At 62.0% G+C, this 113979-nt stretch carries 107 protein-coding genes, 2 tRNA genes and 2 pseudogenes (1 of these 111 running past the window's edge); 62 read left to right on the forward strand and 49 right to left on the reverse strand.

Features of this window, described 5'->3' with window-relative positions; translation table 11 throughout:
* Positions 1–49: 49 nt before the first annotated feature.
* The 10 genes and pseudogenes from cas2 to BSF79_RS06800 all read right to left on the reverse strand — a co-directional run bounded on the left by cas2 (position 50) and on the right by BSF79_RS06800 (position 9032).
* Positions 50–400, reverse strand: a complete 351-nt coding sequence (cas2, locus tag BSF79_RS06760) for a CRISPR-associated endonuclease Cas2 (protein WP_090269435.1) — start codon at positions 398–400, stop codon at positions 50–52.
* On the reverse strand, positions 393–1301 hold the full coding sequence (cas1, locus tag BSF79_RS06765) for a type II CRISPR-associated endonuclease Cas1 (protein WP_090269120.1): 909 nt from the start codon (positions 1299–1301) through the stop codon (positions 393–395). The genes cas2 and cas1 overlap by 8 nt, the downstream gene beginning before the upstream one ends.
* Before the next feature lie 45 nt (positions 1302–1346).
* The gene (gene cas9, locus BSF79_RS06770; protein WP_090269121.1) at positions 1347–2879 is read right to left on the reverse strand and encodes a type II CRISPR RNA-guided endonuclease Cas9; all 1533 of its coding nucleotides are present in this window, start codon (positions 2877–2879) and stop codon (positions 1347–1349) included.
* Between the two features lie 38 nt (positions 2880–2917).
* Positions 2918–4594 (reverse strand): annotated as a pseudogene (cas9, locus tag BSF79_RS20055) (type II CRISPR RNA-guided endonuclease Cas9); the annotation flags it as partial.
* Between the two features lie 211 nt (positions 4595–4805).
* Positions 4806–5822, reverse strand: a complete 1017-nt coding sequence (locus BSF79_RS06775) for a site-specific integrase (RefSeq protein ID WP_090269122.1) — start codon at positions 5820–5822, stop codon at positions 4806–4808.
* Between the two features lie 114 nt (positions 5823–5936).
* Positions 5937–6356 (reverse strand): helix-turn-helix domain-containing protein, encoded by a 420-nt coding sequence (locus tag BSF79_RS06780; protein ID WP_090269123.1) that lies wholly within the window; start codon positions 6354–6356, stop codon positions 5937–5939.
* Positions 6356–6568, reverse strand: coding sequence for a MerR family transcriptional regulator (locus BSF79_RS06785; protein ID WP_090269436.1), 213 nt, complete (start codon positions 6566–6568; stop codon positions 6356–6358). Before BSF79_RS06785 ends, BSF79_RS06780 begins: the two co-directional genes overlap by 1 nt.
* Positions 6569–6664: 96 nt before the next feature.
* The gene (locus BSF79_RS06790; RefSeq protein ID WP_090269124.1) at positions 6665–7465 is read right to left on the reverse strand and encodes a hypothetical protein; all 801 of its coding nucleotides are present in this window, start codon (positions 7463–7465) and stop codon (positions 6665–6667) included.
* A gap of 144 nt (positions 7466–7609) precedes the next feature.
* A complete protein-coding gene (locus BSF79_RS06795) occupies positions 7610–8794 on the reverse strand; it encodes a tyrosine-type recombinase/integrase (protein ID WP_090269125.1) in 1185 nt (394 codons plus the stop codon).
* A 148-nt stretch (positions 8795–8942) separates the two neighbouring features.
* Positions 8943–9032 (reverse strand) — tRNA-Ser (locus tag BSF79_RS06800).
* A 241-nt stretch (positions 9033–9273) separates the two neighbouring features.
* On the opposite strand from BSF79_RS06800, the gene BSF79_RS06805 reads away from it, so the two are divergent.
* From BSF79_RS06805 to BSF79_RS06875, 15 genes are all read left to right on the forward strand, one after another.
* Complete coding sequence (locus BSF79_RS06805) at positions 9274–10125, forward strand: SPOR domain-containing protein (RefSeq protein ID WP_245776340.1); 852 nt, start codon at positions 9274–9276, stop codon at positions 10123–10125.
* 12 nt (positions 10126–10137) lie between these two features.
* The gene (locus tag BSF79_RS06810) at positions 10138–11307 is read left to right on the forward strand and encodes a D-alanyl-D-alanine carboxypeptidase family protein (RefSeq protein ID WP_090269127.1); all 1170 of its coding nucleotides are present in this window, start codon (positions 10138–10140) and stop codon (positions 11305–11307) included.
* The gene (gene tmk / locus BSF79_RS06815; RefSeq protein WP_090269128.1) at positions 11304–11930 is read left to right on the forward strand and encodes a dTMP kinase; all 627 of its coding nucleotides are present in this window, start codon (positions 11304–11306) and stop codon (positions 11928–11930) included. The genes BSF79_RS06810 and tmk overlap by 4 nt, the downstream gene beginning before the upstream one ends.
* Entirely contained in the window at positions 11927–13048 is a 1122-nt protein-coding gene (locus BSF79_RS06820; RefSeq protein WP_090269129.1) for a DNA polymerase III subunit delta', read from the forward strand. Before tmk ends, BSF79_RS06820 begins: the two co-directional genes overlap by 4 nt.
* 18 nt (positions 13049–13066) lie before the next feature.
* Positions 13067–13873 (forward strand): TatD family hydrolase, encoded by an 807-nt coding sequence (locus tag BSF79_RS06825; protein ID WP_090269130.1) that lies wholly within the window; start codon positions 13067–13069, stop codon positions 13871–13873.
* The gene (locus BSF79_RS06830; RefSeq protein WP_090269131.1) at positions 13873–14670 is read left to right on the forward strand and encodes an MBL fold metallo-hydrolase; all 798 of its coding nucleotides are present in this window, start codon (positions 13873–13875) and stop codon (positions 14668–14670) included. The genes BSF79_RS06825 and BSF79_RS06830 overlap by 1 nt, the downstream gene beginning before the upstream one ends.
* Before the next feature lie 66 nt (positions 14671–14736).
* A complete protein-coding gene (locus BSF79_RS06835; RefSeq protein WP_090269132.1) occupies positions 14737–15666 on the forward strand; it encodes an AEC family transporter in 930 nt (309 codons plus the stop codon).
* 99 nt (positions 15667–15765) lie between these two features.
* Positions 15766–16497 carry an ABC transporter ATP-binding protein gene (locus tag BSF79_RS06840; RefSeq protein WP_245776341.1) on the forward strand — a complete coding sequence of 244 codons (732 nt, stop codon included), beginning with the start codon at positions 15766–15768 and terminating at the stop codon, positions 16495–16497.
* Positions 16494–18857, forward strand: a complete 2364-nt coding sequence (locus tag BSF79_RS06845; RefSeq protein WP_090269440.1) for an ABC transporter permease — start codon at positions 16494–16496, stop codon at positions 18855–18857. The genes BSF79_RS06840 and BSF79_RS06845 overlap by 4 nt, the downstream gene beginning before the upstream one ends.
* Before the next feature lie 6 nt (positions 18858–18863).
* Complete coding sequence (locus BSF79_RS06850) at positions 18864–20096, forward strand: efflux RND transporter periplasmic adaptor subunit (protein ID WP_090269441.1); 1233 nt, start codon at positions 18864–18866, stop codon at positions 20094–20096.
* A gap of 102 nt (positions 20097–20198) precedes the next feature.
* Positions 20199–21635 (forward strand): amidase, encoded by a 1437-nt coding sequence (locus BSF79_RS06855; protein WP_090269133.1) that lies wholly within the window; start codon positions 20199–20201, stop codon positions 21633–21635.
* Positions 21636–21694: 59 nt separating this feature from the next.
* Positions 21695–22765, forward strand: coding sequence for an ABC transporter ATP-binding protein (locus BSF79_RS06860; RefSeq protein WP_090269134.1), 1071 nt, complete (start codon positions 21695–21697; stop codon positions 22763–22765).
* A 2-nt stretch (positions 22766–22767) separates the two neighbouring features.
* The gene (locus BSF79_RS06865; protein ID WP_090269135.1) at positions 22768–23679 is read left to right on the forward strand and encodes an ABC transporter permease; all 912 of its coding nucleotides are present in this window, start codon (positions 22768–22770) and stop codon (positions 23677–23679) included.
* The gene (locus BSF79_RS06870; RefSeq protein WP_090269136.1) at positions 23672–24481 is read left to right on the forward strand and encodes an ABC transporter permease; all 810 of its coding nucleotides are present in this window, start codon (positions 23672–23674) and stop codon (positions 24479–24481) included. Before BSF79_RS06865 ends, BSF79_RS06870 begins: the two co-directional genes overlap by 8 nt.
* Before the next feature lie 50 nt (positions 24482–24531).
* Positions 24532–25557: an extracellular solute-binding protein gene (locus BSF79_RS06875; RefSeq protein WP_090269137.1), complete on the forward strand. Its 1026-nt coding sequence runs from the start codon at positions 24532–24534 to the stop codon at positions 25555–25557.
* Positions 25558–25604: 47 nt separating this feature from the next.
* Here BSF79_RS06875 and BSF79_RS06880 read toward each other — a convergent pair whose 3' ends face one another.
* From BSF79_RS06880 to BSF79_RS06890, 3 genes are read right to left on the reverse strand one after another with little or no spacing between them, the layout of a single operon-like run.
* The gene (locus BSF79_RS06880; protein ID WP_090269138.1) at positions 25605–26405 is read right to left on the reverse strand and encodes a metal ABC transporter permease; all 801 of its coding nucleotides are present in this window, start codon (positions 26403–26405) and stop codon (positions 25605–25607) included.
* Positions 26402–27166 carry an ATP-binding cassette domain-containing protein gene (locus BSF79_RS06885; protein WP_090269139.1) on the reverse strand — a complete coding sequence of 255 codons (765 nt, stop codon included), beginning with the start codon at positions 27164–27166 and terminating at the stop codon, positions 26402–26404. The genes BSF79_RS06880 and BSF79_RS06885 overlap by 4 nt, the downstream gene beginning before the upstream one ends.
* Positions 27163–27651 (reverse strand): Fur family transcriptional regulator, encoded by a 489-nt coding sequence (locus BSF79_RS06890; protein WP_090269140.1) that lies wholly within the window; start codon positions 27649–27651, stop codon positions 27163–27165. The genes BSF79_RS06885 and BSF79_RS06890 overlap by 4 nt, the downstream gene beginning before the upstream one ends.
* Before the next feature lie 97 nt (positions 27652–27748).
* On the opposite strand from BSF79_RS06890, the gene BSF79_RS06895 reads away from it, so the two are divergent.
* The gene (locus tag BSF79_RS06895) at positions 27749–28744 is read left to right on the forward strand and encodes a zinc ABC transporter substrate-binding protein (RefSeq protein WP_090269141.1); all 996 of its coding nucleotides are present in this window, start codon (positions 27749–27751) and stop codon (positions 28742–28744) included.
* A 3-nt stretch (positions 28745–28747) separates the two neighbouring features.
* On the opposite strand, the gene BSF79_RS06900 is transcribed toward BSF79_RS06895, so the two are convergent.
* Complete coding sequence (locus BSF79_RS06900) at positions 28748–29779, reverse strand: histone deacetylase family protein (protein WP_090269142.1); 1032 nt, start codon at positions 29777–29779, stop codon at positions 28748–28750.
* Positions 29780–30088: 309 nt separating this feature from the next.
* Here BSF79_RS06900 and BSF79_RS06905 point away from each other — a divergent pair, with 309 nt between their 5' ends.
* Together BSF79_RS06905 and BSF79_RS06910 are read left to right on the forward strand one after the other, a co-directional pair.
* Positions 30089–31900, forward strand: a complete 1812-nt coding sequence (locus BSF79_RS06905; protein ID WP_245776342.1) for an autotransporter assembly complex protein TamA — start codon at positions 30089–30091, stop codon at positions 31898–31900.
* 1 nt (position 31901) lies between these two features.
* On the forward strand, positions 31902–35678 hold the full coding sequence (locus BSF79_RS06910) for a translocation/assembly module TamB domain-containing protein (RefSeq protein ID WP_175545280.1): 3777 nt from the start codon (positions 31902–31904) through the stop codon (positions 35676–35678).
* A gap of 7 nt (positions 35679–35685) precedes the next feature.
* On the opposite strand, the gene BSF79_RS06915 is transcribed toward BSF79_RS06910, so the two are convergent.
* A complete protein-coding gene (locus tag BSF79_RS06915) occupies positions 35686–35952 on the reverse strand; it encodes a cupin domain-containing protein (protein ID WP_245776343.1) in 267 nt (88 codons plus the stop codon).
* Between the two features lie 192 nt (positions 35953–36144).
* On the opposite strand from BSF79_RS06915, the gene BSF79_RS06920 reads away from it, so the two are divergent.
* Entirely contained in the window at positions 36145–37473 is a 1329-nt protein-coding gene (locus BSF79_RS06920; protein ID WP_342741849.1) for a SulP family inorganic anion transporter, read from the forward strand.
* Positions 37474–37560: 87 nt separating this feature from the next.
* On the opposite strand, the gene BSF79_RS06925 is transcribed toward BSF79_RS06920, so the two are convergent.
* Together BSF79_RS06925 and BSF79_RS06930 are read right to left on the reverse strand one after the other, a co-directional pair.
* A tRNA-Arg gene (locus BSF79_RS06925) sits at positions 37561–37637 on the reverse strand.
* A gap of 50 nt (positions 37638–37687) precedes the next feature.
* Positions 37688–37999 (reverse strand): ETC complex I subunit, encoded by a 312-nt coding sequence (locus BSF79_RS06930; protein WP_090269146.1) that lies wholly within the window; start codon positions 37997–37999, stop codon positions 37688–37690.
* A gap of 235 nt (positions 38000–38234) precedes the next feature.
* Between BSF79_RS06930 and uvrB the strand changes: the two genes are divergently transcribed.
* The 14 genes from uvrB to BSF79_RS07005 all read left to right on the forward strand — a co-directional run bounded on the left by uvrB (position 38235) and on the right by BSF79_RS07005 (position 51115).
* Positions 38235–40424: an excinuclease ABC subunit UvrB gene (uvrB, locus tag BSF79_RS06935; RefSeq protein ID WP_090269147.1), complete on the forward strand. Its 2190-nt coding sequence runs from the start codon at positions 38235–38237 to the stop codon at positions 40422–40424.
* 53 nt (positions 40425–40477) lie between these two features.
* On the forward strand, positions 40478–41155 hold the full coding sequence (locus tag BSF79_RS06940) for a hypothetical protein (RefSeq protein ID WP_139246394.1): 678 nt from the start codon (positions 40478–40480) through the stop codon (positions 41153–41155).
* Positions 41148–41537 (forward strand): PIN-like domain-containing protein, encoded by a 390-nt coding sequence (locus BSF79_RS06945; protein WP_090269149.1) that lies wholly within the window; start codon positions 41148–41150, stop codon positions 41535–41537. The genes BSF79_RS06940 and BSF79_RS06945 overlap by 8 nt, the downstream gene beginning before the upstream one ends.
* 379 nt (positions 41538–41916) lie before the next feature.
* On the forward strand, positions 41917–42228 hold the full coding sequence (locus BSF79_RS06955) for a hypothetical protein (protein WP_090269151.1): 312 nt from the start codon (positions 41917–41919) through the stop codon (positions 42226–42228).
* Positions 42229–42300: 72 nt separating this feature from the next.
* Complete coding sequence (locus BSF79_RS06960) at positions 42301–42756, forward strand: universal stress protein (RefSeq protein WP_090269445.1); 456 nt, start codon at positions 42301–42303, stop codon at positions 42754–42756.
* Between the two features lie 228 nt (positions 42757–42984).
* Entirely contained in the window at positions 42985–43548 is a 564-nt protein-coding gene (locus BSF79_RS06965; protein ID WP_090269152.1) for a NifU family protein, read from the forward strand.
* Complete coding sequence (gene tsaB, locus BSF79_RS06970; RefSeq protein ID WP_090269153.1) at positions 43538–44137, forward strand: tRNA (adenosine(37)-N6)-threonylcarbamoyltransferase complex dimerization subunit type 1 TsaB; 600 nt, start codon at positions 43538–43540, stop codon at positions 44135–44137. Before BSF79_RS06965 ends, tsaB begins: the two co-directional genes overlap by 11 nt.
* Entirely contained in the window at positions 44127–44540 is a 414-nt protein-coding gene (rimI, locus tag BSF79_RS06975) for a ribosomal protein S18-alanine N-acetyltransferase (protein ID WP_090269154.1), read from the forward strand. The genes tsaB and rimI overlap by 11 nt, the downstream gene beginning before the upstream one ends.
* Before the next feature lie 161 nt (positions 44541–44701).
* A complete protein-coding gene (locus BSF79_RS06980) occupies positions 44702–45697 on the forward strand; it encodes a BMP family lipoprotein (protein WP_090269155.1) in 996 nt (331 codons plus the stop codon).
* Positions 45698–47266: an ABC transporter ATP-binding protein gene (locus BSF79_RS06985; RefSeq protein WP_090269156.1), complete on the forward strand. Its 1569-nt coding sequence runs from the start codon at positions 45698–45700 to the stop codon at positions 47264–47266.
* Positions 47266–48360: an ABC transporter permease gene (locus BSF79_RS06990; RefSeq protein ID WP_090269157.1), complete on the forward strand. Its 1095-nt coding sequence runs from the start codon at positions 47266–47268 to the stop codon at positions 48358–48360. Before BSF79_RS06985 ends, BSF79_RS06990 begins: the two co-directional genes overlap by 1 nt.
* 4 nt (positions 48361–48364) lie before the next feature.
* The gene (locus tag BSF79_RS06995; RefSeq protein WP_090269158.1) at positions 48365–49330 is read left to right on the forward strand and encodes an ABC transporter permease; all 966 of its coding nucleotides are present in this window, start codon (positions 48365–48367) and stop codon (positions 49328–49330) included.
* 94 nt (positions 49331–49424) lie between these two features.
* On the forward strand, positions 49425–50348 hold the full coding sequence (locus tag BSF79_RS07000) for a sulfite exporter TauE/SafE family protein (RefSeq protein WP_090269159.1): 924 nt from the start codon (positions 49425–49427) through the stop codon (positions 50346–50348).
* Positions 50345–51115, forward strand: coding sequence for a TIGR02186 family protein (locus BSF79_RS07005; protein WP_090269160.1), 771 nt, complete (start codon positions 50345–50347; stop codon positions 51113–51115). Before BSF79_RS07000 ends, BSF79_RS07005 begins: the two co-directional genes overlap by 4 nt.
* Positions 51116–51121: 6 nt before the next feature.
* Here BSF79_RS07005 and BSF79_RS07010 read toward each other — a convergent pair whose 3' ends face one another.
* From BSF79_RS07010 to BSF79_RS07035, 7 genes are all read right to left on the reverse strand, one after another.
* A complete protein-coding gene (locus BSF79_RS07010; RefSeq protein ID WP_090269161.1) occupies positions 51122–51841 on the reverse strand; it encodes an SDR family oxidoreductase in 720 nt (239 codons plus the stop codon).
* The gene (locus BSF79_RS07015) at positions 51838–53376 is read right to left on the reverse strand and encodes an ATP-dependent DNA helicase (protein WP_090269162.1); all 1539 of its coding nucleotides are present in this window, start codon (positions 53374–53376) and stop codon (positions 51838–51840) included. The genes BSF79_RS07010 and BSF79_RS07015 overlap by 4 nt, the downstream gene beginning before the upstream one ends.
* A gap of 41 nt (positions 53377–53417) precedes the next feature.
* On the reverse strand, positions 53418–54056 hold the full coding sequence (locus BSF79_RS07020) for an acyl-homoserine-lactone synthase (RefSeq protein ID WP_090269447.1): 639 nt from the start codon (positions 54054–54056) through the stop codon (positions 53418–53420).
* 110 nt (positions 54057–54166) lie between these two features.
* Entirely contained in the window at positions 54167–54880 is a 714-nt protein-coding gene (locus BSF79_RS07025; protein ID WP_090269163.1) for a helix-turn-helix transcriptional regulator, read from the reverse strand.
* Positions 54825–55040, reverse strand: coding sequence for a hypothetical protein (locus tag BSF79_RS19445; protein WP_139246396.1), 216 nt, complete (start codon positions 55038–55040; stop codon positions 54825–54827). Before BSF79_RS19445 ends, BSF79_RS07025 begins: the two co-directional genes overlap by 56 nt.
* 214 nt (positions 55041–55254) lie before the next feature.
* Entirely contained in the window at positions 55255–56544 is a 1290-nt protein-coding gene (gene ccrA / locus BSF79_RS07030; RefSeq protein ID WP_090269449.1) for a crotonyl-CoA carboxylase/reductase, read from the reverse strand.
* Between the two features lie 139 nt (positions 56545–56683).
* Entirely contained in the window at positions 56684–58042 is a 1359-nt protein-coding gene (locus tag BSF79_RS07035) for a 1-acyl-sn-glycerol-3-phosphate acyltransferase (protein WP_090269164.1), read from the reverse strand.
* Between the two features lie 133 nt (positions 58043–58175).
* Here BSF79_RS07035 and BSF79_RS07040 point away from each other — a divergent pair.
* From BSF79_RS07040 to BSF79_RS07055, 4 genes and pseudogenes are all read left to right on the forward strand, one after another.
* A pseudogene (locus BSF79_RS07040) lies at positions 58176–60146 on the forward strand (methylmalonyl-CoA mutase family protein); the annotation flags it as partial.
* 81 nt (positions 60147–60227) lie between these two features.
* A complete protein-coding gene (locus tag BSF79_RS07045; RefSeq protein WP_090269166.1) occupies positions 60228–60668 on the forward strand; it encodes a GNAT family N-acetyltransferase in 441 nt (146 codons plus the stop codon).
* A 150-nt stretch (positions 60669–60818) separates the two neighbouring features.
* Positions 60819–61523, forward strand: coding sequence for a purine-nucleoside phosphorylase (gene deoD / locus BSF79_RS07050; RefSeq protein ID WP_090269167.1), 705 nt, complete (start codon positions 60819–60821; stop codon positions 61521–61523).
* A 13-nt stretch (positions 61524–61536) separates the two neighbouring features.
* Complete coding sequence (locus BSF79_RS07055) at positions 61537–62862, forward strand: serine hydroxymethyltransferase (RefSeq protein ID WP_090269168.1); 1326 nt, start codon at positions 61537–61539, stop codon at positions 62860–62862.
* 69 nt (positions 62863–62931) lie between these two features.
* On the opposite strand, the gene BSF79_RS07060 is transcribed toward BSF79_RS07055, so the two are convergent.
* From BSF79_RS07060 to BSF79_RS07110, 11 genes are all read right to left on the reverse strand, one after another.
* Complete coding sequence (locus tag BSF79_RS07060) at positions 62932–63777, reverse strand: urea carboxylase-associated family protein (RefSeq protein WP_090269169.1); 846 nt, start codon at positions 63775–63777, stop codon at positions 62932–62934.
* A gap of 162 nt (positions 63778–63939) precedes the next feature.
* On the reverse strand, positions 63940–64719 hold the full coding sequence (locus BSF79_RS07065; RefSeq protein WP_090269170.1) for a succinate dehydrogenase iron-sulfur subunit: 780 nt from the start codon (positions 64717–64719) through the stop codon (positions 63940–63942).
* Between the two features lie 84 nt (positions 64720–64803).
* Positions 64804–65592 carry an FkbM family methyltransferase gene (locus BSF79_RS07070; RefSeq protein ID WP_090269171.1) on the reverse strand — a complete coding sequence of 263 codons (789 nt, stop codon included), beginning with the start codon at positions 65590–65592 and terminating at the stop codon, positions 64804–64806.
* Positions 65593–65603: 11 nt separating this feature from the next.
* Complete coding sequence (sdhA, locus tag BSF79_RS07075; protein ID WP_090269172.1) at positions 65604–67409, reverse strand: succinate dehydrogenase flavoprotein subunit; 1806 nt, start codon at positions 67407–67409, stop codon at positions 65604–65606.
* A gap of 11 nt (positions 67410–67420) precedes the next feature.
* Positions 67421–67792, reverse strand: coding sequence for a succinate dehydrogenase, hydrophobic membrane anchor protein (gene sdhD / locus BSF79_RS07080; protein WP_090269173.1), 372 nt, complete (start codon positions 67790–67792; stop codon positions 67421–67423).
* A gap of 10 nt (positions 67793–67802) precedes the next feature.
* Positions 67803–68186 carry a succinate dehydrogenase, cytochrome b556 subunit gene (gene sdhC / locus BSF79_RS07085; RefSeq protein ID WP_090269450.1) on the reverse strand — a complete coding sequence of 128 codons (384 nt, stop codon included), beginning with the start codon at positions 68184–68186 and terminating at the stop codon, positions 67803–67805.
* A 234-nt stretch (positions 68187–68420) separates the two neighbouring features.
* Positions 68421–69452 carry a MaoC family dehydratase gene (locus tag BSF79_RS07090; protein WP_090269174.1) on the reverse strand — a complete coding sequence of 344 codons (1032 nt, stop codon included), beginning with the start codon at positions 69450–69452 and terminating at the stop codon, positions 68421–68423.
* A complete protein-coding gene (locus BSF79_RS07095) occupies positions 69452–69655 on the reverse strand; it encodes a DUF1737 domain-containing protein (RefSeq protein WP_090269175.1) in 204 nt (67 codons plus the stop codon). Before BSF79_RS07095 ends, BSF79_RS07090 begins: the two co-directional genes overlap by 1 nt.
* Positions 69656–69659: 4 nt before the next feature.
* On the reverse strand, positions 69660–70205 hold the full coding sequence (locus BSF79_RS07100; protein WP_090269176.1) for an NnrU family protein: 546 nt from the start codon (positions 70203–70205) through the stop codon (positions 69660–69662).
* A 36-nt stretch (positions 70206–70241) separates the two neighbouring features.
* Complete coding sequence (locus BSF79_RS07105) at positions 70242–71099, reverse strand: HpcH/HpaI aldolase/citrate lyase family protein (RefSeq protein WP_090269177.1); 858 nt, start codon at positions 71097–71099, stop codon at positions 70242–70244.
* A 125-nt stretch (positions 71100–71224) separates the two neighbouring features.
* On the reverse strand, positions 71225–71977 hold the full coding sequence (locus BSF79_RS07110; RefSeq protein ID WP_090269178.1) for a sulfite exporter TauE/SafE family protein: 753 nt from the start codon (positions 71975–71977) through the stop codon (positions 71225–71227).
* 160 nt (positions 71978–72137) lie between these two features.
* Here BSF79_RS07110 and mdh point away from each other — a divergent pair, with 160 nt between their 5' ends.
* From mdh to lpdA, 9 genes are all read left to right on the forward strand, one after another.
* Positions 72138–73100 carry a malate dehydrogenase gene (gene mdh / locus BSF79_RS07115; RefSeq protein ID WP_090269452.1) on the forward strand — a complete coding sequence of 321 codons (963 nt, stop codon included), beginning with the start codon at positions 72138–72140 and terminating at the stop codon, positions 73098–73100.
* A gap of 228 nt (positions 73101–73328) precedes the next feature.
* Entirely contained in the window at positions 73329–74525 is a 1197-nt protein-coding gene (gene sucC / locus BSF79_RS07120; RefSeq protein ID WP_090269179.1) for an ADP-forming succinate--CoA ligase subunit beta, read from the forward strand.
* A 4-nt stretch (positions 74526–74529) separates the two neighbouring features.
* The gene (gene sucD, locus BSF79_RS07125; protein ID WP_090269180.1) at positions 74530–75411 is read left to right on the forward strand and encodes a succinate--CoA ligase subunit alpha; all 882 of its coding nucleotides are present in this window, start codon (positions 74530–74532) and stop codon (positions 75409–75411) included.
* 4 nt (positions 75412–75415) lie between these two features.
* Positions 75416–76072 (forward strand): hypothetical protein, encoded by a 657-nt coding sequence (locus BSF79_RS07130; RefSeq protein ID WP_090269181.1) that lies wholly within the window; start codon positions 75416–75418, stop codon positions 76070–76072.
* 6 nt (positions 76073–76078) lie between these two features.
* The gene (locus BSF79_RS07135; protein ID WP_090269182.1) at positions 76079–79045 is read left to right on the forward strand and encodes a 2-oxoglutarate dehydrogenase E1 component; all 2967 of its coding nucleotides are present in this window, start codon (positions 76079–76081) and stop codon (positions 79043–79045) included.
* 3 nt (positions 79046–79048) lie between these two features.
* Positions 79049–80545 carry a 2-oxoglutarate dehydrogenase complex dihydrolipoyllysine-residue succinyltransferase gene (gene odhB / locus BSF79_RS07140; RefSeq protein ID WP_090269183.1) on the forward strand — a complete coding sequence of 499 codons (1497 nt, stop codon included), beginning with the start codon at positions 79049–79051 and terminating at the stop codon, positions 80543–80545.
* A 105-nt stretch (positions 80546–80650) separates the two neighbouring features.
* Positions 80651–81613, forward strand: a complete 963-nt coding sequence (locus BSF79_RS07145) for a glycosyltransferase family 2 protein (RefSeq protein WP_175545281.1) — start codon at positions 80651–80653, stop codon at positions 81611–81613.
* Positions 81610–82005, forward strand: a complete 396-nt coding sequence (locus BSF79_RS07150; protein ID WP_090269185.1) for an MAPEG family protein — start codon at positions 81610–81612, stop codon at positions 82003–82005. Before BSF79_RS07145 ends, BSF79_RS07150 begins: the two co-directional genes overlap by 4 nt.
* Before the next feature lie 45 nt (positions 82006–82050).
* Positions 82051–83439 (forward strand): dihydrolipoyl dehydrogenase, encoded by a 1389-nt coding sequence (gene lpdA, locus BSF79_RS07155; RefSeq protein WP_090269186.1) that lies wholly within the window; start codon positions 82051–82053, stop codon positions 83437–83439.
* Positions 83440–83502: 63 nt separating this feature from the next.
* On the opposite strand, the gene BSF79_RS19735 is transcribed toward lpdA, so the two are convergent.
* From BSF79_RS19735 to BSF79_RS07180, 5 genes are all read right to left on the reverse strand, one after another.
* Entirely contained in the window at positions 83503–83766 is a 264-nt protein-coding gene (locus BSF79_RS19735; RefSeq protein ID WP_175545282.1) for a hypothetical protein, read from the reverse strand.
* Between the two features lie 342 nt (positions 83767–84108).
* Positions 84109–84714: a pyridoxamine 5'-phosphate oxidase family protein gene (locus BSF79_RS07165; RefSeq protein WP_090269187.1), complete on the reverse strand. Its 606-nt coding sequence runs from the start codon at positions 84712–84714 to the stop codon at positions 84109–84111.
* Positions 84701–85441, reverse strand: coding sequence for a lysophospholipid acyltransferase family protein (locus BSF79_RS07170; protein ID WP_090269188.1), 741 nt, complete (start codon positions 85439–85441; stop codon positions 84701–84703). Before BSF79_RS07170 ends, BSF79_RS07165 begins: the two co-directional genes overlap by 14 nt.
* Positions 85441–86340, reverse strand: a complete 900-nt coding sequence (locus BSF79_RS07175) for a cell division protein FtsX (protein WP_425443234.1) — start codon at positions 86338–86340, stop codon at positions 85441–85443. Before BSF79_RS07175 ends, BSF79_RS07170 begins: the two co-directional genes overlap by 1 nt.
* A 2-nt stretch (positions 86341–86342) precedes the next feature.
* Entirely contained in the window at positions 86343–87020 is a 678-nt protein-coding gene (locus tag BSF79_RS07180; RefSeq protein WP_090269190.1) for a cell division ATP-binding protein FtsE, read from the reverse strand.
* A gap of 158 nt (positions 87021–87178) precedes the next feature.
* Here BSF79_RS07180 and BSF79_RS07185 point away from each other — a divergent pair, with 158 nt between their 5' ends.
* On the forward strand, positions 87179–88051 hold the full coding sequence (locus BSF79_RS07185; RefSeq protein WP_090269191.1) for a zinc-ribbon domain-containing protein: 873 nt from the start codon (positions 87179–87181) through the stop codon (positions 88049–88051).
* A 20-nt stretch (positions 88052–88071) separates the two neighbouring features.
* On the opposite strand, the gene BSF79_RS07190 is transcribed toward BSF79_RS07185, so the two are convergent.
* Positions 88072–88851 (reverse strand): 23S rRNA (adenine(2030)-N(6))-methyltransferase RlmJ, encoded by a 780-nt coding sequence (locus BSF79_RS07190; protein ID WP_090269454.1) that lies wholly within the window; start codon positions 88849–88851, stop codon positions 88072–88074.
* Between the two features lie 210 nt (positions 88852–89061).
* Here BSF79_RS07190 and BSF79_RS07195 point away from each other — a divergent pair, with 210 nt between their 5' ends.
* The 6 genes from BSF79_RS07195 to BSF79_RS07220 are packed head-to-tail and all read left to right on the forward strand — an operon-like array spanning position 89062 to position 95617.
* Entirely contained in the window at positions 89062–90108 is a 1047-nt protein-coding gene (locus BSF79_RS07195; RefSeq protein ID WP_090269192.1) for a rod shape-determining protein, read from the forward strand.
* A 29-nt stretch (positions 90109–90137) separates the two neighbouring features.
* Positions 90138–91073, forward strand: coding sequence for a rod shape-determining protein MreC (gene mreC, locus BSF79_RS07200; RefSeq protein WP_090269193.1), 936 nt, complete (start codon positions 90138–90140; stop codon positions 91071–91073).
* Positions 91066–91605: a rod shape-determining protein MreD gene (locus BSF79_RS07205; protein WP_090269455.1), complete on the forward strand. Its 540-nt coding sequence runs from the start codon at positions 91066–91068 to the stop codon at positions 91603–91605. The genes mreC and BSF79_RS07205 overlap by 8 nt, the downstream gene beginning before the upstream one ends.
* A complete protein-coding gene (mrdA, locus tag BSF79_RS07210; protein ID WP_090269194.1) occupies positions 91602–93545 on the forward strand; it encodes a penicillin-binding protein 2 in 1944 nt (647 codons plus the stop codon). Before BSF79_RS07205 ends, mrdA begins: the two co-directional genes overlap by 4 nt.
* A complete protein-coding gene (gene rodA, locus BSF79_RS07215) occupies positions 93542–94681 on the forward strand; it encodes a rod shape-determining protein RodA (RefSeq protein WP_090269195.1) in 1140 nt (379 codons plus the stop codon). The genes mrdA and rodA overlap by 4 nt, the downstream gene beginning before the upstream one ends.
* Positions 94682–94684: 3 nt before the next feature.
* A complete protein-coding gene (locus BSF79_RS07220) occupies positions 94685–95617 on the forward strand; it encodes a 2-hydroxyacid dehydrogenase (RefSeq protein WP_090269196.1) in 933 nt (310 codons plus the stop codon).
* On the opposite strand, the gene BSF79_RS07225 is transcribed toward BSF79_RS07220, so the two are convergent.
* The gene (locus BSF79_RS07225; RefSeq protein ID WP_090269456.1) at positions 95618–96409 is read right to left on the reverse strand and encodes an SseB family protein; all 792 of its coding nucleotides are present in this window, start codon (positions 96407–96409) and stop codon (positions 95618–95620) included.
* 140 nt (positions 96410–96549) lie between these two features.
* On the opposite strand from BSF79_RS07225, the gene BSF79_RS07230 reads away from it, so the two are divergent.
* The 5 genes from BSF79_RS07230 (at position 96550) to BSF79_RS07250 (ending at position 102721) form a co-directional block, all read left to right on the forward strand.
* Positions 96550–97137: a uracil-DNA glycosylase family protein gene (locus BSF79_RS07230; RefSeq protein WP_090269197.1), complete on the forward strand. Its 588-nt coding sequence runs from the start codon at positions 96550–96552 to the stop codon at positions 97135–97137.
* A 150-nt stretch (positions 97138–97287) separates the two neighbouring features.
* Positions 97288–98535 carry a Na+/H+ antiporter NhaA gene (locus tag BSF79_RS07235; RefSeq protein WP_090269198.1) on the forward strand — a complete coding sequence of 416 codons (1248 nt, stop codon included), beginning with the start codon at positions 97288–97290 and terminating at the stop codon, positions 98533–98535.
* Between the two features lie 187 nt (positions 98536–98722).
* Positions 98723–99382, forward strand: a complete 660-nt coding sequence (locus BSF79_RS07240; protein WP_090269199.1) for an ABC transporter ATP-binding protein — start codon at positions 98723–98725, stop codon at positions 99380–99382.
* Positions 99360–101057, forward strand: coding sequence for a KpsE/RkpR family capsule polysaccharide export protein (locus tag BSF79_RS07245; protein WP_090269200.1), 1698 nt, complete (start codon positions 99360–99362; stop codon positions 101055–101057). The genes BSF79_RS07240 and BSF79_RS07245 overlap by 23 nt, the downstream gene beginning before the upstream one ends.
* A gap of 167 nt (positions 101058–101224) precedes the next feature.
* Positions 101225–102721, forward strand: coding sequence for a phosphomannomutase/phosphoglucomutase (locus BSF79_RS07250; RefSeq protein WP_090269201.1), 1497 nt, complete (start codon positions 101225–101227; stop codon positions 102719–102721).
* Between the two features lie 166 nt (positions 102722–102887).
* On the opposite strand, the gene BSF79_RS07255 is transcribed toward BSF79_RS07250, so the two are convergent.
* The 5 genes from BSF79_RS07255 to BSF79_RS07275 form a co-directional block, all read right to left on the reverse strand.
* The gene (locus tag BSF79_RS07255) at positions 102888–104897 is read right to left on the reverse strand and encodes a M3 family metallopeptidase (RefSeq protein WP_090269202.1); all 2010 of its coding nucleotides are present in this window, start codon (positions 104895–104897) and stop codon (positions 102888–102890) included.
* Positions 104898–104952: 55 nt separating this feature from the next.
* Positions 104953–105993, reverse strand: coding sequence for a HesA/MoeB/ThiF family protein (locus BSF79_RS07260; protein ID WP_090269203.1), 1041 nt, complete (start codon positions 105991–105993; stop codon positions 104953–104955).
* Positions 105993–106457 carry a dUTP diphosphatase gene (gene dut / locus BSF79_RS07265; protein ID WP_090269204.1) on the reverse strand — a complete coding sequence of 155 codons (465 nt, stop codon included), beginning with the start codon at positions 106455–106457 and terminating at the stop codon, positions 105993–105995. The genes BSF79_RS07260 and dut overlap by 1 nt, the downstream gene beginning before the upstream one ends.
* A gap of 53 nt (positions 106458–106510) precedes the next feature.
* The gene (gene coaBC, locus BSF79_RS07270) at positions 106511–107707 is read right to left on the reverse strand and encodes a bifunctional phosphopantothenoylcysteine decarboxylase/phosphopantothenate--cysteine ligase CoaBC (protein ID WP_090269205.1); all 1197 of its coding nucleotides are present in this window, start codon (positions 107705–107707) and stop codon (positions 106511–106513) included.
* A gap of 88 nt (positions 107708–107795) precedes the next feature.
* The gene (locus BSF79_RS07275; protein ID WP_090269206.1) at positions 107796–108674 is read right to left on the reverse strand and encodes an RNA polymerase factor sigma-32; all 879 of its coding nucleotides are present in this window, start codon (positions 108672–108674) and stop codon (positions 107796–107798) included.
* Positions 108675–108777: 103 nt separating this feature from the next.
* Between BSF79_RS07275 and cobU the strand changes: the two genes are divergently transcribed.
* The 4 genes from cobU (at position 108778) to BSF79_RS07295 (ending at position 112433) form a co-directional block, all read left to right on the forward strand.
* Entirely contained in the window at positions 108778–109299 is a 522-nt protein-coding gene (gene cobU / locus BSF79_RS07280; protein ID WP_090269207.1) for a bifunctional adenosylcobinamide kinase/adenosylcobinamide-phosphate guanylyltransferase, read from the forward strand.
* Positions 109296–109868: a histidine phosphatase family protein gene (locus BSF79_RS07285; protein ID WP_090269208.1), complete on the forward strand. Its 573-nt coding sequence runs from the start codon at positions 109296–109298 to the stop codon at positions 109866–109868. The genes cobU and BSF79_RS07285 overlap by 4 nt, the downstream gene beginning before the upstream one ends.
* A 91-nt stretch (positions 109869–109959) precedes the next feature.
* A complete protein-coding gene (locus BSF79_RS07290; RefSeq protein ID WP_090269209.1) occupies positions 109960–110826 on the forward strand; it encodes a glutathione S-transferase in 867 nt (288 codons plus the stop codon).
* A 92-nt stretch (positions 110827–110918) separates the two neighbouring features.
* Positions 110919–112433 (forward strand): YifB family Mg chelatase-like AAA ATPase, encoded by a 1515-nt coding sequence (locus BSF79_RS07295; RefSeq protein WP_090269458.1) that lies wholly within the window; start codon positions 110919–110921, stop codon positions 112431–112433.
* Here the strand turns inward: BSF79_RS07295 and BSF79_RS07300 are convergent.
* Complete coding sequence (locus tag BSF79_RS07300; protein ID WP_090269210.1) at positions 112411–113322, reverse strand: alpha/beta hydrolase; 912 nt, start codon at positions 113320–113322, stop codon at positions 112411–112413. The genes BSF79_RS07295 and BSF79_RS07300 overlap by 23 nt on opposite strands.
* Positions 113319–113979 carry the 3' portion of a glutathione synthase gene (gene gshB, locus BSF79_RS07305; RefSeq protein ID WP_090269211.1) on the reverse strand. 275 nt of this gene lie beyond the right edge of the window, so the window shows 661 of its 936 coding nt (coding positions 276–936); its start codon lies off the right edge, out of view — the gene reads right to left on this strand; the stop codon is at positions 113319–113321. Before gshB ends, BSF79_RS07300 begins: the two co-directional genes overlap by 4 nt.

The following is a 113979-nucleotide window of genomic DNA, read 5'->3' on the forward strand; positions in this document are numbered from 1 at the left end:
CCGAAGGCATATTTCTTTCTGCCACACTAAAAAAACGTCACCCATTCTCCTAAAATAACGTGAGTTGATCAGGTTTTTCCCGAGTCGGTCCTGACGTTGCCTTGCCATGATAGGATTGCGTGAGTTGGTATTGACGGTCGGTAAAAAAAAGGACCTGAACGTGCCCACTTTCGGGAACGCATGCGCCAACTTTGGCAGCAATCGCATCGGCTTTTTCTTTTGAATACGCATGTCGTAAATATACAGAAAACTGCACCATCTGAAAACCAAGATCGAGCAAATCGTTGCGAAACTGCGATGCATTCTTGCGTTCTATTTTGGTCAAAACAGGAAGATCGAACAACGCCCAAACCCACATAATACGATACCTCGAAAGTGTTGGAAATTTAAGTTCACTCATCGTCATCATCCCCTGATGGCAAAAGCCTGTTCGGGAAAGACAAATCGGGTTTGCCAATTTCAAAACTGTTTGCAAGGCTTTGAGCAAGACGCACAAGCCCCTGAGAGAGCGGCGACATGCCTTGATCGGTCTCAAACTCGGCGCTTAAACAGCCGACCAAAACGCCACGCGCCTCTGGCACGGTTTCGATCCCATCTTTGAGCAGTTTGAGAACACAAAGATCAATTGTGGGACGAAAAGGCTCCATCAGATCATCTGCCAAAACCAAGGGATCTCCGCCACTTCTGTGATGGACCGAAAGGGAGGGATGCAGACCTGCCGCAACAATGGCGCGCGCGGTGGCGGCACGCAGCACGGCATATCCGTAATTTAAGAGGGAGTTTGCCCCTTCAGCCGTTCGATCCCTCCGAAATTCTTTCCCCAACAACAAAGGCCAATAGGCTTGTGCCGCCTGCCCTTCTCTGTTGTCAGGGTCGCCAGATCGAACGGCAAGCGCCAGTCGTTCAACGCGCTCCGATGGGACGCCCGCACGTTGTAAAACCTCCGCTTGCGCTGCAATTTTATGCCTAACTAGGCGCGCCCAGATTTGTTTGTGCAAAGGCTGCGACGCTTCAGCCTGCCGGGCCATGCGATAGGCTTGCGTAGAATGACCGGTGAGTGGCAACACAACAGCCGCAGGGGCATAGTTGTCCCCAAGGATCATAACGGGCACATTGCGTGCGGCAAGCTGGGCCAAAGCGGTGTTCGACCACATAACGCCTTGCGCCGAAACGAGAACAGCGTCGAGGTCATCAAGTTCTGCGGTTCCTATTTCAGTGCCTTTTTGGCGCACGGATAGGAAGCCGCGCAATTTATGCACCGCAAGATCATCGCGGCTCAGTTCTAAAATACGTCCAACCATTTGGTCCTCCAAAATAAGGCCCGTCAGGTCGCTTGCCTGTTATTATTATTCCTTCCCATGCGGGATCGTATGCACCCGCCCCAATTCATCAATCCGCACACGCCGCGCCCGGCGGAGGCGAAGCTTATCGAAATTTGCAAAGTCCCACCTAAAGGCATCTTCAGCGTCTTCATGACGCTTCTGCAACGCCCCGGCCTCAAGTGGGCCGGATAGATAAAAAAGTCGACTACTTGGCGCTAGCCTGACCACACGCTTAATTGCGTTGGAGCCCTGAACAACACTACCTTCCTCGTCATCCCAATCGAAAAGCTGAATCATATCGTTTTTATGCACCCGCATAACAAACGTTCCATCAGTCCACTTGTCACGCCAAGTCTGAACTTGCCCCGAATTGGCATCCCAAACGGAAAGTGGGCGCCCCACCCACTTTCCGTCAACCTCGATAAGATCAACACAGGACACCTCACCGGGCGCGAAATATTTATAAGGGTGGCCATTGACATCCGATACAGGCCGCACGGTGTCCTCTTTGCGTATGATCCTTAAGCGTCTGTGGCCCGTTTCCTTCCCCCATTTCGCCAACAATTCGGCGCGTAATTTATCGGCGTCACGCTTGCTCAACCCCGGATCCCGAGATGCAGCCGTCACTGTCAAAACGGAATGACGCAGTTTGACATCCCTGATTTGCCCGATTTCTTTGGCAGACAGGGACGGTGTTGGTTTGCGCACAACGACATTTCCGATTGTCAAATCAGCTTGATTTTCTGGCACATCTTGGATCAACCCGAAGGCTGTATCCTCATGCAGTCGACCGCTCGTGCGCGACGGGTTATTTGGATTTGCACTACCATGTTTTGCGCGATGGCTGATGTTCACCCCCTGAACTGCCGCCATCACCTGATCGCGGTAATTTGGAAAAGGCTCGGGAGGACTGGGCAGAACACGCGACAGTGTTTCGGCTCCAACCGTTCTTGCGTTGTCTTGAAGTCGTTTGATCATCGCCCGATCAATCACGCCAATCACAGCGGCATCAATGGCGTGGTGGCGATGATCATCCCGGCTTTTTCGGTTGTGATCCCCAAGGTTCAGCCCCCAGCGGTGCCGCAACATAGCAGTCATCCGTCCCGGCAGCATCCAGACATGGTTGCGCGCTTTTCCGTCAACATCCTTTTTATCAAACAAGGCTTCGGCATAGGCCCGTACCACTTTGGCGAGATAGCCGGTGGCATGAAGTTGGCGGTCATCGAAACTCTTCTGCTCTTCAAACACCTCCATGGCGTCAGGCAAGAAACGCCAAGCCTTATTGCGAGGCAAATGTTTGGTGCGGGCAATCATCGCGCCCTGATCAAAAATCCCACGTTCCGCCGCCTGCCCCGGAGAAAGGTTGGCTTTGCGCCGATTTTCGTCACGAAACGCCAGCGTTTTGTTGGCGGGGCTGTCATCAAAGGTCTCGGCAAAGGGAAGGATGTGTTCGATCTCAATCGCATCAGAATGCAATTCGGCCAAGCTGATCTGACGTCCCGTAAACGGGCCACACCGATCCGCAGGCGTTTTTCCCAACTCTTCCCAAAGGCGCATCGCAAAAACCGATCCCCAACCCGTTGCCCGGACGCCAATAGACCCTCAGCTTCAAGTTCGTCGCGGAAACGATCATTGCGCTTCTCATTCGCTTTGATCAGCTTAACAACCTCGTCCTTTTCCTTCGGCGATTTGTTCAAATCCCGCGCCGCCTCGATCACGACTTCGGCAGGTTTGCCGAACTCATGGATCAGCATATTCATCACCCGGCGGAATTGACCAAGGGCCACATGCACCGTTGGATTGGTGATTTTGCCATACCGTTTGTCATGCGGATCGTCTTCGTTGTTGGTGCCATTGCCCAACATGCGTTGCAGCACAGGAAGTTCGTTGTAACGCGGCAGGGTTTCCACGCCTTTCTCGGCGCGAAAATCACTGTGGTTGATATCTGCATCGCTCAACAAAGGTGCATGATCCACGGCATCCGTGAAATCATACCCATGTGTGCGCATCCCATAAACCAAGGCCTCCACCACTTCGCGGCAAAACCGCAAATGCCCGTCAGGAAGGCGCACAGTCTCCACCGCCTGCGCGGCTTCTGGCTCCAGCCCGAGCGTGTTGGTCAACCAGTCGATCAACACCTCCGGGCTTTCACTTTCGGTCAGATTTTTCAAAATCTCTTCGCGCAGTTCCGGGGCATAACCACCCCATTGCATGGCAAGGGGGCCGGGCTTTCTCTTGGTACCAAGAAGCACAGCCGCAACCTGATTATAGTGCAGCTCTTTTAGCCCCCCGTCTTGCAGGTTCAGCTTGTCTTGGCTGCTCAACCCCAAGATCTTTTTCACACCCGTCCACGTCAGTTTTTCACCGCCATTGAGAGTGTTGAAAAGCACCTGACGTTTCTCAAAATCCACATGAAACTCAGCGCTTTCGCGGATGATCCGCAGATTGCTCAATTGTTGCAGGATCAAAAATGCTTGTGCGGCGGGGTGCCAGCGTGGCAGGCGATCTTTTTCGGGAAAAAAGGTACAGCGCCCGACAGGGACAGGTTTCAAGGGCCGTTGGTAAAAGATCGTGTAGTCACGTAGCCTTAACCGCAAATCTTCTGTCAATTCAGGGTGGTATTTTGATTGCTCTTGCCAAATCGCATCGAACTCATCGGTCAACATATCGCGCGTCGGATAAAAGTCGTAATGCTTCTCCGCATTTTCCCCCACCGCACGAACCCGAACGCCTTCGCCACTCTGCAACCGCGCCCAAAGATAAGCCCCATATGTCGGCCACCCACCATCCTCTAGTTTGTCACGAAGCAACTTGTTGGCCGTTTTGATCAGGCCTGTGTCGTCGTCTGGTGCATCGGTTTTTCTGTTGCTTTTAAACCCTCTATGTTTGGACATATGCCAAAGCGCACGCCCCATTTCGTAAAGGCTCACTTTTTGGGTCGCGGCACGGCTCCTGATCTCATAGGGGGAGGCCAAAAACAGCGCATCGCGGACCGCGCCAACAGGCGGCAACATCTCATGCGCCTCCAAATCGGCCAAGAGTAACTTTCGGCGGACAAGTTTGCGGTCTTGACCTTTTCTAAGGGAGCGCGGCACCTGCCGTCCCTTTGCATTGGAGTCCCCACTTTGTGGATCTCGACCATCCTCGAAAATGCGAACCCCAAGACGTTCCAGCCTCACGGGTCTCTTGTTGCCACCATCAAGTTCAAAAACAGCCCAACCAATTGAGGTCGTTCCAAGGTCAAATGCAAACCGATAATCGGACAAAATCATATCCTTTTCCTTGACTATTCCTTCGAGCTTATGACAGGTTTTAAAAATCTTCTAGCAGAAGAAGCGGCGTGGTCTTTCCCGCGATAAGGTAAATACCACACCATTGAGGCAGGCTGCGGCCTGCCTCTTTTAAATTTCGCTTTAAACTTGTGGATGTGAGTAGAGTGGCTGTGTCGATAGGCCATAGGTCAATCCTAGGCCTCCTTCTTCCCTACATCGCCGCAATGATCTCCAATTGCCTATGCTCTGACACTGGCAAATAGGAATTGACCGTTGTGGCCAAGTTCTCATGGCCCAAGTTCATCGACCACGCCTTGAGTTGTTCCAGAGAGGTGCAAACCTCGTCGCCATGTTTGACCAGCGTTTTGCGGAAACTGTGCGGGGTGAACTCTGGCATTTGAACCACAGCAAAGGCGGTGCGGATGATCTCGTTTAACTTGGCGGAACCGCCGTAACCTATGCGGTCCAACCCGATATTGGCAAAGCCTTCCCCCGGTACATAGGCGATTTTTGCTTTGGGAAAGAGCGCGTCCGTGGGGCCGAACAGTTTTTCGGTTTTTAGGTATCTGACCCACGCCGCAAAGCAATCGCGATAGGCGGGATCGACCGGGAAAAACTGACACCGGAATGTGTTGGCAAATTTGGTGTTCACGTCCCGCCCGTCTTGGAACACCTGCCCGGTCTGCACATTGACGTGTTTGAGTTTCAAAGACGCCACCGCCCCATCCCGCGCACCGGTCAGCATGAAAAAGGCAAAGAGGGCTTTGTCGCGCTTCTCAAATTCGGTCCCGTTCGGCATCGCCTGAAACGCATGCGCGCATTGCTGCATCGACGGATAGGGAATGTCGCGTTGGGCATGGGCGACACGGGCGGCTTTCATCGTGTTGTTGAAATATTCCACATCGGCATAGGTCACGGCCTTTTTGTAGCCCGATTGACTGGCCAGCCAATGAAAGAACGCCTGAACCAAACGCAGGGTTGCATCCACCGTACTGACGCCCAACGGCTTGCCGGTACGCGCGTTCTTGGCCCGTGCAAGGTGGTCTTTGAAACCAGACGCTTGCAGCCGGTGGAATTTTTTGAACGGCTTGCCATTGGCGCTTTGCTCAAAACGCCAAATCGCGGCCAGTGCCTTGTCGATGGATTTTTGATCCTGCCCTTTGGCATCGCGCAAATAGAGCGCATAGGCCCATTTGATCCGTTCGTTGTCTTCAATCCGCTTTGCCATGTGATTGCTCCTTAAAATGGCCGGTTTTGGTGAAATTCAGAGCCATATTCGCGACGTGTTGTGCGGGTCTCTGAAAGTGATGGTTCACGCTAGGTTTGAAAGGTTCTCTTAGGCTCACCGGCTATTGCAGATTGTCACGGATAAGATTTGCGAAAGATCATCGACTTGCGCCCGGCTCGCGAACTTGGTGCAAGCCCCCTCACAGGTCGCACAGAGCGTCGATAGAACGCCCCTTGTTGGTGTCAGAGGGATGTAATCGACCATGCCGCCATAGGCCGCGACAGGCCCGCCACAGCGCATGCAGCGGAACTGTTCAAGCGAGAGGGTGAGCTTGGATTTGATGGTGCGCCGATCCAGAAACGCCTTTAGCTCCGCACCGATAATCAAATGCGGGATTTTGGACGTTAGGACCGGAAGGCCCTCCTTACGCCACCCCCGCACCGTTTGAAGCGACACTTCCAACGCCGTTGCGGCCTGATCATAGGTGTATTGGCGGTGAATTTTGACCCGGCGCGATGTGACGCGCTTTGCCATTAGCTATGCCCACCCACGCCCGGCTCAACCCGGTTGGCTTCGGCCCATGCGTTCAGATCAACCCCGCGATAGATGATCTTGCGGCCCAGCCGGTAAAACGCCGGACCCATGCCCTTGTGACGCCACTGTGCCAGCTTGTCGCGGTCGCCGATGAGGTCCAACTCTTTATCGCCAAGGACGTAGGTTCGGTTTTGCTCGAATAGGTTTGGCATTTGTTCGCTCCATTTGCAGATGATTGAAGCCATCTGGACCGAACCGGGTTGATCTTAAAAGTCTGAGAGAAAGGCCGCTTTCCGAACACAAAAGGTCTATTGATCAGAGGCTTTCGAATGCAGTCTCGCAAATTGAGACAGAGCGTTTTTGTTGGATGTCACTGTCATATCATCGGCGAGGTAAAGACTGCTAAGCGCGTTTCGAACAGGAGGTTTGAGATCCTCCTCCGTAATCTGATCAATGGCCCAGACCGCTGCCCGTTTCACATTGGCCTTGATCTCGAGAACCTTGAACAGCTCCTCTAAAGCCCGCCCAAAATCAGTTGATGGATGTCCCCCATCGCGGGATGTTCCAAAAGTAGGTTTTCGGCCTGTCTTGGTGGCGATCGCTCTTGCGAAACGGAGTGCAATGGTTCTCGCATAGTGATTTGGCGGTCGGCTGTGGCCACTCCAAAACTCAGCTTCCTGATCTCCAAGCTCTTGTTTCCGGTTACGCAAACCATCGACCACATCAAACAACAACATCACGACAACAAACGATACCCCGGATTGTCCGGCATTCTTGACGATCAACTCCAAAGCGGTGTTTACTCTATCGCTTTCCGCCCGAACGCGCGCCTTCGCGTCAATAGAGGCGGCGATACGCACCGCCATTTCCTTGTTCGGAGTATCATCTTCGCGAAACGGGGCCGAAAAAAATCCAAACAGCCCATCTGCTTGCTCAAGTGCAATATCTACGGCTATTTTTTCGGCCAAAAAGTCAGCTTTTGAATCATGTTGGTTCGGCTTGCTGACGTCGAGACCCGCCGACCCGATACCCAGAGCCGCTGTCGGCACGGAATCATAGAAACGGCTCACAATCTCTCTAATTTTTTCGTCACGCTCTGAGCTATCCATCAAAAGCTAAGATAGTCTCGACCTTTCGGCCCTTCAAGGAATGACTTTCGATTAGTTTCGAATTGGTGCTAGCCGCAAAAGGTCACCAGTTCTCCACCTTACGGCATTTCATTTGCAAAGATTTTTGGCCGCCGCCCCGCCAGATCAGGCCTTCTCAGCGCCGCCGGAAACATAAACATTCCAGCCCCCGAGCAATTCGCGGCGCCTCTCAATCAAATCAGACCGCGCATAAGCCCGCTCCACACCCGACCCCACCTTATGTGCCAAGCTCATTTCCGCAACCTCACGCGGCACATTGGCGACCTCAGACGCCCAATCTCGGAAGGTGGACCGGAACCCGTGCACAGTGACGCCCTCAACACCCATCCGGCGCAAGAGCATCAACATGGCCATGTTCGACAATGGCTTGTGCCGCTTCTGTCCCTCAAACACATACTCCGACTGCATCGCCTTCAACGGCTCAAGGATTGCCAGCATTTCATCACTCAGAGGCACCCTGTGATCATCGCCGGTTTTCATGCGCACCGCCGGACAGGTCCAAAGCCGTGCCGCAAAATCCAATTCATCCCAGCACATCCCAAGAACCTCCCCCGTGCGCGATCCGGTCAAACAGGTGAACATCAATGCTTTTGCCGCCATCGCATCGCGGGATTTCAAATCTGCGAAAAAGGCAGGCACTTCTTGCCACTTCATCGCCTTGTGGTGCTTTGGCTTAACCTTCACCTTTGGCAAAATCTGACCATCCTTGATCGCCGTGACAGGATTCTCACCCGACCGAAAACCCTTCGACTTCGCCACATCCAAGACAATCTTGATGCGTTGCGCCAAACGCCGCGCGGTTTCGTGCTTGTCGGTCCAAATCGGGGACAGGCACATCAGCACCTCAGGCTGTTCAATACTATCAATCGGCATGCGCCCGATCTTGGGAAACGCATAGTCGCGCAACGTGTTAATCCACTGTTGCCCGTGCTTGACGTTTTTCCATGTCGGCATGCGGTCGATGTGAACCTGTTGAGCGATTTCCTCAAATGTCGGAATGTCGCGCGCCGCATTGAAACGTGGGTTTAGCCCCTGTTTGGACATGCGGCGATATTCCAACGCCCGGTCCCGCGCTTGGTGCAACGTGACCACATCGGCACCACCAAGGCCAAAATCCGTCCTCAGAGGCGCGCCTTTGCGATTCTTCTGACCTTTAACCGTAACGCGCACAATCCACCGCCGCGCGCCACCGGGATCGACCACAAGATAAAGCCCGTTCCCATCCCCGTGCCGACCCGGCCCTAGGTTCTCCACCAGTTTCTTCGTGAGCTTGCCAGCCAGCGCCGCCACAAATCATACCACATTTTATACCACCCAAGGAAAGCATATTGGACAAATCGAAAGAAATCCAACAAAAAGGAAATCTCGTGCAAATGTATGATAAGTAAATGAAAAGGCCGCCCAAGGCGACCTGATCAAATCGGATAAAACTGTTTCGTGGCGGAGGAGGTGGGATTCGAACCCACGGTAGACTTTCACCTACGTCGGTTTTCAAGACCGGTGCATTAAACCGCTCTGCCACTCCTCCGGGTTTGCCCCGTCTAAACTGTGAAAAGTGATTCTGAAAGATGCCTCTTACGGGAATTTCCGCCGAGCCGCGTGGCGCAGACTTTCCTTGCGACCCCATTGCAGTTACACTGCGCGCGATGCACGCTTTTGGATGCAGGGGAACAGGACCGGACAACCGGCAAACAGCACGGCAATGTCCGTGCACAGGCAAGAGGCAAGGGATGTTCTTTTTAACAGTTGGGCGGGTCAGAAACGTGCGGATGAAACATCTTACGCTGGCCTGTGGGCTGGCGCTGGTACTAAGCGGATGCGAAGATGGGGCGAACTTCAACTTCTTGTCGCCGCGTGACAAACCCGCCGAAGACGCGCTGCCGAAACAGGCGCGCTCGGTCAAGCTGATCGAACGCGACATCGAAGCCCCAGACGTGTTTCAGCTCACCGAAGCGGGCCTATGGGACGGGCGCCCCTCGCTGGGCGGGGTCTGGGTGGCACATTCCAATGTCAAGGAACCCGAACGCGTAATCATCCGCAATGAAGCCAATGGCAAGTTCGTCATCGGCGCGCTGTTCCGCCGCGAGCGTGAAAATCCCGGCCCCCGGTTTCAGGTCTCCTCCGATGCCGCAGCCGCGATCGGCCTGCTGGCCGGACAGCCCGCCAAACTGAACGTAACCGCACTGCGCCGCGAGGAAGTGCCGCAAGAGGCCCCCGCCGACGCTACGGAATCCCTGTCCGCGCCTGCCGAGATCGAGGCGAAACCGCTGGATCCGATCGCATCGGCCTCTGCCGCCATCGACACTGCCGCCAAAACACCTGTGGCCCCCGCTGCACAACCAACCCCGTCGCCCGCCGCGAAATCCACCGCCAAACCTGCCTCGGGGCTGAATAAGCCCTATCTCCAGATCGGCATTTTCTCGGTCGAAGCCAACGCCAAAACCGCCGCCAAATCCATGCAAAAAGCCGGGATGGTGGCAACGGTGAAAAAGCAAAGCTCGAAGGGCAAAACCTTCTGGCGCGTGCTGGTTGGGCCTGCCACCTCGGTGGCCGAGCGCAACAGCCTTCTGGCAAGCATCAAGAAAACCGGATTCACCGATGCCTACGCCGTCACCAACTGACCGGAGACTGTCATGACACGTCCGTTCATCCGCATCCTGACCGCCGCTTTGACCGGCCTGATGCTGGCGCTTCCGGCGCATGCGTTTGACACCAGGGCCACCTCGGCCTTCATTCTTGACCTGACCACGGGCACGGTGCTGCTGAACAAGAATGCCGATGTGCCACTGCCGCCGGCCTCGATGTCCAAGCTGATGACCCTGTACATGACGTTCGAGGCCCTGCGGGATGACCGCCTGAGGCTGGACACCAAGCTGCCCGTGTCGCAGCACGCCATGAGCTATGGTGGATCGACCATGTTTCTGGACACCACCGATCGGGTCCGGGTCGAGGATCTTCTGCGTGGCATCATCGTGCTGTCGGGCAATGATGCCTGCGCCGTGATCGCCGAGGCCCTCAGCCCCGATGGCACAGAGGCGGGCTTTGCCCGGCTGATGACCCAGCGTGCGCAACAGATGGGCATGACCAATTCGACCTTTGCCAACTCCAACGGCTGGCCCGCTGCGGGTCACCGCATGTCGATGCGTGATCTGGCGCTGCTGGCCACGCATCTGATCAACGACTACCCGCAATTCTATCCGCTGTTTGCCGAACGCGAATACGCTTTTGACGGGCGTGCGCCGCAAAACGTCCATAACCGCAACCCGCTTCTGGGGCTGGGTATCGGCGCCGACGGGCTGAAAACCGGCCACACGACCGAGGCAGGCTACGGCCTGGTCGGCTCGGCCAAGCAGGGCGACCGCCGCGTGGTCTTCGTGCTCTCGGGCCTCGACAGCGCCCGTACCCGCGCCGAGGAATCCGAGGCGATCGTGAACTGGGCCTTTCGCCAGTTCGTTCAGCGCCCGGTTGCCAAAGCCAACACCGTGATCGCCGACGCCGAGGTCTGGATGGGCCGCGAGGCCACGGTCGGGCTGGTGCCTGCCGAAGATGTGACCGCGCTGCTGCCGGTCCTCGCGGGCGATAGCGTCGCCGCCGAAGTCGTCTACCAAGGCCCGATCGCCGCACCGATCACCAAGGGCCAAGTGCTGGCGCAACTCATCCTGCACCCCGAGGGGCTGGATGAAACCTCGGTGCCGCTGGTGGCCGACCGTGACATTCCGCGCGGCGGCTTCCTGACCAGAATGACCACCGCCGCCCGCAGCCTGATCAACCGCCTGAACCAAGGCCCCGAGGCCGCATCTTGAGCGCACCCGGACTGTTCATCAGCTTCGAGGGTATCGACGGGTCCGGCAAATCCACGCAAGCCCGGATGCTGGCCGATACCCTGCGCGCCATGGGCCGCGACGTGGTGCTGACCCGCGAACCCGGCGGCAGCCCCGGCGCCGAAGAAATCCGCGCACTGGTGCTGCAAGGCGACCCCGACCGATGGTCCGCCGAAACCGAAATTCTGCTGTTCACCGCCGCCCGCCGCGACCACTTGGAACGCACGATCCAACCGGCGCTGGACGCGGGCAAAGTGGTGATCTGCGATCGCTTCGCCGACAGCACCCGGATGTATCAGGGCCTCAGCCGCGGCGACCTGCGCGCCACCGTCGATCAGCTTCATACCCTGATGATCGGGCGCGAACCCGACCTGACCATCCTGATCGACATGGACCCGGCCACTGGCCTGTCGCGCGCCCTGTCGCGCAAGGGCCTTGAGGAACGGTTCGAATCCTTCGGCCACGACCTTCAGGCGCAAATGCGTCAGGGCTTCCTTGACCTCGCCGCCGAATTTCCCGACCGCATCACCGTGATCGACGGCGCCCGCGCCCCCGACGCGGTCGCCGCAGACGTGACCACAATCGCCACGGCCCGCCTGCCATGAGCGACGACACACACCCCGCACCCGACCGCGTCGAAGGCGCGCCGCACCCGCGCGACACCCCGCGCCTGATCGGACAAGCCACAGCCGAGGCCGACTTCCTCGACGCGTTCAATTCGGGCCGCCTGCACCACGGCTGGCTGATCACCGGGCCGCTGGGCGTCGGCAAGGCCACGCTGGCGTGGCACATCGCCCGCTTCCTGCTCGCCACCCCCGACGATGACGGCGATGGCCTGTTCGGCGCGCCCCCTGCCCCCACCTCGCTGGCGATTGATCCCGACCACCCCGTCGCCCATCGCCTCGCGGCGCGCTCCGAACCGCGGCTGTTTCACATCACTCGCAGCGTCAATGAAACCACCAAGCGGATGCGCGATCAGATCGTCGCCGACGACGTGCGCCGTCTGAACCACTTCATGCACCTCTCTGCCACCGATGGCGGCCGCCGCGTCGTCATCGTCGATTGCGCAGATGAAATGAACCCACAGGCCGCCAACGCCCTGCTCAAGATGCTGGAAGAGCCGCCCGCCCGCACCATCCTGCTGCTGGTCTCGCATCAGCCCTCACGCCTGCTGCCCACAATCCGCTCGCGCTGCCGCGAATTGCGCCTGACCCCGCTCAACGCCGACGATATGGCCGTGGCGCTGGAACAGGCCCATGTCACCGATATCGCCGATCCCCCCGCACTGGCTGAACTGGCCGCCGGCTCGGTCGGCGAGGCGATCCGCCTGATCAACCTAGGCGGGATGCAGATGTATCACGACCTGATCGCGCTCTACACCACCTTGCCCCGGCTCGACCGCGCCCGCGCTGTCAAACTGGCCGAAGCCGCGGCAGCGCGCGGAGCCGAAACCCGGCTTGATCTGCTGCTGGGCCTCAACGATCTGTTGATGGCGCGGCTGGCACGCACCGGCGCACTTGGCGCGGCCCCCGCCACACAGGCCGCCCCCGGCGAAGCCGACCTGCTGACCCGCCTCTCGCCCGATCCGCACAAAGGCCGGGCATGGGCCAATCTGGCCCAGCAGATCAGCGCCAGAACCCAACATGGCCGGGCCGTCAACCTTGACCCTGCCGCGCTCATCCTAGATACGGTTTTCAAGATCCAGAAAACCGCCGCGGGCTGATCCCGCGCGAGGGGCCGCATGACCGATACCATTCAGATTACCGACAGCCACTGCCACCTCGATTTCCCCGATTTCGACTCTGAACGCGCCGAGGTCATCTCCCGCGCCGTCGAGGCCGGTGTTACCCGCATGGTCACCATCTGCACCCGGCTTGAATCCGAACCCGCCGTGCGCGCCATCGCCGAAACCTACGCCCCGGTGTTCTACGCCGCAGGTATCCACCCGATGCGCGCCGCCGAGGAACCGCTGGTCACCGCCGATCAACTGATCGCGCTGGCCGCGCACCCGAAATTTGTCGGCATCGGCGAAACCGGGCTGGACTACCACTATACCGCCGACAGCGCCGAGATTCAGAAAGCCTCGCTGCGCATCCATATCGACGCCGCCCGCCAAACCGGCCTGCCGCTGATCATCCACTCCCGCGCCGCCGACGAAGACATGGCCCGCATCCTGACCGAGGAACACGCCAACGGCACTTATTCCTGTGTCATGCACTGCTTCTCCTCCGGCCCCGATCTGGCCCGCGCCGCCCTTGACCTTGGGTTTTACCTGTCGATGTCCGGCATCGCCACCTTCCCCAAAAGCCAAGAGGTCCGCGACATTTTTGCCGCCGCGCCGGTCGACCGCATTCTGGTGGAAACCGACGCGCCCTACCTCGCGCCCAAACCCTTCCGCGGCAAACGCAACGAACCCGCCTACTCGGTGCATACCGCTCAGGTCGGCGCCGACGTCTTCGGCCTCGACTACGCCACCTTCGCCGCGCAGACTCAGGCCAACTTCGACCGGCTGTTCAGCAAAGTCGCCCAATACAAGGCCCCCGCATAATGGCCGAACTGCGCTTCACCATCCTCGGCTGTGGCTCCTCCGGCGGTGTGCCGCGCTTGGGTGGCCATTGGGGCGAATGTGACCCGCGGAATCCGAAAAACCGCCGCCGCCGCTGCTCGATGCTGGTGCAACGCATCACCGACGGCGGCACCACCTCCGTGCTGATTGACACCTCGCCCGACATGCGCGCCCAACTGCTTGATGCAGATATCGGCGCCCTCGATGCCGTGGTCTATACCCACTCCCACGCCGACCATGTCCACGGGCTCGACGACCTGCGAATGATCGTGTTCAACATGCGCCGCCGCCTGCCGGTCTGGGCCGATGGCGACACGCAAAACGACCTCTATTCCCGCTTCGGCTATGCTTTCGTCCAACCCGAGGACAGCCCCTACCCCCCGATCCTCGACATGCACACGATCAAGGGCGATATCACCATCTCCGGCCAAGGCGGCGAGATCACCCTCACCCCCTTTAAAGTCGGCCACGGCAGCATCGACGCGCTCGGCTTCCGCATCCATAATCTGGCCTACCTGCCCGACGTCGCCACCATCTATGACCCGGCTTGGGATGCGCTTCAGGACCTCGACTGCTGGGTGCTCGACGCGCTGCGCCGCACCCCGCATCCGACCCACTCGCATCTGGCCCAATCGCTTGAATGGATCGCACAGGTCGCGCCACGCCGCGCCGTGTTGACCAACATGCACATCGACCTCGACTATCAGGCCGTGGCAGATGAAACCCCCGACCATATCACCCCCGCCTATGACGGTATGACCCTGTCCTACACAGTCTGACCTGCGGCTTCTTTCTGACCAAAATACTCATTCCCGCGCCCGCCCCACGCACAAAGGACCGACCCGATGCAAGACCTCCTCGATGTCGTCCTTCCCGTCTTTCTGGTGATCGGCTTCGGCTACGCCGCCGTGTGGAAGGGCTACTTCTCAGATGCCCATGTCGACGGGCTGATGAAATTCACTCAGAATTTCGCCATCCCCTGCCTGCTGTTCTCGGCGATCTCGCGGCTCGACCTGTCGCAAAGCTTTGACGCGAAACTGCTGCTTTCCTTCTACACAGGTGCGGCCGCCGGGTTCTTCGCCGCAATGCTGGGGGCGCGGTTCCTGTTTGGCCGCGACTGGGAAGACTGCGTTGCCATCGGCTTTGTTGGCCTGTTCTCCAACTCGCTGCTGCTGGGGCTGCCGATTACTGAACGCGCCTACGGCCATGATGCGCTCTCGGCCAACTACGCGATCATCTCGATCCACTCGCCGTTCTGCTATGCCCTCGGCATCACCACGATGGAGATCGTCCGCGCCCGCGGCAAATCCCCCGCAGCGCTTGTCGGCACCGTGGCCAAGGCAATGTTTCGCAATGCGCTGGTGGTGGGGCTGGCCCTCGGCTTTGCCGTCAACCTCAGCGGCACCACCCTGCCCGGCCCCCTGACCGCCGCGATTGATCTGATGGTGCGCGCGGCGCTGCCCGCAGCCCTCTTTGGCCTCGGCGGTGTGCTGGTCCGCTACCGCCCCGAGGGCGACATCAAGATTATCGCCTATGTCACCGCCATCAGCCTGGTGCTGCACCCGATGATCGTCTGGACCCTGTCGAAATCCTTCGACCTGCCGATTGCCTCGCAACGCTCGGCGGTGCTAACCGCCGCCATGGCCCCCGGCATCAACTCCTATGTCTTTGCCAATATGTATGGGCGCGGCAAACGGGTCGCGGCCTCTGCGGTGCTGGTGGGCACAACGATGTGTATCCTCACTGTCTGGGTCTGGCTACAACTTCTGCCCTGACCAACGCCACACCCGCCCAGCCAACCCGCCGCGCGGATTTGGCACTGGAACCATACGCCACATGCGTTACCCTGCCCCCGCAATGCAACGAGGGATCAGGTGCCAGACCACACGCCCATTACCCCCCCTACACCGGCCTTCACCGCCACCGGCCTGACCAAAACCTATGGCAGCGGCGCCGCCACCGTGCACGCCCTGCGCGGCGTGGACCTGACCATTCCCACCGGCGAATTCGTGGTGCTGCTTGGTCCCTCCGGCAGTGGCAAATCCACGCTGCTGAACATCCTCGGCGGGCTGGATCGCCCCACCTCGGGCACCGCCCTGTTCCAAAGCGCCGACCTGACCGCCATGACGGACGCCGAACTGACGCGCTACCGGCGCGATCACGTGGGCTTTGTGTTCCAGTTCTACAACCTCATGCCCAGCCTCACCGCCTATGAGAACGTCGAGTTGGTCACCGAAATCGCCACCGATCCGCTTGACCCGGCCGAGGCCCTGTCGCTGGTCGGGCTCGACAAGCGCAGCCACCATTTTCCCGCCGAACTGTCAGGCGGCGAACAGCAGCGCGTCGCCATCGCCCGCGCCGTGGCCAAGCGCCCGACCGTGTTGTTTTGCGACGAACCCACCGGCGCGCTGGACAGCGCCACAGGCCGCGCCGTCCTGAACGTCCTGACCGAGGTCAACGCCCGCCTCGGCACCACCGTGATCATCGTCACCCATGCTGCCGCCACAGCGCAACTTGCGGACAGGGTTATCCATTTCGCCGATGGCGGCATCCGCGACGTGATCCTGAACAAAACCAAACTGACCGCAGACGAGATCGAGTGGTGAGCCCGCTCAACCGCAAACTCCTGCGCGATCTGGCGCGGATCAAGGGGCAGGCCGCCGCCATCGGGCTGGTGATCGCGCTGGGGGTGATGATGCTGGTGATGATGACCGGGCTGGTCAACACGCTGGATGAAACCCGGCAGGCCTATTACGATCGCTACCGGCTGGCCGATGTCTTTGCCCCGGTCACCCGCGCGCCCAACCGGATGCTGGCCCGCCTGGCTGCCCTGCCCGGCGTTGCCGCCGTCGAAGGCCGCGTGTCCGGCAGCGCCCTGATCGACATCGCCAAAGACGAGCTTCCCATCCGCGCCCGCGCCCTGTCGCTGCCTGATACCGGCACACCCCGGCTCAACGACATCTACCTGACCGCCGGTCGCCTGCCCGCCCTTGGCCACGCCGACGAAATCGTTTTGCTCGAAGGCTTTGCCAAGGCCCGCGACCTGACGCTGAATGACAACATCGCCGCCACGATGAACGGCGCGCGGCGGGTTTTTCGGATCACCGGCCTCGCCCAATCCCCCGAGTTCCTCTATACAGTCGCCCCCGGCGAGATCGTATCAGACGACGCCCGCTTTGCCGTGTTCTGGATGCGCCGCGCCGCGCTTGGTGCTGCCTATGACATGACCGGCGCGTTTTCCGAGGCGCTGATCGCGCTGTCGCGTGGCACCAACCCGCAATCGGTCATTCAGGCCGCCGACCAGATTCTGACCTCTTATGGGGCCGCCGGGGCCTATGACCTGACCGACCTCATCTCGAACCGCTTCGTCACCGAGGAAATTCGCGGGTTGCGCAGCAGCTCAACCGCGATCCCGCCGATCTTTCTGGGGGTCGCTGCCTTCCTGCTGTATATCGTCATCAGCCGCATGGTGCAGGCCGAGCGCGAACAGATCGGCCTGCTCAAGGCCTTCGGCTATGCCTCAAGTGAGGTCAGCCTGCACTACCTGAAACTGGTGCTGCTGATCGCCGTCGCTGGCGCCGTGGCGGGCTCGATGGCCGGAATCGCCGCAGGCAGCGCAATGGCGGTCTTCTACCAGAATTACTTCAAATTCCCCTTCATCGTCTTCAGCGTCGATCCGCGCAGCTTCGTCGTGGGCTTTGCCGTCTCGATCCTCACCGCCTCGATCGGCAGCCTGTTCGTGCTCAAAGGCGTGTTTGCCCTGACCCCCGCCGTGGCCATGCGCCCGCCTGCCCCGCCCGATTACAGCCGCGCCTATGATCTGGCCGGACAGATGAAGCGCTGGCTGGATCAACCCAGCCGCATGGTCCTGCGCCGCATCACCCGCCATCCGGGCCGGATGATCGGCGCGGTGATCGGCATTGGCACCGGGCTGGCGCTTTCGGTGTCCACCCTGACGATCATGGCCGGGTTTCAAACCACCATCGACCTCAGCTTTTCGGCCATGGACCGATCCGACATGACCCTCAGCTTCACCACCCCACAAGCGCCCAAAGCACTGCTGGAACTGGCCCGCCTGCCCGGCGTTCTGCACGTCGAACCGATCCGCACCGCCCCAGCGATCCTGCGCAACGGCACCTATTCCTATCGTGGCACCGTCGAGGGCCGCCCGGCCCGCCCCACGCTCAACCGCATTCTCTCGGCCAAAGTCGAACCGATCACCATCCGCCCCGAAGGGCTGATTCTGGCGCAATCACTGGCCACGATCCTGCATGTGAAACCCGGTGATACCCTGACCGTCGAAATCCGCGATGGCCGCCGCCCGCTGCTGCGCCTGCCGGTGATCGGCACCGCCCGCACCCTGATCGGCGCCCCCGCCTTCATGGAGATCGGCGCGCTGACGCGGGCGCTGAAACAGCCCGATCAGGTCTCGGGCGCCTATCTGACCATCGACACCCGACAGACCAAAACGCTCTATGCCCGTATCAAACAGATGCCCGCCATCGCCGGTGTCTCGCTCAAATCCGATGCCCGCACCGCGCTGGTCACCCTGATGGACACCGGCCCCGGCGCGATGCGCTATGTCATGCTGGCGGTGGCCGCGATCATCACCTTCGGGATCGTCTACAACTCCGCCCGCATCGCCTTCGCCGAACGCACCCGCGATCTGGCCAGCCTGCGCGTCATGGGCTTCACCCGCGCCGAAACCGCCTTTGTGCTGCTGGGGGAACTGGCGGTCGTCACCCTGGCCGCGATCCCGCTGGGCATCGGGGTGGGCTATGGTTTGAGCTATCTCATGGCGGTGGGGTTCAGTACTGATATCTATCAGATCCCGGTGGTGTTCAGCCCACACAGCTATGGCTTGGCCATTCTGGCCGTTCTGGCCGCCTCCGGACTATCGGGCTGGCTGGTGAAACGCGAACTGGACCAGATTGATATGATCTCCGCCCTGAAGACACGGGAATAAATGAATATGGCAGCCAAAACACACTCCCGCACCGCGCTTTGGATCGCTGCCGCCGCCCTTGTCGTGGCGGCACTGACCTATGCTTTCTGGCCCCGGCCCACGTTGGTCGATCTGGGGCTGGTGACCCAAGGCCCCTTGCGTGTCACCATCAACGAAGAGGGCCGCACCCAGGTGCATGAACCCTATGTCGTCTCTACCCCGATCACCGGCCGCCTGATGCGACTTGAGGTCGAACCCGGCGATCAGGTCACCGCCGGGGAAACTGTCGTGGCACGGATGCTGCCCACCTCGCCCACCGCCCTTGATGCCCGCACGCGCGAACAGGCCCGCGCCAGCGTCACCGCTGCCGAAGCCGCCCTGCGCGTGGCCGAGGCCGACCTGAACAAGGCCCGCGCCGACCGCGATCTGGCCGATGCCAACCTCGAACGCACACAGAAACTCTATGACAGCGGCATCGCCAGCAAGGCCGCCCTTGATACCGATGCCCGCGCCTCTCGCGCCGCCAATGCGAACCTCGATACCGCCCGCGCCGCGATCTCCATGCGCGTGGCCGAGCTGAACAACGCCCGCGCCCTGCTGATCAGCTTTGATGATCACGGCCTCGCCAGCGCGATCTCGGCCCAGACGGAAAATGTGATCCCCCTGCACGCCCCCGCCTCGGGGCGCATCCTGCGGATCATGCAACGCTCGGAAATCACCCTGCCCGCAGGCACCCCGATCCTCGAGATTGGCGATATCACCCGTGACCTCGAAGTGCTGGCCGAAATGCTGTCCACCGACGCCGTGCAGATCCACACCGGCGATGCGGTCATCATCGACAATTGGGGCGGGCCGCAACCGCTGCTGGGCACCGTCGCGCGGATCGAACCCTGGGGGTTCACCAAAACCTCTGCCCTGGGGGTCGAGGAACAGCGCGTGCGCGTGACCGTCCACTTCACCGGGCCGCCCGATGACCGCGCCGCCCTTGGCCACGGCTTCCGGGTCGAGGTCCGCGTGGTGGTCTGGGACCAGCCCGATGCCACGATCGTCCCCTCCGGCGCGCTGTTTCGGCAGGGCGACGGCTGGGCGCTCTTTGTGGTCGAAGGCGGCACCGCGCATCAGCGCCCCGTCACCGTCGCCGCCAATAACGGGCTCGAGGCCGCGATCGCCGATGGCATCACCCCCGGCGACACCATCGTACTCTATCCCCCCGCCGGGCTGGCCGATGGCACCCGCGTCGCCGCCCGCGCCGCCTACTAGCCCGCTGTGCGCGGCACGAAATCATCCGCCCTGCGCTTTTAACATTTGCCAGCCGCCCCGCTTCAGGTCTTGAATGGACCGACATAATACGGAGCACGCGATATGGACCGTTATTCGGATTACGATGCAACCGGGCTGGCCGAACTGGTCCGCAACGGCCACGTCACCGCAGGCGAGCTGCTTGATGATGCCCTGCTGCGCGTCGAACAGCTCAACCCCGATCTCAACGCCGTTGTGCTGATGCAAGAGGACACGGCCCGCCGCAACATCGCCCGCGGCCTGCCCGATGGCCCGCTGAAAGGCGTGCCCTTCCTGATCAAGGATCTGGGCTGCGAAGCGGTGGATTTCCCCTCCAACAACGGCTCGAATCTGCTGGCGGGCACGACCTATCCGCGCGATTCTGCGATCTTTGAACGCATCGCCGCCACGGGCGTGGTCACCTTCGGGCGCACCACCTCGCCCGAAGGCGGCATTGGCGCGGCGACCGAATCTGCGGTCTACGGCGGCCCCACGCGCAACCCGTGGAACCTCGGCCATACCTCGGGCGGCTCCTCGGGTGGGTCCGGTGCTGCCGTGGCCGCCGGGATCGTGCCCGCCGCGCATGGCTCGGATGGCGGCGGCTCGGTGCGCATTCCCGCGTCATCCTGCGGGCTGTTCGGGTTCAAACCCACCCGCGCCCGCCTGCCCGACGGGCCATACGCGGGCGAAGGCTGGGCCGGGATGGCCATCGACGGTTTCCTCACCCGCTCGGTCCGCGACAGCGCCCTGCTGCTGGACATGTGCCAAGGCCCCGACCTTGGCGCGCCTTATGTCGCCCCGCCGCTGGCATCCAGTTTTCGCGCCGCCACTCAGCGCCCCTGCGGCCCGCTGCGCATTGGCTTGTGCGACACCACCCTGACCGGCACGCCGATCAGCCCCGAATGCCGCGACGCGGTGCATGACGCCGCCGCTTTGCTGACCGATATGGGCCACCACGTCACCCCAACCCTGCCGCGCGCCGACACCATGGGCATGATGCACGCTTGGACAATCATCGTCGCATGCGGCACCGCTTTGGGCATTCGCAAGGCGCTCACCGCGCGAAATCGCACCCTGCAACAGGGCGATATCGAAGGCGTTTCCCGCGGAGCGATGAAATATGCAGCAACTATATCCGGCGATAAATATCTCGAATGTGTCGGCATGATTCACGCCTATGGCCGTCAGATGGCGGCCGAGTTCCAAGCCTATGACATCCTGCTCACCCCCACCTTGGCCGAGCCCCCCGCCAAGACCGGGCGCTTCGCCCACACAACCGAAGACTACGTCACCTATCGTACTGGCCCAGAAGGGATTTTTACCTATTCCCCCTTCTGCGCCGCCTTCAACGCCAGCGGTCAGCCAGCCGCCTCGGTTCCGCTGTGCTGGTCCCCCAAGGGCCTGCCGATCGGCATCCATCTGGCCGCCGCTTACGGGCAGGATGAGCAGCTGATTTCGCTGTGCTCAGATCTTGAGCGCGCACGCCCCTGGATCACCCGTCGCCCCCCGGTTTTCGTGTAAGGGCTTGCCAAAGCAAACGACTCCCCCTCATAATTTGATCAAAATATTCAGAGGTTGGAATGACGGATACAATCGCAGTCGAAGCGAAATCAGCCCGAAAGACATATGGCCAGGGAACCGAGGCCGTCACCGCCCTCAAGGACGTTTCCGTTCAAATTTCCAAAGGCGAGTTTTTCACCCTGCTTGGCCCCTCCGGCTGCGGTAAGACCACGCTCCTGCGGCTGATTGCCGGGTTTGAAACACCCACCTCCGGCGAAATCTGGCTGGACGGCAAAGACATCTCCGCCGACCCGCCCAACAAGCGCCCCATCAACACGGTGTTCCAATCCTATGCGCTGTTTCCGCACCTGACCGTGGCGCAGAATATCGGCTTCGGTCTGGAAATGCTGGGCCGCCCGCGCAAGGAAGTGGCCGAGACCACGGCCGAAATGCTGGCCCTCGTGCGGATGGAATCGCTGGCCGGGCGCCGCACCGCGCAGCTTTCGGGCGGGCAGCAACAGCGCGTCGCCCTGGCCCGCGCACTGGCCCCGCGCCCCAAGGTGCTGCTGCTGGACGAACCGCTTTCAGCGCTCGATCTGAAACTGCGCAAGGAAATGCAATCCGAGCTGAAGCGCCTGCAAACCGAAACCGGCATCACCTTCATTTTCGTCACCCACGATCAGGAAGAGGCGCTGACCATGTCCGACCGGATCGGCGTGATGAGCGCAGGCAATATCCTGCAAATCGGCGCGCCGCGCGACATCTACACCAGCCCCGCCAACCGCTTCGTGGCCGATTTCATCGGTGAAACCAACTTCATCGACGCCACTGTTGACGCCACCGGCGCCACCCTGAGCGGCGGTCAGCATATCGACATCGCGCCACAGCGAATCGCCGGGCGGTCCGGCAAAATGACCCTCGCGCTGCGCCCCGAACAACTGCGCATCGTGCCTGCGGGCCATGGCCTGCCCGCCACCCTGACCCACAGCGTTTATTTCGGCACCGACATCCACTGCCACCTCGCCCTGCCCGACGGCACCGAACTGGTCGCCCGAATGCAAGCCGCCGCCGACGGCTCTGCCGCCTATACCCCCGGCACGCAGGTCGGCCTGATCCTGCCCCCCGACGCCATTCAGCTGCTGGAGGACTGATCATGCCCTCCTCCTCCGAAGACCTGGCCGAAACGGCCCGCGTCCGCCGCAACTGGCTGCTGTCGACGCCCGCGCTGGTGCTGCTGGCCCTCGGCGCCGCCGGGCCGCTGCTGATCGTCGCCGTCTATTCCTTCCTCGAGGCGGGTGAATATTCCGGCGTCGAATGGCGCTTCTCGCTGGATGCGTGGTTTCAGATCCTGTTCCACCGCGATATCTTCGATGACACGATCAGCCTTGCCGACGCCCACCTGACCATCTTCTGGCGCTCGGTCAAACTGTCGCTTCTGACCACGATCGCCACCTTTATCTTCGGCTTTCCAACGGCCTATTTCATCGCCACCCGCGCCCCGAAACAGCGCGCCCTGTGGCTGTTCCTGATCACAATTCCGTTCTGGACCAACCTGTTGATCCGCACTTTCGCGATCATGGAGGTCCTGCGCAATCAGGGCATCCTGAATACGCTCCTGATGAAGATTGGCCTGATCACCACCCCGATTCAGATCCTCTATACCGACACCGCCGTGCTGATCGGCATGGCCTATGTATATCTGCCGCTGATGGTGCTGCCGATGTATGCCGCCATCGACCGCTTCGATTTCCGCCTGGTCGAGGCCGGATACGACCTCTACGCCAGCCGCTGGCAAGTGCTGCGCCGGGTCATCCTGCCCATCGTCAAACCGGGTGCCATCGCTGGATCGATCCTTGTCTTCGTGCCCTCGCTGGGGGCCTATGTTACGCCGCGCGTGCTGGGCGGCGGCAAGAACATGATGATCGGCAACTTCATCGACCTGCAATTCGGACAGGGCCGCAACTGGCCACTGGGGGCCGCCCTGTCGATGGTGCTTCTGGTGATCGTGGGGGCCGCGCTGCTGGCCTATGTGCGCGTCTCGACCAAGGAGAACCCGCATGGCTAATCGCATCAAACCCTTCTCGATCACCCGCTTGCCAGGCTTCACCGCCATCGCGATGACCGCCTTCGCGATCCTCTATGTTCCGATTTTCACGCTGGTGATCTATTCCTTCAACGGCTCGCAAAGCGTCGCCATCTGGGGCGGGTTCTCGCTGGAATGGTATGCCGTCGCCTGGCAGAACACCCAAGTGCAAGAGGCCACGATCCGCTCGCTGATCATCGCCGCCAGCGCCGCCGTGATCGCCACGACCGTGGCCACAATGGCCGCGCTTGGCACCACCCGCACCGCGCAATTCAAGGGCCAGACGCTGATTTATGTGATGATCAACCAACCCTTGATGGTCCCTGAAATCGTTACCGCCGTCGCCCTGCTGATCGTCTTCGCCGTGATCAAGGTCGCCACTGGATATACCGGGCTGGCCTATCTCATTCTGGCGCATTCGGCCTTCTGCGTGCCCTTCGCCTATCTGCCGATCCGCGCCCGGCTCGAAGGCATGGACCTCAGCCTCGAAGTCGCCGCCGCCGACCTTTACGCCAACCGCTGGCAAACCTTCCGCCGCGTGACCCTGCCGCTGGCCCTGCCCGGCATCATCGCGGGTTCGATGCTGGCCTTCGTGATCTCGCTCGACGATGTGATCATTACCGAGTTTGTCAAATCCGCCGGACAAGATACCCTGCCCACCTATATGCTGGGTCAGCTGCGCCGCGTCGTCACCCCTGAGGTCAACGCGATTTCCACCGCCCTTCTGGGCCTGACGATCCTGCTTCTGACCGCCTTTTTCTTACTGACACGAACGCGGGACTAAGCCCGCGCTTTGGCCCCCGAGGCCGAGCATTCAACAAGGAGAGACCTATTATGAAAAAACTTCTCACATCCGTCGCCGCGCTGGCGACCGTGGCCAGCATGGCCTCGGCCGAGGGCGAGCTGAACATCTTCAACTGGGGCAACTATACCAACCCCGATCTGATCAAAAAATTCGAGGAAACATACGACGTCAAGGTCACGGTCACCGACTTCGACAGCAACACCACCGCCCTGACCAAGATCGAGGCCGGCGGGCATGGGTTTGATATCGTCGTCCCGACCCACTCCTATATCCCGATCTACGTGGAAAAGGGCCTGCTGATGAAGCCCGGCATCCCCGAGATGGAAAACTACCACAACCTCGCGCCGCAATGGGTCGATGTCGATTGGGACCCCAAGCGTGAATATTCCGTGCCATGGCAGTGGGGCACCACCGGCGTTGCCGTCAACACCAAGGCCTATTCCGGTGACGTGAACACCGCCGCCATCTTCATGGACCCGCCCGCCGAACTGGTCGGCAAGGTCAACGTCGTGCCCGAAATGCAGGACGTGATTTCCATGGCGCTGATGTACGTTGGCGGCACTCCCTGCACCACCGACAAGACCATGCTCAAGGCCGCCCGCGACGCGCTTGTCGCCGCCAAGCCGAAATGGATGAGCATGGACTACGGCATGACTGAAAAGATGTCGAACGGCGACGTGATGGCCAGCGTAAACTGGAACGGCTCCACCTTCCGCATCCGCAACAACAACCCCGACGTGGTCTATGGCTACCCGAAAGAGGGCTATATCGTCTGGATGGACAACGCCGCGATCCTCAACGACGCCAAGAACGCCGACAACGCCAAGCTGTTCATCAACTTCATCATGGATCCTGAAAACGCCGCGATGATTTCGTCCTTCGCGCGCTATGCCAACGGCATCACCGGGTCCGAGGCCTTCATGCCCGATGACATGAAAACCGCCCCGGAAATCGTTGTGCCCGCCGATCTGGTCGCCGCCGGTAAATTCACCGGCGCCTGCCCGAAAGAGGCACAGGACATGTACACCGCGATCTGGACCGAACTTCAGAAATAACTCCAGCCCAATGGGCAACTTCTGGGGCCCGTTCGCGGGCCCCTTTTTTATGCCACCGCGCGCCGGATCAAATCGATCAGGCTCGCCACCGCAAACAACACAGCCGCAACGCAGACGATCGTTGGCCCGGTGGGCGTGTCGAACACGAACGCCGCCTGTAATCCGCCCAGCGCCGACACTCCACCGATCACCGCCGCCATCACCGCCATCACCTCGGGCGTGCGTGCAAACGGTCGCGCCGCTGCGGCCGGCACGATCAGCATTGCCGCAATCAACAACACCCCCACCACCTTGATCGCCACCGCCACCACCAGCGCCAGCGCCAGCGTCAGCACCATCTGCTCGCGCTTGGGATCAATGCCGCTGGCATAGGCCAGATCCGGGTTCAGCGTCGCCGTCAGCAGCGCCGACCAGCGCCACGCCACGAGCGCCAGAACCATCGCCGCCCCGCCCCAGATCATCGCCAGATCCGGCTTGCCCACCGCCAGAATATCGCCAAACAGATACCCCATCAGGTCAATTCGGATTCCCTGCAGGAACGACACCGCCACCAATCCGAACGCCAGCGCCGAATGCGCCAGAACGCCCAGCAGCGTGTCCATCGCATAGCCCCGACCGCTCAGCGTGCTGACCGTGGTCGCCATCGCCAACGACACCGCAAGCACCCCGGCGAACACCGACACATCGAAACTCAGCGCCAGGGCCACCCCCAGGATCGAGGCATGCGCCGTCGCATCACCGAAATAGGCCATCCGCCGCCAGACCACGAAACACCCCAAAGGGGCCGCTGCCAGCGCCACGCCCAACCCCGCCAGCGCCGCGCGTATCAAAAAACTGTCCAGCATCATTGCGCCGCCTCATTCTCGTTTGCATGTGTATGGTCATGCCCGCAGCCCGCATCATGCGTGTGGTTGTGATCGTGCCGGTACAACGCCAGCGCCCCCTGCGTCCCGGTGCCGAACAGCGCCCGGTATTCCGGGGCCGAGGCGACAATCTCGGGCGTGCCGTGGCAACACACATGCCCGTTCAAGCACACCACCCGGTCGCTCGCGCTCATCACCACATGCAGCTCGTGACTGACCATCAACACGGCACAGCCCATCTCGCGCCGCACTTCCTCGATCTGCCGATAAAACGCCGCCGATCCCGGCTGATCCAATCCCTGCGTCGCCTCATCCAGCAACAACAGGTCCGGCTTGTCCAACAAGGCCCGCGCCAGCAACACCCGCTGAAACTGCCCGCCCGACAGCCCCGCCATCTGCCGTTCGGCCAGATCCGGCACCCCGGCCTTGTCCAGCGCCGCCGCCGCCCGCGCCCGGCTCACCCGCCGTGGCAAACCCAGAAACCGCGCCACCGTTATCGGCAGCGTCGGATCAATATGCAGCCTCTGCGGCACATAGCCGATCCGCAGCCCCGGCGCCCGGCTGATCTGCCCGGCCGAAGGCTTCACCGCGCCGATAATCGCCCTCAACAGTGTTGATTTGCCCGATCCATTCGGCCCGACAATCGTCACGATCTCGCCCCGGTCGATGTGAAAATCCACCCCCGACAACACTTCCGTGCTGCCCAGTTGCACACTCAGCCCACGCGTTTCAATCAATCGGCTCATGCCTGCGCGACCTGCGCTGACTTGCAGCGCGGGCAGATGCCCTCGGCCTCCACCACGGCCTGCTCAATTTCGAAACCGGCAGCCTCTGCCGCCTTCCCCAACCGGCCTTTCGTCGGCTCCGCATCCGCCTCGGCCACCGCCGAACACAGCCGACAGATCAGAAACCCCGGCGTGTGGACCTGCCCGGGCCGCGCGCAGGATACAAAGGCATTCAGCCGCTCGACCTTATGGGCAAAACTATGTTTCACAAGGAAATCCAAGGCCCTGTACGCCACAGGTGGCTGTGATCCCAACCCCTCGTCGCGCAGAACATCCAGAATTTCATAGGCCCCCATCGCCCGATGCTCTGACAGCAAAATCTCCAGTACCCGGCGCCGGACCGGTGTCAGCTGCAACCCCAGTTGCGTGCAAACGCCGTCCACCGCCGTCACCCCTTCCGAGATGCAGCTGGCGTGATTGTGTTTTTCAAATCCAAGCGCGGTCATGGCGGGTCCTTCGCTGTGATGCGGATTTCAGGGTTGTAATGTTATATTATACCACTTACAACCTCGTCAGATGTTATAAAATCACATGAGGTCCCCAATGCACAAGCGCCTTCTTCCCTTGCTCGCCCTGCTGGCCACGCCGCTGACGGCGACCGCCCTGATGGCCGAGGTGCCGCATGTCGCCACCGACATCCCCCCCGTTCACTCGCTGGTGTCTCAGGTCATGGGCGATCTTGGCACGCCCGCGCTGATCGTGCGCCCCGGCGCCTCGCCGCATGACTATGCCCTGCGCCCCTCCGAGGCCGCCGCGCTGGAACGTGCCGATCTGGTGGTCTGGATCGGCCATGGCCTGACCCCCTGGCTGGAAACGCCCCTTCAGCGGCTGGCAGCAACCGCACATGTGATCGAGCTGATGGACACCCCCGGCACCCGCACCCTGCCCTACCGCGAAACCGTCGTGTTCAGCCCGGATGATCACGCAGAAGACCACGCCGATGATCATGACGACCATGCTGACGAGCACATGGACGAGCACGCCGACGATGACGACCACGCGGACGATGACCACGCACACGGCCATTCCGGTATCGACCCGCATGGCTGGCTCGACCCGGAAAACGGCCGCTTCTGGCTTTCCCTGATCGCGCAGGCGCTCAGCGAGGCCGACCCCGAAAATGCTGCCACCTATGCCGCCAATGCCGAGTCCGCCCGCGCCCGGCTTGATGCCACCATCGCGCAGATCGACATCACGCTGGCCCCGGTCAGCACCAAGCCGTTTGTCGTCTTCCACGACGCCTTCCAGTATTTCGAGAAACGCTTTCACATGACCGCCGCCGGGGCGATCTCGCTCAGCGATGCCGCCGCCCCCAGCCCCGCCCGCATTGCCGCAATCCGACAGGCGGTGCAGGATCACGGCGTCACCTGCGTGTTTTCCGAACCGCAGTTCAACCCCGGCCTTGTCGCCACGGTCTTCGACGGCACCGGCGCGCACACGGCGGTGATCGACCCGCTTGGAACCGGGCTGCCGCTTGGTCCGGACCTTTATACCGATCTGCTGACCGGGCTGGCCCGGACCATGGCCGACTGCCTCTGATCCTCAGGCGTCGTTGAACCCTTCCAGCACGTTCACCGTGTTGATCCCGACCGCCTCGATGGCATAACCGCCCTCCATGCAGAACACCGTCGGCAGGCCCAGCCTGCCGATGCGTCGGCCCGCGTCGATGAAATCAGGGCTGTCCAGCTTGAAGAAGCTGATCGGGTCGTCCTTATAGGCATCCACCCCCAGCGACACCACCAAGGTCTCGGCCCCCCACGCCTTGATCCGCGCCAGCGCCGCATCCAGCGCCTCGGCCCACGCGGCATAGCCGGTTCCGGGCAGCATCGGATAGTTCACCGTCGCCCCTTCGCCCGCCCCAATCCCGACCTCATCGGCATAGCCAAGGAAATACGGAAACGCATCCTCTGGCGCCCCGTGCAGCGACGCAAAGAACACGTCGCCGCGATCAAAGAAAATGTCCTGCGTGCCGTTGCCGTGATGGAAATCAATGTCCAGCACCGCCACGCGGTCCGCCCCATCATTGCGGAACATCTGCGCCACCACAGCGGCGTTGTTGATAAAGCAATACCCACCGTACATGTCGCTTGCCGCATGGTGCCCCGGTGGGCGGCACAACCCAAAGGCCGCGCGCGCTCCCGATGCCACCGCCCGCTGCGCCGCCTGCGCGCTGGCCACCGACGACAGTGCCGCCGTCCAGGTGCCGCCCGTCATCGCCGTCTCGGAGGCCAGCGCATAATATCCGACCTTGCCGTCAATATTGCGCGGGGGCCGTGCGATCTGCATCCGCCGCGCCGGGAACGAGGCCGCGATGATCTCGCCGGCGAACCCCTCGGCCTTCCACTCGTCCCACGCCGCCTCCAGAAACTCCAGATACCCGGCATCATGCAGCCCACGCACCACAGCCATATCCGGTGCACCGGGGGCCACTGGCGGCGCAAACCCGCGCTCGTTCAGCCGCGCCAGAACATATTCCACCCGGCTGGGCCGCTCAAACGGGGTGACAAACTCCCCGCCGTTCAGCTCCGCCTGCGGGAAATGCCTGCGATGTTCTTCACTAAAAAATACCTGCATGACAGGCTCCTCTGACTGCGTCCCATTTCGACGTGCCTCCGCCTGCGGTTGCCCCACCAATAAAAAGCGCAAGCCGCATGAAACCAATCCGGGGTTTCACGCGTTATTACTCAGACCAACGGGCAAATACATGCAAGGCACATTGAATTTGATCAAAACCAGACACAGCCCGGCTGTCAACCGGCGCGAAGCCGCGCAATCTTGCCGCGCTTGTACGGAATGATGATGGAGCTTTGCCCCCGAACACCCTATTCTCGAGCCGAACAGCACCCTGCCCTGCGACAGATCGCACAGGACAAAAGGTACCCCGTGGCACAACGCTCTGGAATACTGCACATTTTCAAGGCACTTGCCGTGGTCGCCCTTGGGGTTTCGGCCCTGCCTGCCCATGCGCTCGACAGCCTCGACATCACCCTGCGCAATTCCGACAACACCAGCCTGCGCACCCGGCTGCGCCTGGCCTCGCTGCTGCGTACCGCCGACAAAGAGGGCGTCACCGATCCGCAGGATCTGTTCGCCACCGCGCTGGCCGATTATCAGCGCCTGCTCGAAACGCTCTACGCCTACGGCTACTACTCGGGCGTGATCAATATCCGCCTTGATGGGCAAGAGGCCGCACTGATCCCGCCGCTCAGTCCGCCCAAGCAGATCTCGCGCATCGACGTGTCGATCGACCCCGGCCCGCCCTTCGTCTTTGCCACTGCGCGGATTGCACCGCTGGCCCCCGGCACCACCCTGCCGCCCGAATTCGCACGCGGCCAGCGCGCCCGCAGCTCTGTCGTGCTCGACAGCGTCCAGACCGCCGTCACCGGCTGGCGCGAGGCGGGCTATGCCAAGGCCACCCCCGGCGCGCGCACCCTGACCGCCGATCACGCCGCCCGCACGCTGTCGGCGCAGATCGCCATCCTGCCCGGCCCGCAAGTGCGCTTTGGCCGCCTGATCCCCGCAGGCACCTCTGCCGTGCGCGCCAGGCGGATCCACCGCATCGCGGGCCTCCCCGAGGGCGAGGTGTTCTCGCCGCAGGAGATCGACAAGGCCGCCACCCGGCTGCGCCGCACCGGCACCTTCCGCTCGGTTGACGTGACCGAGGCCAAAACCCTCGGCCCCGACAACACCATGGACATCACCGCCGCCGTGGTTGACGAAAAACGCCACCGCTTCGGCGCTGGCGCCGAGATATCCAACGTCGAAGGGCTGGCCCTCTCCGGCTTCTGGATGCACCGCAACCTGCTGGGCGGCGCCGAACGGCTGCGCGTCGAAGGCTCTGCCTCGGGCATCGGCGGCACCACCGGCGGCATCGACTATGCCCTTGGCACCCGGTTCGAACGCCCCGCCGTCTTCGGCGCCGACACCAAGTTCTTCGCCCACCTCGATCTCGAGGTGCTGGACGAGCCCGATTTCAAATCCAACGAGGCCACCGCAGGCGTCGGCGCAACCCGGATTTTCTCGGACCACCTCGAAGGCGACCTTGAAATCGCCCTCACCTACTCCGAAACCGAGGATGCCTTCGGCAAGCGCCGCTTCACCCTGCTGACCTTTCCCACCGCCCTGCGCTGGGATCTGCGCGACAACATCCTGAACCCGACGCGCGGGCACTACATCAACGCCAACGTCACCCCCTTCTTCGGCCTGTCTGGCGAAGACACCGGCGGGCAGATCAAATTCGACAGCCGGATCTATCGCAGCCTCGGCAGCAATGACCGCTTTGTCGTCGCTGGCCGGGTGCAGCTTGGCTCGGTCGTCGGGCCAGCCCTGGCCGATGCGCCCCCAACCTATCTGTTCCACTCCGGCGGTGGCGGCACCGTGCGCGGCCAGCCCTATCAGTCGCTCGGCGTCGATCTGGGCGGCGGCACCACCGCCGGCGGGCGCAGCTTCGTCGGCCTGTCAGGCGAGCTGCGCGCCCGCATGACCGATACCATCAGCCTCGTGGGCTTTGCCGACGCGGGCTATATCGGCGCCGAAAGCTTCTATGACGGCTCGGGTGAATGGCACTCCGGGGCCGGGCTGGGGCTGCGCTATGATACCGTCGTTGGCCCCGTCCGGCTTGATATCGCCGCCCCGCTCAGCGGCTCAACCGGCGAAGGGGTGCAGGTCTATGTCGGCATCGGGCAGGCGTTCTGATATGCGTACTCTTTTCCTTCTCATCCTGCTTCTGCTCCCGCCGCTGCCCTTGCTGGCCCAGCAAACCGCCGAGTCTGATCGTGGCCTGCTCGAAGGGCTGCTCGAAGACAACCTGTCCGACATTGGCCGCTCCGTTGATGTGGTGGGCTTCGCAGGCGCGCTCAGCTCGACCGCCACGATCGAGAAACTGACCATCGCCGACGCCGACGGCATCTGGCTGACCCTCAACGGCGTGACCCTGAACTGGAGCCGCACCGCCCTGCTCTCTGGCCGCCTCGAAGTGAACGAGCTGTCCGCCGACGAGGTTCTGATTCCCCGCGCCCCGGTCAAGGACAGCAGCGCCCTGCCCACCCCCGAGGCCAAAGGCTTCGCCCTGCCCGAACTCCCTGTCTCGGTCAATATCGGCAAGCTCTCCATCACCCGCGCCGTGCTCGGTGCAGCCCTCCTCGGGCAAGAGGCCACTCTGGCCCTCACCGGCGCGGCGCAGCTCGAAGGCGGCGCAGGCAGCGCCACCCTGTCGGTCACCCGGCTGGGCCAAACCCCCGGTACGCTGGCGCTCGATGCCGCCTATGCCAATGCCACCCGCGACCTGCGGCTTGACCTGTCACTGGCCGAACCAAGTGGCGGGATCGCCGCCAGCCTGCTTGGCCTGCCCGGCACACCCGCCGTGCAGCTAAGCATTTCCGGCGAGGGGCCGATTGATGGCTTCGCCGCGACGCTGGCGCTTTCGACCGATGGCAAACCCCGCCTGAACGGCACCCTGACGCTGGATGCCACCCGCCCCGAAGATCAACCCGACGCCGCGCCCGATTACCACTTCGCCGCCGATCTGGGTGGCGACATCGCCCCGGTCTTCGCGCCTGAATACCGCCCCTTCTTCGGCCCCGACATCCGGCTTCAGCTCAACGGCAACCGCAGCGCGGCAGGCCAGATCACCCTTGACCGGCTCGACCTGTCCGCCGACGCCCTGCACCTGAGCGGCCGCGCCCGGATTTCGCCGCAGGGCTGGCCTGAGCTGCTGGCCCTGACCGCCGATATCACCCCGCGCGACGGTGCGGACGTGCTACTGCCGCTGTCTGGCCCCGCAACCCGCCTGAACGCCGCCCGGCTGAAACTGGACTATGACGCCGCCAAGGGCGATGGCTGGGCGCTCGACATGGCGCTGGACGGGCTCGACCGTGCCGGGCTCAGCCTGCAACACGCCACCCTGTCGGGGGCGGGCGACCTGCTGCGCGGCACCGACACCGCGCTGGGGCGCGTGACCGGACAGGCGACGCTGGCCGCCCTTGGCGTGCACCCGCAGGATGCCGCCCTTGCCACCGCCCTTGGCCGCGACATCCGTGCCGCCCTGCGCTTCGACTGGACGCAGGGTCAGGCGCTGCGCCTGCCCTCGCTCACCCTGTCGGGGCAGGACTATGCCCTGACCGGCGCGGCCGAACTGGGCGGGCTGACCGACGGGCTGAACCTGATCATCACCACCGACACCACGCTGACCGCCGACAATCTGACGCGCTTTGCCCCGCTTGCGGGCCTGCCCCTGTCCGGTGCGGCACAACTGGCCGTCACCGGACAGGTCGAGCCCCTGTCGGGCCAGTTTGACCTGCGCTTCAACGGCGGCACCACCGACCTCGCGCTGGATCAGCCCCGGATCGACCCGCTGATCGCAGGCGCGGGCCAACTGGCCCTGCACGTGTCCCGCGACACCACCGGCACGCTGATCGACGCGCTGCGCATCGCCACCGCACAGGCCACGATCACCGGGTCCGGCGCCCTGCGCACCGGTGCCTCGCAACTGACCGCCTCTGCCCGCCTGCGTCAGGCCGCACTTGTTCTGCCCGGCGTCACCGGCCCCGCCACGCTGGACCTCACCGCCAGCCAAAGCACCGCCACCCTCTGGCAGGTCGACGCCACAGCCACCGCCCCCGGTGAAGCCACCGCCCACCTGTCCGGCACCATCACCGGCAACGGCACCGATCAGCTTGACCTGTCCGGTCAGCTCAAGGCCGAAGCACGCGACATTTCCGTCTATTCGCAACTGGCCGGGCGCCCGCTTGGCGGCGCAGCCCGGCTCACCGCCGAAGGCACGGGCAGCGCGCTGACCCGCAGCTTCGACACCACCCTTAGCCTCACCGGGCAGAACCTTTCGGCCGATACCGGCTATGTCGATCAGCTGCTCCGCGGCCAGTCCGACCTGCAAATGCAGGTCTCACGCGCGCCCTCGGGCCGCCTGTCGCTGAAAAACGTCGACCTCAGCACGCCCGAGCTGACCGCCCGCCTCGAAGGCACCGCGGATGAGACCGCAAACGCCCTCACCTTCTCGGCCCGGCTGCGCGACCTTGGCCTGCTCGACCCAAGCCTCAGCGGCGCGGCCACCGCGCAGGGCACTGCCACCCAAACCGACGACAACTGGAACGTCGACGTTGACGCCTCCGGCCCCGGTGGCACCCACCTGACCGCCCGCGGCACGGTCTCTGGCGATGCCAAACAGCTGGCCCTCGCGCTTGACGGCGTCGCCCCGCTGGCGCTGGCCAACAACAAACTCCGCCCGCGCAGCCTGTCCGGCGTGGCCAGCTTCGCCCTGCGGGTCGATGGCCCGCCCGCGCTCTCGTCGCTCAGCGGCAGCATCACCACCCAGAACGCCCGCCTGTCGGTTCCCGATCAGCGAATCGCCCTCGACGCCAGCACCGGCACCATCCGCCTGGGCGGCGGACAGGCCGTGCTCGACCTCGCCGCACAGGTCTCCTCGGGGGGCACGCTTCAGATCGATGGCCCCGTCACCCTGACGCCCGGCTTCCCGGCCACCCTCAGCGCGACCCTGCGCGACATCACCCTGTCCGACCCGAAACTGTTTGAAACCACCGTCAACGGCGGCCTTGCGCTTAACGGCCCGCTGACCGGCGGCGCGCGGATCACCGGACAGCTTGACCTCGGCCTGACCGAACTGCGCGTGCCCAACCCCAGCGGCACCAACTTTGCCGACCTCCCCGGCCTGATCCACCGCAACGAACCTGCCGAGGTGAACCGCGTCCGCGACTGGGCCGGGATGCTGGCCCAAACCACCACCCCAAGCGCCCCTTCTGTCACCTACCCGCTCAACATCGTGATCCGCGCGCCCTCTCGCATCTTCGTGCGCGGGCGTGGGCTCGATGCCGAACTCGGCGGCACCCTGCGCCTGATCGGCACCACCTCGAATGTGGTGCCACAAGGGCGGTTCGACCTGATCCGTGGCCGCATGGATATCCTTGGCAAGCGCCTGACCCTCAGCGAGGGGCACATTCGCCTGCAAGGCGCCTTCGACCCCTATATCCGCTTCGTCGCCAACACCACCAGCGCCGACGTGACCGCCTCGATCACCATCGACGGACAGGCCAGCGCCCCCGCCCTGACCTTCTCCTCCAGCCCCGATTTGCCCGAAGACGAAGTGCTGTCGCTCATCCTGTTTGGCCGCGAACTGACCCAGATCTCGCCGCTGCAAGCCATCCGCCTCGCTGCCGCCCTGCGCACCCTCACCGGCAAAGGCGGCGACGGGCTGTCAGGCAACCTGCGGCGCGGGCTGCAACTTGATGACCTCGACGTCACCACCACCGACGAAGGCGCGACCGAGGCCCGCGTCGGCAAATACATCAGCGAAAATATCTATACCGAGGTCACAGCCGACACGCAGGGCCGCTCGCAGATCAACCTCAACCTCACGATCACACCTTCCCTCACCGCCCGTGGCCGCATGACCTCCGACGGTGAAACCGGCCTCGGCCTGTTTCTGGAAAAAGACTACTGAGCGCGCCCTAGCCCAGAAACTCGATCTCGACAAAGGCGCATTCAAAGTCATTGCCGTTGATCACGTCATGCGTTGCCCCCGCAGGCCGGAAATAGGGCACGCCGGTCTTCAGCTCCGACCGGATCCGCTCGCCGCCTTCCATCTCGATCTCCAGAAACCCGTCGAATTGCGGCACCACCACATAGTCATACTCATGCGTATGCCAGCCGGTGTTGTCCCCGCGCGCCGCGAACCGCCACTCGGTCACCCGCGTCCGCTCATTCTCAATAAACACAGTCGCAACCGACGTTCCCACCGATGCCGCAGATCCACACATGACAATCCCCTGTTTTGCTCTGCCCCGAACGCTACGCCCCCCGCGCCCACACCAACAGCGCCAGTCCCACAAACCCATGAGTCCACTGAACCACCAAACGAAACTGACAATCTCACCCGAAGTCTGCTCTGCGGCTAAAGTGGGCATAGCGTGTATATCGGCTTTGTGTCATCGTGGGTTCAATCTCCTGTCCTGGAGGCCGTGGCTGACCTTATGAAACCAAAAATTCTCACGACGCTCACGACCTATGATCGAAGGCAATTTGCCGACGACTTGGTCGCTGGAATTACCGTGGCAATGGTCGCATTGCCCTTGAGCCTTGCAATCGCCATTGCTTCTGGCGCGGCGCCGGAAAAAGGGCTCGTTACCGCAATCGTCGCCGGCTTCCTGATCTCGCTTCTTGGCGGCAGCCGTGTGCAGATCGGGGGGCCGACCGGCGCGTTTATCGTCGTCGTTTTCGGTGTCATATCTGAGCATGGATATGACGGGCTTGTCCTGGCGACATTCATGGCCGGGATCATCATGTTGGTCGCCGGGTATCTGCGGGCAGGAAACCTTGTCGCTTTTGTGCCTGAATCCGTGATCAACGGCTTCACCATCGGCATCGGTGTTATCATCGCAACAAGCCAGATCAAGGACCTGTTTGGCCTTTCGGTTGCGCAAGTTACGGCAGAATTCATCGCAAAGATCGAGGCACTTTGGGGCGCACGTCATACTGTGAATCTCCTGGCTCTCGGGATCGGGCTTGCAACCATGGCATCAATCGTTGCCCTGCGACGGCTGGCTCCCAAATTTCCGGGGCTGATTGTCGCCGTTGGTTTGACCTCCGCCATTGTTGCCATGGCCGTGCTGCCCGTTGATACGATCTTCTCCCGGTTCGGCGAATTGCCTCGCGCGCTACCTGTTCCCGCGCTTCCGGTTATCAGCGCCGAGCGGGTCGCAGAACTGCTTCCTTCGGCCTTTGTCATCGCATTCCTTGCAAGCATTGAATCGCTGTTGTCCGCGATGGTCGCAGACAAGATGATCGGCGGTCACCACAGGCCGAACGCCGAAGTTCTGGCGCAGGGCTTCGCCAATATTGGCTCAGCCTTGTTTGGGGGTCTTCCGGCCACCGGGGCGATTGCCCGAACGGCCACGAATGTTCGCGCGGGCGGGAAAACGCCGGTTGCCGGGCTCGTTCACGCACTCACCATTCTGCTTGTCATGCTTCTGGCGGCGCCTCTCGCGGGCTATCTTGCCATGCCTGCGCTTGCAGGGTTGCTCATCTTGACTGCCTGGAACATGAGCGAGCCACACAAGTGGCGCGGCTACATGCAAGCCAGAAAATCCGATCGGGTTTTGCTGGTTCTCACTCTGGTTCTGACGGTATTCGCAGATCTGACCATCGCTATTGGCGTTGGCGTCTCCTGTGGCCTAGCCTTGCGGTTGCGGGGGCATAATGCGGACATAGAAAAAGATTGGACGCCACCTGATCGCTAAGCGAAGGTCTCTACTCAAACCTCATTCAGAAATGCGCGCACCTGGCGCACGTCCGCACAGCACATATACCACCACATCTGAATGAAATGGCGATCCCACGAGGACTCGAACCCCGAACCTGCTGATTAGAAGTCAGCTGCTCTATCCAGTTGAGCTATGGGATCGCAAAGCCGCAGTTTTGCGGCAAAGCAGTTCTGCGGCAAAAAAGAGGGGCTTAGTGGGTCCAGGCGCCGCGGCGATTGGTGGCGAAATTCTCGCCATAGCCACCGACGCGGATATTGGGTTTGCGCGGTTTGGGCTCGGTCACGACCGCCTCAATCCCGTGCTCGCGTGCATAATCCAGCGCGGCCTCTTTGCTGGCAAAGCTCAACCGCACCTGCGTCTGAGTATCCCCGCTCGAAGTCCAGCCCATCAACGGATCGACCTCGCGGGCCGAGGCGGGCATATAATCCAAAACCCAGTTTCTGGTCTTGGCGACGCCCGACTGCATTGCGTTCCGGGCGGGTTTGTAGATTCTGGCACGCATGGCAAGACTCCTCTTTGCGCTGCGTTTATCCGGGAAAATCCCGCGCGCGGCAAGAGGTTCTCGGCCCCAAACCCCCGGTTCTGTCCGTAAAATTCCGGGCATCGGCGCGATCTGACCGCAATCTGCGCCGAAGGGGGTTGAAGTGGAACAAAAACAGACCAAAATCAGCACTGCCGCCCGACCCCGAACCGAAACCCGCCCCAGTGCCTGAAATCGGGCCTGAAAAGGAACCCCAATGTCTGACCCGACCCTCACCGCGCCGATGATGCACGCCCCGGCCCCCGATGTCCGGTCACGCCCCAAGCTTGAGGGCGGCAAGCGGTTTATCCTCGAAACCGAATTCTCCCCCGCCGGCGATCAGCCCAAGGCCATCGCCGAACTGACCGAGGGCATCAACGCGGGCGAGCACGATCAGGTGTTGCTGGGCGCCACCGGCACCGGCAAGACCTTCACCATGGCCAAGGTGATCGAAGCAACCCAGCGCCCGGCGATCATCCTCGCCCCCAACAAAACCCTCGCCGCGCAGCTCTATGGCGAATTCAAGGGCTTCTTCCCCGACAACGCCGTCGAATATTTCGTCAGCTACTACGACTACTACCAGCCCGAGGCCTACGTCGCCCGCTCCGACACCTTCATCGAGAAGGAGTCGCAGATCAACGAACAGATCGACCGGATGCGCCACTCCGCCACCCGCGCCCTGCTGGAACGCGACGACGTGATCATCGTCGCCTCGGTCTCCTGCATCTACGGCATCGGTAGCGTCGAAACCTACGGCGCCATGACCCAGGACCTGCAAGTCGGCAGCAGCTATGACCAGCGCGAAGTCATCGCCGACCTTGTCGCCCAGCAATACAAACGCAACGACGCCGGGTTCCAACGCGGCTCGTTCCGCGTCCGTGGCGACAGCCTGGAAATCTTCCCGGCCCACCTCGAAGACCGCGCCTGGCGCCTGTCCTTCTTCGGCGAGGAACTGGAATCCATCACCGAATTCGATCCCCTGACGGGCGAGAAGACCGATACCTTCGACCATATCCGCGTCTACGCCAACTCCCACTACGTCACCCCGAAACCGACGATGCAACAGGCCATCATCGGCATCAAAAAGGAACTGCGCCAACGCCTCGACCAGCTGGTGAACGAAGGCAAACTGCTCGAGGCCCAGCGCCTCGAACAACGCTGCACCTTTGACCTTGAGATGCTCGAAGCCACCGGCGTCTGCAACGGCATCGAAAACTACTCGCGCTACCTTACCGGCCGCGCGCCGGGCGAACCGCCCCCCACCCTGTTCGAATTCATCCCCGACAACGCCATCGTCTTCGCCGATGAATCCCACGTCTCTGTGCCGCAGATCGGCGGGATGTACAAAGGCGACTTCCGGCGCAAGATGACCCTGGCCGAACACGGCTTCCGCCTGCCGTCGTGCATGGATAACCGCCCCCTGAAGTTCGAGGAATGGGACGCCATGCGCCCGCAATCCGTCTTCGTCTCCGCCACCCCCGCCGCGTGGGAGCTGGAGCAAACCGGCGGCGTCTTCACCGAACAGGTGATCCGCCCCACCGGCCTGCTGGACCCGATGATCGAGATCCGCCCCGTCGATATGCAGGTCGATGACCTCCTTGACGAGGTCCGCAAAGTCTCTGCCGCAGGGTTCCGCACGCTCTGTACCACCCTGACCAAACGCATGGCCGAAGACCTGACCGAATACATGCACGAACAGGGCATCCGCGTGCGCTACATGCACTCCGACATCGACACCATCGAACGGATCGAGATCCTGCGCGACCTGCGCCTTGGTGCCTTCGATGTTCTGATCGGCATCAACCTGCTGCGCGAGGGGCTCGATATCCCCGAATGTGGCCTCGTCGCCATCCTCGACGCCGACAAAGAAGGCTTCCTGCGCTCGGAAACCTCGCTGATCCAGACCATCGGCCGCGCCGCCCGCAACGCCGAAGGCCGCGTCATCATGTACGCCGACCGCATCACCGGCTCGATGGAGCGTGCCATGGGCGAAACCGACCGCCGCCGCGCCAAGCAGATCGCCTATAATATTGAACACAACATCACGCCGCAGACCGTGAAAAAGAATGTCGAGGATATCCTCGCCGGGCTCTACAAGGGCGACACCGACCAATCCCGCGTCACCGCCAAAATTTCCAAACCCCTGCACGGCGCCAACCTCGAAGCCCACCTCGATGGCCTCCGCCTCGACATGCGCAAAGCCGCCGAGAACCTCGAATTCGAAGAAGCCGCCCGCCTGCGCGACGAGGTCAAACGGCTGGAAGCCGTCGACCTCGCCATCTCCGACGACCCCCTCGCCCGCCAATCCGCGGTCGAAAGCGCCGTCGAAAAAGCCGGTGCCGCGCGGGGTCGCTCAACGGGTGGTCGCGGCGGTCAAAGGGGCGGGGTCAAGCGGCGGGGGAGGTAGAATTCGATTCCCCATTGGGTAGAAGTTCGTTAGACAAAACCTAGGAGGGCCGCATGCCGCTAGATAGTCAAATACTTGGTCAAGGCGTATACACGCCGCGGGAAGCAGCACGACTTGCGCGCACAAACGCCCAACAAGTACTGCGGTGGACTCGTGGAAGCGGGACAAACGAACCTCTATGGCACGCTCACTTTCAATACTTGGACGAAGACACCACAGAAATTAGCTTCCTAGACTTAGTCGAGGTCAGGGTCGTTGCAGCAATGCGAAAGAAAAACATCTCCCTTCAATCGATCCGATTTGCCATTTCTTTTGCTCAACAGAAGTTCGGAATAGAACGTCCTTTAGCATCACAAAAATTCAAAACTGTTGGCACCGAGATTCTCATGGAAGCGGTTGAAAGCGATGGGGAGTATGTGAGCCTTGCGAAGAATCGGCCAGGTCAGAAAGTTTTCCGAGAGATTATTGCCCAGTCATTAAATGACTTGGAATATGAGAACCAGGTCGCTGTGAGATGGCGGCCAAAAGGGTTTTCCAATGTCGTCATCGATCCAAACCGGCATTTTGGCGATCCAATCCTAGATCAGTTTGGTATCTCCACAAATACGATTTATAATGAGTTTAAAGACTTCAAAGATTTGAACTATCTGTCATGTATTTATGAGATTCCAAAAGGAATACTGAATGCGGGAATTTTGTTTGAGAAAAGCTTAGACGAGGCAAATGGTTAAGGTACTTTTCGACCATAACATGCCGCCGTGCATAGCTCGCGCCATGCACGAGCTAATCAGAATAGACGATCATGAAGCCTATGCGCTTCGAGAGAAGTTTCCTACAAACATTTCCGACATCGACTACTTCAGCAAACTAAACCGTGACTGGATAGTCGTTTCAAAAGACTTGCAAAACTCCCGGAAAAAAGCAGAGCGTTCCGCCATTCTCCGCAACAGGGTCGTAGCATTCTATCTTTCCCCTTCATTACAGAAAAAGAAGGTGGGGGAGCAAGCAGCCGCAATCATGTGGCACTGGGACAAAATGCTCGCCCATAGAGCAAACGTTGAAAACGGGCTATTTTTGCTACCAGAGAATAAATCTCGCTTCAAATCTCTTTAGAAGAAAAATGTAAGATCGACCGAGCAGGCGGCTTCAGCCTCCACTTCTTCACCCCCTTCCCGCCCCAAACCCTTAACGCCTCCCCCCGTCCGCCCCGTTAACCCGGCAAAACCCGCCACCCCCGGTGCACGCGCGGTGCACGCGTTGTGCACGCCGATCACACCGGCCAAAACCGCCGATTTCCCCTTGTTAACCCCCGTTTCCCGGCCCGAGTCGCCGCCCACATCCGCGCCCCGCCGGTCGCTGCGTTAACCACGAAACGCCAATCCGCCACATTGAAATCTGCCACACTCTGCGCCATACTGACGTTGAGGGTAGCAACCCGCGCGACGTCAAAAGGTGAAAACACCGGGCCCGCGCATCGGATCGAGGCAGAGATATGAAACACATCCTTTTTGCCGCCATGCTGGCGGTTTTCATTGCACCTCTGGGTGCAACCACGGCCCTTGCAGGCCCGATTGACCGCGCCTGTCTGGCCTCCCCCCGCCAGCAGAAAAGCCGCCAACTTTGTGGCTGCATTCAGCGCGTCGCCAATCAAACTCTCAGCCGCCGTGATCAGCGTCTGGCCGCAAAATTCTTCGTCAAGCCGCATATGGCGCAGGAAATCCGCCAGTCCGACAGCCGCAGCCACGAGATTTTCTGGTTACGTTACAAAGAGTTCGGCGCCGCCGCCGCTGCGACCTGCAGCTAAGCCCGCCGCCGCAACAGCCGTATTGCCTGACGCCCGCGCTTGCGCCATGATCCCGCCGAGGGAGACAAACCGATGCGCAAATTTCTGGTGGTTCTGGACGACAGCCGCGAATGCCTCAACGCCATGCGCTTTGCCGCCATGCGCGCGGCCGGCTCTGGTGGCGGGGTTGCGATCCTGTCGATCATCCCGCCCGAAGAGTTCAACCACTGGATCGGCGTCGGTGACATCATGCGCGAAGAGGCCCGCGAGCGAATCGAGGTCCACTTCGAGGTCTTCGCCAAATGGATGCGCGACAAACAGGGCGTCGACCCCGAACTCGTGATCCGCGAAGGTGAACCGGTGACGGAAATCCTGGCGCAGATCCACGCCGACCCCGACATCGGCGTCCTCGTCCTCGGCGCCGGCACCGACAAAAAAGGCCCCGGTCCCCTCGTCACCCAACTCAGCCGCAGCGCCGGCTCCCTGCCCATCCCGATCACCATTGTGCCCGGCGATCTGTCCAAGGAACGGCTCGAAGCCATCACCTGAGGCCCCGCCACGCTTGTCGTGGCCGCCGCATCTGTACTGCGCGGTTCCCTACCGCAGTGCGCCTTGGTCCGCATACAGCCCGCAGGCCAAAGCGTTTTGGGCCGCCGAGGCCAGCGCCCCCAAAGAGCTGCAACAGCGGATCATCTGACCCGTTCGTACACCCCCAAACCTTGACTCCGGCCCCCTCCGAGCGCATATCCAAGGCAAGCCATAAAAGGTACACCTGCGATGTTCATTCAAACCGAATCCACCCCGAACCCCGCCACGTTGAAATTCCTGCCCGGTCAAGCCGTTCTGGGCGCGGGCACCGCCGACTTCCCCTCGGCGGCAGGCGCAGAGGCCTCGCCTCTGGCGCAGCGCATCTTTGCGGTCAGCGGCGTCAGCGGCGTGTTCTTAGGCACCGACTTCGTGACGGTCACCAAATCCGATCAGGTCGAATGGGATCACATCAAACCCGCCATTCTGGGCGCGATCATGGAGCATTTCCAGTCCGGCCAGCCGGTGATGGCAGACTCCGCCACGCCCGCCTCGGGCCATGCGGATCACGATGGGCCTGACGGCGAAATCGTTGGCCAGATCAAAGAGTTGCTGGACACCCGCGTGCGCCCTGCCGTGGCGCAAGATGGTGGCGACATCACGTTCCACGGCTTTGATCGCGGCGTGGTCTACCTGCATATGCAAGGCGCCTGCGCCGGTTGCCCGTCTTCGACGCTGACCCTGAAAATGGGCATCGAAAACCTGCTGCGCCACTATATCCCCGAGGTGACCGAGGTTCGGCCCGTTGCCGTCTGACCGTCTGATCCTTGGGTTCGACACATCGGCCGCGCATTGCGCGGCCGCTTTGCTGTCGGGCGACCAGCTGATCGCCTCCACGGCCGAGGACATGGGCCGCGGCCAGGCCGAGCGACTGTTCCCCCTGCTAGAGGAGTTGCTGGCAGGCGCAGGCGCAACATGGGCCGATCTGCACGCACTCGGCGTCGGCGTCGGGCCGGGAAACTTCACCGGCATCCGCATTTCCGTCGCAGCCGCGCGCGGTCTGGCACTGGCGCTTGAGATCCCCGCCATCGGCGTCACCACGTTCGAGGCGACAAGCTGGGGCCACACGACCCCGCATATCGCCTGCGCCCCCGCCCCACGCGGGCAGGTCTATGTGGCGCCCCCCGGCACCGCCCCGGCGCTGATGCCGCTCGACACCGCGCAGGCGCTTGGCCTGCCGCTGCTGTCACCGCCCGCCCCCGCAACGTTGGCCGAACATATCGCCCGCGTCGCCGCCACCCGCGCCGACCAACCGGCACCGCCGCCCGCACCGCTCTATATCAAGGCCGCCGATGCCGCGCCGCCGCGTGACCCCGCGCCGCTGATCCTGACCGATGGCGCCTGAGGATCTGGCCCGCCTGCACGCGGCAGCCTTCACCACTCTGCGACCATGGTCCGCCGCTGAATTCGAAACCCTTCTGGCCTCGCCCTATGTGTTTCTGGCGGCGCAGCCACAGGGCTTTGCCCTTGGCCGCGTCATCGCGGACGAGGCGGAACTGCTGACGCTGGCCACCGATCCCGCGCATCGCCGTCAGGGCCTGGGGCGTGACCTGCTGCACCGCTATCACGACACCGCCCAGCAGCGCGGCGCGACCACCACATTTCTCGAGGTGGCCGAGGACAATCAGCCCGCCATCGCGCTCTATCACTCTGACGGCTATGCGATCATGGCCCAGCGGCGGGATTACTATCGCACGACGCAAGGCACCCGGCTTGCCGCGCTGATTATGCGGCGCGCACTGCCCTAGCGTCACCTCGCCTTTCCCGGCATCCGGGGAATTTTCAGAACAGTTTCCTGTTGACCCCCGCCCATGCCTGCGGCCAAATCGCACATGATCAGACCCGATCTGCTCGCTGAACGGGCACGCGTTTCATGATGCGCCCGAAGCCAACACTATGGGAGACGACAATGACCCTGATGCAGAAATTCCTTGGCGCAGTCGCCGCGACCGCGCTCAGCGCCGGTGCTGCACTGGCCGAACCTGCCCTGATCTTCGATCTGGGCGGCAAATTCGACAAATCCTTCAACGAAGCCGCCTATGCCGGCGCCGAGCGTTGGGCAAAGGAAACCGGCGGCAAGTATTTCGAAATCGAAATGCAGTCCGAAGCACAGCGTGAACAGGCTCTGCGCCGCTTTGCCGAAGCAGGCGCCAACCCCATCGTCACCACCGGCTTTGGCATGAGCGCCCCGATCGAGGCCGTCGCCCCCGATTACCCCGACACCAAATTCGTCACCATTGACGGCTGGGTCGAAGCCCCCAACGTGCTGGTCGTTGGCTTCACCGAGCACGAGGGCAGCTATCTGGTCGGCATGCTGGCCGCGATGGCGTCGAAAACCAACACCGTTGGCTTCATCGGCGGCATGGATATCCCGCTGATCCGCAAATTCGCCTGTGGCTATGCCCAAGGCGCTCTGGCCGTGAACCCCGACGCCAAGGTGATTTCCAACATGACCGGCACCACGCCCGCCGCCTGGAATGACCCGGTCAAAGGCTCGGAGCTGACCAAGGCGCAGATCAGCCAAGGCGCTGACGTTGTCTATGCTGCGGCCGGTGGCACCGGCGTTGGCGTTCTGCAAACCGCCGCCGACGAAGGCATCCTGTCAATTGGTGTCGACAGCAACCAGAACCACCTGCACCCGGGCAAGGTTCTGACCTCGATGCTCAAGCGCGTCGATGTTGCCGTCTACAACATCATGAAAGCCGGCCCTGACGTCAGCACCGACTATCAACTGCTGGATCTGGCCGCCGACGGTGTTGGCTATGCCATGGATGAAAACAACGCCGACCTGATCACCCCAGAGATGCAAGAGGCCGTCGAGGCCGCCAAAGCCAAAATCATCTCGGGCGAAATCAAGGTCCACGACTATTCGTCGGATGACACCTGCGAAGCGCTCAAGTTCTGAATGAGCACTGCAACACATCACAAAGGGCAGCCGGACACGGCTGCCCCCGCCATTGAGTTGCGCGGCATCTCCAAGGCCTTCGGGCCGGTGCAGGCGAACAAGGATATTTCCATCCGGGTCATGCCCGGTACGATCCACGGGATCATCGGCGAAAACGGCGCGGGCAAGTCCACGCTGATGTCGATCCTCTATGGCTTCTACAAAGCCGACGCCGGAGAGATTTTTATCCTCGGCCAAAAAACCGCCATCCCTGACAGTCAGGCCGCGATCGCGGCGGGCATCGGCATGGTGTTCCAGCATTTCAAGCTGGTCGAAAATTTCACGGTGCTGGAAAACGTCATTCTGGGCGCCGAAGACGGGCGCCTGCTGCGCCCCAGCCTTGCCAAGGCCCGCAAATCGCTGCGCAATCTGGCGACCGAATACGGGCTGGATGTTGATCCCGACGCGGTGATCCAAGACATCGGCGTCGGCATGCAGCAGCGGGTGGAAATCCTCAAGGCGCTGTACCGTCAGGCCGATATCCTGATTTTGGACGAACCCACCGGGGTTCTGACCCCCGCCGAGGCCGATCAGCTGTTTCGCATCCTCGACCGGCTGCGCGCCGAGGGAAAAACCATCATCCTGATTACCCACAAGCTGCGCGAGATCATGGAGATCACCGATACCGTGTCCGTCATGCGCCGCGGTGAAATGACCGCCACGGTCAAGACCGCCGACACCAGCCCCGAGGCGCTGGCCGAACTGATGGTCGGCCGTAAGGTCCTGTTACAGGTGGAAAAACAACCCGCCCGCCCCGGTGCCACCATGCTTGAGGTCGAAAACCTGCACGTCACCGATGAAAAGGGCGTCGAGCGCCTGAAAGGCATCTCTCTTGAGATCAAGGCGGGCGAAATCCTTGGCATCGCCGGGGTCGCGGGCAATGGTCAGTCGGAGTTGCTCGAGGTGTTGGGCGGCATGATCCCCGGCACCGGAACGATCCGCGTCAACGGCCAGGATCTTGACCTCACCGGCAAGCATTCCGATGGGCGCTCGCGCCGTGCGCGCGGCATCGCCCACGTTCCCGAAGACCGCCAGCGCGAGGGCTTGATCATGCCCTACACCGCGTGGGAAAACAGCGTTTTCGGCTATCACAACGATCCGGCCTATCAGAAAAATATGCTGCTGATGAACAACGCGGGCATCCTGAAAGACGCCGACGACATGATGAACCGCTTCGACGTGCGCCCCCCCAATCCGCGCCTGTCGGCCAAGAATTTCTCGGGTGGCAACCAGCAGAAAATCGTCGTCGCCCGCGAGATCGAGCGCAACCCCGACCTGCTGTTGGTGGGCCAGCCCACCCGCGGCGTCGACATCGGCGCGATCGAGTTCATCCACAAACAAATCATCGCCCTGCGCGATCAGGGCAAGGCGATCCTGCTGGTCAGTGTCGAGCTGGATGAAATCCTGTCGCTTTCCGATCGCATCGCGGTCATGTTTGACGGTCAGATCATGGGTGAACGCCTGCCGGGCCAGACAAATCCCCAAGAACTGGGCCTGCTGATGGCCGGCGTCGCTGGAAAGGCCGCCTGATGGACAAAATGCCGAAATGGGCCGACGTGATCCTGATCCCGCTGATCTCGCTGCTGCTGGCCGCGATAATCTCGGCGCTGGTGATCCTGGCAATTGGCGAAGACCCGATTGCCGCCGTCAAGCTGATGGTGAACGGCGCGCTCGGCTCGACCTATGGCTGGGGCTATACGCTCTATTACGCCACCAACTTCATGTTCACCGGGCTGGCCGTGGCCGTGGCCTTTCACGCCAGCCTGTTCAACATCGGCGGCGAAGGTCAGGCGATGCTGGGCGGCTTGGGCGTGGCGCTGATCTGCCTGTTCGTGCCGTGGCCGCATTGGTCGCTGGCGCTGCTGGGCGCGACTGCAGCGGCCGCCGTCTTCGGGGCCGCCTGGGCCGCGATCCCGGCCTATCTTCAGGCCAGACGCGGCAGCCACATCGTGATCACCACGATCATGTTCAACTTTATCGCCGCCGCGGTGCTGAACTATGTTCTGGTCAACGTCCTGCGCCCCACCGGCCAGATGGACCCGGCGACCGGTAAATTCCCCACCGCCACCCACCTGCCAACCCTGCACGACATCCTGTCCCCCCTCGGCATCGCCTTTTCCAAGGCCGCCCCGGCAAATGTCAGCCTGATCGTCGCGGTTCTGGCCTGTGTTGCGGTCTGGCTGCTGATCTGGCGCACCCGTTTCGGATACGAACTGCGCGCCTATGGCTTCAGCGAAAGCGGCGCGCGCTATGCCGGGATCTCGCCCTTTCGCATCACCATGCTGGCGATGATGATCTCTGGCGGGCTGGCCGGGATGATGGCCATCAACAACGTCATGGGCGAGGCCGAGCGCCTGGTGATGAACGCAGTCGAGGGCGCCGGCTTCATCGGCATCGCCGTCGCGCTGATGGGCCGCAACCACCCGTTTGGAGTGTTTCTGGCCGCGATCCTGTTCGGCTTTCTCTATCAGGGCGGTGCCGAGCTGGCGCTCTGGACCTCGATCCCGCGCGAACTGATCACCGTCATTCAGGCGCTGGTGATCCTGTTCACCGGCGCGCTGGACAACATGGTGCGGATGCCGCTGGAAAAACTGTTCCTCGCGCTGCGCCGCAAGGAGGGCTGAGAGCATGGACTACCTCACCATCCTGCAAATCCTCGACAGCACGATCCGTCTGGCCACGCCGCTGCTGCTGGCCTGTCTGGCCGGGCTGTTTTCCGAACGCGCCGGGATTTTCGACATCGGGCTGGAAGGCAAGATGCTGATGGCCGCCTTTCTGTCCGCCGCCGTGGCCTATGTCAGCGGTTCGGCCTGGCTGGGCCTGCTGGCCGGAATCGCCGCCTCGATGGCGCTGTCCATCCTGCATGGCCTTGCCTCGATCACCTTTCGCGGAAATCAGCTGATCTCCGGCGTGGCGATCAATTTTCTGGCGGCGGGGCTGACCGTTCTGATCGCACAGGACTGGTTCCGCCAAGGGGGCCGCACGCCGTCACTGGCAGGCAATGCCCGGTTCGAACCGATCACCCTGCCCTTTGCCGAAACCCTGCAGAGCGTCCCGGTGCTGGGGCCACTCTATCATGACCTGATCTCGGGCCATACCGCGCTGGTCTATCTGGCCTTCGCCTGCGTGCCCGCCACATGGTGGGTCCTGTACCGCACCCGCTTCGGCCTGCGCCTGCGTGCGGTGGGCGAAAACCCCGCTGCGGTCGATACGGCTGGCGTCTCGGTCGTGGGGCTGCGCTATGCCGCTGTGGTGATCTGCGGCATTCTGTGCGGCATCGCGGGCGCCTATCTTGCCACCGCGCTTCAGGCCGGGTTCGTCAAGGACATGACTGCGGGCCGCGGCTATATCGCGCTGGCAGCGCTGATCTTTGCCAAATGGCGGCCATGGTACGCGCTGTCGGCCACATTGCTGTTCGGCCTGCTGCAAGCGGTCGCCCTTCGGTACCAGAACATCGACCTTGGCGGCGTGATCATTCCAGTGCAGGTGATGGATGCGCTGCCCTATATCCTGACCGTGGTCATTCTGGCGGGCTTTGTCGGCAAGGCCATTCCGCCACGCGCCGGTGGCGAACCCTATGTGAAAGAACGCTAAGCAAATCCCACCCTGCCCGGCCTTGTGCCGGGCAAATTCGTTTTGCCCCTCTGGTTTCCTTGCCAAATCATCCGAGCCCGCGCTAGGAAAGATCATGCAAATTTACCTGCCCATCGCCGAAGTTTCGGTCAATGCCTTCCTTCTGCTGGGGCTGGGCGGCATTGTGGGCATCCTGTCGGGCATTTTCGGCGTCGGCGGCGGGTTCCTGATCACGCCGCTGCTGTTCTTTGTCGGCATCCCTCCGGCGGTCGCCGTGGCCACCTCGGCCAACCAGATCGTCGCCTCGTCTTTCTCGGCCCTGCTGGCCCACCTGAAACGCAAAACCGTTGACCTGAAAATGGGCACCGTGCTGCTGGCGGGCGGGCTGATCGGCTCGGCCATTGGCGTGGTGGTGTTCAACTACCTCAAGGCACTGGGTCAGGTCGATCTGCTGGTGCGGCTGTGTTATGTGGTGTTTCTGGGTGTCATTGGCGCGCTGATGCTGGTCGAAAGCCTGCGTGCCATCCGCCGCGCCCGCCGTGCAGGCGGCCCCCTGAAGAAACGCAAACAACGCAACTGGGTCCACGCCCTGCCGTTCAAAATGCGGTTTCGCGTGTCGGGCCTCTATATCTCGGTCATCCCGCCCATGCTGGTGGGGCTGGCGGTCGGGCTGCTTGCCGCGATCATGGGCGTCGGCGGCGGCTTCATCATGGTGCCCGCGATGATCTATATTCTGGGCATGCCCACCAAGGTCGTGGTCGGCACCTCGCTGTTTCAGATTATCTTCGTCGCCGCCTTCACCACGCTTCTGCACGCGATCACCAACCACACCGTTGACCTGCCGCTGGCTGTGTTCCTGCTGGTGGGCGGTGTCATCGGCGCCCAGATCGGCACCGGCATCGGCGTCAAGCTCAAGGCCGAGCACCTGCGCGTGCTGCTGGCGCTTCTGGTGCTGCTGGTCTGCGGCAAGATCGCGCTCGAACTGCTTTTGCAACCGTCCGAGCTCTACTCCATCGCTGAAGAGGGGGCCAACGCATGATCCGCGCGGCCCTGCTCCTGTTGTTCTTGCTGCTGCCGCTGCGCGGCGTCAGCGCCGAAACAGAACAGGTCGTTCTGGGCCTCAGCCACAGCCGCGTGGCGATCACAGCGCGGTTTGACGGCTCCGATATTCTGGTCTTTGGCGCGGTCAAACGTGAAACCCCGATCCCCGATGACCGGCTGGACGTGATCATTGCGATTGTCGGCCCATCCCACCCAACAACCGTGCGCCGCAAAAGCCGCCTCTTCGGGATCTGGATCAACACCGCCGCGGTCGAGGTCGACAGCGCCCCCGCCTTCTATGCCGTCGCCACCAGCGGTCCGCTCGGCACCGTCCTGTCTGATACCGAGGACCTGCGCCACCGTATCTCGATCAGGCGCGCGATCCGCTCGGTCGGCGCGCCCTCTGAACTGGGCGACGCACAGGATTTCACCCGCGCGCTGATCCGGATCAAGCAAAACGACGGCAGCTATCAGCTGCTCGAAGGCGCGGTCGAGGTCGATCAGCAAACCCTGTTCCGCACCTCGATCGCCCTGCCCTCCAACCTGACCGAGGGGAATTACGCCACCCGCATCTTCCTGACCCGCAATGGCGCAGTGGTGTCGCACTTTGAAACCGTGATTGATGTGCGCAAAGTCGGGCTTGAGCGGTTCCTGTTCAACCTCGCGCGCGAACAGGCGCTGGCCTATGGGCTGCTGTCGCTGGCGATCGCCATTGCCGCAGGCTGGTTGGCTTCGACCGCCTTCCGGCTTCTGCGCAACAGCTAGGCGCCGCTATCCGCGCCCGACATAGGGCATCTTCGTCGCCATCAGGGTCATGAACTGCACATTGGCCTCAGGCCCCAACCCCGCCATCTGCACCACGGCGCGCGCCACGTCCGCCACGTCCATCGTCGGTGGCGGGCTGTCGGGATTGGCGGCAATGATCCCCTCCAGCAACTCGGTCCGGGCGTTGCCAATGTCGATCTGACCGCAGGCAATATCAAACGCCCGCCCATCCAGCGACAGGCTTTTGGTCAGCCCCGTCACCGCATGTTTCGTCGTCGTGTAACACACCGACCCCGCGCGCGGGCTGTGCGCACTGATCGAGCCGTTGTTGATGATCCGCCCGCCCTGCGGCTCCTGCGCCCGCATGATCCGGAACGCGGCTCGCGCGCACAGGAACATCCCGTCCAGATTGACCTCCCGCACCTGCCGCCAGTCCTCGACCGACAGCTCGTCGATCATCGCGGCGCGGCCGAACATCCCGGCATTGTTGAACAACACATCCAACCGCCCAGCCCGCGCGACGAAGCTGTCAAACGCCGCGTCCACCGCCTCTGGGTCACTCACATCGCAGGGCAACAGCACCGCGTGCGCCTGCCCCGCCGCCACCTCTTCCAGGGCCGCACGCCGCCGCGCCAGCATCCCGACACGCCAGCCGTCGGCCAGAAACGCCCGCGCACAGGCGGCGCCGATCCCGGCACTCGCGCCGGTGATGATAATGCTCCTCATGCGTCCTCCGTACTGTCAGGCTGCAACACCAGCTGTGCCGCCGGGGCGGCGCGCAGATCGTCCACCCGCAACGGCCCCTCGGGCTTCGACAACCGCGCCCGCACCACCCAGAACAGGCGCTGCTCGGCCCGCGTGATCGCCACATAGGCCAGCCGCTTCCACAACGGCTGCCCGGCCTCGATCCGCCCCATTCGCGCCGCCGCATACAGGTCCGGCGCAAATACCTGCACGTTCTCCCATTGCGAGCCCTGCGCCTTGTGGATCGTCACCGCCGCGCCGTGCAAAAACACCGCCCCCATCCGCGCAGCAAACGGAATGAACGGCTCTTCCTCACCCGGCTTTTCGATCTTCACGATCGACGCCGCGCTCACCTGCGGGTCTTCGGCCCCCATCACGTGCAGCCGTGAAAACCCCGGCTTGCGCCCCGGCCCCAGATAGATCACCTGAGCCCCCTTGATCAGCCCGCGCGCCTCAAGATCCAGCCGCTTCTTGCGGTGTTTCAGCGGCAGCTCAAGCCCGTCGCAAATCAGCGGCTCGCCTTCCAACAACTCGTCCTCGGGGGCGCCATGCACCGCCCGGAACGCGTTGATCAACCGGATTCGCGTGGCGTTGCGCCATACCAGAACCGGGCTGCGCGCCATCAGATCCACCTCGACCCGTGGCGCCCAAACCACCCGCTCATCCTTGCGCGCGGCCTCTTCGACCATCCGCTCAAATGCCTCGAACCCCAGCTCGGGGTCCGCCAGCGCATGCGCCAGATCCAAAATCGGGTTGTCCGCCTCTTGCCGGTGAATTCGGTTCAATACCAACCGCGACGGCGCCGGAAGCCGTTCAAAAATCATTTCACCCGACAGCCCGACCGGCGCCAACTGCGCCGGATCGCCAAACAGCACCAGCGTCGGAAAAATTTCTTTCAGATCGTTGAACTGCTTTTCATCCAGCATCGAGGCTTCATCGATGAACCCGATATCCAGCCCCTCTTCGCGCCGCTTCCACCCGGTGATGAAATCCGACCCGCGCAACCCGGCCGCCGCAAATGCACCCGGAACGGACTTGTGAATCTGGTAAAATGCGTGCGCCCGGTCCAACGCCAGATCGGTCAGCCCCTCAATCTGTGGTCGCTCACCCGATCCGGCCAGCCACTCGGCAATCCGCTCGTATTCCGGGTCGTAAACCGGCGTATATAAAATGCGGTGAATCGTCGTCGCGGGCACGCCGCGCATCCGCAGCACACTCGCCGCCTTGTTGGTGGGCGCCAAAATCGCCAGCGTTCGCCGTTCCTTGCGCTTGCGCCCTTCGAAATCCGACGACACGACCTCAACGCCGCCCGCCTCCAACGCCTTGTAAAGCTCGGCCAAAAGCAGCGTCTTGCCCGATCCGGCCTTGCCCGTCACCGCCAGAACCTGCTGCTTTCCGGGCTTTGGCGGTGTTACGCTTCCGTCGGTCAAATCCACCCCGACACTGCGCAAAAGCTCGGCAATGCGGTCATAGGCTTCGGCCTGATCGTGAGAGAACTGAAGTGCGGGAACGGTCATGGCGCGACCCTACAGCGGGTCCGCGCCAAGGGCCAGAGACCTCAGGCCGTCAGAGCAAAGCTATCTGGCTTTGGGTCGCCAAAGGCTTGGTCGAACCACATCGCCGACAGCTCGGGCGACAGCCCCGCCTGCCGTGCGACACGCGCCTTGGCCTCGGGGTTGAATTCCCACAGTCCGACGCTGATCGCATCGCGTCCTTCGCCCGACGTCCCCAGAACCGTGGGGCTGGCCCCGATCCGGCGATAGATCCGCACCATCCGCGCATCAAACACCCCGACAAAATGCCGCAGCCCGAATCTGTCTAAAATTTCGCCGCCCGCCAGCATCAGCGCCGCCGCCACCGCCGGATCCGACCCGCGCGACAAACAGAACCGGGTGCATTCCCAGATCAGCGGGCTTTCGATTCTCACCCCTTGGGTAATATCCAGGAAGTGTTCATTCACCATGCAGCGCCCAACCGTCGGCAAAAACCGCATCGAGCCGCCATGTGACCCGTCCGGCCGCTGCCAGATCACATAAAGTGGGTTCAATTGATCATATTGATCGCTTTCTTCGCCTTTTTCGTTCACCGTAACGTCCCAGCCAAGCCGCGTCTTGAACTGATCCGCCCGGTCCCGAAACATCGTATCCCGCAGCTTGGGATACAGGGCCATTTGGTCTGAATAAATATATCTGAGCATCGTCATCTACCCTCCGAGGTGATCTCGTAGGTAAATTACGTGAAAAAAGTTAATGATTCTCAACCCTAACGAGTGGTTAACCTTAACAAATCGTTAGGGTTAACAATGTGTTACACGACGATCAGCCCGCGGCTGATCGCGCGGGCAACCGCGTGGGTGGTATTGGCGGCCCCCAGCTTGAACCGCGCGCTTTCAATATAGACCCGCAAAGTGTGCTCAGAGATCGACAGCGCATCGGCCACCTGCGCCCGACTGTGCCCCATGGCAATCAAGGTGATCGCGTCCACTTCACGCGGCGACAACGGCTGTGCGGGTTCAGGTTTGCGGCCCGGTTCAAACTCCAGCGCCTTTTGGTTGCAGAAATGCGCAACCAGAATGATCGAGCGCCGGTGCATTTCCGTAAAGCGCTCCCACGTGGCATCATCGCAATTGTGGTTCACGGTGAACAAGGCGAACTGACCGTTCGGCCCACGGATCGGCACGGAAAAACCCTGATTTCCGACCCCGTACTTCAACGCATCCGTCTGGAACGTGCGCGCGGCACGACTTGTCCAGTCCAGCATTTTCCAGTCCACTGGGTGGAACCGCTGAAAACACCCAAGGATGACCGGATCCGTTCTCAGGTATTCCTGTTCCTGATACCGCTGCGCCCATTCTGGCGAATAGGTGCCGCACCCGTACTGCTCGCCAGACGAGCTGACCCAGTGGTAAACAACGTGATCCACACGATAGTGATCGCGCAGCGCCTCTACGGCAATCTGAAGGTGCTCAAGCCCTGTAGCTTGTTCCAAATCCTCTAGGATCTGCTCCACCCGTGGCTTCATCGCCGTGTACCGCAAGCGCTGCCCTTTCGTTGACAGATGCGATCTCGGCCCGTGCAATCACTTTCGCCACATCCAGATGCTCAGCCAACAAGGCGTGACCATTTTTCTGTGCGAAGTTTTTCAGGTCCGAGAGAACATCCAGTATCCAGTCATTCTTCATGGTTAACTTTCTTCATATTAGGTCAACGAAGCAATAACACAACCATAGCATGTGATCCCCGCCCAATAAAATTCGCGAATATCAACTCCCCCAAAATAGCGAGGGCAGTGTTTACAAATCATTGAAGTCGCAAATATTCAGTCCACACAAACGCAAAGCCCGCAGGATCGGTTTGATCCTGCGGGCCTTTGTTTCCGAATCCGAAACGGATTGTTTACTTCTTGCCAGCGTCCAGCACGTCCTCAACGGTGCGCAGACCGGTTTTGGGCGACTGAACAAGCACCGCCATGTTGCCCGGCTTGTGCTCGTTGCGCAGCATTTTCATATGCGCTGCGGGGATTTCATCCCACGGGAACACCTCGGACATGCACGGATCAATCCGCCGCTCGATCATCAACCGGTTGGCCGAGGCCGCCTGCTTCAGATGCGCAAAGTGGCTGCCCTGAACGCGCTTCTGATGCATCCACAGATACCGCACATCAAAGGTGCAGTTGAACCCGCTGGTGCCCGCGCAAATCACGATCATGCCGCCCTTCTTACACACGAAGGTCGAGACCGGGAACGTCGCCTCACCGGGATGCTCGAACACGATATCCACGTTGTTGCCCTTGCCGGTGATGTCCCAGATCGCCTTGCCGAACTTGCGGGTTTCCTTGAACCACGCCGCATATTCCTCGGTGTTGACGGTCGGCAACTGACCCCAGCATTTGAAATCCTTGCGGTTGATCACGCCCTTGGCGCCCAGCCCCATCACGAAATCGCGCTTGGTCTCGTCCGAGATCACGCCAATCGCATTGCCGCCCGCCGCGTTGATCAGCTGGATCGCAAACGACCCCAGACCGCCCGACGCGCCCCAGACCAGAACGTTCTGCCCTGGCTTCAGCTCGTGCGGGTGATGCCCGAACAGCATCCGGTACGCCGTCGCCAGCGTCAGCGTATAGCACGCGCTCTCTTCCCAGGTCAGATGCTTGGGCCGCGGCAGCAACTGCTGCGCCTGCACGCGGGTGAACTGCGCGAACGACCCGTCCGGCGTCTCATAGCCCCAGATCCGCTGGCTGGGCGAGAACATCGGATCGCCGCCGTTGCATTCCTCGTCGTCGCCGTCGTCCTGATTACAGTGGATCACCACCTCATCGCCGACTTTCCAGTTTTTCACGCTCGACCCTACGGCCCAAACGATCCCGGACGCGTCCGACCCTGCGATGTGATACGGCGCGCCGTGGCCGTCGAACGGTGAAATCGGAACACCAAGCCCCGCCCAGACACCATTGTAGTTAACACCCGCCGCCATCACCAGAACCAGCACCTCGTGGCTGTCCAGCGTCGGCGTGTCCACAACTTCAACCTGGAACGACTTGTCAGGCTCGCCATGACGTTCGCGGCGAATGGCCCACGCATACATTTTCGGTGGAACAAATCCCAGCGGCGGCATTTCGCCCACTTCATACAGATCTTTTTCAGGCGCGTCGTAAGGGGCAATGCCCATATCAGTGTCCAGAGCCATCTCAGCCTCCATTCTTGAGTAATGCCGCAATGCAGAATCGCGGCGTCATGCGCCGTGGAATAAAGATGGGCGCGCAACAATGCAATCCAATTCGGGTCAGTTTTGTAATTTTATAACCTCGCAAGCGCAGAAACTTCGGCTACGCCCCACTCCCATTCGGCAGAAGATGGGCGATGGATGCAGCATAAAAGGTCAAAAGCGGTCGCTCTGCCTCGACAATCTGAACCTGCCCGTCGGTTTCGACAACAAGTTTCCGCGCTTGCAACGTCCTCAGTCCGACTTCCACCGCATATCCCCGATTTTCGCGCGGAACATAGACAGAGGCGCCCGCCAATTGTGCCAACAGCGCCTTGACCCGCATTTCCAAGGCGACCCGGTCCACCGGCCCTTCGCCTTGCAACAGCGCCGTTGCCACCAAAGGCACCGGCAAGACCGGAACCTCCTTGGCAATTCGCCCCATCAGGTCCTGCGCCAGCGCCTCGACCCCGCCCTCGAACCCTGACAGCGACAGCGGCGCGCCGAAACTGACCCCGGCATAGCCAAACGCCACGTATCGTCCCGTCACCCGCGACCACAGCGTTTTCACCCCGAACCACAACGCCGACCGCACGCTCGCCTTGAACCGCCGTGTCCCGCCTGCGTCGGCCCGCACCAGAATCCGATCCTCCAGCACCCGGTCGTAATTCAGCGCGACCGGCACAAACACCACATCGCGCCCCGCAGGGTCATGCGCCTCGACGATATATTTCAAAATCCCCAGACGCGGCTCGGCCATTCGCCCGGTCAGGCTCAGCCCGCCTTCGGGGAACACCGCCTGCGACACCCCGCCCTGCGTCGCCAGCCGCACATATTTGGCCAGAATCACCCGGTACAGCCCGTTGCCATCCCGCCGCCGGATGAAATAGGCTCCCATCGACCGCACCAGCGCGCTCAGCGGCCAGATATGCGCCCACTCCCCCACGGCATAGCTCAGCGCCCCCCGCCCCGCCGACAGATAGGTCACCAGCACGTAATCCATGTTGCTGCGGTGGTTCATCACAAAGACCACCGTCGCCTCCGGGTCCACCCCCTCCAGCGCGTCGCCCTCATGATGCACAACCCGAACGTGGTACACCGCCTGGCTCAGCAACCGTGCCGCGCGGGTGGCAAACCGAAAATACGTCCACGCGCTGAACGACGGCACGATTTCGCGCGCGTATCGCCGCGCCGTTTCAAACGCCACGTTTTCCGGCACGCCCCGCGCCGCCGCATGCGCCGCAATCGCGGTGGAAATCTCGGGGTCGTAAATCAGCCGCTGGATCATGTCATACCGCCGCGCCAGCTTGAACGGCTCGATCGGCCGCGTCAGCCTTTTGTTCAGCTGCGCCACCAGCCGCTCCATCCGGCGGCGGAAAAACCAGCGCACCGACGGGAACAGGAAATGCGAGGCAAAAGTAACCGCCGCGAAAGCGACCAATAAAACCAGTACCCAGACGGGCATTTCCACAGTGCTACTCATTTGGGCACCATGGCGGGGTTTTGCCGCCGCGTAAATCACCTCACGCCGCAACGCAGCGAATTGACAGAGGCATAAAATTCCAAGTATCAACACCCAAACGCAAGATTGTTGCAGATCCTGATTCACGAGGCCCGCCATGACCGAGATGAAAAAAGACCGCCCCTGGCTGTTCCGCACCTATGCCGGCCATTCCACCGCCAAGGCCTCGAACGCGCTCTACCGCTCCAACCTCTCCAAGGGTCAGACTGGCCTCTCCGTGGCCTTCGACCTGCCGACTCAAACCGGCTATGACAGCGACCACATTCTGGCGCGTGGCGAGGTCGGCAAAGTCGGCGTACCCGTCTGCCACCTTGGCGACATGCGCGCCCTGTTCGACAATATCCCGCTTGAGCAGATGAACACCTCGATGACGATCAACGCCACGGCGCCGTGGCTGCTGTCGCTCTACATCGCCGTGGCCGAAGAACAAGGCGCCGATGTTTCCGCCCTGCAAGGCACCGTACAGAATGACCTGATCAAGGAATACCTCAGCCGCGGCACCTATATCTGCCCGCCGAAACCCTCGCTCAAGATGATCGCGGATGTGGCTGAATACTGCTACACCAACGTGCCGAAATGGAACCCGATGAACGTGTGTTCCTACCACCTGCAAGAGGCCGGCGCGACCCCCGAGCAGGAACTCGCCTTCGCCCTCGCCACCGCCACCGCCGTTCTGGACGAGCTTAAACCTCGCGTCCCGGCCGAGGATTTCCCGCAGCTCGTTGGCCGTATTTCCTTCTTCGTCAACGCAGGCATCCGCTTCGTCACCGAGATGTGCAAGATGCGCGCCTTCGTTGATCTCTGGGATGAGATCTGCCGCGACCGCTACGGCGTTGATGACCCGAAATTCCGCCGCTTCCGCTATGGGGTTCAGGTCAATTCGCTGGGCCTGACTGAGCAACAACCCGAAAACAATGTCTACCGCATCCTGATCGAGATGCTCGCCGTCACCCTGTCGAAAAACGCCCGCGCCCGCGCCGTTCAGCTTCCCGCCTGGAACGAGGCGCTCGGCCTGCCGCGCCCGTGGGATCAGCAATGGTCGCTGCGGATGCAACAGATCATGGCGTACGAAACCGACCTGCTGGAATATGACGACCTCTTCGATGGCAACCCCGCCGTGGAGCGCAAGGTCGAAGCCCTCAAGGACGGCGCCCGTCACGAGCTGGCCAACCTCGATGGTATGGGGGGCGCGATCTCGTCGATCGAATATATGAAATCCCGTCTGGTGGATTCCAACGCCGACCGCCTGAACCGGATCGAGCGGAACGAAACCATCGTTGTTGGCGTCAACAAATGGCAACAGGGCGAACCCTCGCCGCTGATGACCGGCGATGGCGGTATCATGGTCGTCGACCCCGCGACCGAGGCCGAGCAGATCTCCCGCCTCACCGCGTGGAAATCCGAGCGTGACAGCGCCGCCGTCGAAAAGGCGCTGGCCGATCTGCGCGCCGCCGCCGCCGAAGGCCGCAACGTGATGGAGCCCTCGATTGCCGCCGCCAAGGCTGGCGTTACCACCGGCGAATGGGCCGCCCAGATGCGCGCCGTCTTCGGCGAATATCGCGGCCCCACCGGCGTTTCCCGCTCGGTCAGCAACAAGACCGAAGGGCTGGATGACATCCGCGAGGCCGTCAACACCGTCTCCGACAAGCTGGGCCGCCGGTTGAAATTCCTTGTCGGCAAACCCGGTCTGGATGGCCATTCCAACGGCGCCGAACAGATCGCCTTCCGGGCCCGCGATTGCGGCATGGATATCGAGTATGAAGGCATACGCCTGACGCCTGAAGAAATCGTTAAAGCGGCCCAGGAAAATGACGCCCATGTCATTGGCCTCTCGATCCTTTCCGGCTCGCACATGCCGCTGGTCGAAGACCTGCTGGCCCGGATGCGCGCCGGTGGCCTCTCCGATACCCCGCTGGTCGTGGGCGGCATCATCCCCGATGACGACGCCGCGCGCCTGCTGGAAATGGGCGTCGCCCGCGTCTACACGCCCAAGGATTTCGAGCTGAACACCATCATGATGGATATCGTTGCCCTCGCCGATCCGGCCCCCGTCGCAGCAGAATAACCCGGACGTGGCGGGGGGTCTTGCCCTCGCCCGCCCCGCGCGCCACACTGCCTCATCGCCCCAGATGAGAAAGCCCGCGCCATGCCCCTCACCATCCGCCCGCTGACCGAAGCCGACGCCGCTGATTGGCGCCGCCTATGGCAGGCTTATCTCGAATTTTACGAAACCACCCTGCCCGACGAGATTTATCAGACCACCTTTCAGCGCCTGCTCTCGTCCGATCATCCGAACCAGAACGCGCTGGTGGCCACGCTTGATGGCACCCCGGTCGGCCTCGTCCACTACATCTATCACCCGCACAACTGGAAGGTCGAAGACGTCTGCTATCTTCAGGATCTTTACGCCGATCCAGACGTGCGCGGCACCGGCATTGGCCGCGCCCTGATCGAAGCGGTCTATGCCGCCGCCGATCAGCACGGCACACCGGCGGTCTATTGGATGACGCAAGAGTTCAACACGACCGCGCGCAAACTTTATGACCGCATCGCCACCCTGACGCCGTTCATCAAATACAGCCGCTAACCCGGGTAAATATGCACATTAACCGCCGTTCTTTCCGCCAACGCGCGAAAATCGCGTATGCATGTCCTGTGCATGCGATGTGTATCGCTTGTGCACATCGGTTTTTCGCCTCAAACTGCCCTGCAAATACACAGGCTTGAAGGCAGATACATGACGATCCACATCGGCGCACAACCCGGCCAGATTGCCGAAACCGTCCTGCTTCCCGGCGATCCTTACCGCGCGAAATGGGCCGCCGAGACGTTTCTCGACAACCCGCAATTAGTCAATGAAGTCAGAGGGATGTTCGGCTTTACTGGCACGTGGAAAGGCCACCCTGTCACCGTTCAGGGCTCGGGCATGGGCATGCCTTCGCTGTCGATCTACGTCAACGAACTGATCCGCGATTACGGTGCCAAGACCTTGATTCGTATCGGTTCCTGCGGCGCGATGCAGGAAAAGGTAAAGATCCGCGATGTGATCCTCGCCATGACCGCCTCCGCCCTCTCCACCCCCTCACGCGGGATTTTCAAAGAGCTGAATTTCGCCCCCTCCGCCGATTGGTCCTTGCTACGCGCCGCGGCGCAAGCGGCTGAAACCAAACAAGTAAAAACCCATGTGGGCGGGATTTATTCGGCCGACGTCTTCTATGATGAACGTCCTGATCTGAACGAACAAATGACCCGCCACGGCATTTTGGGCGTCGAGATGGAGGCCGCCGAACTCTACAATCTCGCCCTGCGTTACGGCGTGCGCGCGCTGGCCGTGTTAACTGTTTCCGACCACCTGATCACCCACGAAGCCCTGCCCCCCGAAGACCGCGAACGCTCTTTCGGTGACATGGTTGAAATCGCCCTGGAAGCCGCCTTTTCATAGGATTATCAAACAGATGCACAGCCTGATCCCGCGCTCTTGGGTGCCTCAGCCCGTCGAAACCTATGTGCAGACCATCGCCGAGGAAACGGCCCATAAATCCAGCGCCGACATCGCCGCTCAGATCGAGCAACTGGCTGAAACCAACAAAGAAATCCACGAGCGCGACTGTTTCAATCTAAACCCGGCCACCAACGTGATGAACCCCCGCGCCGAGGCGCTGCTTTCTTCAGGTCTGGGCACCCGCCCCTCGCTTGGCTACCCTGGTGAAAAATATGAAATGGGTCTGGAAGCCATTGAAAAGATAGAGGTTATCACGGCCGAACTCTGCGCCGAGGTCTTCGGCGCGTCCTATGCCGAGATCCGCGTGCCCTCAGGCGCGATCGCCAATCTCTATGGCTTCATGGCGCTGACAAAGCCCGGCGACAATATCATCGCTCCCCCCGGTTCGATCGGTGGTCACGTCACCCACCATGCCGCCGGTTGCGCCGGTCTTTACGGCCTCGTCAGCCACGACGCCCCAGTCAATTCGGACGGCTACACCGTTGATCTTGTGGCGCTTTCCGAACTCGCCCACCGCGTCCGCCCCCGGCTGATCACCATCGGCGGCTCGCTTAACCTTTTCCCGCATCCCGTGGCCGAAATCCGGGCGATTGCGGACGAGGTCGGTGCGTATGTGCTGTTCGACGCGGCGCACCAATGCGGCATCATCGCGGGCGGGGCTTGGCCCAATCCGCTTGAAGAAGGCGCACATTTGATGACGATGAGCACCTACAAAAGCCTAGGCGGCCCGCCGTCCGGCCTGATCGTGACCAATGACTCGGATATCGCCAAAGCATTGGATTCAATCGCATTTCCCGGAATGACCGCTAACTTTGATGCCGCCAAGTCTGCCGCACTTGGCGTGTCGATGCTGGACTGGCGCGATCACGGTGGCGCCTATGCGCAAACCATGATTGAAACCGCGCAGTCCCTTGCCAAAGCACTGATTTCGCAAGACATTCCCATCTTCGCCGCAGGCCGTGGCGCCACGCAATCGCATCAGTTCGCGATCGAGGCAGAAGGGTTCGGTGGCGGGCAAACCGCGTCAAAGACCCTTCGCAAAGCCGGGTTTCTAGCCTGCGGAATTGGGCTTCCGATCGCCGAGGTTCCGAATGGTCTCAATGGCTTGCGTATCGGAACGCCCGAATTGGTGCGCTGGGGCATGCGCCCCGAACACATGCCCGAACTGGCGCGGTTGCTTGCTTTGGCGCTGCGTTCGAATGCGCCCGAGGCGCTGGCGGCCGAAGTGGGTGCTTGGCGGAAAACCTTCACCCGGCTGCATTTTATCCACGACAGTTAAGCTTTCGCTCAGGATTCGGCGGTATGTTTTGGGTGCACAGCACATGCACAAGACATGCAGCCCCGTACCCTAGCGCCCATGGCTGCGATCATACCGGTTTGGCGGTGGCGACGCCCAACCAGCAAGCGCCCCCGCCACAGGGGCAAAGACCTCGACCAGCAGCGGATGGCAGGCCGCGGCGTCACTTGAATGTTCCGAGGAGCAATCGCCCCCCGGACAGGCCGACAGCGCGCCGAGCAGGTCAATCTCGGCGAAGAACTCAAGGTGGTCACCGGGGCGCACGGGGCTGGCCTTCATGAAATATTGGCCAGTGTCACGGGTGAACCCGGTGCACATGAAAACGTTGAGCACGTCATGCACATGGTGCTCGGCCTGCGTCAGCGACAACCCGGTCACATCGGACAGGGCGCGGGTCAGATTGGAATGGCAGCAGTGATGATACTGCCCGCCCGACAACAGGTTATGCGTATAGGGATCGCAGCGCGTCCCGATCACGTCGTGGACCGAGCCACCGAACGGGTCGATGCCATACCAGTCCAGCGTGTCACTGATGACCGTGGCAACGGGGCGCAAATGGGGAAAGCTGCTCCACATCCTGTCCCCGGTGGTCAGGTGCGTGCCGTGTAGCGCCCGCGTCTTGCCGGAATAGAACCGCTCGGAAAGATCCGACGCATTCCATAGGTTCAGGTCGCCGACCTGCGGTCCATCGACACAAGAGATGCGAAAAAACTGCCCGGCTGGCACATGAAAGCTGCCCGCGTCGCGCGCGGGCACCAACGTTTCACTGGTTTTCACGGCACCGTCGCGGGCGGCGCGATATAGCGCCAAATCCGGCTGCGGCAGGGTGGTTGTCGGATAGCAGATCACCGGCGCAATGGCACGGCGGGCTTCGGCGTCTGGCGGGGTCTGGGGCATGGCGACCTTTGGTGCAAAGGAAACAGTTCGGCGATGCTGACCGGGTTTGCGCGCAGCTACAAGCCCCGCCCGGCGATTTCGTCGGCGCGGCCCCCGCATCAACGAAAAGGACCGGGCAACTTGCCCGGTCCTTAGCTCGATCAGATGGTCCGCAACACTGCGTTACACGACGCGGTTCACCATCATTTTCTTGATCTCGGCGATCGCCTTGGCCGGGTTCAATCCCTTGGGGCAGGTCTTGGCACAGTTCATGATCGTGTGGCAGCGATACAGCTTGAACGGATCTTCCAGCTGATCCAGACGCTCGCCCGTCGCTTCGTCGCGGCTGTCGATGATCCAGCGATAGGCATGCAGCAACGCGGCTGGCCCAAGATACTGATCGCCATTCCACCAATAGCTGGGGCACGAGGTCGAGCAGCTGGCGCACATCACGCACTCATACAGCCCGTCAAGCTTCTTGCGATCTTCGATCGACTGCCGCCACTCTTTCGCGGGACGGTTGGTTTTGGTTTCCAGCCACGGCATGATCGAGGCGTGCTGCGCATAGAAATGCGTCAGATCCGGGATCAGGTCCTTGACCACCTCAAGGTGCGGCAGCGGATAGATTTTCACGTCGCCCTTGATCTCATCCATGCCATAGATACAGGCCAGCGTGTTGATCCCGTCGATATTCATCGCGCAAGAGCCACAAATCCCCTCGCGGCAGGACCGGCGGAAGGTCAGCGTCGGATCAATCTCGTTCTTGATCTTGATCAGCGCGTCCAGAACCATCGGGCCGCATTTATCCATATCGAGGAAATAGCTATCAACCCGCGGGTTTTCGCCGTCATCCGGGTTCCAGCGGTAGATGCTGAATTTACGGATATTCGTGGCGCCTTCTGGCTTGGGCCAGGTTTTCCCGGTGCGAATGCGGGAATTCTTCGGAAGCGTCAGCTGAACCATTGTCGCGTCTCCTTCTTGGGTGGTCCGGGGTGACGGCCCCGGCCCGTGTGATCACAGTTTCAGCGGCACCAGCCGCGATTGCAGTTACAGCCTGCCCGCGTCGCGGACAAACAGAGTATTTCCTTCGCCTTCGAACCGCACGCCATAGCCCATGGCCTTGACCCGACCGACCAGATCGGTGTCCCAGTCCTTGGCGTGTTCGGTTTCCATCAGGATCGCATCGGGCATGTCAACCACACCGGCGCCGTCCAGCCACGGATTGAACACCGCGTCCTCGAAGCCTTCGACGTCGATCTTGATCAGGCTGACATCATATCCATCGGCCCCCGCCAGATACGGCGCCAGACGCCGCACCGGTACGCAGATCGACCCCGCCTGCTTGTCCGCTGCCACATCGCGCAGCGACGATTGGCCGAAGTTTCCGGCGCGGAAGTTCAGCACCGCCTCGCCTTCGCTGTCGCCCAGGGCACAGCCTTCGACCCGGATCACATGGCCCAGATCGTTCATGCGAATGTTTTCGCCCAACCGCCCCATCATCACCGGGTTCGGTTCAAATGCGATCACGCGAGAGCCCGCCCCCGCTGCCCGTGCCAAAGGCACCGCGAAGGCCCCGCAATTGGCACCGATATCCAGCACCAGCGCGCGTTTGCCCGCAACGATCCCGCTGAGCGCGGCAAGGGATTCCTTTTCCGGCGGCTCACCGTTCAGCCATATGCACTGTTCGGTGAAATTGTCCTGCGGATTGACCAGCAGGTTGACCCCGGAAAAGCTGACCACCGTTTGCGGCAAAAGCGGCGATAGGTGGCGCCGGACTTTGGGTCCGGCGGCCTGAAAAGCCTTGCGCAGGTGGGTTTGCTGTTGCGGTGTCAGCATATCGGCCTGCCTTAGAACGTCCGCGCTTTGGGCGCGATTTTCTTCAGGCTGATGCCGCCTTCGGCTTCGGTCGTCAACGGAGCGGTGATGACCGGGCGGTAAGACAGATCAACCTTGTTGCCCGTCACCCGGCTGATGGTGTGGACACGCCACTTTTCATCATTGCGGGCCGGGAAATCTTCGTGGGCATGGGCGCCACGCGATTCCTCGCGCGCTTCGGCCCCGACGATGGTGGCCAGCGCGTTGGGCATCAGGTTGGTCAGTTCCAGCGTTTCCATCAGGTCGCTGTTCCAGACCAGCGACCGGTCGCTGACCTGAAGGTCGCCCAGCTTGGCGGCGATCTCGGTCATCTTTTCGACGCCTTCGGACAGGGTCTTGGCGGTACGGAACACGGCGGCATCGGCCTGCATCGTCTTCTGCATCTCCAGCCGCAGCTCGGCCGTGGGCACGCCGCCCTTGGCATTGCGCAGACCGTCGAAGCGATCGAACGCGGCATCGACCGACGCGGTGTTCAGCACCGGACTGGCGCTTTCGGGGTTCACAACCTTGCCCGCGCGGATCGCCGCGGCCCGGCCAAACACCACCAAGTCGATCAGCGAATTCGAACCCAACCGGTTCGCCCCATGCACCGAGGCACAGCCCGCTTCGCCCACAGCCATCAGACCCGGCACAACGGCGGTCGGGTTCTCGGCGGTCGGGTTCAGCACTTCACCCCAATAGTTGGTCGGGATACCGCCCATGTTGTAATGCACCGTCGGCAGAACCGGGATCGGTTCCTTGGTCACATCAACACCTGCGAAAATCTTGGCGCTTTCGGAAATCCCCGGCAGACGTTCTGCCAGAGCTTCGGGCGGCAGGTGCGACAGGTTCAGGTGGATATGGTCGCCCTCGGCCCCCACACCGCGGCCTTCGCGGATCTCCATCGTCATCGAGCGTGACACGTAATCGCGCGGCGCAAGGTCTTTGTACTGGGGCGCGTAACGCTCCATGAACCGTTCGCCTTCAGAGTTGGTCAGATACCCGCCTTCGCCGCGTGCGCCTTCGGTGATCAGGCAGCCCGAGCCATAGATGCCGGTCGGGTGGAACTGAACGAACTCCATGTCCTGCAACGCCAGACCCTGACGCGCGACCATGCCGCCACCGTCGCCGGTGCAGGTATGGGCCGACGTGGCGCTGAAATACGACCGGCCATAGCCGCCCGTGGCCAGCACGACCATCTTGGCGTTGAAGATATGCATGGTGCCATCATCCAGCTTCCAGCAGACAACGCCCTGACATACGCCATCATCCGACATGATCAGATCAATGGCGAAATATTCGATATAGAATTCAGCGTTGTTCTTCAGCGACTGACCATACAGCGTGTGCAGAATGGCGTGGCCGGTGCGGTCGGCAGCAGCACAGGTGCGCTGCACGGCGGGGCCTTCGCCAAACTCGGTGGTGTGGCCACCGAAGGGGCGCTGGTAAATCTTGCCCTCCTCGGTCCGGCTGAACGGCACACCATAGTGTTCCAGCTCGTAAACCGCCTTGGGGGCTTCGCGCGTCAGGTATTCCATCGCGTCGGTATCACCCAACCAGTCAGAGCCCTTGACCGTGTCATACATGTGCCACTGCCAGTTGTCGGGGCCCATGTTGGACAGCGAGGCGGCAATGCCGCCCTGTGCGGCAACGGTGTGCGAACGCGTCGGGAAAACCTTGGTCACGCAGGCGGTGCGCAGACCCTGTTCGGCCATGCCCAGCGTCGCACGCAGGCCAGCGCCACCAGCGCCCACGACGACCACGTCATATTCATGTGTTTCGTAGGTGTAAGCTGCCATTTTTCAGTTCCTCAAAGCGCGATCTTGGCCAGGGCAAACAGCCCCACGGCGGTCAGGGCATACGAAAGGCCGATCACAAACATGATCAGCGCCTTGCGGGTGGTGCCATGCGCGTAATCTTCAATCATCATCTGGGCACCCTTGCTGAAGTGCTGCAGGCCGACGAAAATCACCAGCGCCGTCAGGATCGCCGGGATCGGCCGCGAGAAGGTGGCGATCACCTCTTCATAGGTGCCACCAAGGGCGCTGCCGAAGATGAAGATGAACAGCGGCACCAGGAAAGCCAGGCCAACGGCGCTGACCTGCATATGCCAGTGATGTTCGGTTCCGGTGTGCGAGGGGCCTTTGCCCTCGGCGCGTTTGCGGGCGGTCAGGTAACGCATGATGGCCTCCTTACACGATCACGATGGTCAGAAGGGTCAGAACAACCGACCCGATGATGATACCCCAGCCCAGCTTTTCAGCGGTGGGAATATCCAGACCCTTGCCCGCATCGAAATACAGGTGCCGCAGACCGGCCAGATAATGATACCACATGGCCCACAGCGACAGCGTGAAGACCAGATCGCCGAACCACGAGGTCACGACCGCATTGGCGGTGGCGAAATATTCGGGGCTGGTTGCAGCCGCCAGCAACCACCACACCACCAGCAAAGCTGTCACTGCCAGGGCATTGCCCGTGATCCGCGTCAGAATAGAGGTGATGGAGGTCAGCTGCGGGCGATAGATGGAAATATGCGGCGAAAGTGGGCGCTCGACCCGTTTCACATCGGCCATATCATATCCTTTCAGGGTTCCCTTGCTTGCCTCTTTCATAACGTTTTTTTTGCGCGTGTCACGCAGAACGGATGCAGCTGCGGCATGAAAATACGTCGAAAACCATGTTTGGGCGGGCGTTGTGATCACAGGAATTGCCACTGTGATCACAATATAAATCCGACAGAAATACTCGGTAAATTGAGTGAGTCTCGCCCGGCTACCGCAAGGGTACCGCCGCCGGAAACCAATCGCTTACAGCGGCATCAAGGCCCAGTAATCCAGATCCAGCAGAACCTCGGGCAGGTATTTGCCGTCCTCGCCCTTCAGCTTGAATGCCTCGCCGCCGCAGGTCGCGACCAGACGCAGACGGATCGCACCAACGCCCGGCGCCGATGTCTCGGCCTTGTCCAGAACCTCGGACCATGCCTTGACTGTCAGCCCGCTGAAACACGGGTTGGCATGCGCCCCGCCGTTCAGCCCGACAATCATCTGCGCATTCGCCAGACCGTTAAACGACAGCGCCCGCGCCATCGAAATGATGTGCCCGCCATAGATCAGCCGCTGCCCGTCGGGCCGGAAGGTCGCATCGAAGTGCACCTTGGCGGTGTTCTGCCACAGGCGGGTGGCCAGCATGTGCTCGGCCTCCTCAATGGTCACACCATCAACGTGGTCGATCACCTCGCCGACCTCGTAATCCCCCCAGCGATGCGGCTCGCCCGCCAACGTGAAATCATAGGCGCCGAAATTCAGCCCCTCGGGGATCACCAGATCCGACGCCGGGATCACAGTTTTCAGCTCTGGCACCACGGTCTCGGGCGCGGGCGCGTCCAGATCATTCTTGCGCACCATCACCCAGCGCACATATTCCAGCACCACGTCATCCAGCTGGTTCAGCCCCTGCGTGCGCACATAAACCACACCGGATTTGCCGTTCGAGTTCTGCTTCAGCCCGATCACTTCCGACACCGACCGCAGCGTGTCGCCCTCATAGACCGGCTGAAGCCAGCGCCCCTCGGCATAGCCCAGATTGGCGATCGCATTCAGCGACACATCCGGCACGGTCTTGCCAAACACCACGTGAAACGCCGCCAGATCATCCAGCGGGCTTTCCGGCAGGCCACAATCGCGCGCAAACTGATCCGAGGAATACAGCGCGTGACGCATCGGATACAGCGCGTGATACATCGCCCGCTCGCCCCCTGAAACGGTGCGCGGCACGGCGTGTTCGATCACATCGCCGATTTTGTAATCCTCGAAAAAGCGGCCCGCGTTGGTCTTTGCCATCAGTGGTCTCCCAGTTTGGTGTCGGGGGTGTATGTGCCGGGGGCCTCTTTCACCACGGCCTGCCCACAGCGCATCACGCCGTTGGCCGCGTCAAAAGCATAGGTCGGCCCGCCATGCAGCTCCCACCCTTTGTTCAGCGCCGCCGTCACCTTATGACAAAAGGCTGACGTATCATCGGCGCTAAGAAAACGGTACAGTTTCATGGTCTTATCCAAACGGGTTGTAGCCCAGCCAGATGTGAATTCCGGCAATCGCGCCGAACACGACAAGCGTGCCAACCGCGGCCATGACTTCCTTTTTCACCGGCACGGGTTCGGGTTTGACCCAGACAGGTTCAGCCCGGTTGATCAAAATCACCTCGACCACCGCCCAGGCCATCAGCCCGCCAAACAGCACGAACGACGGCACATCGCCGTTCACCAGCAAATGCGCCAGCGCCCAGACCTTGACCCCGATCAGCATCGGGTGACGCATACGCCGCGCGATCCCGGTCTTCATCCCGGACGCCGCGAACAGATACACCGACAGCAGCATCAGCAGGTTGTTGATCCCGGTCAGCGCCGGGGTGCGGCCCCAGAAAAACGCGCCGTCAGCACCGCGATATCCAATGACCATCAGCACGATCGCGACGAACAGCAGCAGCGCAATCGGCCCCTTGCCCTTGTCGCCCATTTTGGCCCGCGCCTCGGGGGCCAGCCGTTTGAAAAGATGTGCGGCGGACCACAGGGCCACGCCCAGAACAAGCAGTATCATGGGATTCTCCTCAGGTTGTCTGGGCCTGTATGCGGCCTATTTGGCCAGATCGGCAATGGCCTTGGCCTTGGCAAGGGTCTTTTTCGCCGTTTCGACATGCAGGTTTTCAACGATCTTGCCGTCCACAACCGCAACGCCCTGCCCTGCGGCCTCGGTTTCTTCGAAGGCGGCGATCTGGCGTTGCGCCAGCTCGATCTCGGCCTCGGAGGGGGCAAATGCGACGTTGGCCACATCCACCTGCGCCGGATGGATCAGTGTTTTGCCGTCAAAGCCCAGATCGCGGCCCTGATCGCACTCAACCTTCAGGCCCTCGTCGTCCTTGAACTGGTTGTACACCCCGTCAATCGCCACCACGCCGTGGGCGCAGGCCGCCATCAGGATGGTCTGCAACGCCATCTGCATCGGCAGACGGTCCGCGCGGAATCGGCAGTTCAGCTCTTTGGCCAGATCGTTGGTTCCGGCGACAAACCCGCTCAACTGCGGATGCGCCGCGATCTCCAGCGCGTTCAGGATCGCCAGCGGCGTTTCCATCATCGCCCAGATCGGGGTGTCATTGCCCAAAAGATCCGCCAGCGCCTGCACATCTGCGGCCGAGTTCACCTTGGGCAGCAAAAACGCATCGGCATCGGCATCCTTCAGCGCGGCCACGTCGCCCGCGCCCCATTCGGTATCCAGCCCGTTGATACGGATGATCTTGACCTTGTCGCCATATCCGCCCGCCGCCAGCGCCGCCGCCAGCGTTGTGCGCGCCTCGATCTTGGCGTCGGGAGTGACGGCATCTTCCAGATCAAAGATGATCGCATCCACCGGCAGGCTGCGCGCCTTGTCCAGCGCCCGGTCCTTGGAACCGGGGATATAAAGTACCGAACGATAGGGGCGTGCGCGCATGTCCATTGAGTCTCTCCCGTAATAATCTTGCGCGGACATGGCCCAATTTCTGCGAAAATTTCAAGGGCGGATTTGCCGCGACGCAGAAAAAAGCCGCCCCGTGCTGCCCTGTGCCGCTGCGTTTAACCCTGTCAGGTCATGCCTTCCCAGATCAGTTTCAGGCCCGTCACCGTCAGCAAAACATATGTCAGGCCGAAAAACATCCGCTCGGGAACACGGTGATGCGCCTTCACGCCCAACCACGCCCCCAGCACTGCAAACGGCGCCAGCATCAGATCCGCCAACAGCGACTGCGCGGTGAAAATGCCCAACACCGCATAGGGCACGAACTTGATGATATTGATCACCCAGAAAATCAGCACCGTCGTCGCCTGAAACGGCGTCTTTCCCAACCCGCGCGACAGCAGATACACCGCCGCAGGTGGCCCGCCCGCATGGCTGACGAAACTGGTAAACCCCGCGACCACCCCCGCCAGCGCCCCGGCCCAGCCCGGCAGCGCCCGACGCGCGGGCCAGATCAGCCCGGATTTCTGCGCCACCTGCCACAGCACGAACAGCAGCGATATGCCCCCGATCAGCAACCGGAACAGATCGGCGTCGGCCACCTGGTACAGCCACGCCCCCAGCGCCACCCCCGGCACCCCGCCCAGGATCAGCAGCCGCGCGTCGGGCCAGCTCCACTTCTGCCAATAGGGTCGCAAGGTCGCCAGATCGATCAGCATCAGCAGCGGCAGCATGATCCCCAGCGCCTGCCCCGGCTCCAGCACCAGTGCCAGAATCGAGGCCGCAGCAAAGGCCGCCCCCGACCCAAAGCCGCCCTTGGAAACGCCCGCAAATGTGACAGCCGGGGCAGCGACGGCAAAAAACGCCCAGTCCAGTTGCATCCTGCTTTGCCCTCCAAATCCCCGCTCCCCCCTGTTTTTACTGAAAAAATCGCCGCAGGACAGTCACAAACCGACAACCGCCGCAACGCAGCACACTTGCGCGAACGCCCGGAAGAGACTACGCCAAGCGCGATTTTCAACCGGACCGGAGATGAATTCCATGGCCAGACCCAAAATTGCCCTTATCGGCGCAGGACAGATCGGTGGCACCCTTGCACACCTCGCAGCTCTGAAAGAACTCGGCGACATCGTCCTGTTCGATATTGCCGAAGGCACGCCCCAGGGCAAGGCGCTCGACATTGCTGAATCCGGCCCCTCGGAAGGCTTCGACGCCACCATGACCGGCGCCAATGATTACGCCGATATCGCCGGTGCCGACGTCTGCATCGTGACCGCCGGTGTGCCCCGCAAACCGGGCATGAGCCGCGATGACCTGCTGGGCATCAACCTCAAGGTTATGAAATCGGTCGGCGAAGGCATCGCCAAGCACGCCCCGAACGCATTCGTGATCTGCATCACCAACCCGCTTGATGCGATGGTCTGGGCGCTGCGCGAATTTTCGGGCCTGCCGCATGAAAAAGTCTGCGGCATGGCTGGCGTTCTGGACAGCGCCCGCTTCCGTCACTTCCTCAGCGTCGAATTCGGCGTGTCGATGCGCGACGTTACCGCCTTCGTTCTGGGCGGCCACGGCGACACCATGGTGCCGCTGACCCGCTATTCCACCGTTGGCGGCATTCCCCTGCCCGACATGGTTTCGATGGGCTGGACCACACAGGACAAACTGGACGCGATCGTTCAGCGGACCCGTGACGGCGGCGCCGAAATCGTTGGCCTGCTGAAGACCGGCTCGGCCTTCTATGCGCCCGCCACCTCGGCCATCGAAATGGCCGAAGCCTATCTGAAAGACCAAAAGCGCGTCCTGCCCTGCGCGGCCTATGTTGACGGCGCCCTTGGCCTGAACGGCTTCTACGTGGGCGTGCCCACCGTGATTGGCGCCGGCGGTATCGAAAAGGTCATCGACATCAAGATGACCAAGGACGAGCAAGCCATGTTCGACAAATCCGTTGACGCGGTCAAAGGCCTTGTTGCGGCCTGCAAAGAAATCGACCCGTCGCTGGCCTAAGCGCCTGCACGGTTGTAACCTGACACTCAGGGCCGCTCTTTGCGGCCCTGATTCCTTTTCAAATGCGACACTTTTACTCAAATGATCTTTTGTGATCACACCCCCGAAAACTGTGATCACAAAACGCGGAAATATCCGCTAAAACCCACCCACCGGCAAAAAACCGTTTAATTAATGCCCCGCGCTGTGCCAAACCCGCTGTTAATCGTAGCAAGACGGGACAGTTTCATGAACATCCATGAATATCAGGCGAAAGCTCTGCTTCGCGAATATGGTGCCCCGGTTTCAGACGGACGTGTTGTCCTGAAGGCCGAGAATGCCAAAACCGCAGCAGGTGAACTTGACGGACCCCTTTGGGTGGTCAAGGCGCAGATCCACGCAGGTGGGCGCGGCAAAGGCAAATTCAAAGAGGCCGACGCTGGCGAAAAAGGCGGCGTCCGCCTGGCCAAGTCGGTCGAAGAAGCCGCCGAAGAAGCCAAGAAGATGCTGGGCCGCACACTGGTCACACATCAGACCGGTCCGGCAGGCAAGCAGGTCAACCGCGTCTACATCGAAGACGGCTCGGACATCGAAACCGAACTCTACCTCGCTCTGCTGGTGGATCGTCAGACCTCGCGCGTCTCTTTCGTCTGCTCCACCGAAGGCGGCATGGACATCGAAGAAGTCGCAGCCAACACCCCTGAGAAAATCCTCAGCTTCTCGGTTGACCCGGCCACTGGATACCAGGCGTTCCACGGCCGTCGCGTCGCCTTCAGCCTCGGGCTGAAAGGTGCACAGGTCAAACAGTGCGTCGCTCTGATGGGCAATCTCTATCGCGCCTTCACCGACAAGGACATGGAGATGCTGGAGATCAACCCGCTGATCGTCCTCGAAGGCTCCGGTGACCTCAAAGTGCTCGACGCCAAAGTCAGCTTTGATGGCAACGCGATCTATCGCCACGGCGACGTTGCCGCCCTGCGCGACGAAACCGAAGAAGACCCCAAAGAACTGGCCGCGTCGAAGTTCGACCTGAACTATATCGCGCTGGACGGTGAAATTGGCTGCATGGTGAACGGTGCCGGTCTGGCGATGGCCACGATGGACATCATCAAACTCTACGGCGCAGAGCCTGCCAACTTCCTCGATGTCGGTGGCGGCGCCACCAAAGAGAAAGTCACCGAAGCCTTCAAGATCATCACCTCTGACCCGCAGGTCAAAGGCATTCTGGTCAACATCTTCGGCGGCATCATGCGCTGCGACGTCATCGCCGAAGGCGTGATCGCCGCGGTCAAGGAAGTCGGCCTTCAGGTGCCACTGGTTGTGCGCCTCGAAGGGACCAACGTCGAAAAGGGCAAAGAGATCATCAACACCTCTGGCCTGGCCGTGATCGCTGCGGACGACCTGAAAGATGGCGCTCAGAAGATCGTCAAAGCGGTGAAAGGGTAATCCAATGGCAGTTCTCGTAAACGAAAATACCAAAGTCATCTGTCAGGGCCTCACCGGCTCGCAGGGCACCTTCCACACCGAGCAGGCGATTGCTTACGGCACCAAAATGGTTGGCGGCGTGACCCCCGGCAAAGGCGGCTCCACCCATCTGGACCTGCCCGTGTTCAACTCGGTCCACGAAGCCAAGCACGTGACCGAAGCCAACGCGTCGGTCATCTATGTGCCGCCGCCCTTCGCCGCCGACAGTATCCTCGAAGCGATCGACGCCGAGATGGAGCTGATCATCTGCATCACCGAAGGCATCCCGGTTCTGGACATGATGCGCGTCAAGCGCGCGCTGGAAGGCAGCAAAAGCCGCCTGATCGGCCCGAACTGCCCCGGTGTCATCACGCCGGACGCCTGCAAAATCGGCATCATGCCCGGCCACATCCACAAGCGTGGCACCTGTGGTGTTGTGTCCCGTTCGGGCACGCTGACATACGAGGCCGTGAAACAGACTTCCGATCTGGGCCTGGGTCAGTCTTCGGCTGTCGGCATCGGCGGTGACCCCATCAAAGGCACAGAACACATCGACGTGCTGGAAATGTTCCTCGCAGACCCCGAAACGCAGTCGATCATCATGATCGGTGAAATCGGTGGCTCGGCAGAAGAAGAAGCCGCACAGTTCTTGGCCGATGAGAAGAAAAAAGGCCGCTGGAAACCCACCGCTGGCTTCATCGCAGGTCGCACCGCACCTCCGGGTCGTCGTATGGGCCACGCTGGCGCCATCGTTGCCGGTGGCAAAGGCGACGCGGAAAGCAAGATCGAGGCGATGAAAGCCGCCGGGATCGTAGTCGCTGACAGCCCCGCCACTCTGGGCGAGGCCGTGATCAAGGCGATCGGTTAAAAACATGTCGGGCCGGTTGGGAAATATTTTTACCTTGGTGGCGCTCTGCGCCTCCCTTGGCTCAACCGGCCCGGTCCTTGCACAATCTGGCGACGGCATTCTTGCCTCCGCCAACCGCTGCCTTCTGCCCGCGACGGATATCGACGGTGTGGTGACACGCCTGCAAGCCGACGCCTGGACGGTCACCTCGCCAGTGCCCGACGCAAGTGTCGAGATGCTGGTCTGGCCCCTGATTGCGGGCTATTTCGCAAGCGACAGTGGCGGCGAGACCTTGCAAACGATCCATGAGCTTCAGCAGAAAACAATGCGCGCCTATACCCAAAAGCAGGACATCCCAGCCAGCAAAAGCCGCGTCCTGACCCGCGACACCGATGCGGTGCATGTGCTGTGGCGTAAAACCATGACCGGTGGGACCGAAATCGAATGCCGCTTTGCCGTTGATGCGCCCCGGATGCAGGATATTCGCACCCATGCGGGTCTGCCCTCGGAAACCGGCGAAGACCTCAAGGCGCTGCCTCAAATCAACAGCTCCGAAGCCCACTCGCAACGCTATGTGCAAATCACTCTACTGAACCGCGCGGCGTTGGCGCAGAAGATCGGCCAGTCCGTAATCGCAGACGCCACCATCAATACATACCAAAGTTTTGGTTTTCAGGAGTAACTGAAGATGACCGAACAATCCCCCAACGACGTTTTCCACGCCTCTTCCTTCATGCAGGGGCACAATGCGGAATATCTCGAACAACTCTACGCCCGCTATGCCAACGACCCCAACGCGGTCGATGAGGCGTGGCAAGAGTTCTTCCGCCAGATGGGGGATACCGATCTGGACGTGAAGGCCGAGGCCGCAGGCCCCTCGTGGGCGCGCGCCGACTGGCCACCCGTGCCGGCCGATGACCTGACCGCCGCCCTGACCGGCGAATGGCCCGCCGCCCCTGCGGAAACCCGCGATGCCGGCAAGAAAATCACCGCCAAAGCCGCCGACAAGGGCATTCAGCTCAGCGATGAGCAGGTCAAACGCGCCGTTCTGGACAGCATCCGCGCGCTGATGATCATCCGCGCCTTCCGGATCCGGGGCCACCTGGCCGCCGACCTTGATCCGCTGGGCATGCAAGATCAGACCCCGCACCCGGAACTCGACCCGAAATCCTATGGCTTCACCGAAGCCGACATGGACCGCCCGATTTTCATCGACAACGTGCTGGGCCTGCAAATCGCCTCGATGCGGCAGATCATCGACATCGTGAAGCGCACCTATTGCGGCACTTTTGCCCTGCAATACATGCACATCTCGAACCCCGAAGAGGCCGGCTGGCTGAAAGAGCGGATCGAAGGCTTCGGCAAGGAAATTCAGTTCACCCGCGAAGGCCGCAAAGCGATCCTGAACAAGCTGGTCGAGGCCGAAGGCTTCGAGAAATTCCTGCACGTCAAATACATGGGCACCAAGCGGTTCGGCCTTGATGGTGGCGAGGCGCTGATCCCCGCGATGGAGCAGATCATCAAGCGCGGCGGCAGTCTGGGCGTGCGCGATATCGTGGTCGGCATGCCGCACCGTGGCCGCCTTTCGGTGCTGGCCAATGTCATGGGCAAGCCCTACCGCGCGATTTTCAACGAATTTCAGGGTGGCAGCTTCAAACCTGATGATGTCGACGGCTCGGGCGATGTGAAATATCACCTCGGCGCCTCCTCGGATCGTGAATTCGACGGCAACACCGTGCACCTGTCGCTGACTGCCAACCCCAGCCACCTCGAGGCCGTGAACCCGGTCGTTCTGGGCAAGGTCCGCGCCAAACAGGCGCAGGCCAATGACAAAGAGCGCATCACCTGCCTGCCGATCCTTCTGCACGGCGACGCGGCGTTTGCCGGTCAGGGCGTTGTGGCAGAATGTTTCGGCCTTTCGGGTCTGGTCGGGCACAAGACCGGCGGCACGATCCACATCGTGGTGAACAACCAGATCGGTTTCACCACCGCGCCGCATTTCTCGCGCTCGTCGCCCTATCCCACCGACAACGCGCTGGTGGTCGAAGCGCCGATTTTCCACGTCAACGGTGACGACCCCGAGGCCGTGGTCCACGCCGCCAAAGTGGCGACCGAATTCCGCCAGAAATTCCACAAGGATGTCGTGATCGACATCTTCTGCTATCGCCGCTTCGGTCACAACGAAGGCGACGAGCCGATGTTCACCAACCCGATCATGTATAAAAAGATCAAGCGTCATAAGACGACGCTCAGCCTTTATACCGAACGGCTGGTCAAGGACGGCCTGATCCCCGAAGGCGAGATCGAGGATATGAAAGCCGCGTTCCAGTCCTTCCTGAATGATGAATTCGAGGCGGGCAAGGAATTCAAACCCAACAAGGCCGACTGGCTGGATGGGCGCTGGTCGCATCTCGATCGTCAGAACGAAAAGAAATACCAGCGCGGCAAAACCGCGATCAAGCCCGAAACCATGCAGCAGATCGGCGCCGCGCTGACCCGCGCGCCCGATGGCTTCCCGCTGCATAAAACCGTGGAACGCCTGCTTGAGAACAAGAAACAGATGTTCGACAGCGGCACCGGCTTTGACTGGTCCACCGGCGAGGCGCTGGCCTTTGGCTCACTGGTCAGCGAAGGCTATCCGGTGCGCCTGTCCGGTCAGGACAGCACCCGCGGCACCTTCTCGCATCGCCACTCGGGCCTGATCAATCAGGAAACTGAAGAGCGGTACTATCCGCTGAACCACGTCCGCGAGGGGCAGGCCCATTACGAAGTCATCGACTCGATGCTGTCGGAATATGCCGTGCTGGGGTTTGAATACGGCTATTCGCTGTCCGAACCCAACGCGCTGGTCCTGTGGGAGGCGCAGTTCGGCGATTTCGCCAACGGTGCGCAGATCATGTTCGATCAGTTCATCTCGTCGGGCGAAGCCAAATGGCTGCGCATGTCCGGCCTCGTCTGCCTGCTGCCGCACGGCTACGAGGGTCAGGGCCCCGAGCACTCCTCTGCCCGTCTGGAACGTTTCCTGACCATGTGCGGTGGCGACAACTGGATCGTGGCCAACTGCACCACGCCCGCCAACTACTTCCACATCCTGCGCCGTCAGCTGCACCGCACCTTCCGCAAGCCGCTGATCCTGATGACGCCGAAATCGCTTCTGCGTCACAAACTGGCCGTCTCGGATGCCGAGGCTTTCACCACCGGCTCCTCCTTCCACCGCGTGCTTTGGGATGACGCCGAAAAAGGCCACTCCGACACCAAGCTCGTGGCGGATGAAAAGGTCAAACGCGTCGTCATGTGCTCGGGCAAGGTCTACTATGACCTGCTGGAAGAACGTGACGCCCGCGGCATCGACGATGTCTATCTGATGCGGATCGAGCAGTATTACCCCTTCCCGGCGATGACGCTGGTCAAGGAACTCGAACGCTTCAAGGGCGCCGAAATGTTCTGGTGTCAGGAAGAGCCGAAAAATCAGGGGGCCTGGTCCTTCATCGAACCCAACCTCGAATGGGTCCTCGGCCGCATCAAAGCCAAACATGGCCGTCCGATCTATGTCGGTCGCGCCGCCAGCGCCTCGCCCGCAACCGGCCTGGCCTCCATGCACAAAGCACAACAGCAGGCGCTCGTGGACGAAGCGCTGACCTTGAAAGGGAAATAACCCATGACCACCGACATCCGCGTCCCTACGCTTGGTGAATCCGTAACCGAAGCTACGGTGGCCACCTGGTTCAAGAAACCTGGCGATATCGTCGCCGCCGACGAAATGCTGTGCGAGCTGGAAACCGACAAGGTCACCGTCGAAGTTCCCAGCCCCGCCGCTGGCACCCTGGCCGAGATCGTCGCCGCCGAAGGCAGCACCGTCGGCGTTGACGCGCTGCTGGCCACCCTGTCCGAAGGCGCCGCCGCCCCGGCAGAGCAGCCCGCCGCCAAACCCGCCGCCGCAGCCCCCGCTGCCAGCGCCGAAACCGTTGATGTCATGGTGCCCAGCCTGGGCGAATCCGTGACCGAGGCGACCGTGTCCACATGGTTCAAAAAGGTCGGCGATACCGTCGCGCAGGATGAAATGCTGTGCGAGCTGGAAACCGACAAGGTCTCGGTCGAGGTGCCCGCCCCCGCCGCTGGCGTTCTGGCGGAAATCACCGCGCCCGAAGGCAGCACCGTTGACGCGAGTGCCAAACTGGCCGTGATCGCGGCCGCGGGCACCGTCGTCGCCGCAGCCCCCGCCGCTGCTGCCCCCGCCGCAGTCAGCGCCCCCTCCGGCAAGGATGTCGAAGACGCCCCCGCCGCGAAGAAAACCATGGCCGAAGCAGGCATTAGCCGCGACGCCGTGACCGGCACCGGCCGCGATGGCCGTGTGATGAAAGAGGACGTGGCCAAGGCCCTGACCGCCGCTCCGGCGGCTGCCGCCCCCGTTGCCGCAGCCCCGATGCCGCGCGCGCCGGTTCCGGCCGATGACGCCGCCCGCGAAGAGCGGGTCAAGATGACCCGCCTGCGCCAGACCATCGCCCGCCGCCTGAAGGACAGCCAGAACACCGCAGCGATGCTCACCACCTATAACGAGGTCGACATGACCGGGGTGATGGAGCTGCGCAACGAATACAAAGACCTGTTCCTGAAGAAACACGGTGTCAAACTGGGCTTCATGTCCTTCTTCACCAAGGCCTGTATCCACGCCCTGAAAGAAGTCCCCGAGGTCAACGCCGAAATCGACGGCACCGACGTGGTCTATAAGAACTTCGTCCACATGGGCATCGCCGCCGGCACGCCCACCGGCCTCGTTGTTCCGGTGATCCGTGACGCCGATCAGATGTCCTTCGCTGAGATCGAAAAAGCCATCGCCGAAAAAGGCGCCCGCGCCCGTGACGGCAAGCTCAGCATGGCCGAAATGCAGGGCGGCTCCTTCACCATCTCCAACGGTGGTGTTTATGGCTCGCTGATGTCCTCGCCGATCCTGAACCCCCCGCAGTCCGGTATCCTCGGGATGCACAAGATTCAGGACCGCCCGATGGCGATCAATGGCCAAGTTGTGATCCGCCCGATGATGTATCTGGCGCTCAGCTATGACCACCGTATCGTTGACGGCAAAGGCGCCGTGACCTTCCTCGTGCGCGTCAAAGAAGCCCTGGAAGATCCCCGCCGTCTGCTGATGGATCTGTAATCGAAATCTGGGTGCGCCCGCTTCGGCGCACCCACCCCGCCCCATCGTGAGGGCCGCATGCCCAACCCCGCCCAACCTGCTGAAAAAATCGCCCTTGTTTCGTGTATGCGGAACGAAGGCATTTTCGTGCTGGAATGGCTGGCCTATCACATGGGGCTGGGGTTTGACGCCATTGTCATCGTCACCAACGATTGCACTGATGGTTCCGATCTGTTGCTTGACCGTCTGGCCGAGCGCGGGCTGATCACCCACATCCGTCAAACCGTGCCCCCCGGCACCGCGCCGCAAGACAGCGGCATGGACCTTGCGTTGGCGTGGGCGCGACAGGCCGGGATGGTCTGGGCGCTGCATATCGACAGCGATGAGTTTCTGCTGATCGACGCTGAAGACCCGCAGTCGCACCGACGTATTACCGACGTGATACCGACGTTATACCGCGCCGATGTTGTGCCCCTTGCGTGGCGCGCTTTCGGTGACAGTGGCGTGACCGAATGGCAGCCCGGCGCTGCCGCGCTTGAGCGCAACACCCATGCCGAACCCGGTGCCGAACCGGGTGTGACCAAGTTCAAATGTCTGTTCCGCGTGGCCAGCTTTGCCCGCGCCACCGACCATAACCCGCTAGACCCGCTGGTCGAGTCCCCAGTTGTGCTAAGCGCCGATGGTGAAGCGCTGTCGAACCAAAGCCTCTATCAGGCCAAATCCGCCCGCTTCCGCCCCGCCGACATCGCCTGCCGCGCCCGCACCGCACGCCTGAACCACTACGCCGTGCGATCCGAAGACGTTTTCTTGATGAAAAACGATCGGGGCGATGGTCAGGGCAAACAGGCTCAGACCAAGTACCACCTTGGCTCCAACTGGCATTTGTCCTGCAATCGCAACGACATCGAAGATCGTGCCATCCTGCGCCACTGGCCCGCCACCGCCGAAAAACTGGCTGATCTGCGCGCCGATCCGGCCACGACCGCCGCCGAGCGCAGCTGTCAGGAATGGTTCACAACCCGCCGCGCGCAGGTGCTGACACCCGAAATGCGCCGCCAATGGACCCGCCGCGAGAGGATCAACTCATGACCCCGGAACTCACCGCCCTCGCCCTCGCGGGGCTGCTCCATATCGTGCAATTCGTTGCCGCCTCGACGCTGGCGAATATCGACGTCGGCCCGGGCTATACCACCAGCCCGCGCGACCGCCTGCCCAGCCGCGACATGCGTAAAATTACCGCCCGGATGCTGCGCGCCTATGACAACCACGTGCAGATGCTGGGCCTGTTCGTCGGCGGCGTTGCCCTGATCACGCTCAGCGATCAATCCACCACCGTGACCCAAACCGCCGCCTGGACCTACCTCGCCGCCCGCGCGCTTTATATCCCTGCCTATGCCTTTGGCTGGCAGCCGTGGCGCTCTTATATCTGGCTGGTGGCGCTGGCCTGCTGTGCCACACTTTATCTGGCGGCGCTGCTGTGAAGCGCGGCTTTCTTTCCCCTTTCCAAGACCTGACGGAGACGACCCATGGCAAACTATGACGTTATCGTAATCGGCGCCGGCCCCGGCGGCTATGTCGCGGCCATTCGCTGCGCCCAACTGGGCCTGAAAACCGCCTGCGTCGAGGGCCGCGAGACCCTTGGCGGCACCTGCCTGAACGTGGGCTGCATTCCCTCCAAGGCGCTGCTGCACGCCAGCCACCAGCTGCACGAGGCCGAGCACAACTTTGCCAAGATGGGCCTGAAGGGCAAGTCGCCTTCGGTCGATTGGAAACAGATGCTCGCCTATAAGGACGAGGTGATCGAGGGCAACACCAAGGGCATCGAATTCTTGTTCAAAAAGAATAAGATCGACTGGATCAAGGGCTGGGCCACGATCCCTGCCGCCGGTCAGGTAAAGGTCGGCGACGACCTGCACGAAGCCAAGAATATCCTCATCGCCACCGGGTCCGAAGTCTCCACCCTGCCGGGGGTCGAGATTGACGAAAAGATCGTCGTTTCCTCGACCGGGGCGCTGGAACTGCCGAAGATCCCCAAGAAAATGGTGGTGATCGGCGCAGGCGTGATCGGGCTGGAACTTGGCTCGGTCTATAAACGTCTGGGCTCTGATGTGACCGTGATCGAATTCCTTGACGCGGTCACCCCCGGCATGGACGGCGAAGTGCAAAAAACCGTGCAACGTATGCTGAAAAAACAGGGGCTGGAGTTCATCATGGGCGCCGCCGTTCAGGGCGTGACCACCAAGGGCAACAAGGCCACCGTCGCCTATAAACTGCGCAAGGATGACAGCGAAGCCACGATCGAGGCCGACACCGTTCTGGTCGCCACCGGTCGCCGCCCCTTCACCGCAGGTTTGGGGCTTGAGGCGCTTGGCGTCGAAATCGCGCCGCGCGGTCAGATCAAGACCGACGCCCATTGGCAGACCAACGTCAAAGGCATCTACGCCATCGGCGACGCGATCGAAGGCCCGATGCTGGCCCACAAAGCCGAAGACGAAGGCATGGCCTGCGCCGAGGTTCTGGCGGGCAAGCATGGTCACGTGAACTATGGCGTGATCCCCGGCGTGATCTATACCCACCCCGAGGTCGCCAGCGTTGGCGCCACCGAAGAGCAGCTGAAAGCAGACGGGCGCGCCTATAAGGTTGGCAAGTTTTCCTTCATGGGCAATGCCCGCGCCAAAGCCGTATTTGCGGGCGAAGGGTTTGTCAAAATCCTTGCCGACAAAGACACCGACCGCGTGCTGGGCTGCCACATCATCGGCCCGGCGGCGGGCGACCTGATCCACGAAATCTGCGTCGCGATGGAGTTCGGTGCCTCGGCAGAGGACGTGGCGCTGACCTGCCACGCGCATCCCACCTTCTCCGAAGCGGTCCGCGAAGCGGCACTTGCCTGCGGTGATGGTCCGATCCACGCCTAAACAACGTGTCACCGGGGCGGCAGTCGCGCCGACCCGGTGACCACTAAATCCCTGCGGCGTGCGTCATTCAACCGGCAGCGTGGGGTCCACAATTTCAGTCTGTTCCGCGGGCTTTTGCTCGGCCGGTTTGATCGTTGTGAATTTGATATCACAGCTCTTTGCGACCGATGCTTTCTCGATCGCCGCGATCTCGCCTTTCAGACGCGCCACCTCGGCTGCGCTTTTCTCATTTCCCTTGATGGTAAAGATCGCTGGCCAAAACACCACGAGTGCCACGCCCATTGCTGCGGCGTCCTCTTCTGCCGTCCTGTCCTGCACGCCCATCATTTCAGCGGCTTGGTGGCTGACGCTTTGCGCCTCTTCGCCAAGCTGACTGCATGAATAAGATTGATATACCTCTGGCGAGACATAAGACGCGGCAATGGTTGTGCTTTTCTGGGCGCATCCAGCAGACAAGGCCAAACTGACGACGGGAACGAAAACTTTTTCACAATACATACAAACCTACCAATCGTTGCGTTTACGGGTGTCCTCCCCCTCCTCCGCTTCGATGGTTCATGATGGGCGAATTTGCTTCTCGATCACAAGGCGCAGCCTGAATTCTCGGTGGTATCCGGCATGGTGAACCGCGACGGTTGTAGGAAAGTCACGCCCGGTCGCTCTTTCATCTTACCAAAGCGAGCTTGCCGCCCGTTCCGGCCAGTCGCGATCATAATCGGCACCATCGATATCCCCGTCGGTCATCGCTGCCAAAATCTCGCCGACCGTCGGCAGGCCCGCGCTTTGGTCCTGCCCCGCCCACAGCCCGGCGCGCATCATGGCGCGGGCGCATTGGGTGTAAATCTCGTGGATGCGGATCACGATCACCGTGGCAGGCTGCCGCCCGGCGCGCTCGAACCGCGCCCGCAGGCCCGCATCGGTCGTCAGCCGCGCCTGCCCGTTGACCCGCACCGCATTGTCCGACCCCGGCACCATGAACATCAGCGCAACGCGCCCGTCCTCGACAATATTACGCAGCGTATCCAGCCGGTTATTGCCGCGCCAGTCGGGCAGCGCCAAGGTGCGCGCGTCCAGCTCCATCACCACCGGGCCATCGTCGCCGCGGGGGCTGCCATCGGCGCCCTGCGCGCCCACGGTCGACACGACGCAAAACCGCGAGGCCATGATCCAGCGGCGATACTCCGGCGTCAACCGCTGCGCCACCTTGCGTGTCGCCGCTGGCCCCGGTGTGCCGTAAAGCGCTTCAAGCACTGCAATATCGCTAACGAACTCCATCCGGCTCAAACCCCGATTCCCGCATCAATTGATCAGACACCGCTTCGACCTCGCCCTCAAGCCGCGCCATGAACCGTTCACGGTCAAGACCCGGTGCGATCGGCGGCAGGAACTCGACCACAGCCAGACCGGGCTTGCGGTAAATTCCGCGGCGCGGCCAGAACACACCCGCATTGGTCGCCGCTGGCACGCAGGCCTGCCCAAGCTGATTGTAAAGCGCCGCCGTTCCCGCTTTGTAGGGCGTCTTGACGCCCGGCGCCACGCGGGTGCCCTGCGGATAAATCACCAGCTGCCCGGGCAGTTGCGTGCCCGACGCGACATCCTCAACCATCTTCTTGATCGCCAGCCCGCGCTTGCCCCGGTTCACCGGAACACAGCCGATGCGATAGGCATACTGCCCGATCACCGGCGTCCACAACAGCTCGCGCTTCATGATGAATTTCGCCGCCGGGACCGCATGGAAAATAATCAGGATATCCAGAAACGACTGGTGCTTGGCGGCGATCATCACCTCATCCGTTGGCACCTCGCCCCGGACCTCGGCCCGCAGACCGATCATCCAGCGCGCGGTCCACAGCACCCAGCGGCAGTACAGCTTGCACGCCATGAACGCGCCGCGCCTGCTGAAGGCCGCCCAGGGCAGAAACACGATCCCCAGCACCGCCATCGCCAGATAGATCTGGATGGAAAAGATCAGGGACCGCAGCCAACGCCAGCCATACGCCATCAGGGCAACTCCCTCAGCTTCCGGCCCGCCGCCGTGCGGGTCGCGACAAAGGCCACGACGGCGGCCAGCAGCGGGATCAGCAGTGGCCAGAACCAGTGCAGCCCCTGAAAGCCCAAGCCTGTCAGAAACCCGCCCTCGCCCTGGGCCGACGGCAGCAGCAAAATCGCCACCATTGCAGCCACCGTGCCCACCGCGGCACCGGTTAGTCCGCGCAGGGTAAACCGGCGCACAAACGCCCGCGCGATATAGCTGTCACGCGCCCCAACCTGCCGCAGCACCGCGATCACCTGCGCGTTGGCCGACAGTGCGGCCTGCGCCGCCAGCGTGATCATCGCCGCCATCGCCGTGCCGATCAGCCCCAGCGACAGCCAGCCCAGCACCCTGAGCCGCGAGGCCGCTTTGACCAGCGGCCGCCGCCAGCGCGTATGATCATCCAGAACCGCGCCCGGCACCTCAGCGGTCAGTCGTAACCGCAGCCCGGCGGCGTCATAGCCGACACTTTCCTCGATAATCTCGATCAATTGCGGGATCGGCAGCGTATCCACCGGCAGATCCGGGCCGAACCATGGCTCCAGCAACGCGCGCTGCTCGGCATCGGTCAGCGCGCGCGCGCTGGCCACGCCGGGCGTGGTTTCCAGCACCCTCAGCGCGGTGGCCGTCTGCGTTTCCTTCTGATCTGCCGGGGCCGATATCCGCAGGGTCGAGCTGCGCGCCAACTCGTCACTCCACCGATCCGCCAGACGCCCCGCCGCCAACGACAGCGCCAGCGCGAAGACCGCCAGAAACGCCATTGCGGCGGCACTGAACGTGGTCAGGTTGGCGGTATACCCCGACGGCGGCACAGCGCGGTCAGCCTGCGCATCCCCGACGATAAACTCGACGATCTGCGATACGGAAATAGTCACAGATCCGCCCCCGCAAGATGCAGCCGCCGGTTGGCAATCCGCAGCACCCGCGCCTGCACCTGAGTTTTGGCGGCGCGGATCAGGTTCATGTCATGGGTCGCGACCATGATCGTCTTTCCCATCTTGTTCAGCTCGACCAGCAGTTGCAGCAGGCGCTGCGACATTTCCCAGTCGATATTGCCGGTCGGTTCATCCGCCAGCACCACGTCGGGCGACATGATCACCGCCCGCGCCAGTGCCGCGCGCTGGCGTTCCCCGCCCGACAATTGTGGCGGCAAAGCATCGGCCCGATTTTTCAGCCCGACCCAGGACAGAAGCTCGCGCAGGTCAGCGGCTTCATCCAGCTTGCTGCGCCCCGAAACCGTCAGCGGCAAGGCCACGTTATCGGCCAGCGGCAGGTGATCCAGAAACTGGCAATCCTGATGCACGACGCCCACGCGCCTGCGGCTCAGCGCGACATCGTCACGCGTCATCAGCCGCACATCGCGGTTGAACAGCCGCACATGGCCCGCGGTTGGCAGCAACGCCCCATAGCAAAGCTTCAGAAAGGTGGTTTTGCCCGCGCCAGACGGCCCGGTCAGGAAATGGAACGATCCGGGGGACAGCTTGAGCGATATATCACTCAGCAACTCCCCACCGCCGTAACTATAGGCTACGTTTTCCAGCTCAATCACGGCCGTCCCCTTTTACGCTGCCTTTTTCTGCACGAGCGCGGGCACAGATGCAATCCACCACCGCGGGCCATGCTTTGCACTTTTCCGCCGATGATTTACACCATATAGTATTGGCAACAGACGGATAACCCAATGGCACAGGGGCAAAAGAGAGCAAAATGCGGCTGATTTGTCCGAATTGCGGGGCGCAGTATGAAGTGCCCGACGGCGTAATCCCGCAGGCGGGGCGCGATGTGCAGTGCTCCAGCTGTGGAAATACCTGGTTTCAGCACCATCCCGACAATGACCCCGACCTGGCCGAAGAGCTGGGCCAAGGTACCGATCAGGTCTATTGGGACGACGACGAAGAGCTCGAAACGGCACCCGCACCAGAAGCGGCGCCAGAGCCACAACCAGAACCCGATCGGCGCAAACTTGACCCGTCGATTGCCGATGTCCTGCGCGAAGAAGCCGAACTCGAAGCCCGCGCACGCGCGGCAGACATCGGCAGCGGACTGGAAAGCCAGCCGGATCTGGGCCTGCAAGAGCCCGTCGAAAGCGAATCCGACCGGCGCGTGCTTGAAGCGCGGCAACGGATGGCGCAGATGCGCGGCCACGCCGAAGCCCCCTCGGCGCCAGACGCCGCAGCAGCGATAGCCGCCAGCCAGATCCCCACATCCCGCCGCGACATGCTGCCCGACATCGACGAAATCAATTCATCGCTGCGCGCAACATCAGGGCGGCGGCCGACAGAAGCGGATGATCATGCCGTTCCCAAAGCTCCAGCCGCGAAACGCGAACGCAAATCTGTCGGCGGGTTCCGTCGCGGGTTTTCTTTGGCGCTGTTGCTGGCAGCCTTCTTGTGCTGCCTCTATGTCTTTGCCGGTGAGATCACCGCACAGGTTCCGGCGCTGAAAACGCCGCTGGCAACCTATGTTGAACAGATTGATATCGGCCGGGGCTGGCTGGACAACCAGATGCGTGCACTGCTGGCAAAACTGGACAGCTTCGCGTCGGACGCGGCTGGCAGCACAGATCAGGGCGGCTCGTAACGCACGCCGCGCCGCGTATGTCAGGCAAACAGCGCCGTCAGCCGCGCGGCCTCCTCCGCCGTGCCGAATGGCGCGTTGACGATGAACATGCCTGACCCCACCATCCTGTGCCCCGCACGCGCCGGACCAAAGCGCACCTCGTGGCGCAGCACGCCGGGCAGGCCTTGCGCCTCCAGCGTCGACAGCATCGGTTTGTGCGCCCCCGAGGTCAAGATCGGGTACCACAGCGCGATCACGCCGACATTCCACTTGCGATGCAGCTTGGTGATGACGCCGGGGATGCTGTCGTAATCGGTTTTCACCTCGTAGCTGGGATCAATCAGCATCAGGCCCCGGCGCGGTGTCGGCGGGGTCAGTGCCATCGCCATCGCAAACCCATCCTGCCGCAGAACCCGCGCCGGATAGGGCGACATCGCCAGCTCCAGCGCGGCAAATTCGCGCGGATGCAGTTCTGCCAGATGCAGCCGGTCCTGCGGGCGCAGGATCTGCGCCGCCAGCAGGGGCGACCCCGGATAAGCCTGCGCGCCATGCGCGGCACGCACCGCAGACAGCGCCATCATATAGGGATGATCAGGCGCAAACCAGCCAAGCCCCTGGATCGCATTGATCCCCGCCGCCGCCTCGCCAGTCTTCACGGCTTCGTCGGCGTCCAGAAAATACAGGCCCCGCCCGGCATGGGTTTCCAGATAGCTCAGCGGTTTATCCTTGACCGTCATATACGACAGCATCCGGCACAGCAGCGCATGTTTCTGCACATCCGCCAGATTGCCCGCATGATAGATATGTTGATAGGACAGCATCGTTTTCCCCACTTCGGCCCTGCTGATAAGGCGTGCAACGCGGGCATGGCAATCACCTGCGGGCATCTTTCCACAGCCGCGCGGCGAAAACGCGCTGATTTGACCGGGATCGGGCCTTTTCCAATTCCGCCCCCGCGCCTATAAGGACATCTGGTTCCCGGCTCGCAGAGTCGTGGGGGCGGTTGGGATTCACCACGGGGCAGCTTTTGCATGGGAATGTTTGATAAATTGCCGGGCCTGTTTTCGGCTGACATGGCGATTGATCTGGGGACGGCGAATACACTGGTCTATGTCAAGGGCAAGGGCATCGTCCTGAGCGAGCCCTCGGTCGTGGCCTACCACGTCAAGGACGGCGTCAAGAAGGTGCTGGCCGTAGGCGAAGACGCCAAGCTGATGCTTGGCCGGACCCCCGGCAGCATCGAGGCGATCCGCCCGATGCGCGACGGTGTGATTGCAGATTTCGACGTCGCCGAAGAAATGATCAAGCATTTCATCCGCAAGGTGCATAAACGCTCGACCTTCTCCAAGCCCAAGATCATCGTCTGCGTGCCACATGGCGCGACCCCGGTGGAAAAACGCGCGATCCGTCAGTCGGTTCTGTCCGCAGGCGCGCGCCGCGCGGGCCTGATCGCCGAACCCATCGCCGCGGCGATTGGCGCTGGCATGCCGATCACCGACCCGACCGGCAACATGGTCGTCGATATCGGTGGCGGCACAACCGAGGTGGCCGTGCTGTCGCTGGGCGATATCGTCTATGCCCGCTCGGTCCGCGTCGGTGGCGACCGCATGGACGAGGCGATCATCAACTACCTGCGCCGCAATCATAACCTGCTGGTGGGCGAAAGCACCGCCGAGCGGATCAAAACCACCATCGGCACCGCCCGCATGCCCGATGACGGGCGCGGCACCTCGATGCATATCCGTGGCCGCGACCTGTTGAACGGCGTGCCCAAGGAAACCGAAATCAGCCAGGCCCAGATCGCCGAGGCGCTGGCCGAACCCGTCCAGCAGATCTGCGAAGCCGTGATGACCGCACTCGAAGCCACACCGCCCGATCTGGCCGCCGATATCGTTGACCGTGGCGTGATGCTGACGGGCGGCGGGGCGCTGCTGGGGGATCTGGATCTGGCGCTGCGTGAACAGACCGGCCTGTCGGTCTCGATCGCCGACGAAAGCCTGAATTGCGTGGCTCTTGGCACCGGCAAGGCGCTGGAATATGAAAAACAGCTGCGCCACGCGATTGACTACGACAGCTAAGGCACCCACCTTTTGACCAAGGGGGAAACGTGGCCAAAGACAAGACAAACGGCGAAGACTATGTTGGCCCCCTGAAGCGACTGCTTGCGGGAACAGCCGTGCTGTGCCTGCTGGGGCTGTTCGTGGTCTGGCGCATTGACAGCCCGCGCGTGGAACGCTTCCGCGCGCAGGTGGTTGACCGCGTCGTGCCCAGCTTTGACTGGGCGATGGCACCGGTCACCGCCACGGTCAATCTGATCCGCGACATTCAAAGCTATCAGCGCATCCTTGAGCAAAATCAGGAACTTCGCCGCGAATTGCAGCAGATGAAGGCGTGGAAAGAGGCCGCATTGCAGCTGGAGCAGGAAAACGCCCGCCTGCTGGACCTGAACAACGTCCGGCTGGACCCGCGCCTGACCTATGTGACGGGTGTGGTGATGGCCGACAGCGGCTCGCCCTACCGGCAATCGGTGCTGCTGAATGTTGGCGGGCGCGATGGCATTCTGGATGGCTGGGCCACGATGGACGGCATCGGTCTGGTCGGGCGCATTTCCGGCGTCGGGCAAAACACCGCGCGGGTGATCCTGCTGACCGATACCTCCAGCCGCATCCCGGTGCAAATTCAGCCCTCGGGGCAGACTGCCATGGTGATGGGCGACAACACCGCCGCACCGCCGCTGTCGTTTCTGGAAAACCCCGACCTTGTGCGCCCGGGCGACCGGGTTGTGTCCTCGGGCGACGGGGGGGTGTTCCCCTCGGGGCTACTGGTGGGGCAAGTCGCACAGGACCCCGGCGGGCGCCTGCGCGTCCGGCTGGCGGCAGATTACGAGCGGCTGGAATTCCTGCGCGTCCTGCGCAATCCCGGCGCCGAGGTGATCACCGATCCCGGTCGCCTGATCGCGCCCGCGTCCCCCCTTGCCCCGCAGCAAACCACTCCACAGCCCGAAGCCAACGGCGCAGCACCGCAGGAGGGTGGCAATGGCTGAGCAATCCCCCGGCCGTGTCTGGACCATGCGCGCCACCTATGTGGCGCTGGCGCTGGTGGTGATTTTCTTTCAACTGCTGCCGCTGGAAACCACGCCCCGCCGCTGGGCCGGGCCGGACCTGCTGACGATTTTGGGCTTTGCCTGGGCCCTGCGCCGCCCGGACTATGTGCCGGTGCTGGCCGTGGCCGGGGTGATGCTGCTGGCGGACCTGCTGTTTCAACGCCCCCCCGGCCTGATGGCCGCCCTTGTGGTGATGGCAACCGAAACCCTCAAGGCGCGGGCGCGCGGCATGCGCGATCAGCCGTTCCCGGTCGAATGGCTCAGCGTGTCGGTCATGCTGGTGATGGTGATGCTGGGCAACCGGATGATCCTCGCGTTGCTGCTGGTGCCGCAGGCCCCGGTCGGGCTGACGGTGATTCAGCTTGTGATGACCGTTCTGACCTATCCCGTTGTCGTTCTGGCGTCGGGCACCCTGCTTGGCGTGCAAAAAGCCGCCCCGGGCGAGGTTGACGCACTGGGGCACCGGCTATGAGGCGCTCACCCAAGGAAAGCGCTGACGGCGCCCGCCGCATCACCCGTCGCGGGTTGATCCTGGGTGGCGCGCAGCTTGGCTTTGCCGGGCTGCTTGGGCTGCGCATGCGCTATATGCAGGTCGAACAAGCCGATCAGTTCCGCCTGCTGGCCGAGGAAAACCGGATCAACATCCGCCTGATCCCGCCCGCGCGCGGCGAGATTTTCGACCGCAACGGCATGGTGATCGCCGAAAACGAACCCAGCTACCGGATCACCATCGTGCGCGAGGACGCAGGCGATGTGGATCAGGTGATCGCGCGGCTGTCGGCGCTGGTTGAACTGGACGACGAAGACCTGAACCGCGCCCTGATCGAAATGAAACGCAGCGCGCCGTTTTTGCCGATCACCGTCGCCGACCGGGTAACGTGGGAGGATATTTCCCGCGTCGCGGTCAACGCCCCGGCCCTGCCCGGCGTCACCCCCGAGGTTGGCCTGTCGCGCCGCTATCCGCTTGGCGTGGATTTCGCCCATATCGCCGGCTATGTCGGGCCGGTCAGCGATTACGACCTCAGCCGGATCGAAGATCCCGATCAACTGCTGCGCATTCCGCGATTTCAGATCGGCAAGGTCGGGCTCGAAGCCAAGCTCGAGGAAAACCTGCGCGGCAAGGCCGGCGCCAAACGGGTCGAGGTCAATGCCGTGGGCCGGATCATGCGCGAGCTGGACCGGCGCGAGGGGCAGGCTGGGGCCAATCTGCAACTGACCATTGATCATGCGCTGCAAAACTATGTGCAGGCGCGGCTGGGGCAGGACAGCGCCGCCGCTGTGGTGATTGATTGCGAACACGGCGATGTGGTCGCAATCGCCTCCTCGCCCAGCTTTGACCCCAACCTGTTCGTGCGCGGTATTTCGGTGCCCGACTATAAGGCGCTGACAGAAAACCCCTATCGCCCGCTGGCCAACAAATCAGTGCAGGGTCTGTATCCGCCCGGCTCGACCTTCAAAATGGTCACCGCCATGGCCGCGCTGGAAGAAGGTGTCGTCACCCCCGAAGACACGGTATACTGCCCCGGCTATGTCGAGGTCGCCAACCGGCGCTTCCATTGCTGGAAACGCGCAGGCCACGGCCACGTTGATCTGCAAACCTCGCTGCGCGAAAGCTGCGACGTCTATTACTATGATCTGGCGCTGAGGGTCGGGATCGACAAGATTTCCGCCATGGCGCAGCGGCTGGGCATTGGCGAACGGTTCGACATTCCGATGTCCGCCGTCGCACGCGGACGCGCGCCCACCAAAGAATGGAAAAAACAGACCTATGATCAGGACTGGGTGATCGGGGACACGGTCAACGCCTCGATCGGTCAGGGCTATGTGCTGGCCTCGCCGCTGCAACTGGCGGTGATGGCCGCGCGGCTGGCCACCGGGCGCGCGGTAACACCCCGGCTCATCCGCTCGATCGAAGGGGTCGAGCAACCATCGGGCCGCGGCGAAAGCCTTGGGCTGAACGAAAACCTGCTGCGGCAGGTGCGCCGGGCCATGTTTGCCGTGTCCAACAACCGACGCGGCACCGCCTATGGCAGCCGCATCCTCAACGATGCATTCCGTATGGCAGGCAAGACCGGCACCAGCCAGGTCCGCAACATCACCGCCGCCGAACGCGCGCGCGGCGTGACCCGCAACGAAGACCTGCCGTGGAACCGGCGCGACCACGCCCTGTTTGTCGACTTCGCGCCGTTCGATACACCAAAATACGCGGTTTCGGTTGTGATCGAACACGGCGGCGGCGGGTCATCTGCCGCCGCCCCGGTCGCACGCGACATCACGCTTCAGGCACTGTTTGGCGGCGACCCGCCACTTGCGGCCTATCCCGAAAAAGACCGGGCGCGGATCAAGGCACAGCAGGAACGGCTGAAACGCGAACGCCCTGACCCGGGCAGCTCCGGTCGGGGGCGCGCATGAGCTATCTTGAGTATACCGTCAAAACGGTGCCCTCCGGCATCCGCAAGCTGCTGTTCCTGAACTGGCCGCTGGCGCTGTTGCTCACGGCAGTGGCCAGTGTCGGCTTCCTGATGCTCTACTCGGTGGCTGGCGGATCCTTCACCCCTTGGGCCGAGCCGCAGATGAAACGCTTTGCGCTGGGTGTGGTTACGATGGTGCTGGTGGGCATGGTGCCGATCTGGTTCTGGCGCAACATGGCCGGCGTCGCCTATCTTGCCGCGCTGGCGCTGCTGCTGTTTGTCGAGTTTTTCGGCACCGTCGGCATGGGCGCGCAGCGCTGGATCGACCTCGGCTTCATGCGCCTGCAACCCTCCGAACTGGCCAAGATCACGCTGGTGATGTTGCTGGCCGCCTACTATGACTGGCTGCCGCTGAAAAAGGTCTCGCATCCGATTTGGGTGGCGCTGCCGGTGGCGATGATCCTGCTGCCGACATTCCTGGTGCTGAAACAACCCGATCTGGGCACCGCCCTTCTGCTGCTGATTGCGGGCGGCGGGATGATGTTTCTGGCCGGGGTGCACTGGGGCTATTTCGCGGCTGTCATCGCCATGGGCGTCGGCGCGGTATCGGCGGTGTTTCAATCGCGCGGCACCGACTGGCAGCTGCTGAAGGATTATCAGTTCCGCCGGATCGACACGTTCCTTGACCCCTCCAGTGACCCGCTGGGCGCGGGGTATCACATCACCCAGTCGAAAATCGCGCTGGGGTCTGGCGGCTGGGGCGGGCGCGGGTTCATGCAGGGCACGCAATCGCGGCTGAACTTCCTGCCCGAAAAGCACACCGATTTCATCTTCACCACCCTGGCCGAGGAATTCGGCTTTCTTGGCGCATTCTCGCTGCTGCTGCTCTATACGCTGATCATCGTCTTCTGCATCAGCTCGGCCCTGTCGAACAAGGACCGGTTTTCGTCGCTTCTAACGCTGGGCATTGCGCTGACGTTTTTCCTGTTCTTCGCGGTAAATATGTCGATGGTGATGGGGCTGGCGCCGGTGGTCGGCGTGCCCTTGCCGCTGGTCAGCTATGGCGGCTCTGCCATGCTGGTGCTGCTCGCTGCTTTCGGACTGGTCCAAAGCGCACATATTCACAGACCGAGGTAAATCATGACCGTAAACATCCTGTTTTCCGACAGCCCCGAACGCTGGGCCACCTATGAAATGCCCTTGCGCCGGGCGCTGACCAAAGCCGGAATCGAAGCGGATCTGCGCACGGATTTCGCCCCCGAGGACGTTGATTACATCGTCTACGCCCCCTCAAGCCCATTGCAGGATTTCACCCCCTATACCCGCGCCAAGGCGGTGCTGAACCTCTGGGCAGGGGTGGAAAATGTGGTTGGCAATGAGACGCTGAAAATCCCGCTGGCGCGGATGGTTGACGACGGGCTGACGCGGGGCATGGTGGAATGGGTCGCGGGTCATGTGCTGCGCCACCATCTGAACATCGATTTCGCATTGAACCGTCAGGATGGCACATGGACCCGCCACGTGCCGCCACTGGCACGCGACCGCCGGGTGACGATTCTGGGGCTGGGCGAGCTGGGCCGCGCCTGCGGGCAGGCGCTTGCGGGCCTTGGTTTTCCCGTCACCGGCTGGAGCCGCAGCCAGAAAGACGTGCCCGGCATGACCTGCCTGTCAGGCGATGCAGGGCTGAAACAGGCGCTGGCGCGCGCCGACATCGCCGTGCTGTTGCTACCGCAAACGCCCGAAACCGAAAACGTGCTGAACGCTGAAACCCTTGCGCTGATGCCCAAGGGGGCGGTGATCATCAACCCCGGTCGCGGACCGCTGATTGACGATGCGGCGCTTCTGGCGGCGTTGGATAGCGGCCAGATCGGCCATGCCACACTGGATGTGTTCCGCGTTGAGCCCCTGCCGGCCGATCACCCCTATTGGGCGCATCCGCATGTAACGGTCACGCCGCATATCGCATCAGAAACCCGCCCCGACACCGCCGCCGAAGTCGTGGCCGAGAATGTCCGCCGCGGCGAAGCGGGCCTGCCTTTCGTCCACGTCGTGGACCGCAAACTGGGGTATTGATCAGCGCAGGATCGGCGGCTTGGCCGGGTCCGATCCGGGCGCGGCCCGCTGCACCTCGGCAACCGCCTGCGGATGCGGCAGATCAAACCGCAGCCCCCATTGCGCCAGCTTCGCCGCCAACGGCTCGCTTGCCCGCACAAAGCTGACGTCCAGCGCCCCGGCTTCGATTCCCGAAAAGGTCAGCGCCTCGGCCACGGCCTTGGCCAGCGCGCCTTCGGCCCCCGGCACCGCGTCCACAAACGCCAGCAGATGGTTGTTCCCGCCGCCGTCATAGCGCGCCGCCACCAGATAGGCCGCATGCGCCAACCCGCCCGCCGTCGCCAACTTGGCATCCAGCGCCGTCAGCAGCGCTTCGGGCAATCCCTGTGGCCGCCCGACCTCTTCGATCCGCGCCTCGGCCTCGTCCGGGCCATGGCCCAAGGTCTGCGCCAGCCATTCCACCGCCTCGGGCGGGATCAGGATCGACGACGGCGCAACCTCCAGATTGACCCCCAGCCCGATGCCTTGATCCGCCAACAGCCCGGCAATCACCCGCCCCGACAATGCCGCATAGGGCGCCGGTTGGCCGACAAACTGCGCCAGCCGCTCTTCGCGGTCAAACACCAGTACAAAGGAATGATCCGACAGCTCGAACAACTCGGGCGAGACACTTTCGTCCACCGCCTCCTCGCTCAGCAGCAAGAACAGCTCGCTGTCGGCCAAGCGCTCGTAGAACCGCAACCGCGCGGCCTCGTCGCGGTCATTCGCGGCCATGGCGGCATGGGCGGTGTCCAAAGCGGTCAGGTCGGTCATGGCGTGTCCTTTCAACGGCGGCAGGCGGGCCTGCCAGGCATGTGGATCGGCCAAAAGCGGTAGTCCCCCCGCCCTGGCAAGGCAAGCGCAAACCGCACCGCGCCCTTGTCAGGGCCGGGGCCGCGCCCCAGATTGACGGGATGATACCGCCCCTGCCCGACCAGATCAGCGCCTGCCGCCTGTGTGCCGACCGCTTCGCCGCGACCGCAACCCGCCACAGCCCGCGCCCGGTGCCGTGGTTTCACCCCGGCGCCCGCCTGCTGATTGCGGGCCAAGCACCGGGGCTGCGGGTGCACGAGGCCGGTCGGCCGTTTTTCGACCGCTCCGGCGACCGGCTGCGCGACTGGCTGGGGCTGAACGCGGATGCGTTCTATGACCTGAACCGCGTCGCCATCGTGCCCGCCGCGTTCTGTTTTCCGGGATACAATGCCAAAAAGGCCGACCTGCCACCGCCCCCCATCTGCGCCCAAACCTGGCACACTCGGGTTCTCGACAGCCTGCCCAATCTGCGGCTGAAAGTGCTGATCGGCGCCTATGCCCTGCGCAATCACCTCGGCCTTCGTGCGCCCCTAACCGAAACCGTGCGCAATTGGCGCGCCCACGCCCCCGGCACCTTCGTGCTGCCGCACCCCTCGTGGCGCAACAGCGGCTGGCTGCGCCGCAACCCCTGGTTCGAGGCAGAACTGATCCCGGAATTGCGCGCCGCCGTGGCCGCCGTGATGGCCTGAAGCCCACGACGGATAATGCGCCGACAAAAACAGCCCGAGAAATAGCCGAAGACCGCCTGCCAAGCCTCTGTTTTCATGTCCGGGCGGTTGCCCAGCCGGGACAAATGCCCTAGGTCTCTGCTCAAATAAAACCGCAGGGTGAGGTAACACATGTATCGCGTCTGGAATTTCGTCACCAACTACTCGTTGTTGCTGATCATCGGGGCACTGATCGCTTTGGTCTGGGCGAATATAAATCCCGACAGCTATCATCATTTCGTGCACCTTGAGCTTTGGCAAGACGCCCCCATCGGCGCGCTGCACGATGGCCACCGCACCTTGACCCTGCACTTCCTGATCAACGACGTGCTGATGGCCTTCTTCTTCGCCATCGCCGCGAAAGAAGTCTGGGAAGCCGTGATCCTGAAAGAGGGCAGCCTGCGCGGCAAAAAAGCCGCCACGCCCCTTATCGCCACCGCAGGTGGGATGGTCGGACCGATTGCTGTCTATCTGGGCCTGGCCCTTCTGTTCGGCTCCGAGACCTTCGATGCGGTCAAGAACGGATGGGCCGTGCCCACCGCCACCGACATCGCGTTTTCCTATCTGGTCGGGCGGATGGTGTTCGGCGCGGGCCACCCTGCTGTGCGCTTCCTGCTGCTGCTGGCCATCGCCGACGATGCGGCGGGCTTGATCATTCTGGCCATCTTCTACCCCTCGGGCGAACTCGCGCCGCAGTGGCTGCTGCTGTCGCTGGGGGCCGCAATCGCGGTGTTCGTGCTGGCCAACTGGCTGCCGCGCTATCTGGATCGCGGCAATCAGGCGCGCCCCAACTCGACCTGGATGCGCGATAAACTGTCGTTCTGGCCATACCTGCTTGCCTCCTGCGCCAGCTGGTACGGCTTTCAACAGGCCGGTATTCACCCCGCGCTTGGCCTGCTGCCGATCGTGCCGACAATTCCGCACGCCGACCGCGCCTTTGGCCTGTTCAGCGAGGCCGAGCAATACCTGACCGACCTTTTGAACCACATCGAGCACCTGCTGAAACATCCGGTTGAAATCGTGCTGTTCTTCTTCGGGTTGATGAATGCCGGGGTCGAATTCTCGGCTATCTCCGAACCGACCTGGCTGGTGCTGGCGGGGCTGCTGATCGGCAAGCCTGTGGGCATCCTGATCTTTGGTGTGCTGGGCGCGCATGTGCTGCGCCTTGGCCTGCCCAAAGGGATGCGCACGATTGACCTTGTGGTGATCGGCTGTGTCGCGGCCATCGGCTTTACCGTTTCGCTGTTCATTGCCGCTGTGGCCTTTGATCCGGGTCCGGTTCAGGATGCTGCCAAAATGGGCGCATTGTTGAGCTTTGCAGCGGCACTGGTGTCCATCATCGCGGGCAAACTATGCCGGGTGGAAAAACAATCCATCTAATCGAATTGGAAACAATTCCACAAAACCGGCGCGTAATGGCGCCGGTTTTTCAACACTTGGACATAATTTTGCCCTGAAACGCTGTCATTTCTTCGTGTAACCCGTCATATTGCCATTTGGCCGAGGCTAAGTAAGCCTTAAGGTTCCCCCGCTAAGAGGGATGGCAAGAGCAGAGCCGGAGCGAAAAATGCTCGAATTTGAGAATGTCAGTAAGTCCTTCTGGACAGGAAAGCAGCGCAAGGTGATCCTTGATCGCGTGTCTTTTCGTGTCGAGGTCGGAACCTCGATGGGCATTCTTGCACCGAACGGCACCGGCAAGACGACGCTGATCAACATGATGGCCGGGTTGGAAAAACCTGACGAAGGCGTGATCCGTCGCGGCTGCCGCATCTCGTTCCCGCTGGGCTTCATGGGCGGGGTGGTGAACAAACATTCGGCGGTGGAAAACAGCCGATATATCGCCCGGCTCTATGGGCTGGACCCTGACTATGTCGAAGCGTTCTGTCGTTGGCTTTGCGGTCTGGGCGAATATTTCGATCAGCCACTTGGTACCTACAGCTCGGGGATGAAATCGCGGTTTTCCTTTGCGCTGCTGCTGGCGCTTGATTTTGACATCTACCTGATCGACGAAGGCATGCCCGGATCGACCGATGTGGAATTCAACAAGAAAGCCGGCGATATCCTGCGCGAGCGCCTGCGCACCACGACCGTGATCATCGTCTCGCATCAGGCGGGCACGTTGGAAAAGTTTGCCCGTTCGGCCGCCGTTCTGATGAATGGTAAGCTGCATATGTTTGACACCTTGGAAGAAGCGAAACAGCTCTATGACTACGAAACCCAAGGCTAAAAAGTTCCGGATCCGTCGCAGCACCCCGTCCACCGGGGCCGCCGCGCAGCCCGCAGCGCCCGCCGAGCCGGTAGCGCCGCTGCGCAGCTATCTGTCCTCGGTCCGCGACGAACACGACGCGGCGGCACCGGCGGACCGTGCACCTGCCCGCCGCGCCGCGCCATCAATTCCCGAAGATCAGCCCGACGCATTCGAAATGCGCGGCATGGTCTCCTCGGCCAGCGAAACCAATGCCGATCAGGATATTGACGCGATCCGCCGCGAAGGGCTGACCGGTCGGCAGTTACGGATGGCCCGGCGCGTGGCACAGAAACACGGGCTGGCGCCGACCTCTGATTTCGACGCCGTGCGGCTGTTGCGCACCAAGGGGATCGACCCGTTCCAACGCTCGACCATGCTCGAACTTGTGGTCCCCCCGCACGAGGGACAGGCGCCCGGCGCCGCCCCCAGCCACGGCCAGATCCAACTGCCCCAAACCGTGCCCGGCAGCGACAAGAACCTGCCCTCGACCGAGCTAAGCCCGGCGGACCGGCGCACCAATGAAATCATGGCGATTCAGCGCGACATCGGTCGCCGCCGTCGCCGCAAGCTGATCCTTCTGATGACCCGGCTCAGCTTTTTCGTCTTCGCGCCGACGCTTCTGGTCGCGTGGTATTTCTTCGTGATCGCCTCGCCGCTCTACGCCACCAAATCCGAATTCCTGATTCTCGAGGCTGACGCCACCGGCGGCGGTGCGCTTGGCGGCCTGCTCAGCGGCACCCAGTTTGCCACCAATCAGGATGCGATCGCGGTCCAAAGCTATCTGACCTCGCGCGACGCGATGAACCGGCTGGAAGAAGATCTTGGCTTCAAGGAACACTTCAGCCAAGAATGGCTTGACCCAATCAAGCGGCTCGAACCCGACGCCAGCGATGAAGCCGCCTATAAGATCTTCAAGAAAAACGTGAAAATCGGCTATGATCCGACCGAAGGCGTGATCCGTATGGAAGTGATCGCCGCCGACCCACAGGTCAGCGCGGCCTTCTCGGAACACCTGATTTCCTATGCCGAACAACGGGTTGATGACCTGTCGCGCCGCAAGCGCGAGGATCAGATGCGCGAGGCCAAAGTCGGGCTCGAGACCGCCAAGAAAGAGCGTCGCGAGGCGCAGATGCGGCTGGTCGCCCTGCAAGAAGGCACCCTGCTTGATCCAGAAGGCGAGATCGCCAGCATCCGCGCCCTGATGAATAACGTCGAAATGCAGCTGCAAGACAAGGAGCTGCAACTCCAGACGATGCAGAACAACGCCCGGCCAAACAAATCCCGCGTTGATGCGCTTGAGGTCGAAATTCGCCTGCTCAGCGCCGAGCTGGAGCGCCAAAGCGCGCGGCTGAACGATGCGACCAACGGCGAAACCTCGCTGGCGGCCAAGGCGGCGCAGATCCAGATGGCGCAGGCCGATCTGGCCACTACCGATCTGTTCCTGCAATCGGCGCTGCAAAACGAAAAACAAACCGCGCAAGAGGCCAACCGCCAGGTCCGGTATCTGACAACCTCTGTTCGCCCCGTTGCGCCTGATGATGCGACCTATCCGCTGGCGTTCGAGAATACGATCCTGGCGTTTCTGATCCTCTCAGGCGTCTATCTGATGTTCTCGCTGACAGCATCAATCCTGCGCGAACAGGTCTCTTCCTGATCAAGACATTGGCGCCCCATGATCATGGGGCGCCGATGCACAAATTCGGGGCGGTTTCCGCAGCACCGCATGGAAAACGAAAACCGCATTGTTGTATTCCCGCCATACAGTGGGCATACAAAACCGTATAAAATTCTTTTTGAACAACTCTGAAGAAAGACGTCACCGTGACAAAACCCGATTTTGAAGTGACCCCCAATACTTGGGATTTTTTGAAAAACCCTATGATCAAGCCAACTGGGTTCCGCGAATATGATGCGCGCTGGAAATACCCGGAAGAAATCAACCTGCCCGGCATGACCGCCCTAGGCCTTGGCCTTGGCACCCAGATGCGCAAACGCGGCATCGCGCCGGTGATTGCTGTTGGCAATGATTATCGCGACTATTCGCTGTCGATCAAAAACGCTCTTATTCTGGGGCTGATGCAGGCGGGTATTCAGGTCAAGGATATCGGGCCCTGCGTGTCCCCGATGGCGTATTTCAGCCAGTTCCACCTTGATGTCCCCGCCGTGGCCATGGTCACCGCCAGCCACAACCCCAACGGCTGGACCGGGGTTAAAATGGGCTTTGACCGCCCGCTGACCCACGGCCCCGACGAGATGTCCGAACTGCGCGACATCGTGCTCGAAGGGCGCGGCGAAGCCGCCCCCGGTGGCAGCTATGAATTCGTCGAAGGCGTGAAAGAAGCCTACCTTGACGATCTCGTTGGCGACTTCAAAATGTCCCGCAAGCTCAAGGTCGTCTGCGCCACCGGCAACGGCACCGCGTCGGCCTTCGCCCCCGAGCTGTTCGAGCGTATCGGGGTCGAAGTCGTCCCCTCGCATAACGAGCTGGACTACACCTTCCCGCACTACAACCCCAATCCCGAAGCGATGGAAATGCTGCACGACATGTCCGACAGCGTCAAAGCGTCGGGCGCGGATTTCGCGCTTGGGTTTGATGGCGACGGCGACCGCTGCGGCGTGGTCGATGACGAGGGCGAAGAGATTTTTGCCGACAAAGTTGGCGTCATCATGGCGCGTGACCTGTCCAAAATCTATCCCGGCTCGACCTTCGTGGCCGATGTGAAATCCACCGGCCTGTTTGCCAGCGATCCCGAACTGATCAAAAACGGCGTCAAGGCTGACTACTGGAAAACCGGCCACAGCCACATGAAACGCCGGGTCAAAGAGCTTGGCGCACTGGCCGGGTTTGAAAAATCCGGGCACTACTTCCTGGCCGAACCGATTGGCCGTGGCTATGACTGCGGCATGCGCGTCGCCGTCGAAATCTGCAAGCTGATGGACCGCAACCCCGACATGTCGATGTCCGACCTGCGCCGCGCGCTGCCCGTCACCTACTCGACGCCGACCATGTCGCCCTATTGTTCCGACACCGAAAAATATGACGTGCTGGATCGGCTGGTGGCCAAGCTGGTGGCAAAGTTTGAAGCCGGTGAAACTCTGGCTGGCAAAAAGATCGAACGCGTCGTGACCGTGAACGGCGCCCGCGTCATTCTGGAAAATGGCAGCTGGGGTCTGGTGCGCGCATCAAGCAACACGCCCAACCTCGTGGTGGTCTGCGAAAGCAGCGACAGCGACGCCGAGCTGCGCGCGATCTTCGCAGACATCGATGCCGTCATCCGCACCGAACCCGCCGTCGGCGACTACGATCAAACCATCTGATCGCCGCCCCCGGCACACCAAACAGCAACGCCCCCAACCTCAGGTCGGGGGCGTTTTTTTTTGTCATTTGCCGCAGGCACCATACGCGTCCGTATCTGCATGTAGTGTGCATGCCGCGTGCATCGAAATCATACGGCCGCAAGGCGGGGGTTTCCCCCACCGCCAGTCATGCCAAACCGCGCCCTTTCAACAAGGCCTCGACTCCCGGCATACGCCCCCGGAACGCCATATACAGCTCCTCGGCATCCCGTGATCCACCAGTGGACAGAATGTTTTTCTCCAGCGCTTTCGCCACCTCAGGATCGAACGCACTGCCTGCCTCCTCGAACGCGGCGAAGGCGTCGGCATCCATCACCTCGGACCACATATAGCTATAGTACCCCGAGCTATACCCATCACCAGAGAAGACATGCGCAAATTGCGGCGTGGCGTGGCGCATGGCGATCTGTGGCGGCATGCCGATTTCGGCCAGAACCTCTGCCTGCCGCGCCATCGGATCCGCAGGTGCCGCGCCCTGATGAAACGCCAGATCGACCAGCGCTGACGCGACGTATTCCACGGTCTGGAACCCCATGTCGAAGTTCGCAGCCCCCAGCACCTTGTCCAGCATCTCCTGCGGCATCGCCTCGCCAGTCTCGGCATGAATGGCAAACTCCGCCAGCACCTCCGGCACCTCCAGCCAGTGCTCGAACAACTGGCTGGGCAGCTCGACAAAATCCCGCGCAACCGAGGTCCCCGAGATCGACTCGTAGGTCACGTTCGATAGCATCTGGTGCAGCGCGTGGCCGAACTCGTGAAACAGCGTGCGCGCATCGTCATACGACAGCAGCGCCGGGTCGCCCTTGGCAAAGTTGCACACGTTGATCACCACAGGCGCCTGCACGCGCGGGAACTTAGCCTGAGACCGCATCGCCGAGCACCAAGCGCCCGAGCGTTTGGAACCGCGCGCGAAATAATCTCCAATGAATACAGCCACATGTTGGCCGTCTCGCGTCACGTCCCATGCCCGACAATCGGCATGGTACAGCGGCACGTTCAAAGGCGAAAACTCCAACCCAAACAGCCGGTTGGCACAGGCAAATGCCGCTTCGATCATCCGATCAAGTTGCAGGTATGGCTTCAGCGCGGCCTCATCCAGATCATGCTCGGCCTTGCGGCGACGCGCGGCATAAAAATGCCAATCCCACGGCTCCAGATCACCGTTCAGCCCGTCTTCGTGCAGCATGGTTTCCAGCACTTTGGCATCGGCCTCGGCCCGCGACTTGGCAGGATCCCAGACCGCCATCAGCAGGTCGCTCACCCGCTCTGGCGTCTTGGCCATTTCGGTTTCCAGCTTGTAGGCCGCGAAACTTTCATAGCCCAGCAACTGAGCCCGCTCTTGCCGCAGTGCCAACGTCTCGGCTGCAATGCCGCGATTGTCCGAGTTCCCGCCATTGGCGCCACGCGCGACATAGGCCTTGTAGGCACGTTCGCGCAGGTCCCGACGCGGCGAAAATTGCAAGAACGGCGTGATGATTGACCGCGAGAGGGTCACAACAGGCCCCTCCGCCCCCTTCTCTTCGCCCGCCGCACGCGCGGCCTTGATCGCAAAATCCGGTAGACCCTCCAGATCGGCCTCGGACAGTGGCATTTGCCACGCGCGCTCGTCCGCCAGCAGGTTCTGGGTAAACTCCGTGCCCAACACCGCCAGCCGCGACTTTATCTCGGCCATACGGGCGTCCTGTGCCCCGGTCAGCGCAGCCCCCGAGCGGACAAACCCCCGATGGGTCAGCATCAGCACACGCTGCTGTTCGGGCGTCAGATCAAGCGTATCGCGCTGATCCCACAGGGCGGCAATCCGGGCGAAAAGCGCCTTATTCGCGGTAATTTCGGCCGAATGCGCGGCAAGGCGGGGCGAAAAGCTGCGTTGCAAATCTTCGCGCACTGGCGTGCTGTCAGCCCCTGCGACGGTGAAAAATACCGATAGAACCTTATCGAGCGCAGCGCCCGCGGCCTCCATCGCCTCAATGGTATTGGAAAACGTCGGGGCATCGGTGGCCGCAGAAATCGCCTCGACCTCGGCCTTGTGTTCGCTGAGCGCCTGTTCGAACGCGGGCTCAAAATCCTCGTCCCGGATGGTATCGAACGGGGCCAGTTCAAACGGGGTCTGCCAATCGGCAAGCAATGGGTTGGTCATGCAAGTTCTCCTTTGCCACAGAGGTAGGCGCGCCGCCCCCGCAGGTCCAGAGCCGTCAGGCCACCGCACCGCAAATCGGGCAATCAGCGCGCCTTTTCAGCGTGATCTTGCGGGTTTCCCCCCATAGCGCGTCATAGATCAGCATCTCGCCTCGCAGCGCAGCACCCGCCCCGGTGATCAGCTTGACCGCCTCGACCGCCATCATCGCGCCGATCACGCCGGGCAGCGGGCCAATCACCCCCGCCTCGGCGCACGACGGCGCCAGGCCGTCGGCTGGGGCCTTTGGAAAGATACACTGATAACATGGCGCGCCGTGCGCCGGGTCGAATACACTGATCTGGCCTTCCCATTGCGATAAAGCGCCCGAAATCAGTGACTTGCCTTGCGTCACAGCGGTGGCGTTGGCCAGATACCGGGTGGCGAAGTTATCTGTGCCGTCCAGAATCACGTCATAATCTGCAAACAGCTCAGCGGCTATATCAGCCTCCAACCGCCGTTTATATGGCCGCACAGTCACGAACGGGTTTTGCGCCTGCATCGCCTGTTTGGCGGAAAACACTTTGGCCGTACCGATCGCCGCGTCTGTGTGGATCACTTGGCGCTGAAGGTTGGAATTATCCACTTCATCGTCATCAATCACCCCGATTGTGCCCACTCCAGCCGCCGCCAGATACAACAGCGCGGGCGACCCAAGGCCCCCCGCCCCGATCACCAGAACGCTGGCGTTTTTCAACTTTTTTTGCCCCATGCCGCCGATCTCGCGTAGCACGATGTGGCGGGCATAGCGGTTCAGTTCGGTATCGGAAAACGCGGGCGCCGCCCCCGGCTGGCCCTTGCCCTTCTGTGCGCGGTGCCGCAACCACAGCACCCCCTGACGGTACAGCAAAGCCAACGCCGCGAACCCACCCAACAGCAACCAGGGCGCCGCACTTTCGCCGGTGCCAACACGCAATGGTGCGCCCTTGGGCAGAGTCAGATGAACCGCCACAACAGCCAGCCACAGCAGGCCAATCATGCCAATCCGCAAGCGTCGCGGCACCTTCAGTACCACCCCAAGGCCCCACAGAACCAGCGCAAACCCCAGAACCACGCCCATCAGCCGCGCCCGGTCGAGCCAAAACCGCCATCGCCGCGCGCCGTGTCGCTCAGCCCGCCGGACAGGGTGAATTTCGCCTGCACAACCGGGGCCACCACCATCTGCGCAATCCGGTCGCCATGCTGGATATGAAACGGTGCCTCGCCCGCGTTCATCACGATCACCCCAAGCGGGCCGCGATAATCGCTGTCGATCGTGCCGGGGCTGTTGGGCAGGGTCACGCCATGCTTCAGCGCCAACCCCGAGCGCGGGCGGATCTGCACCTCATACCCCAGCGGAATTTCCAGCCGCAGCCCGGTTGGCACCAACGCGCGCGCGCCCGGCGCAAGCCTGATCCCCTCGGCCCGTTGCGCCGCAGGCAGATTGGCACGCACATCCGCACCCGCAGCGCCCGTAGTTTCATACGCAGGCAGCGGCAGCGCGCGATCCGCCTCTTCGGTCCATGTCAAAGCAATCTCGGTCATCTCGTGCGCCTCTTTTTCATCTTGCCCAAATACTCTTGCCGAAGGCGCGCGCTCTAGCCCGCCAGCGCCTTGGCAATCCGCTGCGCCAGCAAGCGCGCAACCTCGGGTTTCCCCATGCGCGGCCAGTGCTCTGCTTCGGTTTCCGAGATCAGCACAACCGCATTTTCCGTGCCCCCCATAATACCGGTTTCCGGGCTGACATCATTGGCGACGATCCAATCACACCCCTTGCGCGCGCGCTTGGCGGTGGCATTGGCGATCACGTCATCGGTTTCAGCGGCAAACCCGACAACAAGCCCAGGGCGCCCCTCGGTCATCTGGCTGACGGTCGCCAGAATGTCGGGGTTTTCAGCAAATTCCAGAACCGGCAAAGCGCCGTTCTTCTTTTTTATCTTGGAGTCAGAGGCCGAAGCGACACGCCAATCCGCGACGGCGGCGGCAAACACCGCCGCATCGCTCGGAAGGGCTGCCTGCACCGCCTCAAGCATTTGAGCGGCGGTTTCGACCTTGATTACCTGTACGCCCGAAGGCGGCGGCACATCGGCGGGGCCGGTGACAAAAACCACCTCGGCCCCAAGCGCGGCCAAAGCGGCGGCAATCGCGGTGCCCTGCGCGCCCGACGACCGGTTGGCAATATAGCGGACCGGATCAATCGGTTCGTGCGTCGGCCCCGATGTGACAAGAATGCGCCGACCCAACAAAGGCCCACCCGCAAAAGCGGCCTCGATCTCTGCAACGATTTCAAGCGGTTCCGACATGCGACCGGGGCCAAATTCACCGCAGGCCATATCACCCTCATTCGGCCCGACGACGGCAATCCCATCCGCGCGCAACTGCGTCAAGTTTCGCTGCGTCGCCGGATGATCCCACATGCGCACGTTCATCGCTGGCGCAATCAAAACTGGCGTATCGGTGGCCAACAGCAGGGTTGTGGCCAAATCATTCGCCAGACCCTGCGCCATCTTTGCCATCAAATCAGCGGTCGCAGGCGCCACCACAACCAGATCTGCGCTGCGTGACAGCTGAATATGGCCCATCTCGGCCTCGGTTGTCAGATCGAACAGGTCGCTGTGCACCACCTCGCCCGCCAGCGCAGAGACCGACAGCGGCGTGACAAATTCAGCCGCCGCACGAGTCATCACCGGGGTCACAGATGCGCCCCGTTCGCGCAGACGGCGGATCAGGTCGAGCGTTTTAAAGGCCGCAATACCGCCGCCGATGATCAGAAGGATACGCTTGTCGGCCAGCATCTTTTGCCCCCCGGTTGCCTCGGCCCGACACTAGGCACATGCACCGGAGGAGACAAGAGCCCGCCCCCTGGCCTTCAGAACAACCGCTTCAGCTCAGGAACTCGTGCACATTCTGCGACCGGTCTTCCAACGATTTCCGCATCTTGGCAAAGGCCGCCGCCTCAAGCTGCCGCACCCGCTCTTTGCTCAGACCCAGTTCCTCACCGAGCGATTCCAATGTGCGCGGCGGTTCGCGCAGTTTGCGCTCGCGGACAATGAACTGTTCTCGCGGGTTCAGCGCCCCGATTGCCTCAAGCAACCAAGCACGCAGAGCCTGCGTATCATGCCGGTCCTCGACAATTTCAGCCGCCTGCGAGCTGTCATCCTCAAGTGTGTCGATCCACTCGCGGCCCTCGTCCTCGGACGATTGTGTGGCATTGAGCGAGAAATCAGACCCCGAAAGCCGCCCCTCCATCATCTCGACGTCGCGCAGCGGCACGCCGACCTCCATCGAGATCGCCTGCCGCATCTGATGCCGGTCCAACGGCTCGCCGCGCGCCTGCGCTTCGCGCTCAAGCCGGGCCTGAACCCGGCGCAGGTTGAAAAACAGCGATTTCTGCGACGAGGTCGACCCGGTGCGCACCATCGACCAGTTGCGCATCACGTAATCCTGTATGCTGGCCTTGATCCACCATACCGCATAGGTCGAAAACCGCACGCCGCGGTCCGGGTCAAATTTGTCTGCGGCCTTCATCAGGCCAAGACTGGCCTCTTGAATCAGATCGCCCATCGGCGCGCCATAGCGCTTGAACTTGGACGCCATCGAAATGGCCAGCCGCATATAGGCCGTGATCAGGCGGTGCAGCGCCGCCTCGTCCCGATGATCGCGCCACGCATAGGCCAGTTGCCGTTCGGTTTCGGCATCCAGCAATTCGGCTTTCATTGCCTTGCGCGACAGGGACATGTCATTTGGTGCATCAAGTGCCATACGAACCCCCGGTAATACGGCACGCCTGACGTGCCTTGTTTCATTACAGATGCTAATGATACGCACGGCAAGCCGATTTGGTTCACAATAAGGTGCATTTAAAATGCTTGATAAGCTGACGCTGGTTCTGGGTGGGGCCGGTTCGGGCAAATCTCTTTGGGCCGAAACGCTGGTCACGGGCACCGGCGCGGCGCGGTTGTATCTGGCGACGGCACAGGCTTGGGACCAAGAAATGCAGGCCAAAGTCACTCGTCACAAGGCGCAACGTGGCGCCAACTGGACCACGATCGAGGCACCATTGGACGTGACCGGCGCGCTGGCGCAGGCCCGCGCCGATCAGGTGGTGCTGCTGGATTGCGCCACGATGTGGCTGTCCAACCATCTTTTGGCCGACAGCGATTTGCCCGGTGAACAGGCCAGACTACTGACTGCACTGCTGAATTGTGCAGCACCAGTGGTCGTTGTTTCGAATGAGTTGGGCATGTCCGTCGTGCCCGACAACGCCCTTGCCCGCCAGTTCCGCGAGGCACAAGGGCGGCTCAATCAGGCATTGGCTGCGCAGGCGGGGTTGGTGGTGGCCGTGATGGCCGGGCTGCCGCTGGCGCTGAAAGGACAACTGCCATGAGCCGATTTTTCTGGGTCCGTCATGGCCCGACTCACGCGAAAACCATGGTCGGCTGGTCCGACCTGCCCGCTGATCTGTCCGATACCGCGCAACTGTCGCGGCTCAACGCGCATCTGCCGCCCGAGGCGCTGGTGATCTCCTCGGACCTGTCGCGTGCTGCGGCCACCGCCGATTCCATCGTCGGGCCGCGCACCCGCCTGCCGCACGATCCCGACCTGCGCGAGATCCATTTCGGAGCTTGGGAACTGCAACGGTTTTCCGACGTCGAGGATCAGGCCCATATCCGTACGTATTGGGAAAACCCCGGCGATGTGCGCCCGCCCGGCGGCGAAAGCTGGCACGACGTTGTGGCCCGCGTTGATCGTGCCGTTGCCCGGCTGATTGCCGCCCATCCGGGGCGTGATATCGTCGCTGTGGCGCATTTCGGTGTGATCCTGACGCAAGTGCAACAGGCCTTGCAGATCGGCGCCTACGAAGCGTTTTCGCACAAGATCGAAAACCTGTCCGTGACCGAGTTGACGCTTGGCGCAGAGGGATGGCGCGCCGGGCGGATCAATCACCTCCCGTGATCTGTACCGCCACAACTCTTCACTTTGCGTGATGTGAAGCCGACGATAGCATGATGTTGATTCTGCTGTTATTTGCGAGAGGCGCGCCTTGATGAGTTATGATCTTTATATCGGTGACAGAACATTCTCCAGCTGGTCACTGCGTGGCTGGCTGATGCTGGAGAAATTCGGCCTGCCCCATCGCGCCCATCTGGTCGGGCTGTATGACGGCACCTTTCACAGCGATCTGGCGCAGCTGACCCCGGCACGCCTTGTGCCGGTGCTGCGCACGCCAGATGGCATGGTGATCGGCGAAACCCTGGCGATGGCCGAAACCCTGAACGAGCGTCACCCCGACGCCGGGATGTGGCCCGCAGACCCCGAAGCACGTGCCTTGGCGCGCTGGTTGTCGGCGGAAATGCACGCCGGTTTCGGCGGATTGCGCAGCGCCTGCCCGATGCAACTTCTTCACCAATACCAAGGCTTCGTGGTCTCTGACGCCGTGCGCGCAGATCTGGACCGGGTCGAGCAGCTATGGGCCTTGGCGCGCGATCGCCATGGGGCCGGTGGGCCGTGGTTATTCGGCACCTATTCGCTGGCCGATGTATTTTTCGCGCCCGTCGCCGCGCGGATCGCGGGGTATGACCTGCCGGTCAGCGATGCGGCGCGGGCCTATGTGGCGCATGTTCTGGCCGATCCGACATTTCGGCAATGGCGGGCGATGGGCTTGGTCAAGACCTATGACCCAGTGCCCTATGCCATGGACCTGCCCAGCCGCGGGTGGCCCGGACCGCAAGTTTTGCCAGCCAAGCCCGTCACCGCACAGACCTCCGAAAACCCCAGTTGCCCCTATTCCGGTGAACCCGTTACGGATTTCATGGAGTTGGACGGCAGGGTTTTCGGTTTCTGCAACCCGTTTTGCCGCGACAAAACCGTGAACGATCCGGAAGCGTGGCCACAATTCATGGCCCTGCCCTGAAGCGATCGGGGACGGGCGTTAACCATTCCTAAAGCTCTGCTGCGGTAGTTTCCTGTTAACGGGCTTTAACCATAATGGGGATGGAGGCGGGAATGGTGGCGCGGGCCTATACCGTGGCGTTCGAGGGCGTCACTGCACGGCGGGTCGAGGTGCAATGCGCCGTCACCCCCGGAATGCCCGCATTTTCCATCGTGGGCCTGCCGGACAAAGCCGTCAGCGAGGCGCGCGAAAGGGTGCGCAGCGCACTCAGCGCGATGGCGATTGCACTGCCGTCGAAACGGATCACCATCAATCTGTCGCCCGCCGACCTGCCCAAAGAGGGAAGCCATTTCGACTTGCCCATTGCGCTGGCGCTGCTGGCAGCACTCGAGATCATCCCGCGCGATGCGGTCGAGGGCACAACCGCATTGGGCGAGCTGTCGTTGGACGGGTCGTTGGTGCCGGTGATCGGCGCCCTGCCCGCCGCAATGTCTGCAGCGGAAGAGGACCGGACCCTGCTGTGCCCCAAAGCCTCGGGGGCCGAAGCCGCTTGGGTCGGATCTTGTCAGGTGATCGCAGCGGCGGGGCTGGCGGATGTCGTGCGCCATTATACCGGCCAATCGCCGCTGTCCCCTGCGCAACCCGGTGAGGTCAGCCATGATTTTCAGGGCCGCTGCCTGCGCGACGTGAAGGGTCAGGAGCGGGCCAAACGCGCCTTGGAAATTGCCGCCGCCGGGCGGCATCATCTGATGCTGGTGGGCTCGCCTGGGTCGGGCAAATCCATGCTGGCCGCGCGCATGCCCGGCATTTTGCCGCCCCTGTCCCCGGCGGAGGCACTGGAAACCTCAATGATCCACTCGCTGGCTGGGTTGTTGGATGAGGGCGGAATCTCGCGCGTGCGGCCTTTTCGCGAGCCACACCATACCGCCTCGATGGCCGCGATTGTCGGCGGGGGGCGCAGCGCCAAACCTGGCGAGATGTCCTTGGCGCACAACGGCGTGCTGTTCATGGACGAGTTTCCCGAATTTCCACGCGCTGTTCTGGAAACCCTGCGCCAGCCGATCGAAACGGGCGAAGTGATGATCAGCCGTGCGAATGCCCATGTGAAATACCCCTGCCGCTTCATGCTTGTGGCTGCCGCCAACCCCTGCAAATGTGGATACCTCAGCGACCCCGCACGCGCCTGCTCCCGTGCACCGATCTGTGGCGAAGATTATCTGGGGCGGATCAGTGGCCCTTTGATGGATCGTTTCGACCTGCGAGTCGAGGTGCCGCCCGTGGCCTATACTGATCTGGATCTGCCCGCTTCGGGTGACACCTCGGCGCAGATCAGCGCACGCGTGGCCACCGCGCGCGCCATTCAGGCCCGGCGCTTCGCCGACCTGCCTGACACCCACCTGAATGCCGACGCCGAAGGTGCCGCACTCGAGGACGTCGCCAGCCCTGATACCGAAGGCCGCGCCCTGCTGATCCGGGTCGCCGAACGGTTTGGCCTGTCGGCGCGCGGCTATCACCGGGTGCTGCGCGTGGCCCGCACCATCGCCGATCTGGACGGGTCCGACGCCGTCCTGCGCCCGCACATTGCCGAAGCCGCGTCCTACCGCATTACCGCGATGAATGAAGGCTAAGCTGGTCTTTCACCCAACGGGCAATTTCGGCCAGATCACGGTCGGCCTCGGGCAGCAGGCGCTGAAACATTGGCCAGACATGCGGCAGGCCACCGCGATGCAGCAGATCAACATGAACCCCCTGTGCCCGCAACACATCTGCCATCCTCAGCGAATCATCCTCGAGTATTTCCGCATCACTTACGGTCAGAAGCACCGGACCGGACCCGTTGAAATCGCCAAATAACGGTGACGCACGTGGGTCTTTGGGGTCCGCCCCCTGAAGGTACATATCCCGCAGTTCGGTCAACCGCGACGTCGGCAGCATCACCTCGCAGCGCGCATTCCGTTGGATTGAGGCACCGGAGAAACTCATGTCTGTGAAGGGGGACAGCGCAAACGCGGCGCGTGGCAACGGAGCGCCCGCTTGCCGCAATGCCGCGACCAGAGCCAGCACAAGCCCGCCCCCCGCGCTGTCGCCGCCAAGCACGATCTGTTCAGGCGGTACGCTTGCCAGCAATGCGCGGTAACTGGACAGTGCATCGTCAAGCGCCTTGGGAAACGGGTTCTCGGGCGCCAGCCGGTAATAGGGCAAAATCGCGGGCAACCCAGTCATGCGTGACAGATGCGCCAACATTCCGCGATGGGTCCGGGGCGAGCCAAACACATAAGCGCCCCCGTGGAAGTAAAGGACTACGCCGGGGTCGCCCGCCTGAAGTGCTTCGACCCGCAAGGCAGGAACTGAGCCCAACATCACCTGCGTGGTGGTGGTGCCGCGCGGCGCGCGGAACCACAAACGCGCTTTGCCCTCAAACCCTGCGCGCGCCTTCTCGGGGTCTTGGACCCGCGCCAAATACGGCTTCTCGGTCAGGCGCAGGACAAGATTCAGTACGGGCCGCCGCAGGCTCATGCGCGTTTGGCCTCAATCGCCTCCCAGATTTTTTTGGCAGCGTTAGTACCGTCGAACCGCTCAAGTTCCTGAATGCCGGTGGGCGAGGTCACGTTGATTTCCGTCAGATAGTCGCCAATCACATCGATCCCGACAAAAACCTGGCCCTTTTCGCGCAGAAGCGGCCCGATACGTGCACAAATCTCAAGATCGCGCTCTGTCAGCCCGATCTTTTCGGGGCGCCCGCCAACATGCATGTTTGACCGCGTTTCACCTGCCTGCGGCACCCGGTTGATCGCGCCAACCGGCTCTCCATCGACCAAAATCACCCGCTTGTCGCCTTTGCTGACATCGGGCAGAAATTTCTGCACAATCAGCGGCTCACGGCTGAACCCGGTGAACAGCTCGTGCAGTGATGACAGATTGCGATCGCTTTCCGTCAGCCGGAACACGCCCGCGCCGCCATTGCCATACAGCGGCTTCAGGATCACATCGCCATGCTTGTCCTTGAACGCCCGGATCGTCGCCAGATCACGCGCGATCGTTGTCGGCGGCGTCAGATCCGGAAAATCAAGCACCAGCAGTTTTTCGGGATAATTGCGCACCCAGAATGGATCATTCACAACCAGCGTCTTGGGGTGAATGCGGTCCAGCAGATGCGTGGTCGTGATATAGAAC

It is taken from the genome of Thalassovita taeanensis (assembly GCF_900110775.1).
GTDB classification, from domain to species: Bacteria; Pseudomonadota; Alphaproteobacteria; order Rhodobacterales; family Rhodobacteraceae; genus Litorimicrobium; species Litorimicrobium taeanense.

What these genes read in the sequence shown, in the direction of transcription:
- ccrA (WP_090269449.1), bottom strand. Translation starts at nt 56,544, where the DNA reads ATGGCTCTGGACACTGATATGGGCATTGCCCCTTACGACGCGCCTGAA.
- cas1 (WP_090269120.1), bottom strand. Translation starts at nt 1,301, where the DNA reads ATGGTTGGACGTATTTTAGAACTGAGCCGCGATGATCTTGCGGTGCAT.
- BSF79_RS06890 (WP_090269140.1), bottom strand. Translation starts at nt 27,651, where the DNA reads ATGACCGCGCTTGGATTTGAAAAACACAATCACGCCAGCTGCATCTCG.
- BSF79_RS06965 (WP_090269152.1), top strand. Translation starts at nt 42,985, where the DNA reads ATGTTCATTCAAACCGAATCCACCCCGAACCCCGCCACGTTGAAATTC.
- BSF79_RS07290 (WP_090269209.1), top strand. Translation starts at nt 109,960, where the DNA reads ATGAGTTATGATCTTTATATCGGTGACAGAACATTCTCCAGCTGGTCA.
- BSF79_RS07285 (WP_090269208.1), top strand. Translation starts at nt 109,296, where the DNA reads ATGAGCCGATTTTTCTGGGTCCGTCATGGCCCGACTCACGCGAAAACC.
- sucC (WP_090269179.1), top strand. Translation starts at nt 73,329, where the DNA reads ATGAACATCCATGAATATCAGGCGAAAGCTCTGCTTCGCGAATATGGT.
- BSF79_RS07015 (WP_090269162.1), bottom strand. Translation starts at nt 53,376, where the DNA reads ATGACCGTTCCCGCACTTCAGTTCTCTCACGATCAGGCCGAAGCCTAT.
- BSF79_RS07245 (WP_090269200.1), top strand. Translation starts at nt 99,360, where the DNA reads ATGACTACGAAACCCAAGGCTAAAAAGTTCCGGATCCGTCGCAGCACC.
- BSF79_RS07095 (WP_090269175.1), bottom strand. Translation starts at nt 69,655, where the DNA reads ATGAAACTGTACCGTTTTCTTAGCGCCGATGATACGTCAGCCTTTTGT.
- BSF79_RS06945 (WP_090269149.1), top strand. Translation starts at nt 41,148, where the DNA reads ATGGTTAAGGTACTTTTCGACCATAACATGCCGCCGTGCATAGCTCGC.
- BSF79_RS07165 (WP_090269187.1), bottom strand. Translation starts at nt 84,714, where the DNA reads ATGGAGTTCGTTAGCGATATTGCAGTGCTTGAAGCGCTTTACGGCACA.
- BSF79_RS07170 (WP_090269188.1), bottom strand. Translation starts at nt 85,441, where the DNA reads ATGGCGTATGGCTGGCGTTGGCTGCGGTCCCTGATCTTTTCCATCCAG.
- BSF79_RS07070 (WP_090269171.1), bottom strand. Translation starts at nt 65,592, where the DNA reads ATGCTGACACCGCAACAGCAAACCCACCTGCGCAAGGCTTTTCAGGCC.
- odhB (WP_090269183.1), top strand. Translation starts at nt 79,049, where the DNA reads ATGACCACCGACATCCGCGTCCCTACGCTTGGTGAATCCGTAACCGAA.
- BSF79_RS07300 (WP_090269210.1), bottom strand. Translation starts at nt 113,322, where the DNA reads ATGAGCCTGCGGCGGCCCGTACTGAATCTTGTCCTGCGCCTGACCGAG.
- BSF79_RS07240 (WP_090269199.1), top strand. Translation starts at nt 98,723, where the DNA reads ATGCTCGAATTTGAGAATGTCAGTAAGTCCTTCTGGACAGGAAAGCAG.
- BSF79_RS07235 (WP_090269198.1), top strand. Translation starts at nt 97,288, where the DNA reads ATGTATCGCGTCTGGAATTTCGTCACCAACTACTCGTTGTTGCTGATC.
- BSF79_RS06895 (WP_090269141.1), top strand. Translation starts at nt 27,749, where the DNA reads ATGCACAAGCGCCTTCTTCCCTTGCTCGCCCTGCTGGCCACGCCGCTG.
- BSF79_RS06835 (WP_090269132.1), top strand. Translation starts at nt 14,737, where the DNA reads ATGCAAGACCTCCTCGATGTCGTCCTTCCCGTCTTTCTGGTGATCGGC.
- BSF79_RS07090 (WP_090269174.1), bottom strand. Translation starts at nt 69,452, where the DNA reads ATGGCAAAGACCAACGCGGGCCGCTTTTTCGAGGATTACAAAATCGGC.
- BSF79_RS06960 (WP_090269445.1), top strand. Translation starts at nt 42,301, where the DNA reads ATGCGCAAATTTCTGGTGGTTCTGGACGACAGCCGCGAATGCCTCAAC.
- uvrB (WP_090269147.1), top strand. Translation starts at nt 38,235, where the DNA reads ATGTCTGACCCGACCCTCACCGCGCCGATGATGCACGCCCCGGCCCCC.
- BSF79_RS06775 (WP_090269122.1), bottom strand. Translation starts at nt 5,822, where the DNA reads ATGGCAAAGCGGATTGAAGACAACGAACGGATCAAATGGGCCTATGCG.
- BSF79_RS07020 (WP_090269447.1), bottom strand. Translation starts at nt 54,056, where the DNA reads ATGCTCAGATATATTTATTCAGACCAAATGGCCCTGTATCCCAAGCTG.
- BSF79_RS06855 (WP_090269133.1), top strand. Translation starts at nt 20,199, where the DNA reads ATGGACCGTTATTCGGATTACGATGCAACCGGGCTGGCCGAACTGGTC.
- BSF79_RS06865 (WP_090269135.1), top strand. Translation starts at nt 22,768, where the DNA reads ATGCCCTCCTCCTCCGAAGACCTGGCCGAAACGGCCCGCGTCCGCCGC.
- BSF79_RS07010 (WP_090269161.1), bottom strand. Translation starts at nt 51,841, where the DNA reads ATGAGGAGCATTATCATCACCGGCGCGAGTGCCGGGATCGGCGCCGCC.
- BSF79_RS19445 (WP_139246396.1), bottom strand. Translation starts at nt 55,040, where the DNA reads ATGAAGAATGACTGGATACTGGATGTTCTCTCGGACCTGAAAAACTTC.
- BSF79_RS07035 (WP_090269164.1), bottom strand. Translation starts at nt 58,042, where the DNA reads ATGAGTAGCACTGTGGAAATGCCCGTCTGGGTACTGGTTTTATTGGTC.
- cobU (WP_090269207.1), top strand. Translation starts at nt 108,778, where the DNA reads ATGCTTGATAAGCTGACGCTGGTTCTGGGTGGGGCCGGTTCGGGCAAA.
- dut (WP_090269204.1), bottom strand. Translation starts at nt 106,457, where the DNA reads ATGACCGAGATTGCTTTGACATGGACCGAAGAGGCGGATCGCGCGCTG.
- BSF79_RS06940 (WP_139246394.1), top strand. Translation starts at nt 40,478, where the DNA reads ATGCCGCTAGATAGTCAAATACTTGGTCAAGGCGTATACACGCCGCGG.
- BSF79_RS06985 (WP_090269156.1), top strand. Translation starts at nt 45,698, where the DNA reads ATGAGCACTGCAACACATCACAAAGGGCAGCCGGACACGGCTGCCCCC.
- BSF79_RS06780 (WP_090269123.1), bottom strand. Translation starts at nt 6,356, where the DNA reads ATGGCAAAGCGCGTCACATCGCGCCGGGTCAAAATTCACCGCCAATAC.
- BSF79_RS07275 (WP_090269206.1), bottom strand. Translation starts at nt 108,674, where the DNA reads ATGGCACTTGATGCACCAAATGACATGTCCCTGTCGCGCAAGGCAATG.
- mrdA (WP_090269194.1), top strand. Translation starts at nt 91,602, where the DNA reads ATGAGGCGCTCACCCAAGGAAAGCGCTGACGGCGCCCGCCGCATCACC.
- BSF79_RS06805 (WP_245776340.1), top strand. Translation starts at nt 9,274, where the DNA reads ATGAAACATCTTACGCTGGCCTGTGGGCTGGCGCTGGTACTAAGCGGA.
- coaBC (WP_090269205.1), bottom strand. Translation starts at nt 107,707, where the DNA reads ATGCTGGCCGACAAGCGTATCCTTCTGATCATCGGCGGCGGTATTGCG.
- lpdA (WP_090269186.1), top strand. Translation starts at nt 82,051, where the DNA reads ATGGCAAACTATGACGTTATCGTAATCGGCGCCGGCCCCGGCGGCTAT.
- BSF79_RS06995 (WP_090269158.1), top strand. Translation starts at nt 48,365, where the DNA reads ATGGACTACCTCACCATCCTGCAAATCCTCGACAGCACGATCCGTCTG.
- sdhD (WP_090269173.1), bottom strand. Translation starts at nt 67,792, where the DNA reads ATGCGTTACCTGACCGCCCGCAAACGCGCCGAGGGCAAAGGCCCCTCG.
- BSF79_RS07065 (WP_090269170.1), bottom strand. Translation starts at nt 64,719, where the DNA reads ATGGTTCAGCTGACGCTTCCGAAGAATTCCCGCATTCGCACCGGGAAA.
- BSF79_RS07110 (WP_090269178.1), bottom strand. Translation starts at nt 71,977, where the DNA reads ATGCAACTGGACTGGGCGTTTTTTGCCGTCGCTGCCCCGGCTGTCACA.
- cas2 (WP_090269435.1), bottom strand. Translation starts at nt 400, where the DNA reads ATGAGTGAACTTAAATTTCCAACACTTTCGAGGTATCGTATTATGTGG.
- BSF79_RS06910 (WP_175545280.1), top strand. Translation starts at nt 31,902, where the DNA reads ATGCGTACTCTTTTCCTTCTCATCCTGCTTCTGCTCCCGCCGCTGCCC.
- mdh (WP_090269452.1), top strand. Translation starts at nt 72,138, where the DNA reads ATGGCCAGACCCAAAATTGCCCTTATCGGCGCAGGACAGATCGGTGGC.
- BSF79_RS07190 (WP_090269454.1), bottom strand. Translation starts at nt 88,851, where the DNA reads ATGCTGTCCTATCAACATATCTATCATGCGGGCAATCTGGCGGATGTG.
- BSF79_RS06990 (WP_090269157.1), top strand. Translation starts at nt 47,266, where the DNA reads ATGGACAAAATGCCGAAATGGGCCGACGTGATCCTGATCCCGCTGATC.
- BSF79_RS07060 (WP_090269169.1), bottom strand. Translation starts at nt 63,777, where the DNA reads ATGCCCCAGACCCCGCCAGACGCCGAAGCCCGCCGTGCCATTGCGCCG.
- BSF79_RS07000 (WP_090269159.1), top strand. Translation starts at nt 49,425, where the DNA reads ATGCAAATTTACCTGCCCATCGCCGAAGTTTCGGTCAATGCCTTCCTT.
- sucD (WP_090269180.1), top strand. Translation starts at nt 74,530, where the DNA reads ATGGCAGTTCTCGTAAACGAAAATACCAAAGTCATCTGTCAGGGCCTC.
- BSF79_RS06785 (WP_090269436.1), bottom strand. Translation starts at nt 6,568, where the DNA reads ATGCCAAACCTATTCGAGCAAAACCGAACCTACGTCCTTGGCGATAAA.
- BSF79_RS07130 (WP_090269181.1), top strand. Translation starts at nt 75,416, where the DNA reads ATGTCGGGCCGGTTGGGAAATATTTTTACCTTGGTGGCGCTCTGCGCC.
- BSF79_RS06825 (WP_090269130.1), top strand. Translation starts at nt 13,067, where the DNA reads ATGACCGATACCATTCAGATTACCGACAGCCACTGCCACCTCGATTTC.
- BSF79_RS06880 (WP_090269138.1), bottom strand. Translation starts at nt 26,405, where the DNA reads ATGATGCTGGACAGTTTTTTGATACGCGCGGCGCTGGCGGGGTTGGGC.
- BSF79_RS07255 (WP_090269202.1), bottom strand. Translation starts at nt 104,897, where the DNA reads ATGACCAACCCATTGCTTGCCGATTGGCAGACCCCGTTTGAACTGGCC.
- BSF79_RS07205 (WP_090269455.1), top strand. Translation starts at nt 91,066, where the DNA reads ATGGCTGAGCAATCCCCCGGCCGTGTCTGGACCATGCGCGCCACCTAT.
- BSF79_RS06955 (WP_090269151.1), top strand. Translation starts at nt 41,917, where the DNA reads ATGAAACACATCCTTTTTGCCGCCATGCTGGCGGTTTTCATTGCACCT.
- BSF79_RS06875 (WP_090269137.1), top strand. Translation starts at nt 24,532, where the DNA reads ATGAAAAAACTTCTCACATCCGTCGCCGCGCTGGCGACCGTGGCCAGC.
- BSF79_RS06790 (WP_090269124.1), bottom strand. Translation starts at nt 7,465, where the DNA reads ATGGATAGCTCAGAGCGTGACGAAAAAATTAGAGAGATTGTGAGCCGT.
- BSF79_RS07135 (WP_090269182.1), top strand. Translation starts at nt 76,079, where the DNA reads ATGACCGAACAATCCCCCAACGACGTTTTCCACGCCTCTTCCTTCATG.
- BSF79_RS06885 (WP_090269139.1), bottom strand. Translation starts at nt 27,166, where the DNA reads ATGAGCCGATTGATTGAAACGCGTGGGCTGAGTGTGCAACTGGGCAGC.
- BSF79_RS07150 (WP_090269185.1), top strand. Translation starts at nt 81,610, where the DNA reads ATGACCCCGGAACTCACCGCCCTCGCCCTCGCGGGGCTGCTCCATATC.
- rimI (WP_090269154.1), top strand. Translation starts at nt 44,127, where the DNA reads ATGGCGCCTGAGGATCTGGCCCGCCTGCACGCGGCAGCCTTCACCACT.
- BSF79_RS07185 (WP_090269191.1), top strand. Translation starts at nt 87,179, where the DNA reads ATGCGGCTGATTTGTCCGAATTGCGGGGCGCAGTATGAAGTGCCCGAC.
- BSF79_RS07260 (WP_090269203.1), bottom strand. Translation starts at nt 105,993, where the DNA reads ATGGGCGTGGTTCTGGGGTTTGCGCTGGTTCTGTGGGGCCTTGGGGTG.
- BSF79_RS06870 (WP_090269136.1), top strand. Translation starts at nt 23,672, where the DNA reads ATGGCTAATCGCATCAAACCCTTCTCGATCACCCGCTTGCCAGGCTTC.
- BSF79_RS07100 (WP_090269176.1), bottom strand. Translation starts at nt 70,205, where the DNA reads ATGATACTGCTTGTTCTGGGCGTGGCCCTGTGGTCCGCCGCACATCTT.
- sdhA (WP_090269172.1), bottom strand. Translation starts at nt 67,409, where the DNA reads ATGGCAGCTTACACCTACGAAACACATGAATATGACGTGGTCGTCGTG.
- BSF79_RS07225 (WP_090269456.1), bottom strand. Translation starts at nt 96,409, where the DNA reads ATGACCGACCTGACCGCTTTGGACACCGCCCATGCCGCCATGGCCGCG.
- BSF79_RS07230 (WP_090269197.1), top strand. Translation starts at nt 96,550, where the DNA reads ATGATACCGCCCCTGCCCGACCAGATCAGCGCCTGCCGCCTGTGTGCC.
- rodA (WP_090269195.1), top strand. Translation starts at nt 93,542, where the DNA reads ATGAGCTATCTTGAGTATACCGTCAAAACGGTGCCCTCCGGCATCCGC.
- BSF79_RS06860 (WP_090269134.1), top strand. Translation starts at nt 21,695, where the DNA reads ATGACGGATACAATCGCAGTCGAAGCGAAATCAGCCCGAAAGACATAT.
- BSF79_RS07145 (WP_175545281.1), top strand. Translation starts at nt 80,651, where the DNA reads ATGCGGAACGAAGGCATTTTCGTGCTGGAATGGCTGGCCTATCACATG.
- BSF79_RS07045 (WP_090269166.1), top strand. Translation starts at nt 60,228, where the DNA reads ATGCCCCTCACCATCCGCCCGCTGACCGAAGCCGACGCCGCTGATTGG.
- BSF79_RS07055 (WP_090269168.1), top strand. Translation starts at nt 61,537, where the DNA reads ATGCACAGCCTGATCCCGCGCTCTTGGGTGCCTCAGCCCGTCGAAACC.
- BSF79_RS19735 (WP_175545282.1), bottom strand. Translation starts at nt 83,766, where the DNA reads ATGATGGGCGTGCAGGACAGGACGGCAGAAGAGGACGCCGCAGCAATG.
- BSF79_RS07105 (WP_090269177.1), bottom strand. Translation starts at nt 71,099, where the DNA reads ATGGACATGCGCGCACGCCCCTATCGTTCGGTACTTTATATCCCCGGT.
- BSF79_RS07025 (WP_090269163.1), bottom strand. Translation starts at nt 54,880, where the DNA reads ATGAAGCCACGGGTGGAGCAGATCCTAGAGGATTTGGAACAAGCTACA.
- BSF79_RS06850 (WP_090269441.1), top strand. Translation starts at nt 18,864, where the DNA reads ATGGCAGCCAAAACACACTCCCGCACCGCGCTTTGGATCGCTGCCGCC.
- BSF79_RS06900 (WP_090269142.1), bottom strand. Translation starts at nt 29,779, where the DNA reads ATGCAGGTATTTTTTAGTGAAGAACATCGCAGGCATTTCCCGCAGGCG.
- BSF79_RS06830 (WP_090269131.1), top strand. Translation starts at nt 13,873, where the DNA reads ATGGCCGAACTGCGCTTCACCATCCTCGGCTGTGGCTCCTCCGGCGGT.
- BSF79_RS06820 (WP_090269129.1), top strand. Translation starts at nt 11,927, where the DNA reads ATGAGCGACGACACACACCCCGCACCCGACCGCGTCGAAGGCGCGCCG.
- BSF79_RS07005 (WP_090269160.1), top strand. Translation starts at nt 50,345, where the DNA reads ATGATCCGCGCGGCCCTGCTCCTGTTGTTCTTGCTGCTGCCGCTGCGC.
- BSF79_RS06810 (WP_090269127.1), top strand. Translation starts at nt 10,138, where the DNA reads ATGACACGTCCGTTCATCCGCATCCTGACCGCCGCTTTGACCGGCCTG.
- deoD (WP_090269167.1), top strand. Translation starts at nt 60,819, where the DNA reads ATGACGATCCACATCGGCGCACAACCCGGCCAGATTGCCGAAACCGTC.
- BSF79_RS07295 (WP_090269458.1), top strand. Translation starts at nt 110,919, where the DNA reads ATGGTGGCGCGGGCCTATACCGTGGCGTTCGAGGGCGTCACTGCACGG.
- BSF79_RS06930 (WP_090269146.1), bottom strand. Translation starts at nt 37,999, where the DNA reads ATGCGTGCCAGAATCTACAAACCCGCCCGGAACGCAATGCAGTCGGGC.
- BSF79_RS06980 (WP_090269155.1), top strand. Translation starts at nt 44,702, where the DNA reads ATGACCCTGATGCAGAAATTCCTTGGCGCAGTCGCCGCGACCGCGCTC.
- sdhC (WP_090269450.1), bottom strand. Translation starts at nt 68,186, where the DNA reads ATGGCCGATGTGAAACGGGTCGAGCGCCCACTTTCGCCGCATATTTCC.
- cas9 (WP_090269121.1), bottom strand. Translation starts at nt 2,879, where the DNA reads ATGCGCCTTTGGGAAGAGTTGGGAAAAACGCCTGCGGATCGGTGTGGC.
- BSF79_RS07195 (WP_090269192.1), top strand. Translation starts at nt 89,062, where the DNA reads ATGGGAATGTTTGATAAATTGCCGGGCCTGTTTTCGGCTGACATGGCG.
- BSF79_RS07220 (WP_090269196.1), top strand. Translation starts at nt 94,685, where the DNA reads ATGACCGTAAACATCCTGTTTTCCGACAGCCCCGAACGCTGGGCCACC.